103 protein-coding genes, 1 tRNA gene and 1 pseudogene (2 of these 105 only partly in view) are annotated in these 115,343 nt (G+C 65.6%); 48 read left to right on the top strand and 57 right to left on the bottom strand.

Features of this window, described 5'->3' with window-relative positions; all coding sequences use genetic code 11:
- The 3 genes from ssuD to ssuE all read right to left on the bottom strand — a co-directional run.
- Positions 1–781 carry the 5' portion of an FMNH2-dependent alkanesulfonate monooxygenase gene (gene ssuD, locus BM193_RS19760; RefSeq protein WP_092799436.1) on the bottom strand. Its footprint begins 380 nt before the window's first position, so only the first 781 of its 1,161 coding nucleotides appear in the window; its start codon is at positions 779–781; the stop codon falls past the left edge of the window.
- A gap of 12 nt (positions 782–793) precedes the next feature.
- A complete protein-coding gene (locus BM193_RS19755; protein WP_254786335.1) occupies positions 794–1,723 on the bottom strand; it encodes a sulfonate ABC transporter substrate-binding protein in 930 nt (309 codons plus the stop codon).
- 99 nt (positions 1,724–1,822) lie between these two features.
- Positions 1,823–2,443, bottom strand: a complete 621-nt coding sequence (gene ssuE, locus BM193_RS19750) for an NADPH-dependent FMN reductase (protein ID WP_092799438.1) — start codon at positions 2,441–2,443, stop codon at positions 1,823–1,825.
- 255 nt (positions 2,444–2,698) lie between these two features.
- Between ssuE and BM193_RS19745 the strand changes: the two genes are divergently transcribed.
- From BM193_RS19745 to BM193_RS19725, 5 genes are all read left to right on the top strand, one after another.
- On the top strand, positions 2,699–3,913 hold the full coding sequence (locus BM193_RS19745) for an acyl-CoA dehydrogenase family protein (RefSeq protein ID WP_092799440.1): 1,215 nt from the start codon (positions 2,699–2,701) through the stop codon (positions 3,911–3,913).
- A 108-nt stretch (positions 3,914–4,021) separates the two neighbouring features.
- Entirely contained in the window at positions 4,022–4,849 is an 828-nt protein-coding gene (locus BM193_RS19740) for a MetQ/NlpA family ABC transporter substrate-binding protein (RefSeq protein WP_092799442.1), read from the top strand.
- Between the two features lie 3 nt (positions 4,850–4,852).
- Entirely contained in the window at positions 4,853–6,244 is a 1,392-nt protein-coding gene (locus BM193_RS19735; protein ID WP_092799444.1) for an LLM class flavin-dependent oxidoreductase, read from the top strand.
- Positions 6,245–6,343: 99 nt separating this feature from the next.
- Positions 6,344–7,252, top strand: coding sequence for a subclass B3 metallo-beta-lactamase (bla, locus tag BM193_RS19730; RefSeq protein WP_092799445.1), 909 nt, complete (start codon positions 6,344–6,346; stop codon positions 7,250–7,252).
- A gap of 89 nt (positions 7,253–7,341) precedes the next feature.
- A complete protein-coding gene (locus BM193_RS19725; RefSeq protein WP_092799447.1) occupies positions 7,342–7,821 on the top strand; it encodes an META domain-containing protein in 480 nt (159 codons plus the stop codon).
- Between the two features lie 137 nt (positions 7,822–7,958).
- Here the strand turns inward: BM193_RS19725 and epsC are convergent, their stop codons facing one another.
- The gene (gene epsC, locus BM193_RS19720; RefSeq protein ID WP_092799449.1) at positions 7,959–8,897 is read right to left on the bottom strand and encodes a serine O-acetyltransferase EpsC; all 939 of its coding nucleotides are present in this window, start codon (positions 8,895–8,897) and stop codon (positions 7,959–7,961) included.
- Between the two features lie 189 nt (positions 8,898–9,086).
- Here epsC and BM193_RS19715 point away from each other — a divergent pair, with 189 nt between their 5' ends.
- Entirely contained in the window at positions 9,087–10,280 is a 1,194-nt protein-coding gene (locus BM193_RS19715; protein WP_092799451.1) for a multidrug effflux MFS transporter, read from the top strand.
- A gap of 65 nt (positions 10,281–10,345) precedes the next feature.
- On the opposite strand, the gene BM193_RS19710 is transcribed toward BM193_RS19715, so the two are convergent.
- Entirely contained in the window at positions 10,346–10,648 is a 303-nt protein-coding gene (locus BM193_RS19710; RefSeq protein ID WP_175533355.1) for a hypothetical protein, read from the bottom strand.
- An 80-nt stretch (positions 10,649–10,728) separates the two neighbouring features.
- Positions 10,729–11,169, bottom strand: coding sequence for a carboxymuconolactone decarboxylase family protein (locus tag BM193_RS19705; protein WP_092799869.1), 441 nt, complete (start codon positions 11,167–11,169; stop codon positions 10,729–10,731).
- 104 nt (positions 11,170–11,273) lie between these two features.
- On the opposite strand from BM193_RS19705, the gene BM193_RS19700 reads away from it, so the two are divergent.
- Positions 11,274–12,746: a MocR-like pyridoxine biosynthesis transcription factor PdxR gene (locus BM193_RS19700; RefSeq protein WP_092799455.1), complete on the top strand. Its 1,473-nt coding sequence runs from the start codon at positions 11,274–11,276 to the stop codon at positions 12,744–12,746.
- Here the strand turns inward: BM193_RS19700 and BM193_RS19695 are convergent.
- The 5 genes from BM193_RS19695 to trxC all read right to left on the bottom strand — a co-directional run bounded on the left by BM193_RS19695 (position 12,715) and on the right by trxC (position 15,509).
- Positions 12,715–13,308 carry a DUF1287 domain-containing protein gene (locus tag BM193_RS19695; protein WP_092799457.1) on the bottom strand — a complete coding sequence of 198 codons (594 nt, stop codon included), beginning with the start codon at positions 13,306–13,308 and terminating at the stop codon, positions 12,715–12,717. The genes BM193_RS19700 and BM193_RS19695 overlap by 32 nt on opposite strands.
- A 64-nt stretch (positions 13,309–13,372) precedes the next feature.
- Positions 13,373–13,708, bottom strand: coding sequence for a DUF6616 family protein (locus BM193_RS19690; protein ID WP_092799459.1), 336 nt, complete (start codon positions 13,706–13,708; stop codon positions 13,373–13,375).
- 24 nt (positions 13,709–13,732) lie between these two features.
- On the bottom strand, positions 13,733–14,479 hold the full coding sequence (locus BM193_RS19685) for a HEAT repeat domain-containing protein (protein ID WP_092799461.1): 747 nt from the start codon (positions 14,477–14,479) through the stop codon (positions 13,733–13,735).
- Positions 14,476–14,988: a MarR family winged helix-turn-helix transcriptional regulator gene (locus BM193_RS19680; RefSeq protein WP_092832474.1), complete on the bottom strand. Its 513-nt coding sequence runs from the start codon at positions 14,986–14,988 to the stop codon at positions 14,476–14,478. Before BM193_RS19680 ends, BM193_RS19685 begins: the two co-directional genes overlap by 4 nt.
- Before the next feature lie 68 nt (positions 14,989–15,056).
- The gene (trxC, locus tag BM193_RS19675; RefSeq protein ID WP_092799465.1) at positions 15,057–15,509 is read right to left on the bottom strand and encodes a thioredoxin TrxC; all 453 of its coding nucleotides are present in this window, start codon (positions 15,507–15,509) and stop codon (positions 15,057–15,059) included.
- 140 nt (positions 15,510–15,649) lie between these two features.
- Between trxC and BM193_RS19670 the strand changes: the two genes are divergently transcribed.
- Positions 15,650–17,086 (top strand): coniferyl aldehyde dehydrogenase, encoded by a 1,437-nt coding sequence (locus BM193_RS19670; RefSeq protein WP_092799467.1) that lies wholly within the window; start codon positions 15,650–15,652, stop codon positions 17,084–17,086.
- 4 nt (positions 17,087–17,090) lie between these two features.
- Here the strand turns inward: BM193_RS19670 and BM193_RS19665 are convergent, their stop codons facing one another.
- The gene (locus BM193_RS19665; protein ID WP_092799469.1) at positions 17,091–17,696 is read right to left on the bottom strand and encodes a LysE/ArgO family amino acid transporter; all 606 of its coding nucleotides are present in this window, start codon (positions 17,694–17,696) and stop codon (positions 17,091–17,093) included.
- 204 nt (positions 17,697–17,900) lie between these two features.
- Between BM193_RS19665 and BM193_RS19660 the strand changes: the two genes are divergently transcribed.
- Both BM193_RS19660 and BM193_RS19655 read left to right on the top strand, forming a co-directional pair.
- The gene (locus BM193_RS19660; RefSeq protein ID WP_092799471.1) at positions 17,901–18,818 is read left to right on the top strand and encodes a LysR family transcriptional regulator ArgP; all 918 of its coding nucleotides are present in this window, start codon (positions 17,901–17,903) and stop codon (positions 18,816–18,818) included.
- Positions 18,819–18,911: 93 nt separating this feature from the next.
- Positions 18,912–19,883 carry an alpha/beta hydrolase gene (locus BM193_RS19655; protein ID WP_092799473.1) on the top strand — a complete coding sequence of 324 codons (972 nt, stop codon included), beginning with the start codon at positions 18,912–18,914 and terminating at the stop codon, positions 19,881–19,883.
- A 173-nt stretch (positions 19,884–20,056) separates the two neighbouring features.
- On the opposite strand, the gene BM193_RS19650 is transcribed toward BM193_RS19655, so the two are convergent.
- From BM193_RS19650 to BM193_RS19625, 6 genes are all read right to left on the bottom strand, one after another.
- Complete coding sequence (locus BM193_RS19650; protein ID WP_092799475.1) at positions 20,057–20,692, bottom strand: phasin family protein; 636 nt, start codon at positions 20,690–20,692, stop codon at positions 20,057–20,059.
- Positions 20,693–20,943: 251 nt separating this feature from the next.
- Positions 20,944–21,282, bottom strand: coding sequence for a hypothetical protein (locus BM193_RS19645; protein WP_092799477.1), 339 nt, complete (start codon positions 21,280–21,282; stop codon positions 20,944–20,946).
- A 27-nt stretch (positions 21,283–21,309) separates the two neighbouring features.
- A complete protein-coding gene (locus BM193_RS19640) occupies positions 21,310–21,681 on the bottom strand; it encodes a VOC family protein (protein ID WP_217638496.1) in 372 nt (123 codons plus the stop codon).
- A 117-nt stretch (positions 21,682–21,798) separates the two neighbouring features.
- The gene (locus BM193_RS19635) at positions 21,799–23,061 is read right to left on the bottom strand and encodes a YncE family protein (protein ID WP_092799479.1); all 1,263 of its coding nucleotides are present in this window, start codon (positions 23,059–23,061) and stop codon (positions 21,799–21,801) included.
- A gap of 57 nt (positions 23,062–23,118) precedes the next feature.
- Positions 23,119–23,985: a creatininase family protein gene (locus BM193_RS19630; protein ID WP_368087288.1), complete on the bottom strand. Its 867-nt coding sequence runs from the start codon at positions 23,983–23,985 to the stop codon at positions 23,119–23,121.
- A gap of 340 nt (positions 23,986–24,325) precedes the next feature.
- A complete protein-coding gene (locus BM193_RS19625) occupies positions 24,326–24,592 on the bottom strand; it encodes a hypothetical protein (protein ID WP_139176207.1) in 267 nt (88 codons plus the stop codon).
- A 404-nt stretch (positions 24,593–24,996) separates the two neighbouring features.
- Between BM193_RS19625 and BM193_RS19620 the strand changes: the two genes are divergently transcribed.
- Together BM193_RS19620 and udk are read left to right on the top strand one after the other, a co-directional pair.
- Positions 24,997–25,536 carry a hypothetical protein gene (locus tag BM193_RS19620; RefSeq protein WP_092799483.1) on the top strand — a complete coding sequence of 180 codons (540 nt, stop codon included), beginning with the start codon at positions 24,997–24,999 and terminating at the stop codon, positions 25,534–25,536.
- Between the two features lie 166 nt (positions 25,537–25,702).
- The gene (udk, locus tag BM193_RS19615) at positions 25,703–26,344 is read left to right on the top strand and encodes a uridine kinase (protein WP_092799485.1); all 642 of its coding nucleotides are present in this window, start codon (positions 25,703–25,705) and stop codon (positions 26,342–26,344) included.
- 124 nt (positions 26,345–26,468) lie between these two features.
- Here udk and BM193_RS19610 read toward each other — a convergent pair whose 3' ends face one another.
- The 3 genes from BM193_RS19610 to BM193_RS19600 form a co-directional block, all read right to left on the bottom strand.
- Positions 26,469–28,115, bottom strand: coding sequence for a methyl-accepting chemotaxis protein (locus BM193_RS19610; RefSeq protein WP_092799487.1), 1,647 nt, complete (start codon positions 28,113–28,115; stop codon positions 26,469–26,471).
- 101 nt (positions 28,116–28,216) lie between these two features.
- Complete coding sequence (locus tag BM193_RS19605; protein ID WP_092799489.1) at positions 28,217–29,338, bottom strand: patatin-like phospholipase family protein; 1,122 nt, start codon at positions 29,336–29,338, stop codon at positions 28,217–28,219.
- A gap of 313 nt (positions 29,339–29,651) precedes the next feature.
- Positions 29,652–30,584: a LysR family transcriptional regulator gene (locus BM193_RS19600; protein ID WP_092799491.1), complete on the bottom strand. Its 933-nt coding sequence runs from the start codon at positions 30,582–30,584 to the stop codon at positions 29,652–29,654.
- Positions 30,585–30,690: 106 nt separating this feature from the next.
- Between BM193_RS19600 and BM193_RS19595 the strand changes: the two genes are divergently transcribed.
- From BM193_RS19595 to BM193_RS19545, 11 genes are all read left to right on the top strand, one after another.
- Entirely contained in the window at positions 30,691–32,256 is a 1,566-nt protein-coding gene (locus tag BM193_RS19595; protein ID WP_092799493.1) for an MFS transporter, read from the top strand.
- A gap of 262 nt (positions 32,257–32,518) precedes the next feature.
- On the top strand, positions 32,519–33,739 hold the full coding sequence (locus tag BM193_RS19590; protein ID WP_092799495.1) for a maltoporin: 1,221 nt from the start codon (positions 32,519–32,521) through the stop codon (positions 33,737–33,739).
- 446 nt (positions 33,740–34,185) lie between these two features.
- On the top strand, positions 34,186–35,199 hold the full coding sequence (locus BM193_RS19585; protein ID WP_092799497.1) for a substrate-binding domain-containing protein: 1,014 nt from the start codon (positions 34,186–34,188) through the stop codon (positions 35,197–35,199).
- A 305-nt stretch (positions 35,200–35,504) separates the two neighbouring features.
- Positions 35,505–37,142 carry an alpha-amylase family glycosyl hydrolase gene (locus BM193_RS19580; protein ID WP_092799499.1) on the top strand — a complete coding sequence of 546 codons (1,638 nt, stop codon included), beginning with the start codon at positions 35,505–35,507 and terminating at the stop codon, positions 37,140–37,142.
- Positions 37,143–37,260: 118 nt separating this feature from the next.
- Positions 37,261–38,346, top strand: a complete 1,086-nt coding sequence (locus BM193_RS19575; protein WP_092799501.1) for an ABC transporter ATP-binding protein — start codon at positions 37,261–37,263, stop codon at positions 38,344–38,346.
- A gap of 109 nt (positions 38,347–38,455) precedes the next feature.
- Complete coding sequence (gene malE, locus BM193_RS19570) at positions 38,456–39,676, top strand: maltose/maltodextrin ABC transporter substrate-binding protein MalE (RefSeq protein WP_175533354.1); 1,221 nt, start codon at positions 38,456–38,458, stop codon at positions 39,674–39,676.
- A gap of 95 nt (positions 39,677–39,771) precedes the next feature.
- On the top strand, positions 39,772–41,283 hold the full coding sequence (gene malF / locus BM193_RS19565) for a maltose ABC transporter permease MalF (protein WP_092799503.1): 1,512 nt from the start codon (positions 39,772–39,774) through the stop codon (positions 41,281–41,283).
- Positions 41,284–41,293: 10 nt separating this feature from the next.
- A complete protein-coding gene (malG, locus tag BM193_RS19560) occupies positions 41,294–42,184 on the top strand; it encodes a maltose ABC transporter permease MalG (RefSeq protein ID WP_070218276.1) in 891 nt (296 codons plus the stop codon).
- Between the two features lie 2 nt (positions 42,185–42,186).
- Positions 42,187–43,827, top strand: coding sequence for an alpha-amylase family glycosyl hydrolase (locus tag BM193_RS19555; protein ID WP_092799505.1), 1,641 nt, complete (start codon positions 42,187–42,189; stop codon positions 43,825–43,827).
- The gene (locus tag BM193_RS19550) at positions 43,824–44,735 is read left to right on the top strand and encodes a carbohydrate kinase family protein (protein WP_092799507.1); all 912 of its coding nucleotides are present in this window, start codon (positions 43,824–43,826) and stop codon (positions 44,733–44,735) included. Before BM193_RS19555 ends, BM193_RS19550 begins: the two co-directional genes overlap by 4 nt.
- Before the next feature lie 94 nt (positions 44,736–44,829).
- On the top strand, positions 44,830–46,116 hold the full coding sequence (locus tag BM193_RS19545) for an O-acetylhomoserine aminocarboxypropyltransferase/cysteine synthase family protein (RefSeq protein ID WP_092799509.1): 1,287 nt from the start codon (positions 44,830–44,832) through the stop codon (positions 46,114–46,116).
- On the opposite strand, the gene BM193_RS19540 is transcribed toward BM193_RS19545, so the two are convergent.
- A complete protein-coding gene (locus BM193_RS19540) occupies positions 46,113–46,928 on the bottom strand; it encodes an SDR family NAD(P)-dependent oxidoreductase (RefSeq protein WP_092799511.1) in 816 nt (271 codons plus the stop codon). The genes BM193_RS19545 and BM193_RS19540 overlap by 4 nt on opposite strands.
- A gap of 178 nt (positions 46,929–47,106) precedes the next feature.
- Here BM193_RS19540 and BM193_RS19535 point away from each other — a divergent pair, with 178 nt between their 5' ends.
- Complete coding sequence (locus BM193_RS19535; RefSeq protein WP_092799513.1) at positions 47,107–47,664, top strand: TetR/AcrR family transcriptional regulator; 558 nt, start codon at positions 47,107–47,109, stop codon at positions 47,662–47,664.
- 42 nt (positions 47,665–47,706) lie between these two features.
- Here the strand turns inward: BM193_RS19535 and BM193_RS19530 are convergent, their stop codons facing one another.
- The 15 genes from BM193_RS19530 to BM193_RS19460 all read right to left on the bottom strand — a co-directional run bounded on the left by BM193_RS19530 (position 47,707) and on the right by BM193_RS19460 (position 66,864).
- The gene (locus BM193_RS19530; protein WP_092799515.1) at positions 47,707–48,741 is read right to left on the bottom strand and encodes an AAA family ATPase; all 1,035 of its coding nucleotides are present in this window, start codon (positions 48,739–48,741) and stop codon (positions 47,707–47,709) included.
- Entirely contained in the window at positions 48,738–50,117 is a 1,380-nt protein-coding gene (locus tag BM193_RS19525; protein ID WP_254786322.1) for a phenylacetate--CoA ligase family protein, read from the bottom strand. The genes BM193_RS19530 and BM193_RS19525 overlap by 4 nt, the downstream gene beginning before the upstream one ends.
- Complete coding sequence (locus BM193_RS19520; protein ID WP_175533353.1) at positions 50,102–50,695, bottom strand: hypothetical protein; 594 nt, start codon at positions 50,693–50,695, stop codon at positions 50,102–50,104. Before BM193_RS19520 ends, BM193_RS19525 begins: the two co-directional genes overlap by 16 nt.
- A gap of 87 nt (positions 50,696–50,782) precedes the next feature.
- The gene (locus BM193_RS19515) at positions 50,783–52,564 is read right to left on the bottom strand and encodes a vWA domain-containing protein (protein WP_092799521.1); all 1,782 of its coding nucleotides are present in this window, start codon (positions 52,562–52,564) and stop codon (positions 50,783–50,785) included.
- Complete coding sequence (locus tag BM193_RS19510; RefSeq protein WP_092799523.1) at positions 52,561–53,532, bottom strand: hypothetical protein; 972 nt, start codon at positions 53,530–53,532, stop codon at positions 52,561–52,563. Before BM193_RS19510 ends, BM193_RS19515 begins: the two co-directional genes overlap by 4 nt.
- 9 nt (positions 53,533–53,541) lie before the next feature.
- A complete protein-coding gene (locus BM193_RS19505) occupies positions 53,542–54,009 on the bottom strand; it encodes a hypothetical protein (protein WP_139176209.1) in 468 nt (155 codons plus the stop codon).
- A gap of 2 nt (positions 54,010–54,011) precedes the next feature.
- The gene (locus BM193_RS19500; RefSeq protein WP_092799527.1) at positions 54,012–55,592 is read right to left on the bottom strand and encodes an AAA family ATPase; all 1,581 of its coding nucleotides are present in this window, start codon (positions 55,590–55,592) and stop codon (positions 54,012–54,014) included.
- Positions 55,593–55,657: 65 nt separating this feature from the next.
- Positions 55,658–56,818, bottom strand: coding sequence for an ABC transporter permease (locus tag BM193_RS19495; RefSeq protein WP_092799529.1), 1,161 nt, complete (start codon positions 56,816–56,818; stop codon positions 55,658–55,660).
- On the bottom strand, positions 56,815–57,996 hold the full coding sequence (locus BM193_RS19490; protein ID WP_092799531.1) for an ABC transporter permease: 1,182 nt from the start codon (positions 57,994–57,996) through the stop codon (positions 56,815–56,817). The genes BM193_RS19495 and BM193_RS19490 overlap by 4 nt, the downstream gene beginning before the upstream one ends.
- Before the next feature lie 6 nt (positions 57,997–58,002).
- Positions 58,003–58,977: an HlyD family secretion protein gene (locus tag BM193_RS19485; RefSeq protein WP_092799533.1), complete on the bottom strand. Its 975-nt coding sequence runs from the start codon at positions 58,975–58,977 to the stop codon at positions 58,003–58,005.
- A 7-nt stretch (positions 58,978–58,984) separates the two neighbouring features.
- The gene (locus tag BM193_RS19480; RefSeq protein ID WP_092799535.1) at positions 58,985–60,418 is read right to left on the bottom strand and encodes a TolC family protein; all 1,434 of its coding nucleotides are present in this window, start codon (positions 60,416–60,418) and stop codon (positions 58,985–58,987) included.
- A gap of 179 nt (positions 60,419–60,597) precedes the next feature.
- Positions 60,598–62,211 carry a bifunctional aspartate transaminase/aspartate 4-decarboxylase gene (locus tag BM193_RS19475; RefSeq protein WP_092799537.1) on the bottom strand — a complete coding sequence of 538 codons (1,614 nt, stop codon included), beginning with the start codon at positions 62,209–62,211 and terminating at the stop codon, positions 60,598–60,600.
- 72 nt (positions 62,212–62,283) lie between these two features.
- The gene (gene aspT / locus BM193_RS19470; protein WP_092799539.1) at positions 62,284–63,972 is read right to left on the bottom strand and encodes an aspartate-alanine antiporter; all 1,689 of its coding nucleotides are present in this window, start codon (positions 63,970–63,972) and stop codon (positions 62,284–62,286) included.
- 74 nt (positions 63,973–64,046) lie between these two features.
- Positions 64,047–65,729 (bottom strand): aspartate-alanine antiporter, encoded by a 1,683-nt coding sequence (gene aspT / locus BM193_RS19465; RefSeq protein WP_092799541.1) that lies wholly within the window; start codon positions 65,727–65,729, stop codon positions 64,047–64,049.
- Positions 65,730–65,979: 250 nt separating this feature from the next.
- Complete coding sequence (locus tag BM193_RS19460; protein ID WP_092799543.1) at positions 65,980–66,864, bottom strand: type 2 periplasmic-binding domain-containing protein; 885 nt, start codon at positions 66,862–66,864, stop codon at positions 65,980–65,982.
- Between the two features lie 236 nt (positions 66,865–67,100).
- Between BM193_RS19460 and BM193_RS28820 the strand changes: the two genes are divergently transcribed.
- The gene (locus BM193_RS28820; protein ID WP_175533352.1) at positions 67,101–67,364 is read left to right on the top strand and encodes a heavy-metal-associated domain-containing protein; all 264 of its coding nucleotides are present in this window, start codon (positions 67,101–67,103) and stop codon (positions 67,362–67,364) included.
- A gap of 27 nt (positions 67,365–67,391) precedes the next feature.
- Here BM193_RS28820 and BM193_RS19450 read toward each other — a convergent pair whose 3' ends face one another.
- The 3 genes from BM193_RS19450 to BM193_RS19440 form a co-directional block, all read right to left on the bottom strand.
- The gene (locus tag BM193_RS19450) at positions 67,392–67,937 is read right to left on the bottom strand and encodes a ubiquinone anaerobic biosynthesis accessory factor UbiT (RefSeq protein WP_092799547.1); all 546 of its coding nucleotides are present in this window, start codon (positions 67,935–67,937) and stop codon (positions 67,392–67,394) included.
- A gap of 20 nt (positions 67,938–67,957) precedes the next feature.
- Positions 67,958–68,854 carry a ubiquinone anaerobic biosynthesis protein UbiV gene (locus BM193_RS19445; RefSeq protein ID WP_092799549.1) on the bottom strand — a complete coding sequence of 299 codons (897 nt, stop codon included), beginning with the start codon at positions 68,852–68,854 and terminating at the stop codon, positions 67,958–67,960.
- Between the two features lie 140 nt (positions 68,855–68,994).
- On the bottom strand, positions 68,995–70,029 hold the full coding sequence (locus BM193_RS19440; RefSeq protein ID WP_092832480.1) for a ubiquinone anaerobic biosynthesis protein UbiU: 1,035 nt from the start codon (positions 70,027–70,029) through the stop codon (positions 68,995–68,997).
- A 163-nt stretch (positions 70,030–70,192) separates the two neighbouring features.
- Between BM193_RS19440 and BM193_RS19435 the strand changes: the two genes are divergently transcribed.
- The 7 genes from BM193_RS19435 to BM193_RS19405 all read left to right on the top strand — a co-directional run bounded on the left by BM193_RS19435 (position 70,193) and on the right by BM193_RS19405 (position 79,280).
- Positions 70,193–70,609 carry a hypothetical protein gene (locus BM193_RS19435; RefSeq protein WP_092799551.1) on the top strand — a complete coding sequence of 139 codons (417 nt, stop codon included), beginning with the start codon at positions 70,193–70,195 and terminating at the stop codon, positions 70,607–70,609.
- Between the two features lie 119 nt (positions 70,610–70,728).
- Positions 70,729–72,477, top strand: coding sequence for a ribonucleoside triphosphate reductase (locus BM193_RS19430; RefSeq protein ID WP_092799553.1), 1,749 nt, complete (start codon positions 70,729–70,731; stop codon positions 72,475–72,477).
- Positions 72,474–72,674 (top strand): anaerobic ribonucleoside-triphosphate reductase, encoded by a 201-nt coding sequence (gene nrdD / locus BM193_RS19425; protein WP_092799555.1) that lies wholly within the window; start codon positions 72,474–72,476, stop codon positions 72,672–72,674. The genes BM193_RS19430 and nrdD overlap by 4 nt, the downstream gene beginning before the upstream one ends.
- Positions 72,664–73,371: an anaerobic ribonucleoside-triphosphate reductase activating protein gene (locus BM193_RS19420; RefSeq protein ID WP_092799557.1), complete on the top strand. Its 708-nt coding sequence runs from the start codon at positions 72,664–72,666 to the stop codon at positions 73,369–73,371. Before nrdD ends, BM193_RS19420 begins: the two co-directional genes overlap by 11 nt.
- Before the next feature lie 148 nt (positions 73,372–73,519).
- Positions 73,520–77,575: a Pls/PosA family non-ribosomal peptide synthetase gene (locus BM193_RS19415; protein ID WP_092799559.1), complete on the top strand. Its 4,056-nt coding sequence runs from the start codon at positions 73,520–73,522 to the stop codon at positions 77,573–77,575.
- Positions 77,576–77,584: 9 nt separating this feature from the next.
- Positions 77,585–78,136: a 4'-phosphopantetheinyl transferase family protein gene (locus BM193_RS19410; RefSeq protein ID WP_092799561.1), complete on the top strand. Its 552-nt coding sequence runs from the start codon at positions 77,585–77,587 to the stop codon at positions 78,134–78,136.
- A gap of 235 nt (positions 78,137–78,371) precedes the next feature.
- Positions 78,372–79,280, top strand: a complete 909-nt coding sequence (locus tag BM193_RS19405) for a LysR family transcriptional regulator (protein ID WP_092799563.1) — start codon at positions 78,372–78,374, stop codon at positions 79,278–79,280.
- Here the strand turns inward: BM193_RS19405 and BM193_RS19400 are convergent.
- Positions 79,277–79,954: a phosphoribosylanthranilate isomerase gene (locus tag BM193_RS19400; RefSeq protein WP_092799565.1), complete on the bottom strand. Its 678-nt coding sequence runs from the start codon at positions 79,952–79,954 to the stop codon at positions 79,277–79,279. The two genes, BM193_RS19405 and BM193_RS19400, sit on opposite strands and share 4 nt — an antisense overlap.
- Positions 79,955–80,092: 138 nt before the next feature.
- Here BM193_RS19400 and BM193_RS19395 point away from each other — a divergent pair, with 138 nt between their 5' ends.
- Positions 80,093–80,320: a hypothetical protein gene (locus tag BM193_RS19395; RefSeq protein WP_092799567.1), complete on the top strand. Its 228-nt coding sequence runs from the start codon at positions 80,093–80,095 to the stop codon at positions 80,318–80,320.
- Between the two features lie 97 nt (positions 80,321–80,417).
- A complete protein-coding gene (locus tag BM193_RS19390; protein WP_092799569.1) occupies positions 80,418–80,822 on the top strand; it encodes a hypothetical protein in 405 nt (134 codons plus the stop codon).
- An 84-nt stretch (positions 80,823–80,906) separates the two neighbouring features.
- Here the strand turns inward: BM193_RS19390 and BM193_RS19385 are convergent, their stop codons facing one another.
- From BM193_RS19385 to cysS, 14 genes are all read right to left on the bottom strand, one after another.
- Positions 80,907–81,935: an RNA methyltransferase gene (locus BM193_RS19385; RefSeq protein ID WP_092799571.1), complete on the bottom strand. Its 1,029-nt coding sequence runs from the start codon at positions 81,933–81,935 to the stop codon at positions 80,907–80,909.
- A 68-nt stretch (positions 81,936–82,003) separates the two neighbouring features.
- Positions 82,004–82,345, bottom strand: coding sequence for a zinc ribbon domain-containing protein YjdM (locus BM193_RS19380; RefSeq protein WP_092799573.1), 342 nt, complete (start codon positions 82,343–82,345; stop codon positions 82,004–82,006).
- Between the two features lie 91 nt (positions 82,346–82,436).
- Entirely contained in the window at positions 82,437–83,405 is a 969-nt protein-coding gene (dmeF, locus tag BM193_RS19375; RefSeq protein WP_092799575.1) for a CDF family Co(II)/Ni(II) efflux transporter DmeF, read from the bottom strand.
- Between the two features lie 10 nt (positions 83,406–83,415).
- Positions 83,416–83,691 (bottom strand): metal/formaldehyde-sensitive transcriptional repressor, encoded by a 276-nt coding sequence (locus BM193_RS19370; RefSeq protein ID WP_092799577.1) that lies wholly within the window; start codon positions 83,689–83,691, stop codon positions 83,416–83,418.
- A gap of 120 nt (positions 83,692–83,811) precedes the next feature.
- Complete coding sequence (locus tag BM193_RS19365; protein ID WP_092799579.1) at positions 83,812–84,639, bottom strand: TlpA disulfide reductase family protein; 828 nt, start codon at positions 84,637–84,639, stop codon at positions 83,812–83,814.
- A gap of 70 nt (positions 84,640–84,709) precedes the next feature.
- A complete protein-coding gene (locus BM193_RS19360; protein ID WP_254786321.1) occupies positions 84,710–85,411 on the bottom strand; it encodes a DUF2325 domain-containing protein in 702 nt (233 codons plus the stop codon).
- Between the two features lie 130 nt (positions 85,412–85,541).
- Positions 85,542–86,147, bottom strand: a complete 606-nt coding sequence (locus BM193_RS19355; protein ID WP_139176213.1) for a hypothetical protein — start codon at positions 86,145–86,147, stop codon at positions 85,542–85,544.
- A 150-nt stretch (positions 86,148–86,297) separates the two neighbouring features.
- On the bottom strand, positions 86,298–87,875 hold the full coding sequence (locus tag BM193_RS19350; RefSeq protein WP_092799585.1) for a methyl-accepting chemotaxis protein: 1,578 nt from the start codon (positions 87,873–87,875) through the stop codon (positions 86,298–86,300).
- A 423-nt stretch (positions 87,876–88,298) separates the two neighbouring features.
- Positions 88,299–88,391: transfer RNA gene (locus BM193_RS19340), tRNA-Ser, on the bottom strand.
- 110 nt (positions 88,392–88,501) lie between these two features.
- On the bottom strand, positions 88,502–89,749 hold the full coding sequence (locus BM193_RS19335; RefSeq protein WP_092799589.1) for an aspartate kinase: 1,248 nt from the start codon (positions 89,747–89,749) through the stop codon (positions 88,502–88,504).
- A 196-nt stretch (positions 89,750–89,945) separates the two neighbouring features.
- A complete protein-coding gene (tilS, locus tag BM193_RS19330; protein ID WP_092799591.1) occupies positions 89,946–91,364 on the bottom strand; it encodes a tRNA lysidine(34) synthetase TilS in 1,419 nt (472 codons plus the stop codon).
- 159 nt (positions 91,365–91,523) lie between these two features.
- A complete protein-coding gene (locus BM193_RS19325; protein ID WP_034756951.1) occupies positions 91,524–92,498 on the bottom strand; it encodes an acetyl-CoA carboxylase carboxyltransferase subunit alpha in 975 nt (324 codons plus the stop codon).
- A 54-nt stretch (positions 92,499–92,552) separates the two neighbouring features.
- Positions 92,553–93,263: a DNA-3-methyladenine glycosylase family protein gene (locus BM193_RS19320; RefSeq protein ID WP_092799879.1), complete on the bottom strand. Its 711-nt coding sequence runs from the start codon at positions 93,261–93,263 to the stop codon at positions 92,553–92,555.
- Positions 93,263–94,660, bottom strand: coding sequence for a cysteine--tRNA ligase (gene cysS / locus BM193_RS19315; RefSeq protein WP_092799593.1), 1,398 nt, complete (start codon positions 94,658–94,660; stop codon positions 93,263–93,265). The genes BM193_RS19320 and cysS overlap by 1 nt, the downstream gene beginning before the upstream one ends.
- 277 nt (positions 94,661–94,937) lie before the next feature.
- Here cysS and BM193_RS19310 point away from each other — a divergent pair, with 277 nt between their 5' ends.
- The 14 genes and pseudogenes from BM193_RS19310 to BM193_RS19250 all read left to right on the top strand — a co-directional run bounded on the left by BM193_RS19310 (position 94,938) and on the right by BM193_RS19250 (position 114,718).
- Positions 94,938–95,567 (top strand): peptidylprolyl isomerase, encoded by a 630-nt coding sequence (locus BM193_RS19310; protein WP_175533351.1) that lies wholly within the window; start codon positions 94,938–94,940, stop codon positions 95,565–95,567.
- Positions 95,568–95,650: 83 nt separating this feature from the next.
- Positions 95,651–96,142 carry a peptidylprolyl isomerase gene (locus BM193_RS19305; protein ID WP_092799595.1) on the top strand — a complete coding sequence of 164 codons (492 nt, stop codon included), beginning with the start codon at positions 95,651–95,653 and terminating at the stop codon, positions 96,140–96,142.
- 86 nt (positions 96,143–96,228) lie between these two features.
- Positions 96,229–96,984, top strand: coding sequence for a UDP-2,3-diacylglucosamine diphosphatase (locus BM193_RS19300; RefSeq protein ID WP_092799597.1), 756 nt, complete (start codon positions 96,229–96,231; stop codon positions 96,982–96,984).
- Positions 96,985–97,053: 69 nt separating this feature from the next.
- Complete coding sequence (locus tag BM193_RS19295; protein WP_092799599.1) at positions 97,054–97,788, top strand: DUF72 domain-containing protein; 735 nt, start codon at positions 97,054–97,056, stop codon at positions 97,786–97,788.
- A gap of 127 nt (positions 97,789–97,915) precedes the next feature.
- Complete coding sequence (locus tag BM193_RS19290; protein WP_092799601.1) at positions 97,916–98,296, top strand: GntR family transcriptional regulator; 381 nt, start codon at positions 97,916–97,918, stop codon at positions 98,294–98,296.
- Positions 98,293–99,165, top strand: a complete 873-nt coding sequence (locus BM193_RS19285; RefSeq protein WP_092799603.1) for an ABC transporter ATP-binding protein — start codon at positions 98,293–98,295, stop codon at positions 99,163–99,165. Before BM193_RS19290 ends, BM193_RS19285 begins: the two co-directional genes overlap by 4 nt.
- Positions 99,162–100,160, top strand: a complete 999-nt coding sequence (locus BM193_RS19280; protein WP_092799605.1) for a hypothetical protein — start codon at positions 99,162–99,164, stop codon at positions 100,158–100,160. Before BM193_RS19285 ends, BM193_RS19280 begins: the two co-directional genes overlap by 4 nt.
- Before the next feature lie 188 nt (positions 100,161–100,348).
- A pseudogene (locus BM193_RS19275) lies at positions 100,349–100,594 on the top strand (IS1595 family transposase); the annotation flags it as partial.
- A gap of 330 nt (positions 100,595–100,924) precedes the next feature.
- Positions 100,925–101,110 (top strand): hypothetical protein, encoded by a 186-nt coding sequence (locus BM193_RS28470; protein WP_139176215.1) that lies wholly within the window; start codon positions 100,925–100,927, stop codon positions 101,108–101,110.
- Positions 101,111–101,309: 199 nt separating this feature from the next.
- On the top strand, positions 101,310–108,440 hold the full coding sequence (locus tag BM193_RS28815) for a hypothetical protein (protein ID WP_092799609.1): 7,131 nt from the start codon (positions 101,310–101,312) through the stop codon (positions 108,438–108,440).
- Between the two features lie 122 nt (positions 108,441–108,562).
- Positions 108,563–109,879: a TolC family protein gene (locus BM193_RS19265; RefSeq protein ID WP_092799611.1), complete on the top strand. Its 1,317-nt coding sequence runs from the start codon at positions 108,563–108,565 to the stop codon at positions 109,877–109,879.
- A 28-nt stretch (positions 109,880–109,907) separates the two neighbouring features.
- Positions 109,908–112,058 carry an ATP-binding cassette domain-containing protein gene (locus BM193_RS19260; RefSeq protein WP_217638497.1) on the top strand — a complete coding sequence of 717 codons (2,151 nt, stop codon included), beginning with the start codon at positions 109,908–109,910 and terminating at the stop codon, positions 112,056–112,058.
- Positions 112,055–113,224, top strand: a complete 1,170-nt coding sequence (locus tag BM193_RS19255; RefSeq protein ID WP_092799613.1) for an HlyD family type I secretion periplasmic adaptor subunit — start codon at positions 112,055–112,057, stop codon at positions 113,222–113,224. The genes BM193_RS19260 and BM193_RS19255 overlap by 4 nt, the downstream gene beginning before the upstream one ends.
- A gap of 345 nt (positions 113,225–113,569) precedes the next feature.
- On the top strand, positions 113,570–114,718 hold the full coding sequence (locus BM193_RS19250; protein ID WP_092799615.1) for a GGDEF domain-containing protein: 1,149 nt from the start codon (positions 113,570–113,572) through the stop codon (positions 114,716–114,718).
- A gap of 52 nt (positions 114,719–114,770) precedes the next feature.
- Here BM193_RS19250 and BM193_RS19245 read toward each other — a convergent pair whose 3' ends face one another.
- Together BM193_RS19245 and BM193_RS19240 are read right to left on the bottom strand one after the other, a co-directional pair.
- On the bottom strand, positions 114,771–115,277 hold the full coding sequence (locus tag BM193_RS19245; RefSeq protein ID WP_092799617.1) for a DUF2199 domain-containing protein: 507 nt from the start codon (positions 115,275–115,277) through the stop codon (positions 114,771–114,773).
- A gap of 14 nt (positions 115,278–115,291) precedes the next feature.
- On the bottom strand, positions 115,292–115,343 hold the 3' end of the coding sequence (locus BM193_RS19240; RefSeq protein WP_092799619.1) for a YceH family protein. The gene runs 647 nt beyond the window's last position; 52 of the gene's 699 nt are visible here — the last part of the coding sequence; its start codon lies off the right edge, out of view; its stop codon occupies positions 115,292–115,294.

The raw sequence follows: 115,343 nt of genomic DNA, 5'->3' as shown, positions 1-115,343 counted from the left end.
TGGCGATGATGTCGTCGTCCAGGTGGCTGATCAGTTCATCGGCCGCGCGCCAGGCCGCCTCGTTCGTTTCGCGCACGATCACGTGCAATCGGATGCCGAAGCGCACCGTACGGCCTTTTTTTGCGGCGCGCGCGCGGATGTCGGCGATTTTCTCGGCGACTGCGGCGGGCGGCTCGCCCCACGTCAGGTACACGTCCATCTGCTCGGCCGCCAGTTCGTGCGCGGGTTCCGACGAGCCGCCGAAATACAGGGGCGGATACGGTTTCTGCACGGGCGGATACAGGGTTTTCGCGCCCTTCACCTGGATATGCTTGCCCTCGAAGTCGTAGCCGGCCGCGCCGCCCTCGCCCGCCAGGGTAGCGCGCCAGACCTTGATGAATTCATCGGAGATTTCATAGCGTTTGGCGTGGTCGGCAAACAGGCCGTCCGCTTCCAGTTCGCCCTGGTCGCCGCCCGTGACGACGTTGATCAGGAGACGCCCGTTCGACAGGCGGTCGAACGTGGACGCCATGCGCACGGCCAGGCCGGGCGTGGACAGGCCGGGGCGCACGGCCACCAGGAACTTGAGCTTTTGCGTCACGCTGATCAGTGACGACGCCACCACCCACGCGTCTTCGCAGGAGCGACCCGTGGGCAGCAGCACGCCGTCGTAGCCCAGCGTGTCGGCGGCCACGGCCACCTGGCGCAAGTAATCGGCATCGACGGGGCGCGCGCCCTGCGAGGTGCCCAGGTAACGGCTGTCGCCGTGGGTCGGAATAAACCAGAAGACATTCAATGACATGATATTTGTTCCTTATTTTGCGCTGGTGGCCAGCTGGCGCGCCGGCAGCAGCGCATCCTTGACGACGATCGGTTTCGGAATCAGCTTCAGAGCGGAAAACGCGTCGGCCACCCTTTGCTGCGAGGCGATGACGTCGACAGAGACGGGTTTGACGCCATACGCATAGCGCGTGGCGGCCAGCGCCACGACTTCCTTGCCCAGCCCAGTCTGGGCCGACAAGATCGCCGCCACTTCCTCCGGGTTGTTGCGGCCCCAGTCATCGACCTTGGCCACTTCGTCGAGCACGATGCGCAGGATTTCGGGATTTTTTTCCGCATACGTGCGCGAGGCGAGATAAAACTGGTAGTTCGCCACCAGGCCCTTGCCGTCGGCCAGCACGCGGGCGCCCAGCTGCTTTTCGGCGGCGGCCAGGAACGGGTCCCAGATGGCCCAGGCGTCGACGCTGCCCCGCTCGAAAGCGGCGCGCGCATCGGCGGGCGGCAGGAACACGGGCTGGATATCGGCGTACGCGACGCCTGCCCTTTCCAGTGCTTTCAACAGCAGGTAATGCACGTTCGAGCCCTTGTTCAGGGCGATCTTCTTGCCCTTCAAGTCGGCCAGGGTGCGCAAGCCCGAACCTTTGGGTACGACGATGGCTTCGCTGGCGGGCGACGCCGGCTCATTGCCGACATACACCAGGTTGGCGCCCGCCGCCTGCGCAAAGATCGGCGGCGCCTCGCCCACGGTGCCGAAATCGATGCTGCCCACGTTCAAGCCTTCCAGCAGCACGGGACCGGCAGGAAACTCCGTCCATTTCACGCCCACGCCCTGCTCGGCCAGGCGTTTTTCCAGGGTGCCGCGCCCCTTCAACAACGTCAGGGTGCCGTATTTCTGGTAGCCGATACGCACCTGCACCTCCCCCTTGGACTGCGCCTGCGCCGCGGCCGGCATGCCGGCCGCCATCACGCCGGCAGCGGCGGCAAACAGCAGGCCCAGAGTGGTACGGCGCGAGAGGCGTTGTGCGTGGCGGTGTGTCATGGCGGTTCCTTGGTCGGTGAATAATCAGGCGGCGTGAAATTGCGGAGCGTACGGCTGGTCTTGCAGCGAACGCACGGGGTGCGGGACTTCTGCCGGCGCGGACGGACGCCGGCCCTGCAGCACGAACAGGCCCGTGGCGAGTTCCTCGATGCCGGCCTGCACGCGCGCGGCGATCGGCGCGTCCAGGCTCAAGCCCCCCTCTTCATGCCACGCCAGCTGCTGCGCATTGGCATAGATGCTGGTGAAGACCTGCTTGGCGCCCAGCGCATGGAGCACGGGACGCAGCGCATAATCGAGCGCCAGGGTGTGGGCGTGGCCGCCGCCCGTGGCCAGCGGCAGCACCAGCTTGCCGGCCAGACCATCCTGCGGCAGCAGGTCGAGGAAGGCTTTCAGCAAGCCTGTATAGGACGCCTTGTAGATGGGCGTGGCGATCACGATGGCGTCGGCGTCGGCCACGGCGCGCACGGCGCGGGCGATCGCCGCGTCGTCATAGTCGGCCAGCAGCAAGGCGCGCGCCGGCAAGTCGCGCACATGCAGCTTGGCGTAGCTATGGCCCTGCAGCGCCAGCTGTTCGCCGATATGCAGCAGCAAGCGGCTGGAACTCGATGGGAGTTGCGGGCTGCCGCCCAATAACAAGATGCTCATGTGATGCCCGTCCCTGTACGTGATGGTTTGATTTGGCTACTTGGATGCTTGCAGCCTATCGCCATCAGCGGCCCGATAAAACGAATGCTTTCGCGCTTCGATATGCGTTTTTTGTCTATCCGGGCCTGACGCCCCGCAAGCGAAGGCGCTCATCCACACATGGCTTTTTTCGCATATCCATGCGCGGTTTTCTTCGTGTACGGCGCGCGCCCGGCGGTGCAATATCGGCGTCATCGTCTTTCCGGAATCCGTCCCATGTCTAGCGCTTTACTCCATGCCGCCCATCCTCAGCCTCCTGTGCCGGAACCCCTGCAGGACGCCATCAGCATGGCCACCGCGCTGGCCGCGCGCCTGGCCGAAACGGCCAATGCCCGCGACCAGGCCGGCGGCCATGCGCCACAGGAACGCGAATGGCTGCGCGAGTCGGGTCTGCTGACCCTGTCGATTCCCGTGGAATTCGGCGGCCAGGGCGCGTCGTGGCCCCTCGTATACCAGGTGATCCGCATCCTGGCGCGGGCCGACAGCGCGCTGGCGCATGTCTTCGGCTTCCACCATCTGCAGCTGGCGGGCTTGCAGCTGTACGGCAGCGCGCAGCAGCAGCGCCGCCTGCTCACCTTGACCGTCGACGAGCGCCTGTTCTGGGGCAATGCCCTCAACCCGCTCGACAAGCGGGTCACGGCCAGCGACAGCGGCGACGGCTACGTCCTCGACGGCATCAAGAGCTTTTCTTCCGGTTCCGTCGGGTCGGACTGGCTGACCGTCTCCGCCTGGCACGCGCCCACGCAGACGGCGCTGATCGCCGCCCTGCCCACGCGCCAGGATGGCGTGACCGTGCAGGCGGACTGGGACGCCTTCGGCCAACGCCAGACGGACAGCGGCAATGTCCACTTTGAAGGAGTCGCCCTGCCGCGGGAGCTGGTGCTGCAGGCGCCCGCGCAGGCCGCCACGCCGCAAGCCACCGTGCGTTCGCAGATCGCGCAGCTGATCATGGCGAATCTCTACCTGGGCATCGCCGAAGGCGCGTTCGAGGCGGCGCGCCGCTACACGGGCGAGCAGGCGAAAGCCTGGTTTGCCTCGGGCGTGGCCCAAGCCACGGATGACCCTTTGGTGCAGCACCGCTACGGCCAGCTGTGGCTCTTGCTGCGCCCCGCGCAAGTGCTGGCCGACGCGGCGGCGCAGGAACTGGAAAAGGTCTTCCGCAAGGGCGCGCTGGTGACGGCGCGCGAACGGGGCTTGCTGGCCGTGGCCGTGGCCGAAGCCAAATGCCTGGCGCACAAGGCGGGACTGGAGATCAGCAGCCAGATGTTCGAACTGACGGGCGCGCGCTCCACCTCGGCCCAATACGGCTTCGACCGCTACTGGCGCAACGTGCGCGTGCATACCCTGCATGACCCCATCGACTACAAGCTGCGCGACCTGGGACGCTTTGCCTTGACCGGCACGGTGCCCGAGCCGACGGCATATTCGTAAAACCACGGCCTGGGCGAATCGATACATTTGCGCCGCAGGCAATTTAACGGACTTCCGGGGTCAGACCCGGCGGGTCTGACCCCAGTTCTTCACTAAGCAGGAGTTAACATGACCATCGCCCGCCGCAGCATCGTCCTCACCGCCCTGGCCCTGGCCTTGACGGCCAGCTTCGCCCACGCCAAGGACCCGAAAGAGATCACCATCGGCACCAGCGCCGGGCCGTATGCGGACCAGATCAAGCTGGGCATCAAGCCTATTCTGGAAAAGCAGGGCTACAAGGTCAAGCTGGTGGAATTCAACGATTACATCCAGCCCAACTTCGCGCTGGCCGAGGGTTCGCTCGATGCCAACGTCTTCCAGCACATCGTCTACCTGAAGAAATTCGCGCTGGAGCACAAGCTGGCCCTGACGGACCTGATCACGATACCCACGGCGCCGATCGCCATCTACAGCAAAAAGCACAAGACCCTGGACGACGTGAAGGAAGGCACGACGGTGGGCTTGCCGAACGATCCGACCAACCAGGCGCGCGCGCTGGTGCTGCTGGACCAGCTGGGCTGGATCAAGCTGCGCGCCAGCTTCGACCCCGTGCGCGCCTCGGAAAAGGATATCGCCGTCAACACGAAGAAAATCAGGCTGCTGCCGCTCGAAGCGGCGCAGCTGCCACGCTCGCTGGGCGACACCGACTACTCTTTCATCAACGGCAATTATGCGCTGGCTTCGGGACTGAAACTGACGGACGCGCTGGTGGCCGAGAAAATCTCGCCCAACTACATCAACCTGGTGGCCATCCGCACGGCCGACAAGGACAAGCAGTTCGCCAAGGACCTGGCGGCCGCCTACCGCTCGCGCGAATTCCTCGACATCACGAATAAACATTTTGCCGGCTACTCGAAACCCGATTACCAGCAAGCCTTGCAGACGGCGGCGAAATAAGCCATGAGCAAGACGATCCGCTTCAACGCCTTCCAGATGAACACCGTGGGCCACCAGTCGCCGGGCCTGTGGACGCACGCGCGCGACCGCAGCCACCGCTATACCGATCCCGAACACTGGACGGAACTGGCGCGGCTGCTGGAAGCGGGCCTGTTCGACGCGGTGTTCCTGGCCGACGTGCTGGGCGTGTATGACGTCTACCGGGCCAGCCTCGATGCGGCCCTGGAACACGGCGTGCAGGTGCCGCTGAACGACCCGCTGGCCCTCGTGCCCATCATGGCGCAAGCCACCACGCACCTGGGTTTCGGCGTCACCTGCGCCCTCACCTACGAACATCCGTACCCGTTCGCGCGGCGCATGTCCACGCTGGACCACCTGACGGGTGGGCGCATCGGCTGGAATATCGTCACCGGCTACCTCGATAGCGCGGCGCGCAACCTGGGCTTGCAGCAGCAGCTGGGACACGATGAACGCTACGACCTGGCCGACGAATACCTCGACGTCGTCTACAAGCTGTGGGAAAAAAGCTGGGACGACGACGCCGTCGTCAACGACAAGGCGCGCGCAATCTACGCCGATCCGGCCAAGGTCCATCCCATCAACCATGCCGGGCGCCACTACCAGGTGCCCGGCATCCATTTGTGCGAACCGTCGCCGCAGCGCACGCCGCTGCTGTACCAGGCGGGCACCTCGCCGCGCGGCACGCGCTTCGCGGCGCGCCACGCGGAAGCGACCTTTGTCAGTGGCCCCAGCAAGACGGTGGTCAAGCGCTATGCCGACGACTTGCGCGCCGCCGTGCGGCAAGCGGGGCGCGATGGCGACGCGCTGCTGATCTACGCGCAGGCGCTCATCATCACGGGCGCCACGGAAGCGGAAGCGCGCGCCAGGCACGCCGACTACCTGCGCCACGTGAACATCGAGGCGGCGCTGGTGCTGCTGTCGGGCTGGACGGGCGTCGATTTCAGCCGCTATCCGCTCGACGCCACCATCGACTACATCGATTCCCCGGCGGGCCGCTCGGCCCTGGCCTCGTTCAGCCAGGCCGACCCGGACCGCACCTGGACGGTGCGCGAGGCAGCCGAATACATCGGCCTGGGCGGGCGCGGGCCCGTGCTGGTGGGCGATGCGCGCCAGGTGGCCGACCAGCTGGAAAGCTGGATGGACGAGACGGGCATCGACGGTTTCAACCTGGCCTTCGCCGTGGCCCACGACAGCATGGCCGACGTGGTGGCCCACATCGTGCCGGAACTGCAGCGGCGCGGCCGCTACCGCAGCGGCTACGAAGAAGGCACCCTGCGCCACAAGGTGTTCGGCCAGGGCCCGCGCCTGCCGGCCGATCACGCGGGCCGCCAGGTCAGCATCGGTTCCGGGAGCGCCACCCTGGCCGCAGCCTGAAGCTCCCCTCACCCGCCGCCAGCCATGCAAGGGAGCGTTTGCATCGCGCCCCGTTCCGTGTCAGCATACGCCACCCTGGCAACACGGATAAGGACTGCAATGCCCCTCACCTCTCCACGCGCCCTGGCGCTGGCCCTGCTGCTGGCGGGCCACGCCTCCCTGGCCTTGGCGCAAGCGCCCGCCACGCCCCCCACGCCGGACTGCGAAATCTGCGCCACCTGGAACGCCGACCAGGCGCCGTTCCGCATCTTCGGCAATACCTATTATGTGGGCGTGAAAGGTCTCAGCTCGGTGCTCATCACGTCGCCGCAAGGCCATGTGCTGATCGATGGCGGCTTGCCGGAATCGGCGCCCAAGATCATCGCCAATATCAACGCGCTGGGTTTCCGCATCGAGGATGTCAAGCTGATACTCAATTCGCACGGGCATATCGACCATGCGGGCGGCCTGGCCGAGCTGCAGCGGCGCAGCAATGCGCTGGTGGCCGCCAGCCCGTCGGCCGCGCTGGACCTGGCCTCCGGCGAGGTGGGGCCGGACGATCCGCAATACCACGCGCTGCCCAAGTATCCGCCCGTGAAGGATATGCGCCTGGCGCGCGACGGCAGCCATTTCAACGTCGGCCCCATTGCGCTGACGGCGCACGCCACGCCGGGCCACACGCCGGGGGGCCTGAGCTGGACCTGGCAATCGTGCGACGGCCCGCGCTGCCTGAACATGGTGTACGCGGACAGCATCAATGCCGTCTCGCGGCCCGGCTTCAAGTTCCGCGGCAGCAGCGAGTATCCGACGGCGCTGGCGGACCTGCGCCACAGCTTCGAGACGCTGGAAAAGCTGCCCTGCGACGTGCTGATCTCGGCCCACCCGGAAGCGTCGCAGCTGTGGGAGCGCCTGGAAGCGAGCGCCACGGCGGGCAGCGACGCCTTCGTCGACCCGCAGGCGTGCCGCGCCTACGTGGCGGCGGCGCGCACCCTGCTCGATGCGCGCCTGGAGCAGGAGAAGCAGGAGTAGCGAGGCTGGCAACGGATGTGGTCAACCGTGCACGCTGGCGTGGCGCGTATCTGCTACTCTGGAGGCTATCACTTCAACAAGGAAATGCCATGTTCACACTCGCCAGACTGATTCCCCTCGCCGCCATCGTCGCCATCACGGCCGGCTGCGCGCAAACGCCCGTGCGTTCCGATGCGGCAGCCGCCGCGCCAGGCGCCACCTCGCCCGCCAAGCCGGCGCCGAAGCTGACGCAGACGCAGTGGAAGCTGAAGGAATTGAAGGGCAAGAAAGTCGTGCGTTCGGCGCCGGAACAGCGCGACGTGACCCTGCTGCTGGCCGACGGCCGCGCCAGTGGCCATAGCGGCTGCAACCAGATGATGGGCGGCTACACCAGCGACGGCGTCAGCACCCTGAGTTTCTCGCAGCTGGCCGGCACCATGATGATGTGCCAGCCGCAGGACATGGAGCTCGAGCGCGAACTCTTGACCACCCTGGGCGAAGTCAATGGCTACCGCTACGCCGACCAGGAACTGCTGCTGCTCAAGGATGGCGTGCCCGTGGCCCGCTATGAGGCGCTGACGGTGAAGTAAGGTTTTTGCAAAGCCAGGCGCCACGCCCGGCTTGAAGAGTGCCCGAAAAACGTTCAGGGCAAGGCGCAGCGCCGCAGGCAGTACGCTAGTACGGCCAGGCGCTGCAACGCCGCCATGGATGTTTTCTCGGTCACTCTTCAATCGTTGCGCATCTGCGCCTGCGACACGTTACTACCAGGCGGCACGCTCTGCGTCAGCCACACATTTCCCCCGACAGTCGAACCCGCGCCGATGGTGATGCGCCCCAGCACGGTCGCGCCCGCGTAGATCACCACGTCGTCCTCGACGATCGGATGGCGCGGCGTGCCCTTGATCAGCGCGCCGGACGCATCGGCAGGAAAGCGCTTGGCGCCCAGGGTCACGGCCTGGTACAGGCGCACGCGCTGGCCGATGATGGCCGTCTCGCCGATCACCACGCCCGTGCCATGGTCGATGAAGAAGGAGGCGCCGATGCGCGCGCCCGGATGGATGTCGATGCCCGTCAGCGTGTGCGCGATGTCGGCGATCAGGCGCGCCAGGAACGGTGCGCCCAGCGCGTGCAGCTGGTGCGCCAGGCGGTGGTACAGGATGGCGATGGTGCCCGGATAGCACAGCATGATCTCGGCCACCGAGGTGGCGGCCGGGTCGCCCGCGTAGGCGGCCTGCACGTCCGACACCAGCAGCGCGCGGATGTCGGGCAGGCTGGCGGCGAAGGCGCGCGTGATGTCGCGCGCCTGCTGCGCCAGCGCCGCATCGTCGCCCGCGCCGTTCTGTTCATCGCCAGCTGGTATGGAAAAGAGCAGGCCGCGCCGCACCTGCTCGCTGAGCCGGTTCAAGGTGGTGTTGAGCGTATCGCCGACAAAGTAGTCGATGCTTTCGTCCGTCAGGTTGGGCCGCCCGTAATGCGTGGGGAACAGCGCCGCCGACAGGCCGTTGACGATGGTGGTCAGCGCTTCGCGCGACGGCAGTTCGCGCACCCTGCCGTTGTGGCGGATCTTGTGCTTGTCTTCGCGCGAACTGCGCAGCGCCTGGATCACGGGCCCCAGGTTCCACTGGACCGATTCCTCGGCGGGCGCCGCGGGATAAATGCTGTGCATGGTGTGTCACTTCCGAAAAAACGGCAAACAGGCCGGGTCGCCCCAGCATATCGGGCGCGCGCGGCGATTCCAACGAAGGTTTTCAAGATTGCATATGCAAAAAACGCATATGGATGACAAACGACGGGGTGTCGAACCCGATTGTTGGCACTAGCGTAAAATGACGGACTAACAAAAACACTCTTCAACATGACTAAATTATTAACATGGATCCTGGCGGGCCTGGCGATGGTCGGACCGCTTGCAATTGACACCTATCTGCCGTCTTTCCCCGCCATCGTGCACGACTTCAATGCCAGCCCCCTGCTGGTGCAGCAGACCCTGAGCTTTTTCCTCTTCACGTTCGCCTTCATGATGCTGTTCTACGGCACGCTGTCCGACTCGTTCGGCCGCCGTCCCGTGATTCTCGTCTCGCTGGTGCTGTACGTGATCGCCTCCGTGGGCGCCGCGCTGGCGCCGTCGCTGGGCTGGCTGCTGGCCTGGCGCGTGCTGCAGGGCCTGTCGGCGGGCGCCGGCTCCGTCATCGGCCGCGCCATCGTGCAGGACCGCTATTCGGGCGCCGCCGCGCAGAAAATCCTGTCGCACATCATGATGGTGTTTGCCCTGGCGCCGGCCATCGCGCCCGTGCTGGGCGGCTGGCTGCAAGTGGGCCTGGGCTGGCGGGCGATCTTCTGGTTCCTCACGGCGTTTGGCGTGCTGATGTTCGTCGTCGTCTGGCGCGCCCTGCCGGAAAGCCTGCCGAAGGAACAGCGCCACGCCTTCCACCTGGGCGACATCGCCGTCAATTACTGGAAAGTGCTGTGCCACCGCCAGTTCCTGCTGCTGTCGACGGCCATCGGCGCCGCCTTTGGCGGCTTCGCCCTGTACATCGGCTCGGCCGCCTACTTCATCATCAACATCCTGCACCTGCCGGAGACGGCATTTGCGTGGCTGTTCATACCGCTGATCAGCGGCATGGTGGTCGGCTCGGCCCTGTCGGCCAAGGTGGCGCACCGCTACAGCCAGCGCCAGATGATCTGGGCCGGATTTATCTTGATGCTGGTGGCGGCCGCCGCCAATATCGGCTACAACTATGTCTTTGCCGCCGAAGTGCCATGGGCCGTGCTGCCCCTGTTCTTCTACTCGTTCGCCCTGTCGATCGCCATGCCGCCGATGACCCTGATGGCGCTGAACCACTTCCCCAACAACAGCGGCCTGGCCTCGTCGATGCAGTCGTTCATCCAGATGCTGCTGTTCGCCCTCGTCTCGGGCCTGGTGGCGCCGCTGCTGTTCGACAGCGCCCTGAACCTGGCGTATGGCGTGATGGCGGGATTGCTGGTGAGTTTATTGTGCTGGGTGTTTGCGCAGGGCGGGACGACGGAAACGGCGACGAATCAACGATAAACCCCGCAACAAAGACCGGGGTCGGACCCTGAGGGTCCGCCCCCAGCCCTTCGTTCAGGGTTCCCTCAAGGCCAGGGAGCAGGCGTCACATCCACATACTGCGCCCCGCCCTGCGCCGGTTCCGGCTCTGCCGCATTGCGCGTGGCCGGCTGGTTCAAGGAGCCGGCCGGCGAGCGCAGACTCAGGATTTCCTTGCGCGCCTCGACGAAATCGGCGGAACTCAAGGGATTGTGCTGGTCGGGCCAATGGCTGACGGCCCATTCCTGCAGCGCTTCAAAACGCCGCCACAGTTCGGCGATGAACTCGCGGCGCGCTTCTTCCATTTGTTCCGGCGTCTTCTCGACGGCGTCACCACTTGCTACTTGCATGGCTGCTCCCTGGCTGATCAATCGTCCTGCCAGCCTACGCAGGCCGCAGCCAGGCGTCTGTTCGCGAACGAACACACGGTTTATTCAGGCATCTTGCGGAAACCCACGGCCAGGCGGTTCCAGGTATTGATGGAGCCGATGGCCAGGGTCACGTTGACCATCTCGGCCGGCGTCAATTCGGCGGCCAGGGCCGCGTAGTCCTCATCCGAGGCGTGGTTTTGCGGCAGCAGGGTCAGCGCTTCCGTCCAGGCCAGCACGGCCCGCTCGCGCGGCGTGAAGAACGGCGTTTCGCGCCAGACGGAGACGGCGTACAGGCGGCGCTCCGTTTCGCCCGCCTTGCGCGCATCGCTCGTGTGCATGTCCACGCAAAAGGCGCAGCCGTTGATTTGCGAAGCGCGCAGGCGGATCAGTTCGAGCAGCGCGTGTTCCACGCCCAGCTTGGCGATGGCCGCTTCCAGCGCATACATGGCCTTGACGGCGTCGGGCGAGGCTTGCGTGAAATCGAGTCGTTGCTGTGTCATGATGCATTCCTTGGTAAAGTAGAGATGCATCATTGTAAAAGCGCCAGCAGCACGCGCGGCAGGCCAATCCCCCCGAAAAACAGCAGACCACCAGCAGACACACCATGGAACTACATATCCTGATCGACGGCACGCGCGACCTGGGCGGCCAGCTGTACCGCCAGCTTAGCGAGGCCATCCGTTCGGGCCGGCTGACGGATGGCCAGCAATTGCCGCCCTCGCGCCTGCTGGCCGGCCAGCTGGGCCTGTCACGCAAGACGGTGTCCGACGTGTATGACAAGCTCGGCTATGAAAAGCTGCTGGTGGGTAAAGTCGGCGTGGGCAGCTTCGTGCAGACGCCGCATGCCTCGCCGCAGCGCCGCCACGCCAGCACGCCGCTGGCCAGCGCGCAGCGCATCGCCCGCTGGGAAGCCACGCCCACGCCTTTGCGCCAGGCCAGCCAGGAAACGCCCGCGCGCTACGCCTTCATCGGCGGGCGCGCCACGCCATCGCACTTCCCGCAGGATGAATGGCGCGCCTGCGTGCTGCACGCGCTGCGCCAGGATGGCCAGGCGCGCGGCCGCTATGCGCCCGTGGCCGGCTTGCCCGCCTTGCGCGCGGCGATCGCCGGCCATGCCGCCTTCAGCCGCGGCATCCATTGCACGCCGGAACAGGTGCTCGTCACCAGCGGCGCGCAGCAGGCCCTGAGCCTGCTGGCGCACACCCTGCTGGAGCCGGGCGACACGGTCGCCGTGGAGGAGCCCGGCTATCCCGTGGCGCGCGCCGTGTTCGCCAGCCAGGGCGCGCGCGTGGTCGGTGTCGAAGTGGACGCCGATGGCATCATGGTGGAGCAGATTCCCGACGGCACGCGGCTGATCTATGTCACGCCCGCGCACCAGTTCCCGCTCGGCATGCCGATGAGCATGGCGCGCCGCCACGCCTTGCTGGAACGCGCGCAGCAGCTGGGCGCCATCGTCATCGAAGACGATTACGACAGCGCCTTCCGCTACGAAGGCCGGCCCGAGGATTCCCTGCAAAGCATGGACCGCTATGGCGTCGTGGCCCACGTGGGCAGCTTTTCCAAGATCATGCTGCCGGAATTGCGCCTCGGCTACGTCGTGCTGCCGCAAGCCATCGTGGCCGCCATGGAAACGGTGAAATACCTGACGGATTGCCATACGGCCAGCCTGGGCCAGCATGCGCTGGCCAAGTTCATCGGCGATGGCCACTTGCTGCGCCACATCCGCCGCTGCCACGACATCTACGCGGGGCGGCGCGAGCGCCTGCTGCACTGGTTCCATGGTGCGCTGGCGCCATGGTTCCGCCTGGTGCCGGCCAGCGCCGGCTTCCACGTGGCGGCCCTGGCGCAAGCGCCGCTCGATATCGCCGAACTGCTGCGCCGGGCACGGCTGGCGGACATCAGCCTGTACGCGCTGACCAGCTTCTATCACGGCGACGCGCGCCATGAAGGCTTGTTCCTCGGCTATGGCGCCATCGACAAGCTCGACATCGACACGGCACTCGCCACCGTGCTGGCGATCCTGCAGGAGATGGCGCCCCTGCCCCTCAGCCGGGTTGCCAGCGATAATGCCCCGTGATCGGATAGCTGAATAAAATGTTTTCCTCGCGCGCGCCTTCGCCGATGTTATGGATAATCAGCGGCACGCCGCTCCACGATTGCTGGTCGCTCACAATGCCGATATGCGTGAGGTTGCGCGGCAGGCGCCACGTGACAATGTCGCCCGCGCGGTAAGCGTTCGCGTCCTTGCTGGGCGGCAGCCTGCTGCCATGGCGGGCAAAATAAGTGCCCAGGTTGGGCACGCGGCGGTGGTCGATATTGCGGTCCGGTCCCTTCATCTGCCAGCGCCCTTGCTGCTGGTACACGGCCCACGCCTTGCGCATGTCCTCGTGCACCAGCACCTGCAAATCGTGTCCCAGCTGGCGGTAGGCGCGCACCACCACGTCCGTGCACACGCCCCGTTCCAGCGGCACGTCGCCGCCCGGATACGCGAGGCGCTCGTAGCGCGGATCGTAGCGCAGCGTCACGCCCACCTGGCTGCGGGCGGCCGCGACGAGCGCTTGCGGGGTGGCTGCCGGGGCGGCGTGCAGCGCCAGCGGCAACAGGGAAAACAGCAGGACGGCGAGCGATGTGGACGGCATGACAGTCAGGGAATGGTGGCAATACGGCAAACTTTACCTGAAGCGCGAGGACAACGCCGCTTGCCTAGAGCGCCGCCAGCTGCGCCAGGTGCGCCGGAAAATCCACGGCCGGACCAGCCGCATTGACGGTGTCGAAATAATCATGCCAGCCCGTGGCGGCAATGCCCGCCAGCAAGGCGTCGAGCGCCGCCTCGTCCGGGAAGCGCCAGACGGCATAGAATTGCCGGGCAGCCGCGTGCAGCTTGCCGCTGTCGATGGCGCCAATGGCCAGCGCTTCGGCGCCGCTGCCGGACAAGGCCGCCATGCCGGCGCCCACCGTGGCGAAATATGCCTGGCGCGCGGCGCCGTCGAGGGCCAGCCAGGCCGGTTTGGGGCTGTACAGCTCCAACAGATAATGCATGTTTTCTCCTTGAAAGATGAATCGTCAGGCCAGCGAGCGCTGGGCCCGCTTACAGATGCGTGCGGTGGCGGCCTCAGGGCTTTCCAGCAGCCATTGCGCGCACAGGCTGCGCACCCAGTCCGGCTGGCTCTTGGCCGCATCGTTGAGCCAGTTGGCGACGGCATCCTGCACGTAGCGGGCAGGATCGGCGCGCAAAGGCTGCAACAGGGGCAAGGCCAGCTGCGGCGCTTCCTTTAGCTGGGCGATATGCGCGCACCACACGCCGCGCGGGCGCAGCGCTTCGCAGGCGAAGCGGCGCACGCGCTCGGACGGGTCCGCCGTCCACGGCGCCAGCAGCGCGATGGCGTCCGCCAGATCCGCTGCCAGCCGGGGCCGCAGCGCCAGCCACGCCCATTCGCGCACGCCAAAGTGCCCATCGTCGGCCAGCGGCCGCATGGCCGCCAGTTGCCGCGGCAACGCCGCATCGGCTTGCGCCGCGATGGCGAAGCAGGCCCAGCCGCGCACCGTGTCGGACGGGTGCGCCTGTAATGGCGCCAGGTCCACCCCGGCATCGAGCAGCAACCGCGCCGCCAGCGCCATGCGCCGCGTGATGCCCGCCGCCGCCTGCGCGCGCATGGCGGCCAGCCGGGCGTTGCCGATGCCAGGCACGGCCGCTTCCAGCAGCACGGCAAAGTCGATGGCCAGCCCTTCCGTCAAGGTGGTGCTGGCGACCGCTCCCCCGTTCAGCAGCGCCAGCCGTGCTGGAGCCATGTCGGCGATGCCCCGGCTCATGGCGCGCCCCGATCCGTCTTGCGCCAGGCTTTTTCCAGCAGGGCACTCAAGCAGTGCATTTCGTCCGCCGTGAAGTCGGCGAACAGGCTGGCGATCCATTGCGCGTGCTCATCGACCAGCGTGGCGGCGATGGCCTCGCCCTTCGCGCTCAGGCGCACCAGCAGCTTGCGCCGGTCGAGCGGGTCCGCGTGGCGGGCCAGAAAACCGTCGCGCTCCAGGCCGTCGAGCAAGCCCGTGATGGTGCCGCGCGTCACGCCAGCCCGCTCGGCCAATGCGTGCGGCGGCAAGCCCGTCTGTTCGCCGCGCAGCAGGAACAGCACGACAAACTTGCCCTCCGACAGTCCATGCCGCCCCAGGCGCGTGGCGCAATCGCCATCGATGGCGGACGCCAGGCCCAGCACTTCAAAACACAGGCGCAGGCGCGCCGTGGAGGGCGCCAGGTCGAGGCCGCTGGCGCGGCGCTGCACGTCGCCCAGCAGGGCCGTGTATTTCTGTTCGAGTTTTATCATATGGCGCAATATAATATGGCGCCATATGACATGTCAAATGAAAAACCTCAAGGGTTTTCCATACGCACTCAGAGGCGGGCCTTGTCCCGCGCCCAGGCGATGATGCCGTTCGCATCGGTCGCGCCCGGCTGGCGCGCCACTTCCACGCCGTGTCGAAACAGGGCCAGGGTGGGAATGCTGCGGATATTGAAACGGGCGCCCAGGTCTGGCGATGCTTCCGTATTCACTTTCACCACGCGAAACGCGGGCTCCAGGGTCTTGGCGGCCTGGGCATAGAATGGCGCCATGCTGCGGCACGGTCCGCACCACGGCGCCCAGAAGTCCACCAGCACGGGAATGTCGCTGCGTTCGATATGCTTGAGGAAGCGGGCGCTGGCCAGGTCCACGGGCTGGCCCGTAAATAAATCTTTCTGGCACTTGCCGCACGTGGGCTGTTCGCGCAGCCGCGCTGGCGGCAGGCGGTTGACGGCGTCGCAATGGGGGCACACGATGTGCAGGGAGTCGGGCGTGGTCGAAGTCATGGTAGTCCTGGGAAACGTGCCGAAAAGTGAGTGCAGAATATTTTACGGCGTATCGTCCCACGCCGTTGGCACGCTTGCAAATAGTCAACTATAGTAGGCGGATCCCGGCACGCGGATGGCCGCGCAGACAAAGGACAAGCATGCCCGCTTTCGCACACGACTTGAACGCCCGCCCGGCCCACGCGGCGCTTGACGCCACCCTGGCCCAGCAGCGGGCCGCCTATCTGGCGCACCCCGTGCCAAGCCTGGCCGAGCGCAGGCGCGACTTGCTGGCCTTGCAGCGCTACATCCGCGAGCAGAAAGCGGCGCTGTGCGAGGCCATCAGTGCCGATTACGGCAACCGTTCCCATCACGAAACCTTGCTGGCGGAGATCTTTCCCGCCATCGATGGCATCGACCATGTGCTGAAGCACCTGAAAAAATGGATGCGGCCGCAGCGGCGCGACGTGGACTGGCGCAACTTTCCTGGCGCCCGCAACCGCGTGATTCCCCAGCCGCTGGGCGTGGTGGGGGTCATCGTGCCGTGGAATTTTCCTGTGAACCTGAGCCTGGTGCCATTGACGTACATCTTTGCCGCCGGCAACCGCGCCATGGTCAAGATGAGCGAAAACTCGCGCCACTTGGCCAGGCTGCTGATCGAGACCATGCCCGCCTATTTCCCGCCGGAAAAGCTGCAGTTTGTTGACGAGACGGGCGGCGTAGGTATTGCGTTTTCACAACTACCGTTCGACCACCTGCTGTTTACGGGTTCCGGCCAGACGGGCCGCGCCGTCATGGCGGCGGCCGCACAGAATCTGTGCCCCGTCACGCTGGAGCTGGGCGGCAAGGCGCCCGCCATCGTCTGCGCCGACTTCGACGTGCGCACGGCAGCCGAGCGCATCCTGTACGTGAAATACCTGAACGCGGGCCAGATCTGCACCAGCGTCGACCATGCCTGGCTGCCCGAGGCGCACATCGCCGCCTTCGTCGAGCATGCGCGCCAGATCATGCCGGCGCGCTATGCGCACCTGGACACGCCCGACTACACGTCCATCATCGACGAGGCCGCCTTTGAGCGCCTGCTGCTGGCGCTCGACGACGCGCGCGAACGGGGCGCGCACGTCATTGCATTGCTGCCGGGACCGGCGTTCAACCGCGCCGCGCGCAAGATCGCGCCGCACATCGTGCTCGATGCGCCTGCGGACAGCCTGCTGCTGACGCGCGAAATCTTCGGCCCCATCCTGCCCCTGCGTGCTTATACGGACCTGGACAGCGTGATCGCCAGCATCAATGCAGGGCCGCGTCCGCTGGCCATCTATCCGTTCAGCAATGATGCCCGTACGGTGCAACTGCTGATCGACCGGGTCATGTCGGGCGGCGTGTCCGTCAACGATGCCCTGTTCCACGTGGGCCAGCACGACCTGCCCTTCGGCGGCGTGGGCGAGTCCGGCATGGGCCACTACCACGGTGTCGAAGGTTTCCACACCTTCAGCAAGCTGCGGCCCGTGTTTTACCAGGCCCGCTACAGCCCGCTGGCACTGCTGCGGCCGCCATATGGCACGCTGGCCAGCCGCGTCCTGGCATTCCTGACGCGTTAGTGCCTTACAGGAACAGCGAGGCGGCGATGGCCCACATGACGAGGGCGATGATGCCGTCGAGCACGCGCCAGGCCATGGGCTTGGCGAACACGGGCGCCAGGTAGCGGGCGCCAAAGCCCAGCAGGAAGAACCACAGGGCCGACGCCATGATGGCGCCGCCGGCGAAGTAGAAGCGGCCCACGCCTTCATGCTGGCCGCCGATCGAGCCGAGCAAAATGACCGTGTCGAGGAAGGCGTGCGGATTGAGCAGGCTGAACGCCAGCGCCGCGCCGATCACGGCCCAGTAGCCTTCCGGCGATTTGGCGGCCGACACCGTCATGGCCGAAGGACGCCAGGCCGACTTGGCGGCGCGCAAGCCATAGGCGATCAGGAACGTGGCGCCGCCCGCCTTCGCCCACAGCAGGAAATTGGGATTGTCGGCAATGAACGTGCCCATGCCGGCCACGCCGGCCGTGATCAGGATGGCGTCGCACACCAGGCAGACCAGGATGCAGGTGAGCACGTAGTGCCGCTTCAAGCCCTGCTTGAGCAAGAAGGCGTTCTGCGTGCCGATGGCCACGATCAGGCTCGCGCCGAGCCCCATGCCTTTCAAGAAAATTGCGCTGTCCATATCGATTCCTTTCCATTGCTTTCCATCACGCGCGCGGCCGCCCACGCTCTGCCGGCAACGGCAAAGTCATCAAAGGTAGGTGGAGGGTGTGGCGGTACCAGCAGGACCGCGCGGGGGGGTGGGGTTGTTACCCTATTTCAATAGTGTAAAGAAAAAGTAAATATAAGTATAATGAATGATTCTAAACATATATAAGAGAAACTTATGCGCGTCGTCGATTACCGTGGATTGGCCGCCCTCGACGCCGTGATCGGCCTGGGCAGCTTTGAAAAGGCCGCGCATGCGCTGGCGATCAGCCAGCCGGCCGTGTCGCAGCGCATCCGCACCCTGGAAAACCTGGAAGGCACTTTATTGATCATCCGCAGCCATCCGCCCGCGCCCACGGAGGCGGGACAGCGGCTGATCGCCCACTACCGCCAGGTCAAGCTGCTCGAAGCGGCGCTCGACACCCAGCCGGGACCGAGCACGCAATTGCCGGAACTGGCCATTGCCGTCAATGCCGACAGCGCCGCCACCTGGATCCCGGAAGCGCTGGGGCCGCTGCTGACGCCGCCGTCCTGCCTGCTCGACATCCGGCTCGACGACCAGGACCACACCCTGAGCCAGCTGCGCGAAGGGCGCGTGTTCGCCTGCGTCACCAGCGCCACCGACCTGGTGGCCGGCACCACGGCCACGCCGCTGGGCGGCATGCGCTACCTGTGCGTGGCCTCGCCCGCGTTTGCGCAAGAATGGTTTCCCGAGGGATTTACGGTGGAGGCCGTCAGCAAGGCGCCCGCCATCACCTTTGGCAGCAAGGATGCGCTGCATGAACGCTATCTGCAGCACCGCCTCGGCTATGCGGGCCGCTACCCGCACCATGTCCTCGGTTCGGCACGCGACTTCGTGCGCTTCATCGAAGCGGGCTATGCATACGGCATGGTGCCCCTGCTGCAGGCGGAAACGGCGCTGGCCGCCGGCAGGCTGGTCGACGTGGCGGCCGGCCAGGCGCTCGACGTCCCGCTGATCTGGCATGCCTGGGACATTCAGACGCCGCTCACGCGCACCCTGTCGGACGCCGTCATCGCCACGGCGCGCAAGTGGCTGCTGCAGGATGGACGCGATACGCCAGATGTAACACTTTAAGCAATTACCTATGCTTCAATACAACTTCCGCGTGCATATTCCGCCCCGCAGGGCCTACACTGCACACATCACTCATCACCATCAGGGGCTGGCATGACGATTCTGCGCACCACTTTGCTCAGCCTGCTAGCAACCATTCCGCTGACGGCCGGCCTGATCGCCTGCTCGCCCCTGACCGCCATCAACGCCCTGTCCTCCGGCAGCGCCTCGCAAGTCACGCATGGCCTGGCGTACGGCCCCCTGCCCCGGCAAAAGCTCGATGTGTATGCGCCGAAACACCAGACGGGGCTCGCGCCGGTGGTGGTCTTCTTTTATGGCGGCAACTGGACCTCGGGCGAGCGGGCCGACTATGCCTTCGTCGGCCATGCGCTCGCTTCACGCGGCTATCTGGCCGTCATCGCCGACTATCGGCTGTCTCCCGAGGTGCACTACCCGGAGATCTTGCAGGATGCGGCCCGCGCCGTGGCCTGGGCCGCGCTGGAATCGCGCCGCCATGGCGGCGACCCGTCGCGTTTGTTCGTCATGGGCCACAGTGCCGGCGCCTACAATGCCGCCATGGTGGCGCTCGACGCCAGCCTGCTGGCGCGGCACGGCATGCGCCCGCACGACTTGCGCGGCTGGATAGGCTTGGCCGGGCCGTATGACTTCCTGCCCATCGAGAACCCGACGGCCCGCCCGGTATTTTTCTACCCCGACACGCCAACGTCGTCGCAACCCATCCACCATGTCACGCCGGAGGCACCGCCCGCCCTGCTGATCGCGCCGGCGCCAGGCAAGGACAAGCTGGTCAATCCGCAACGCAATACGGGCGGACTGGCGACCGCCTTGCGGGCACAGCAGCGGCCCGTGACGGAAATTTATTATGACACCGTCAGCCATGCCACCCTGGTCGCCTCGCTGGCCGGCCCCTTGCGCATGCTGGCGCCCACGCTCGACGCCGTCAGTGCCTTCATCGACGCCAACAGCGGCCCCGCCCGCGAGACCGCTGCGGCCGCTGCGGCCGCGACGCCTGCGCCGCCCGCTGCCGCCATGCGGGACCCGGACAACAAAACGCCCGCCCCCTGAGGGGCGGGCGTTCTGTCCAGGCTGGCAACGGCAAGCGGCAAACCGCTTGCCGAGGCACTGCCTGAAACACGGCGTGATGAAACAACACTGCGTGATGCAGCGCTGCCTGGCGGACCAAGCCGCACCCCAAGGCTCGGCCCTCGGGGACGGCTCAGGCGCCAGCAGCCGCAGGCTTACTCTTTGCGGCTGGCGCTGCTGCTTTTGCTTTGCGAGCCGCTCGCTTGCGCTGCGCTGCCGCTGGCCGAGCTTTCGCTGCCGGACTGCTGGCTGCCTTGGTGGCTGGCGCTTTGCAGGCTTTGGCCGTCACGGCTTTGGGCACCGCGCTGCTGGTCACGGTTGGCGCCGTTTTGATGATACGACTGGAATGGTTCGGCGATACGCTGCATGGCTTCCTGCTGCTTGCGCACGTTTTTCTCCGTTTCTTCCGATGCCGTACGGGCCACTTCTTCAGCCAGTGCCTTGGCCGTGCGGCTCGTTTCATTCACATGCTGTTCCGCCACGTTCGCCAGTTCGACCTGGGTATCGGCGGCCAGGCGCGACAGCTGCTGCTGGTATTTGCGCAGATGCTCGGCGGCCGGCTGGCCCGAGGCGGCGGCGACCTGGAACGCGTCTTCCACGCGCTCGACCGTCAGCAGATTCTGGCTGGTGATCGAGCCTTCCTCCAGCAAGCCTTGCGCCAGTTGCATGTTCAGGTCGTTAAACTGTTGCGCCGACTGGAACAGCGACTTCGACAGGCCGTTGAAGAAAGCCAGTTGGGCTTCCAGGTGGTTTTTGGCGGCAGGGGTAACACTACGGGAATATGGATACATGGAGTTTCCTCATTAAAGAACAGTGGGTGGACATCAATAGTTGGCGACACCACCGGCTAACCGGGCTGTGCCACGAGACGCGAAAAAACATATCCGTTTGGTGGAGAGATGCTTTGCAACGCGAGTCCCAAGGCTACGTGAGCACAGCTGGCGAGGCATGATCTGGATCAAAGGTGCGCTAGGCTGCGCAGAAAGTTTTGGCTGGACGGCTCACCGTTGGCGAGCGTCAGTATCTGGAGGGAAAATATGTGTCAGGCAGGTCCGGCGCCGATGGCCGGCACGACGGGCTTGTAGCCATGGCTGCGCAAGGACGCCTCCAGCCAGCGGTTGCCATACCAGCCCCGCGCCAGCAGATAGCTGAGCTCGGCGCCCGCCATCAGCAACATCATGGGGCCGATCTGCATTCCCGTCGCCAGCTGGCTGCCAAACCACAGGCACAGGTCCATGGCCAGCATCAGCAGCAACAGCCACCAGCGGCGCTTGGCCACGGCCCAGAGGGAGCCCAGCACGAGCGCAGGCCAGGAAAAGCCCGTCTTCACATAGGCATAGCGGCCAAGGTCGTCCGCGAACAGGGTAGTGCCGTGCGTCATGCAGTGCTCTTCAGGTAATGGACAATGTCAGTCCTCGGGCAGGTGGCAGACGGCTTCGACATTGTGGCCGTCCGGGCCCAGCACGAAGGCGCCGTAATAATTCGGGTGATAGATTGCGCGGATGCCTGGCGGGCCATTGTCCGTGCCGCCGGCGGCCAGCGCGGCCGCGTAAAACGCGCGCACCTGCTCGCGGCTGCCTGCCGTGAAGGCCAGATGCATGCCGGCGTGCGGCGCGGCGCCCGTCCCGAACCAGAAGTCAGGCTTGCCCTCCTTGCCCAGGCCCACCCAGCCCTGCACTTCCATCACCACCGACACGCCCAGGGGCGCCAGGGCGGCTGAAAAGAAGGCCTTGCTGGCCTGCGTATCGCTGACGTTCAAACCGATGTGATCAAGAATCATGATGGCCTGCCACGGAAGTAAAAGAAAGGAAACGCAGTATGCCGCAACGTTACCTTCCTGACAAGCAAGACGCGCTCAGGCGGATGGCGGGCGCAGCGCTTGCCGCCCGCCTCCCGCTTAACGCAGGTTGCCCGTATGGCCCAGCGAATAGCGGCCCGGCTGCGGCCACACGGTCAGGCCGTGCGGCTCCTGCCCCACTTTCACCTTCGACACGTCGCCCGTATTCGTGTCGATGCGGTAGACCACATCGTCGAAACGGCCCGACAGCCACAGGTACTTGCCGTCGGCGGAAACGTTGCCCATGTCGGGGCTGCCGCCGCCGGGAATCGGCCAATTCGCCACGACTTTTTCCGTGGCGAAATCGATCACGCTGACGCTGCCCTTGCCCTTCGGCTTGCCGTGGATGCGGTGCGTGCCGCGGTTGGCCACGTACAATTTCTTGCCGTCGCGGCTGGGGTACAGGCCATGCGCGCCCACGCCCGTCTGGATGAAGCCGATTTCCTTCAGGGTGGCGCCATCGACGACGTGCACGCCGTCGGCGTCCATGTCGGCGATAAAGAATTTCTTGCCGTCCGGCGAGATGCGTATGTCTTGCGGCATGCCCTTCTTGACGCTGCAGATTTCATTCGCCGGGCCGCCCACGGGGCCCGATTCGGCGAAGCGCTTGGCCGGCATCTGCAGTTTCAGGTAGCCATCGACCTTGCGGCCCACCAGGTCGATCTTGGCGATGGTGCCGTCGAATTCGCAGGTGAACATGGCGTAGCGGCCGTCGTTCGAGAAATCCGCATGGTTGATGCCGCCGCACTGGGGCGTGTCGATCGAATACTGCACGGCCATGGTCTTCGGATCGCGGAAATCGAGGCGGTGGCGCGCTTCGGCCACGACGATGGCCGACTTGCCGTCCGGCGTGTAATACATATTGTAGGGATCATCCACGGGCACTTCCTTGCCCGGCTTGCCCGTCAACGGGTCGATCGGCGTCAGGCTGCCCTTGTCCGTGCGCTCGGCATTGTTCGCCACCCACAGGGTGCGCAAGTCCCACGACGGCACCACGTGCTGCGGGCCGCTGCCGACCTTGAACTTGTCGACCACTTTCAGGCTGTCCTGGTCGATCACGTAGACGTCGTTCGAGCGCAGATTCGGCACGTACACGCGGCGCAGGTGATCCTTGACCACGGGACTCATATTACCGCTGGCAATGCTGCCATACACGTTTTTCGGGTCGACCAGCGGCGGCATGCCGGGCAGCGGCGAATACGCGGCGGCCGGGGCCGGGGCCGGCGTGCTGGCGCCGATGACCTGGCTGGCCACGCCCAGGCCGGCCAGTGCGGCGGCCAGGGCGGACAAGGTGACGATGGTGCGTCGTTGAGATTTTTTCATGTGATTTTCGCGTCGTTTCGTTGCAAATGCCGGAAGTTACGCACTTCCAGCGGAAGATTATTGATTACGCTGCAGCAGTTTCTTGATGGCAGCCACCGACGTATCGACCTGCAGCTTGATGCCGATCTGGCCCAGTTCCTTGGTGGCCCGCGTGGCGTCGCCGCGCACGCCATCGGCCACGCCCGGTTTCGCGCCATGCGCCATGGCCTCGCTGCGCACCAGGGACGGGTCGGTCGCCAGCATCAGCGCCGCGTCCGCCAAGCCGGCGTGCAGGCCGATCTCGGCGCTGCTGTAGCCGCGCTTCTGCAGTTCGGCAATGTAAGCCGATTGCGTGATGTCATAGTAATCGAGCAAGGCGTAGGCGCGCGCCTCCTTGCCGGCGGGCCCTTTGCCCCAGGTTCGGTTGAGCTTGTTTGCCACGTTCTGCTCGTTCTTTTGGTAGCCGCCATGGTCGCCGAGAAAAATGATGTCGCGGAAACCATGCTGGCGCAGGCTGGCCGCCGTCCCTTCCAGCACGGCTTCGAAGGCGGCCGGCGGAATCGAGATCGTGCCCGCGTAGCGCATGTGGCCGGCAGGCGGAGAAATACTGCCTTCAGGCACATACGAGACGACGGGCGCGACGATGGCATTGCCCAGGGTTTGCGCGATCTGCCGCGCCAGGATGCCGGCGCGCACATTGTGCTTGCCCAGCGCGATATACGGCCCGCTCTGCTCCACGCCGCCGATCGGTATCAGCACGGTGGTGGCGCCATGCTCGATCCGGCTGCGCAATTCTGTGCTCGTCAGCTCTTCCAGCATGACGCTGTTGCTGGCGGACGCAGCCGCCAGGGCTGGCGCCGCAGGCATCAGGCAAAACAGGGTCAGGGCCAACAGGGAGCCGAACGGCTTGGACGGAACAGACGGCGCGCGGGGCGCAAGAGACACATCCGGCGGGAGGAACTGCAGAGTCATAAGCAAACGTCTTTCCGAGGTCAAGGCGTGACGCCGTGCCCGGCCTTGCCAGGCAAGCTGGCTGCCACGCAAGAATTGTATTCCATCATGGCGGGATCGGCACGTTAATTTGGCGCCCAAGTTGACAAAGCATTGACCACGGACGGTTAATATACAGCTCAAGCGCTGGCGTCGATCCACATCGGAGGAAGACCATATGCAGCGGACAGCAAGCCACCCGCAGGCCGTTTCGCCCGCCGCCAGGCATTTGCGCCGCCGGGCAGCGAGACACCGTGTCAACGACGCGCAATGACACCGGCATGCCAGCGGCGGCTTACTCCAGCGAATTGCGCCGGCGCCACGCAACAAACCGGCCCAGGCTGGCGCCTGCCACGATACAAATCAGTATCCAGACCTTGGCTTCGCTTTCGTCCCGAGAAAGCACCATCCAGCTGCCGATACCGACCACGAAGCCTGCCAGCCCACCGTAACCCGCATTCATGCGCCGGTCCAGATTATCCACCGTTTCTTGCAGCTTTTCCGGGCGCGCAACGGCCTCCTGAATCAATATCGTACCGCATTCAAGGCAACGCGCGCTCATGGCGGAATTTTGGGCATTACATACTGGACAAGTCATTGGCGGTGAAAGTTGAAGTGGTTTATTATGCAACGCAAGTACAGCTTTAGTTGCCGAAAGGAAAGTTTCACAATATAACATGCCTATTTCTTTCTTGTCATTTTATCCAAATAAGCAGTGACTAAAAGGAAACCCTGCCTTGCGCGCGGCGTATCGCCAGCGCAACGATCAGCCTTGACGAAAAAACGGCAGGCGTGCCATTCAAGGGGCAGTCGTCCACGCCACCGTTGCGGAACAAGGCCTGGAGCGACGGCAGCGTGATTGAATTACAATTCGACAATGGCTAACGGCAGCCAGCGCTTGCCTGGCTGATGCCGACGCGGCGCGCCATGACATTGATGTTTGATATTCTCATTCAAAGGAAACGCATGAAATTTGTAGTCCACGCCGTACTGGGCCTGTCCGTGGCCATCGCCGCACCCGCATTTGCCGCCACCACGGCGCCCGTGGCACAGTCTGCGGCCGCCAACCCGGCCCACCTGAAAGCCGTGCAGGATCTGCTGGGCGCGATGCAGATTGAAAAAGTCATCAATGGCGTCGCCGCACGCAGCCGCTACGCCAGCGAAGCCCAGAAGCAGGCGGTGCTCGCCAAGCTCGCCAACGTTCCGCCGGCAGAGATTTACCAGCGCATGGCGCCGGCGCTGACGCGCGCCATTTCCGCCGAGACCGCCATCGAGATGAGCCGCTTTTATGCCACCCCGTACGGCAAGCAAGTCATCCACAAGAAGTACAACTCCGGCGCCCAGCTCATCATGCCGGGCATGACGGCGGCCGTTGCGCCAGAAGAAAAGAAAGAGCGCAAGCGCGCCGCCTATGTCCAGGCCAGCAAGGAACTGGCGGAAGCCGAACCGGCGATCGAACACGAAGCGTTCAAGCTGCTGCAGCAGATCAACAAGGAAAAGCGCTAAGCTGGCGGTCCAGGAAACGGCATGCCGCGTCTTGCCAGGCGCGGCAGCCGCAGACGACGGTGGATGGCCAGGCAAGCGCGCCAGGCAGGCGTCGGCGGACTGCCCGATGCGCAGTGCGGATCAGCCGCCCCCTGTCGGTCCGGGCCCGTTTCCGGTATCATTCGGCATGCATAATATTCCTTTCCAACCATTTGTCATTGGTGTCGCTGGCGGCAGCGGCAGCGGCAAGTCCACCGTATCCCAGCAAGTGCTCGCGTCGTTTGGCGCCGACATGGTCTCTGTCGTGATGCAGGACGACTACTACCGCGACCAGACCCATCTTTCCCCGGAAGTGCGCCGCCAGCAGAATTACGACCATCCACAGGCGTTCGAGTGGTCCTTGCTGGTACAGCACGTCCAGGCCTTGCGCAACGGCGAAGCGATCGAGATGCCCGTGTACGACTTCACGCTGCACAACCGCTCCGACAAGACCATCGCCGTCAAGCCCGCCCCCGTCATCGTGATCGAGGGCCTGTTTGCCCTGTATGACGAGGACTTGCGCAACATGATGTCGCTGAAGATCTTTGTCGACACGGCCTCGGACGTGCGCTTCATCCGCCGCATGCAGCGCGATATTACCGAACGGGGACGCTCGGTGGAAAGCGTCATCGAGCAGTACCTGGAAACTGTGCGCCCGATGCACAAGCAATTCATCGAACCGACCAAGCGCAATGCCGACGTCATTCTGCCGCACGGCGCCAATGGCCCCGCGGTCGACATGATTACCGCCAAGGTGGCCAGCGTGATCGGCCGCTTGCAACAGCCCTGATTTTCCCTCCGGATGCCCGCTGAAGGCCCGCTCGCCCGCTACCGGGCGCCGGGCGCAGGCTTTTCCCATTTGACCGTAATACAGCCCCAAAAAAAACCCCGGCATGCCGGGGTTTTTTCCATGTTTACGCGCGGGCGCTGCGGCCGGACAGTGCCAGGCGCCGACTGGCCGTTGCCGCCGCCGGGGCCGGCAAGCCGCCCGCCACTGCCAGCGCTTTCCCCTGGGCGTCGCCACGCAGGCGGAACACGGCCACCACGTCGACCAGTTCCACGGCGCGGTCTTGCAGCGACGACGCCGCGGCGGCCGCCTCTTCCACCAGGGCCGCGTTTTGCTGGGTCACCTGGTCCATCTGGGAAATCGCCTGGTTGACTTGCTCGATGCCGGCGCTCTGCTCGTGGCTGGCGTTGGCGATGTCGCCCATGATGTCCGTCACGCGCAAGATGCTGGCGACGATTTCTTCCATCGTCGCGCCCGCCTGGTCGACCAGCATGCTGCCCGTGTTGACCTTGTCGACGGAATCCTCGATCAGCCCCTTGATTTCCTTGGCGGCCGCGGCCGAGCGCTGCGCCAGGTTGCGCACTTCCGTGGCCACCACGGCGAAGCCACGGCCCTGCTCGCCTGCGCGCGCCGCTTCCACGGCCGCATTCAGCGCCAGAATGTTGGTCTGGAAGGCAATGCCGTCGATCACGCCGATAATGTCGGCGATCTTCTTCGCCGATTCATTGATGGAACCCATCGTGCCCACCACTTGCGCCACCACGGCGCCGCCCTTGCGGGCCACATCCGAGGCGGACACGGCCAGCGAGTTCGCCTGGCGCGCATTGTCCGTATTCTGGCGCACGGCCGAAGTCAGCTCTTCCAGGCTGGAGGCCGTTTCTTCCAGCGACGACGCCTGCTGCTCCGTGCGCACGGACAAATCCGCGTTGCCGGCGGAAATCTGCGCGGCCGCCACGCTGACCGTATCGGCCGAGGTGCGCACGGTGGCGATGACGTCGACGATGCGCTCCAGGAATTTGTTGAAGGCCGTGGCCGTGCGGCCCACTTCGTCCATGCGCTCGACGGGCATGGCGGCGGACAGGTCCAGCGAGGCGCTGACGCGCTCCAAGGTATGCTCGATATTGCCCAGGCCGCCGCTGATGGTGCGGTAGATATGCCAGGCCAGCGCGCCCGTCAGCAGCACGGCCACGCCCAGCACGGCCAGCATGGTGTTGAAGGCCGTGTCGTAGGCGGCCAGGCTCTCGGCCTTCACATCGTCGACCAGCTTGTTGTTGTAGGCGATGTGGTCGTCCATGCTTTTCTTGGCGGCGGCGGCCGTGATGGCCAGCGGCGTGCCGGCCAGCAAGGTGGCGCGCACGCCATCCATGTCGCCCGCGTAGGCGGCGGCAAAGAATGGCACCAGCGCGCGGCGGTAGGCTTCCATGGCGGCCTGGTCGGCGTCGAGCATCTTGCTGTCCGTGGCATCGTACAGGCGCTCGGCGCGGTAGGTGGCGATGACCTTGTCAAAATTGGTATTCGCGTCGGCCACGGCCTTGTCCAGCGCCGTCTTGTCGGCCAGGTTGGAAAACACGGACAGGCGGTAGCCGGCCAGGCGCGAGTCGGCCAGGAAACCCTTGGCCGCATTCAAGCCCTGGATGCTGGGAATGATGCGGTTTTGCACGGTGTCAAAGCGCTCCTGGGCGCGCTGCAGCTGGATGGCACCGCCGGCGCCCAGCAGTAGCAGCGCCAGCAAGGCGATGGTGAGGGTCAGAATTAATTGCTTGGTGATATTCATGGTGTTTCACAGTAAAAAAGAGGCTTGGCAAGGCCAGGCAGGATAAGGAGCTGCCGATCGGGTGGCCGGGGATCGGGGGCGGGACGGCGGCCCGGCGCGTGCTAGGCCGCCAGCGGCGCGGCCTCGGGCGTGCGGCGCAGCAAGTCGCCGTGCTGGCGGCAGAACGCCAGGCCCGCCTTGTGGCCCACGTCGAACAGCAGCTGCATGTTCGAACTGGACCAGTCCAGGGTGTCGGGCCAGTGCTGCTCGGGAATACCGCCCATCAGGTCGAGCTTCAGCAGGCGCCGCTTGGGCTGGCCCGTGCGCGCATCCGTGTTGTGCTCGAGTTCGAACAGGCGCAGCTCGCTCTTGGAAATTTTCACCAGCGGCGTGATGATGGAGCGCACCCACGCGTCGTACAGGTTGCGCGGCTTGCGCAGCAATCGCTCGTCGCCGAGGATGTCGAGGATGACCAGGGTGTCGGCGTCAGCATGTTCACCCTTGCCTTCGATGAAGGGATCGAAGTTCAGCGTGTCGAGCGCCGCGCCTTCGATGTAGTCGTCGCCGGCGATGGTCGTGGGCGCATACAGGAAAGGAAACGAGAGGGCCGCGCGCACATGGATGGGCGCGATCTCGTGCTTGCCCCAGATTTGCATGCGGTGCTCGCTGAGGTTGTAGGCATTGATGTAGAAATCGGGACGCATGCGGGCCACGCCGGAAAAGTCCACGGCCTTTTCCAGGAACGGCAGGTGCGCACACAGGCCCAGGCTTTTCGCCGACAGGTCCGACGGCGACAGCGACGACAGCATCAGCTTGCCCCAGTCCGACCAGGCCGTGGGCACGCCCGCAAACGTTTGCTGGAAGGCCTGAAAAAAAGGATTGTTGGCCGGTGGCTGGAAGGCATCGCGGAAGGTGCTGGCATGCATGCCCGGCTTCTGGAACACCTTGTAATTGATCGGGATCATCTTGTAGATGCTGTCGGCCACGCCCGTGTCGGCCCAGCTCTGCAAGGCCTGGCGCGGCGTCGCATCGTGCGGCGAGGTGTACAGCAGGCCCATCAGGACACCGGCGCCGGACGCGGAAATGACGTCGAACTCGATGCCTTCGTCGAGGAACGCCGCCAGCGCGCCCGCGATCAAGGTGGAATTTGGTGCGCCGCCACCGAGCAGCAAGCCCGTCTTGCGGGCAGGTTTGACCGTTGCTGCTGGCGCCGGCTTCGGCGGCGTCGTGGTGACTGTTTTCATGCACACTCCCTGAATGAAACAGGGCTTGCGCCCCTAATTGTTGGTTACTACGCGCTTATGACGCTTAATCATGCCCATGTTCCCGCAACCGTCCAACGATAACAATGTTGCAGAAACAGATATGAAATTAACATAAATAAATTCCACATGGCAATTTAGATAACGCATAACGGATATTCAGCAAGGCCATAAGCTGACGGTGAGCGGCGTAGCGTGGTGCGGCGCAGCAAATAAAAATTCTGCAATGTTAGGAAAAATCTGTTTCGGGGTAGGAATAATCCTCAAGTGGCCGCCATGGCGGCGGCCAGACCAGTCAAGGCGAGGACGGCGGCGGGGGAAGTGGCGCGGAAAAATGCAGATGGGTACACAAGTAGTCAACAAAGACGCGGATTTTCGGCGACAGGTGGCGGCTCGATGGCCACAGTACCCAGAACTTGCTGGCAGTGTGCAGGTAGTCGCCCAGTACGGCTTGCAGTTCGCCACGCGCGATGGCTTCGCGCACGATAAAGTCCGGCAGATAAGCCAGGCCCACGCCCTGCGTGGCGGCGCCGATCAAGGCTTCGATGTTGTTGCAGGTCAAGGCGGTCGGCAGGCGCAAGTCGCCGCCGCTGTCGCCGTCGCCGTCGGCATGCTGCACGGCCCATTCCTGCGGCTTGCCCGTGGTGGGAAATTTATAGCGCACGCAGGCGTGCTGCTCCAGCGCGCGCGGCGTGGCGGGCACGCCGTGGCGGGCGAAGTAGGCGGGTGCGCCGACGATGGCAAAGGCGAACGGCCCCAGTTCGCGCGCCATCAGCCGCGAATCGGTGAGCGTGCCGCTGCGCACGGCCACGTCCATGCCTTCGGCCACCACGTCGACGAGGCGGTCATTGAAATCGAGATCGAGCTCGATCTCGGGATACTGGCGCGTAAAATCGGCCAGCAGCGGCAGGATGATGCGGTAGCCGATCACGGGCAGGCTGACCTTGAGCTTGCCGCGCGGCGCCTCGGCCAGGTGCGACAGTTCCGCCTCCGCATCGCCGAGGTCGGCCAGGATGCGCTGGCAGCGCTCGTAAAACAGCGCGCCCTCGTTGCTCAGGCTGATGCGCCGCGTGCTGCGGTTAAGCAGGCGCACGCCCAGCTTTTCCTCCAGCCGCGCCACGCTCTTGCCGACAGCCGAGGCCGACACGCCGAGCAGGCGCCCGGCCGCCACATAACTGCGCGTTTCCGCCGCGCGCACGAAGGCGGCGATGCCATTCAAATTATCCATGCCAGCCTATTCAGGAATTAATGTCCGCTATGAGCGGATTTTCAGCCACTTTTTCACGCATTGCGTCCATATTATCATCGACTCCCCTCTTTCTGGAGTCATTCCCATGAATACGCATCTCCCCGCACACGGCCAGGGACAGGCTGGCGCCCCGGCGCGGCGCGCCCTGGTCCTGGCCGCCGTCTGCCTGGCCGCCCTGTGCATGCCGCTCAGTTTCACGGGACCGGCCATCGCCATTCCCGCCATCGCCGCCGACCTGCGCGGCAGCCCGCTGGCGCTGGCGTGGATCACGAATGCCTTCATGCTCAGCTTTGGCGGCTGCCTGATGGTGGCCGGCGCGCTGGCCGATCGCTATGGCCGCAAGCGCGTCTTTTTACTGGGCTTGAGCGTGTTTTCCGCCGCCGCGCTGGCCCTGGCGGCGGCGCCGTCCATTGCCCTGCTCGACGTGCTGCGCGCCGTGCAGGGACTGGGCTGCGCCATGGCCTTGTCCGGCGGACTGGCGGCGCTGGCGCAGGAATTCGATGGCGCGGCCCGCGCGCGCGCCTTCAGCCTGATCGGCACGGCCTTTGGCGTGGGCCTGGCGTTCGGCCCCTTCCTCGCGGGCGCGCTCATCGCCCGCACGGGCTGGCGCGCCATCTTTCTCGTGGCGGCCGGCGCGGGACTGGCCGCCCTGCTGACCGCCGCGCGCGCCATGCGCGAGTCGCGCGACCCGCAGGCGCAAGGCGTGGACTGGCCCGGCGCGCTGACGTTTACCGGCGCGCTCGCCCTGTTTACCTATGGCTTGCTGCAGGCACCCGACACTGGCTGGAGCAGCACGCACAGCCTGGCCCTGCTCGGTGGCGCGGCACTGCTGCTGGCCATCTTCATCGGGGTGGAGCGGCGCGCCGCGCGGCCCATGCTGGATTTATCCCTGTTCCGCCTGCCCGCTTTTGCCGGCGTGCAGTTGCTGGCCGCCGCACCCGCGTTTTCTTTTGTCGTGCTGCTGGTGCTGCTGCCGGCCAGATTCATCGGCATCGAAGGCTACAGCGCCTTTGACGCGGGACGCATGATGATCGCCCTGTCCGCGCCCATGCTGGTGCTGCCCATGCTGGCGGGATGGGCGGCGCAGCGCATCGCCGCCGCGCACATCTGCGCCAGCGGCCTGCTGCTGGCGGCGGGCGGCTTGCTGTGGCTGTCCACGTGCGCGCCGGGCCAGCCGCCCGCCACCTTGCTGGGGCCGCTGTTGCTGATCGGCTGCGGCATCAGCCTGCCGTGGGGCTTGATGGATGGCCTGGCCATCAGCGTCGTCCCCGTCGAGCGGGCCGGCATGGCGGCCGGCATCTTCAATACGACACGCGTGGCGGGCGAAGGCCTGGCGCTGGCCATCGTCAGCGCCTTGCTGGGCACCCTGACGCTGGCGGCGCTCGGCAAGGTGACAGGCCTTGCGCCGGACCAGGCGGCGCTGGCCGCGCCCTTCCTGGCGCTGGGCGAACTGCGCCATGCGGGCACGCTGTTGCCGCAGGCCGCCATCGCCGAACTGGCGCAGGCATATGGCACGGCCTTCCGCCACTTGCTGTATGTGCTGGCAAGCATCACCAGCGCATCGGCCCTGCTGATCCTGGCCTTTTTACGCCATCCGGCCGGCGCCACGGCGGACATTGAATCGCTGCCCGCCTGCAAGGTGCGCAGCTAACGCCTGCACAGCGACCCAGCCCGCATTGCTTTCTCCGCACTCGGCGGCGCCGCCGCGCCGCCCCCTTCCTGATGTTTCTCCGCAACACTCCAAAAGTCCCGGAAAGATGCAAGGAACAAAACGAGTTTACTTATCAAAGCGCTTTGAACTATACTCAAAGCGCTTTGAAATATATTTAAAGCGCTTTGGCTGCGAACCGTGAGTGACCGCACGCCGATCTGCATCGATATACCTACAAACTTATAAAAACACTGGAGACGCAATGAACAAACATTTCTTGAAAGCTTTGCCTGCCGCCGTGGCGCTGGCCTTGAGCGCTTCGGCCGCCCAGGCCGCCCTGCCGATCGACTTCGGCGGCTATATCCGCTCGGGCTTCGGCACCAGCAGCGAAGGCGGCAAGGAAGCGTGTTTCGGCCTGGCTGGCGCCTCGTCCAAGTATCGCCTGGGCAATGAGTGCGAAACCTACGGCGAGCTGAAATTCGGCGGCGAAGCCTTCAAGGCAAGCAACGGCACCACTTTCCGCATCAATACGCTGGTGGCGTTTTCCGTCAACCAGAACCAGGACTGGGAGCAGTCGGACCCGTCGTGGCGCGAAATGAACGTGGTGGCCGACAAGATCGGTTCGGGCGCCTTCGCCGACGCGCGCGCCTGGGTCGGCAAGCGCTACTACGACCGCCAGGACGTGCACATCACCGATTACTACTTCTGGAATAACAGCGGCCCCGGCGCCGGCCTGGAAAACATCGACCTGGGCGCGGCCAAGCTGGCCTACGCCATCGTGCGCACGGCCGACGACGGCGACAGCAAGCGCATGGGCCTGTCCCACGACTTGCGCTTCTCGGGCATCAAGGTCAATCCGGACGGCGAACTGACGGTCGGCCTGCAATTCAACCAGAAGCGCAACGCGCAAGGCGCCGCTCCCGTCGCCAGCGGCCACTTGCTGACCCTGATGCATACGCAAGGCAACCTGCTGGGCGGCTTCAACAAGGTCGCATTGCAATTCGGCAAAGGCAGCGCCGCCAACACGGGCGGCTTCAGCCTGGGCGCCGACAAGGATGACAAGGTCACGCGCCTGACGGAACAGATCATGATCCAGCCGAAAGGCGCGTGGTCGGGCATGGCCACCTTCGTCTACGAAGACAAGGAAACGGCTGGCGTGAGCAGCAAATGGACATCGGTGGGCGCGCGTCCCGTCTACCACTTCACGGACAACTACAGCCTGGCCGTGGAACTGGGCCACGACATCGTCAAGCCGGAAGGGGGCGAAAGCCGCAACCTGACCAAGCTGACCTTCGCGCCGCAACTGTCGGCCGGCAACAGCTTCTGGTCGCGCCCCGTGCTGCGCGCCTTCTACACCTATGCCAAGTGGAACAAGGCGGCCCAGTCGGCGGCCGCGGCGGAATCGGCGCTGTCGTCGACGGGCGTGTTCGGCGGCAAGACCAACGGCAGCTCCATGGGTTTCCAAGTCGAATCCTGGTGGTAAGAGCATCTGAAAAACGTCCATGGCGGCGTTACAAGGGCTAGCCGTACCAGCGTACTGTCTTCGCCCTTGCGCCTGGCCCTGAACGTTTTATCAGACGCTCTCTATTAATGAGAGGCACCCCACACTGGCTGATGCCGCAAGGCGCCAGCCTCTGGCAGCAACACCGCCCGCTTTTTCAGGGGCAAGTAATATCCGGACCCACCATTTCGCCGCTGCACGCGATGGCCGGCAGCTACACTGTAGTGATTCAGCAGTATCCTCTTTTAACGCGGGCGCCCCTGGTTTGCCCGCGTATTTTTTTGCCTGCGGCCGCTACGGATCACTACCCTGATCACCACGGCATTTATCAGATAAACTATCCCACATCGCACCGCGCCGCCTCCGTCAACCCGCCGGACGCCGGCAGCGGCAAGACCCACCCAAGATGGACCCCGACTGCAGCATCCATGAACCTCAAAAATCTCGCCAAAACGCTAGGAATTTCCGAAACCACCGTCAGCCGCGCCTTGAATGGCTATCCGGAAGTGAGTGAACGCACGCGCGAACGGGTAATGGCCGCCGCGCAGGCGGCCGGCTACCGGCCCAACCCGATGGCGCGCAGCCTGGCCGTGGGCCGCACGAATATCGTCGGCATCATCTACCCGCTGATGCCCAACGACCTGGCCGACCCCATGTTCATCGAGATCGTCGGCGGCATGTCCGAAGCGCTGGAAGCGCAGCAGATGGACATGATGATCGCGCCCGCCTCGGCCACCAACGAATTCCACACCTATGAGCGCATGGTCAAGGGCCGCCGCATCGATGGCCTGGTGGTCGGACGCACCAAGCCGTTCGACGAGCGCATCGCCTACCTGGCGCAGCAGGGCATGCCGTTTGTCGCGCATGGCCGCACGCAGCTGAACCAGCCGCACGCCTGGTTCGACTACGACAACGAGGCGGGCATGCGCCTGGCCGTCGAGCGCCTGGCGCAGCTGGGCCACCAGCGCATCGGCCTGATCAGCGCCACGCCGGACCTGAACTTCGTGCGCCAGCGCGTCGAGAGTTTCCAGCACGCCATGCAGGCGGGCGGCCTGGCCGTCGATCCGGACAATCTGGTCGACAACGCGCACGACCGCCGCGCCGGCTACCAGGCCATGCAGCGCCTGCTGGCCCGCTCGCCCCGCCCCACGGCCGTCATCGTCGACAATCACATGTCGGGCGTAGGGGCCGTGCGGGCCCTGCTCGACGCGGGCATCGGCATCGGCCGCGAGATGTCGCTGATCGTCTGGGGCGTGATGGAAGATTCCCTGGCCGGCCATAACGTCACCACCGTCGTCCAGCCCGACCCGCGCGGCGCCGGCGCGAAGATGATCCACATGCTGCTGGCCCTGATGGACGGCACGCCCGTCAGCGACCTGCAGGAACTGTGGCCGTGCGAACTGCTGCCGGGCGAGTCGGCCGGGCCCGTCATGCGCGTCTGATTTCCCCCTGGAGCAAAGTACCGGGGTCGGTCACTGCGTGATCGGAATGCGTCCCACCGGGACGCATACCCCCCCCCCCGGCGGGTCCGACCCCGGCTCTCCCAAGGGATGCACATCCCTTCCCTGAATCACCCCCATAAAAAAATCGTATGTCTGGCGCGTGTATCGCTTTACTTTTCAAAGCGCTTTGAACTATACTCATTTCATACCCAAAGCGCTTTGAATTTTAGAACAAGACGTCAGCCTACCAACCAGCAGCGCCGCCCTGATAGCCAAGGCTACAGGCAACTTTTAAGAAATCATTCATGCCGACCATCCAGAACAATCTCGCCAACTTGCCCGCCGACTGGTGGCGCAGCGCCGTCATCTACCAGGTGTATCCACGCAGCTTCCTCGACAGCAATGGCGACGGCATCGGCGACTTGCCTGGCATTACCTCGAAACTCGATTACATCGCCTCCCTGGGCGTCGACATCGTCTGGATCTCGCCCTTCTTCACCTCGCCGATGAAGGACTTCGGCTACGACGTGGCCGATTTCTGCGACGTCGACCCGATGTTCGGCACGCTGGCCGATTTCGACCGCCTGGTGGCGCGCGCCCATGAGCTGGGCTTGAAAGTGATGATCGACCAGGTGCTGTCGCACTCGTCCGACAGCCACCCATGGTTCGTGGAAAGCCGTTCCAGCCGCGACAATCCGAAAGCCGACTGGTATGTGTGGGCCGACCAGAAGCCGGACGGCACCGTGCCGAACAACTGGCTGTCCGTGTTTGGCGGTTCGGCCTGGCAATGGGAGCCGCGCCGCGGCCAGTATTACCTGCACGATTTCCTCGCCAGCCAGCCCGACCTGAATTTCCACAACCCGGCCGTGCAGCAGGCGCAGCTGGACAACCTGCGCTTCTGGCTGGAACGGGGCGTCGACGGTTTCCGCTTCGACTCGTGCAATTTCCCGTACCACGATGCCCAGCTGCGCGACAATCCGCCGGCCGCCCAGCGCGATGCCAGCAGCGTGTCGGCCATCAATCCGTATGGCATGCAATCGCACCTGTACGACAAGACGCAACCGGAAAACATCGCCTATCTGCAGCGCGTGCGCGCCGTGCTCGACGAATACCAGGCCATTTCCATCGGCGAAGTGGGCGACGACAATGCGCTCGACACCATGGCCGCCTACACGACGGGCGGCGACAAGCTGCACATGGCCTACAGTTTCAACCTGCTGACGGCCGAATTCTCGGCCGCGCACATCCGCACGCAGGTGGAAGAATTCGAAGCCAAGGTGGCGGACGGCTGGGCATCCTGGTCGGTGGGCAACCACGACAGCGTGCGCGTCATGACGCGCTGGGGCGGCGAGCATCCGGCGCCGTCCCTGGCCAAGGTGGTGCTGGCCGTGCAGGTGGCCCTGAAAGGCACGCCATGCCTGTACCAGGGCGACGAGCTGGCCCTGACGGAAGCGGACTTGCCCTTCGAAGCGCTGCAAGACCCGTACGGCATCCCGTTCTGGCCCCAGTTCAAGGGCCGCGATGGCTGCCGCACGCCGATGCCGTGGGTGGCCGCTGCGCCCCATGGCGGCTTCAGCAACGCCAAACCCTGGCTGCCCGTGCCGCCCGAACACCTGGCGCGCGCCGTTGACGTGGAAGAAAACGATGCCGGTTCGCCGCTGCGCTTCGCGCAAGCCATCCTCGCCTGGCGCCGCACCCAGCCGCAACTGCTGGACGGCGACATCAGCTTCTTCGATGCGCCCGAGCCCGTGCTGGCCCTGCGCCGCGACCTGCCCGGCCACCCGTCCGTGCTGGCCGCCTTCAACCTGGGCACGCAAGCCGTCACGTTTTCCTGGCCAGACGCGGCGCCGGCGGCCGACCTGGCGGGCCACGGCTTGCCGGGCAGTAAAGGCGGTCAACAGATCAGCCTGCCCCCGCATGGCGGCTGGTTCGGCAGCGTGTAATCAAGCTTGAAGAAACATTCCAAAACGGAAATCCAACTGGGGCAGCACCAGCAGTTGGAAATACAATAATGAGCCCCGCGTTCCAGCGGGGCCGGATTGACATTGTGAGGAAGACAAAATGGCGGGACTGAAGTTAACAGGCTTGAAGAAGGCCTACGGCGACGTGCAGACCCTGCACGGCATCGACCTGGAGATCGCCGATGGCGAGTTCATGGTCTTCGTGGGCCCATCGGGTTGCGGCAAGTCCACCTTGCTGCGCAGCATCTGCGGCCTGGAGGAAATCAGCGGCGGCGATTTATTCATCGGCAAGACGCGCATGAACGACGTGCCGCCCGCCAAGCGCGGCATCGCCATGGTCTTCCAGAGCTACGCCCTGTACCCGCACATGAGCGTGGCGCAAAACATGGCCTTCGGCCTCAAACTGGCCGGCATGAGCAAGGTTCAGATTGCCGACGCCGTGCAGCGCGCCGCGCAGATCCTGCGCATCGAACCCTTGCTCGAACGCAAACCCAAAGACTTGTCGGGCGGCCAGCGCCAGCGCGTGGCCATCGGCCGCGCCATCGTGCGCAAGCCCGATGTCTTCCTGTTCGACGAACCGCTGTCCAACCTGGACGCCTCGCTGCGCGTGCAGATGCGCATCGAACTGGCGAATCTGCACCGCGAATTGCGCGCGACCATGATCTACGTCACGCATGACCAGGTCGAGGCGATGACCCTGGCCGACCGCATCGTCGTGCTCAACGCGGGCCGCATCGAACAGGTGGGCGCGCCACTGGAGTTGTACCACCATCCCGCCAACCTGTTCGTCGCCGGCTTCCTCGGTTCGCCCCGCATGAATTTCCTCAAGGGCAAGATCCACAGCTGCGCGGATGGCGTGGCCACGATCGCCACGAATGCGGGCGGCATGCTGCAGGCCGCATTGACGCAGCCGCTGGCCAGCGGCACGCAAGTGACCGTCGGCGCGCGCCCTGAACACGTGCAGGCGTGCGCGCCCGGCGCCACTGCCGCCATCACGGCCACCGTCCAGGCAGTCGAGAAACTGGGCGACATCAGCTATCTGTACGTACAGGTGCCGGGCGGCGACGAGCCGCTGGTGGTGCGCGCCGATGCCGAATCGGACTGGGCGATTGGCCAGTCCGTGGCGCTGCACGTGGCGCCTTCGCGCGTCCATGTGTTCGACGAGCACGGCCAGACCCGCACCTGATCTACCAGCTTTAGGGGCCAGGCGCTACAGGCGCCGCCTGGCCTGGTTGCATGTTTCAGCCTTGATACTCAACATAAACTTAGCATAAAAAAAGATACTGGAGATCGACATGTCCTACACCCAAGCGAAACGCAGCTTCATCAAAACCACCCTGATCGCCGCCGCCCTGGCCGGCATCGGCAACCTGGCCGCCGTCAGCATGGCCAACGCGGCCGAAGCAGGTACCCTGCTGATCTGGATCAATGGCGACAAGGGCTACAAGGGCCTGGCCAAGGTCGGCGAGGAATTCACCAAGAAGACGGGCGTCAAGGTCGTCGTCGAGCATCCGGAAGATGCGCCGAACAAATTCCAGCAGGCGGCCGCCGCCGGCAAGGGCCCGGACATCTGGATCTGGCCGCATGACCGCATCGGCACCTGGATCGACGCGGGCTTGCTGCAGCCACTGACGCCAAGCAAGGAAGCGCGCGCCGCCATCCTGCCGCTGGCGTGGAACGCCTTCACGGTCGGTGGCAAGACCTGGGGCTATCCGATGTCCATCGAAGCCGTCGCCCTCGTCTACAACAAGGACCTGGTGCCGACCCCGCCAAAAACCTTCGAGGAAATCGCCGCGCTGGACAAGAAGCTGTCTAGCCAGGGCAAGAAGGCCATCCTGTGGGATTACACGAACACCTATTTCACGTGGCCATTGCTGGGCGCGGGCGGCGGCTTCCCGTTTGAAGTCAAGGCCGATGGCCGCTACGATGCGGCCAAGACGGGCGTCAACAATGCCGGTTCGCAAGCGGGCGTGAATGCGCTGATGACCCTGATCAACAGCGGCGCCATGCCGAAGGGTGCCGGTTACGCGGAGATGGAAGCGGGCTTTAATCAGGGCAAGATCGCCATGATGATCAATGGCCCATGGTCGTGGGACAACGCGCGCAAGTCGAAGATCAATTTCGGCGTGGCGACGATCCCGACCGTGGCCGGCAAGACGGCCACGCCATTCGTGGGCGTGCTGGGCGCGATGATTTCCAAGGCCAGCCCGAACAAGGACCTGGCGACGGAATTCCTGGAAAACCAGATGCTGCAGATCAACGGCCTGAAAACCATCAATGCCGACGTCCCGCTGGGCACGCCAGCGAACAAGGTGCTGTTCGCGGAATTGAAAGCCAACCCGAACATCCAGGCCACGATGGAAAGCGCGCAAGCGGGCCGTCCGATGCCGAACAATCCGGAAATGGGCCGCTTCTGGTCGTCGATGCAATCGGCGCTGGAAAACATCACGCAAGGCCGCCAGACGACCAAGGATGGCCTCGATGCGGCGGCGAAGCGGATTACGACGGCGAATTAATGTAGGTATCCCTCACCCCAGGCAAAAATCTGGGGTCAGACCCGGCGGGTCTGACCCCGGCATTCTGCTGCGTTCATCTTCACAGGTATCCCATCGTGCGCAAGTTTATCGGCCCTACGGTATTGACCATCAGCATGGCGCTGGGTCTGTATCTGCTCTTCATGTTGTACATTTCCGGCCAGACCATGCTGGCCGCCGTTTTCCTCGGCTTGCTGACCCTGACGACGTTTGTCTTCACGTCGCCGCGCGCCTATGCCTACCGCTATCTGTTTCCCGGCATCACGGCGGTCATCGTCTTCGTGCTGCTGCCGATGGTGTACACGGTGTCGATCGGCTTTACCAATTTCAGCTCGCGCAATCTGCTCACCTACGAGCGGGCCACGCAATACCTGCTGGATGAAACGCAGCGCGTGGAAAGCACGGGCTATGCGCTGACCGTGCATCCCGACAACAAGGAATACCGTTTGCGCCTGGAAAGCCCGGACACGGGCGAAGTGCTGCTGACCGAGCCGCTGGCCCTGAAACGCGCCGTGCCCCTGAGCGTGGACGTGGCGCCGGCCGACCCCGTGCAGGCGCCCGTGCTGGCCCCGCCGCTGCCCATCAAGGACATCATCGCCCTGCAAAAGGATTTGAAGCTGCTGACGCTCGTTCTGCCGAACAAGATCGAGCTGCGCATGGTGGGCTTGCGCGAATTCGGCCCCGTTGCGCATGTCTACAAGCAATTGCCCGACAAGACCCTGAAAAAAGTCGCCACGGGCGAACTGGTCACGCCGAACTTCAAGACGGGCTTTTATGAAATGCCGGACGGCACGAAACTGGAACCGGGCTTCAAGGTCAACGTCGGCTTCGCCAACTTCGTCAAAATCTTCTCCGATGAAGCGTTCCGCGGCCCTTTCCTGCGCATTTTCGTCTGGACCATCGTCTTCGCCCTGATCAGCGTGGCCACCACGACGGGCCTGGGCATGGTGCTGGCCGTGCTCTTGAACTGGGATGCGCTGCGCTTCCGCGGCCTGTACCGCACCCTGCTGTTCCTGCCGTACGCCGTGCCCGGCTTCATCTCCATCCTGGTCTTCAAGGGGCTGTTCAACAATAACTTTGGCGAGATCAACCTGGTGCTCGATGCCCTGTTCGGCATCAAGCCCGCCTGGTTCTCGGACACCACCCTGGCCAAGGCGATGATCCTGATCGTCAATACCTGGCTCGGCTACCCCTACATGATGGTGGTGTGCATGGGCCTGATCAAGGCGATCCCGGCCGACCTGTACGAAGCGTCGGCCCTGGCCGGCGCGGGACCGCTGACGAATTTTTTCAAGATCACCCTGCCCCTGATCATCAAGCCGCTGACGCCGCTGATGGTGGCCAGCCTGGGCTTTAATTTCAATAATTTCGTGCTGATCAGCTTGCTCACGGGCGGACGTCCCGATTTCCTCGACACGACCTTACCGGCCGGCACGACGGATTTGCTCGTGTCCTACACCTACCGCATCGCGTTCGAGGATTCCGGCCAGAACTTTGGCCTGGCCGCCGCCATCTCGACCCTGATCTTCTTCCTCGTGGCCGCGATTTCGCTGGTCAACATGCGCCTGACGCGCATGAACAAAGCTTAAAGGACAGCATATGGCTATCGTTGTCGACCGCTCCAACCGCTGGCGCATCCTGGCGGCCCACGTCGCCGTGATCGCGCTGATCGCGCTGGTGATGTTCCCCTTCCTGATGATCCTGTCGATTTCACTCAGGCCCGGCAACTTCGCCTCGGGCAGCCTGATCCCGCCCGAGATCAGCTTCGAACACTGGCGCCTGGCGCTGGGCATGTCCTACCAGGCGCCCAATGGCGCCCTGGTCGAGCCGGACTTCCCCGTGCTGCTGTGGCTGTGGAACTCCATCAAGGTGGCCAGCATGAGCGCCACCGTCACCGTGCTGCTGTCGACCACCTGCGCGTATGCGTTCGCGCGCATGCAGTTCCGCTTCAAGTCGCAGACGCTGTCGGCGCTGATGCTGCTGCAGATGTTCCCCGCCGTGCTGGCCCTGGTGGCCATCTACGCCATCTTCGACGTGCTGGGCAGCTACGTGCCATGGCTGGGCATCGACCACCACGGCAGTCTGGTGCTCGCCTACACGGGCGGCATCGCCCTGCATATCTGGACCATCAAGGGCTACTACCAAACCATCCCCGTGGAAATCGAGGAAGCGGCCAAGGTGGACGGCGCCACGCAGTGGCAAGCCTTCGTCTACGTGCTGCTGCCGATGACGGTACCCATCCTGATGGTGGTGTTCCTGCTGTCCTTCATCGGCGCCATCATCGAATACCCGATCGCCTCCGTGCTGCTGCACGAGCAGAACAACCTGACCCTGGCCGTCGGCTCCAAGCTGTTCCTGTACGAGCAAAAATACCTGTGGGGCGACTTCGCCGCGGCGGCCATTTTGTCCGGTCTGCCCATCACGGCCGTGTTCCTGCTGGCGCAAAAATGGATGATCTCCGGCCTCACGGCCGGCGGCGTGAAAGGCTGACCATGCGGCGCACCCTGACCACGCTGGCCGCCCTGCTCTTCTGCGCCCCGGCGCAGACAGGCAGCTTTGCGGACAACCCCATCGTCTACTTCGCCGTGACGGATCGCTTCGCCAACGGCAATCCCGGCAACGACCATTCCTATGGCCGCGCCGCCGACCCGGAAGGCGGCGATGTCGGCAGCTTTCACGGCGGCGACATCGCCGGCCTCACGCAGCAGCTCAAGGCCGGCTATTTCAAGGCGCTGGGCGTCAACGCCCTGTGGATCACGGCGCCGTACGAGCAGATCCACGGCTGGGTGGTGGGCGGCAAGCAGCAATTCCGGCACTACGCCTATCACGGCTACTGGGCGCTCGACTACACCACCATGGACGCCAGCATGGGCACGCGCGAGGAATTGCGCGAGATGGTCGACACGGCCCACGCGCAAGGCATCCGCGTGCTGTTCGACGTGGTGCTGAACCATCCCGCCTACGCGGACCTGCGCACCCTGGCCGAGTACAAGGTGCCCGTGCTGTGGCCGGGCCACGAGCAGGCGGGCCTGCGCGACTACCACAGCTTCATCGACTACAACAACTTCGCATTCAAGCAGTGGTGGGGCCCGGACTGGGTGCGCGCGGGCCTGCCCGGCTATCCCGATGGAGGCGAGACTGATTTCACCATGCAGCTGGCCTACCTGCCCGACTTCCGCACGGAAAGCGGCAAGGCCGTGGGCTTGCCGCCCCTCCTGCAGCGCAAGCCCGACACGCGCGCCGTGGCCCTGCCCGATACCAGCGTGCGCGGCTACCTGGTCCACTGGCTGGCCGACTGGGTGCGCGAATTCGGCGTCGACGGTTTCAGGGCCGACACCGTCAAGCACGTGGAGCCGGCCAGCTGGCTGGCCCTGCGCGCGGCCGCCACCGAGGCCCTGGCCGACTGGAAGACGCGCCATCCCGAACAGAAAATCGACGATGCGCCGTTCTGGATGACGGGCGAGGCGTGGGGCCATGGCCCCGAGCGCAGCAGCTGGCATGACGCGGGCTTCGACTCGATGATCAATTTCGATTTCCAGCACCGCGCGGGCGGCGGCTGGAAAAGCCTCGATGGCGTGTACCGCCAGTATGCGGGACTGCTGGGCAAGCGCCTGGGCAATGCGCCCCGCCACGATATCCTGTCGTACATCTCCTCGCACGACACCAGCCTGTTCCCGCGCGATCAGTTGAAACACGGCTTGAGCGCCCTGCTGCTGGCGCCGGGCGGCGTGCAGCTGTTCTATGGCGATGAAAGCGCGCGCCAGCCCGGCGCGGCGCCCATCGGCGACGAACAGCAGGCCACCCGCTCCGACATGAACTGGAGCACGCTCGATGCAGCCACCCTCGCGCATGCGCGCAAGCTGGGCCAGTTCCGCTTGCGCCACCCTGCCCTGGCGCGCGGCGAGCATCGCCTGATCGATGAAACGCCGTATGCGTTCGCGCGCGTGACGCCCGATGACGCCATCATCGCCGTGCCCGAGGCGCAGGGCGCCATCACATTGAAGGTGCGCGGCGTGTTCGCCGATGGCGCCCTGCTGCGCGACGCCTACACGAACCAGACATACTTAATCAAAGATGGTGCCGTCGCGGTGAATGCGGCCGGCACCGTCCTGTTAGAAAAGGCGGCACCATGAGTACCTATGACATTCTAGTGGTTGGCGGCGCCGGCATCGACACCATCGTGCGCGTCCCCGACCGGCAATTGCCCGTGGCCGATTCCGTGCACGTGCCGCCCATCCGCGACTACGTGGCGCACACGGGCAATGGCGTGGCCCTCGGCTGCCACGCGCTGGGCCTGCGCTGCAAGTTCATCGATTTCATCGGCGACGATGCGCAAGGGGCGGCCATCCTGCAGCGCTATAAAGATGCCAGGCTCGATTTTTCGCATCTGGTGGAGCCCTCCGGCACGCGGCGCAGCGTCAACCTGGTCGACCCGCAGGGACGCCGGCTGTCGCTGTACGACGGCCGCCACCCGGAAGACGTGCGCATGCCCGCCGCCTTTTATCTGCCCTACCTGGGCCCGGCGCGCCACGCGCACTTTTCCATCATGGGCTGGGTGGCCGAACTGTTTGACGATGCACAGACGTGCGGCACGACGGTGTCGACCGACTTGCACGACTGGGATGGCGTCAACCCGCACCACAGGCCGTTCGCGCTGCGCGCCGACCTGGTCTTCCTCAGCACGGCTGCGCTGGGCGAACGCCGGGAGTCCGTCATGCGCGCGATCGTCGCCGAAGGCCGCGCGCAGGCCGTGATCGCCATGGCGGGCGCGCACGGCGCCTACCTGCTGGAACGGGGCAGCGGCGAAGTGCGCCACACGCCGACGGCAGGCTTGAAATTGCCCGTGGTGGACACGAATGGCGCGGGCGACGCGTTCGTCGCCGCCTTTTTGCACGCCTGGCTGGGTGGCATGCCGCTGGATGACGCCATGCGCCGCGGCGCCATCGCGGGCGCCTTCGCCTGCGCCAGCCCCGGCACGCATGAACGCTTCATCAATCGGGAAGAGCTGCACGGCTTATACCAGGCATGCACTAGCTTATAACTTAATATTCTATCAAGCGTAGCAAGCAGCTAACGGTCGCATGGCACAATGACTGCGGATTTCACCACCGCATATCACTGACACCGGAGACCACATGAGAATCGAAACCCTGGCCGTGCATGCCGGCTACACCCCCGACCCCACCACCAAGGCCGCCGCCGTCCCCATCTACCAGACGGTGGCGTATGCCTTCGACAACGCCCAGCATGGCGCCGACCTGTTCGACCTGAAGGTCGCCGGGAATATCTACACGCGCATCATGAATCCCACGCAGGACGTGCTGGAAAAGCGCGTCGCGGCGCTGGAAGGCGGCGTGGCCGCGCTGGCCGTGGCGTCGGGCATGGCGGCCATCACCTACGCGATCCAGACCATCGCCGAAGCGGGCGACAATTTCATCTCCGCCAGCCAGCTGTATGGCGGCACCTACAACCTGTTTGCCCACACCCTGCCGCAGATCGGCATCGAGGTGCGCTTCGCCGACGCGCGCCAGCCCGAGACCTTCGCCGCCCTGATCGACGCGCGCACCAAGGCCATCTTCTGCGAATCGATCGGCAACCCGCTGGGCAATGTGACGGACGTGGCCAAGCTGGCCGAGATCGCGCACGCGCACGGCATCCCGCTGATCGTCGATAACACGGTGCCCAGTCCCTACCTGTTCCGCCCCATCGAGCATGGCGCCGACATCGTGGTCCACTCGCTGACCAAGTACCTGGGCGGCCACGGCACCACCGTGGGCGGCGCCATCGTCGACAGCGGCACATTCCCGTGGGCAGAACACAAGGAGCGCTTCAAGCGCCTGAACGAGCCGGACGTGTCCTACCACGGCGTGGTCTACACGGAAGCGTTCGGCCCCGCCGCCTTCATCGGCCGCGCGCGCGTCGTCCCGCTGCGCAACATGGGCGCGGCCATTTCTCCGCTCTCCGCCTTCCAGCTGATCCAGGGCATCGAGACCCTGGCCCTGCGCATGGACCGCATCTGCGACAACACGCTGGCCCTGGCCAAACACCTGAAAAACCATCCGAAGGTCGCGTGGGTCAACTACGCGGGCCTGGAAGACCACCCTGATTACGCGCTGGTCAAAAAATACATGGGTGGCCGCGCCTCGGGCATCTTGTCCTTCGGCCTGAAGCTGGCCACAGGCGAAGATCCGCGCGCGGCCGGCGCGCGCGTGCTCGACGCCCTGCAGCTGTTTACGCGCCTGGTCAACATCGGCGACGCCAAGTCGCTGGCCACGCACCCGGCGTCCACCACGCACCGCCAGCTCAATCCCGAGGAACTGGCCAAGGCGGGCGTGTCCGAAGACATGCTGCGCCTGTCCGTCGGCATCGAGCATATCGACGACCTGCGCGAAGACCTGGAACAGGCGCTCAATGCCGCTTAAACGCTGGCGCTGGCGCTGACGCCGTAGCGCGATGCCGGCTTGCCACGCATCGCGCCCGCGAACAGCGCCAGGCGCGCCGCGTCGAAGCGCTCCCAGAGCTCCTTGTCCTCCACGGAGGGCAAGGTCACCAGTTCTCCCTGGTCCAGGCCTGCCAGCGCCGCATCGACGCAGTCTTCCGCGCGCATGATGGTGGCCTGGTCCAGCTGCGACAGCGGCACGCCGCTCAATTCCCAGATTTCCGTCGCCGTCGATGCGGGCAGCACCAGCTGCACCACGATGCCCGTGCCGGCCAGTTCCTGCTGCAAGCCGCGCGTGAAGTTCATCACATAGCCCTTGGTGGCGCTGTAGACCGTGCTGACGGGCAGGATGTGGAAGGACAGCACGGAGCCGATATTGATGATGGTGCCCCCGTTGCGCTGCTTGAAGCGCGGCAGCACGGCGTAGCTCAACTCGGCCAGCGCCGTCACATTCACCTTGTCCATCGTGGCGATCTTCTCCGCGGACGTATCGAGCACGGGCGCCAGGGTCGAGGCGCCCGCGTTATTCACCAGCATGGTGATGGCGGAATTGGTGGCCAGCTCCGTGGCCACGCGCTGCAGGTCGGCCGGCGCGGACAGATCCGCCGCCATGGCGCGCACGGCCACGCCGTATTTTTCCGCCAGCGACTTGGCCAGCACGCCCAGGCGCTCCACCCTGCGCGCCACCAAAATCAGATCAAAGCCGCGGCTGGCCAGGCGGTCCGCATAGATGGCGCCCAGGCCCGAGGAGGCGCCGGTGACGAGGGCCGTGCCCGGTGTATTGACTGTATTCATGATGATTCCTTTGCAATTGGTAAATTCGAATGAATGGTTTCCAGCACGACGGGTCAAACATGACACCTGTCATGCTTGATGCGACATTAAACATGACGATCATCATGCTTAATGTCGCAAGCATGACGTGCGTAATGTATGATGTCAACAGAAATTATTTAATGACCGGGAGAACACCATGCGATACCCAGCGGCCGAAACGGCAGAAAAACACCAGCGCATCCTGCAGGAAGCGGCGCGCTTGTTCCGTGAACAGGGTTTTGACGGCGTCAGCGTGGGACAGATCATGAAGGCGACGGGACTCACGCATGGCCCGTTCTACAACCACTTCGCCTCGAAGGAAGCGCTGATGGCGGAAAGCACCCTGCACGGTTCGGAGCACTCGCGCGCGGCGCTCGATGCGGCAACCATCAGCCCGGAAGCCATGCGCCAGTACGTGCGCGACTACCTGAGCGCGCAGCACCGCGATGGCCCCGGCGACGGCTGCCTGCTGGCGGCGCTGGCCGGCGACGCGCGCAAGCAGCCGGCAGTGCTGCCCGCCTTCACCTTCCACCTGAAATCCATCATCGGCAAGCTGGCGGCGCATTTTCCGTGGCAGAAAAAACGCGACCCGCGCCAGGAAGCCATCGTCATGCTGTCGGCCATGGTGGGCGCCGTGGCGCTGTCGCGCGCCGTCGACGATGCCGCGTTCTCGGATGAGATCCTGGCGGCGGTAAGAACCGCATTTACAGAGTAGCTCCGATCAGCGGCGCAAGCCGCGTAATCCGAACCACGCTGATCACGCCACCGCCAGCGCCTGCGCCACCTGCCCCACCCTGTCGGCCACAGTACCTGACACATTGACAAAGGCGATGCCCCGCCGCGCCAGTTCGGCCTGGTACCACGCATGCTGGCGCGCGCGGAAACCATCGTCGCGGCGCGTGCCGTCCTGGATGAAGGGGAAGTCGGGCGCGCACAGCACGACCAGGTCGTAGCCGTGGCCGGCCAGTTCCAGCAGTTCCGCTTCGGCCTTGCCGAACATCTCGACACAGTAAAAATACGTGGTCAGCGGCGACGTGTCGCAAAACAGCCAGCGCCGCGCCTGCCCGGCTGCGATGGCTTCGCGGCGCAGCTGTTCCCGGCCGATCTTCAGCAGATCGTCATAGTGCAATACGCCATCCTGACTTTCCCACAGTTCGCGGCCATATTCGGCCACCCAGCCTGTCCCGCAATGCGCCGCCAGCGCTTGCGCCAGGGTCGTCTTGCCGCTCGACTCGCCCCCCAGCACGCACACGCGCTGGACGAAACTGGCGCGCACCTCGGGAGACAGGAAGGCGCTGTGCGCCTGCGGGTCTTGCCGCACGAGGGTGCCGGACACGGGCACGCGGTTTCTCGCCTGGTCCACGCTCACATGCGCCACGGCGCCCGGCGCGTAATGCTGTTGCAGCACCCGCGCAAAGCCGGGACCATAGTCTTCGCTGCTAAACACGGCGTCGACGGGCAGGTCCAGCACCGTCCAGCACAGCCAGCCCATGAAGTGGCGATGGTCGTCGCCCTCGTCGTCATTGTGCGGCAAGGTCCGCGCCGGCACGCCGCGCGCCGCGCACAGCGTGGCCAGGCGCGCATCGTCCAGCACGACGACTTGCGCCTGCGGGAAGCGCGCCCGCAGCCAGCCTTCCCGGCGCGCCGGCTCCAGGCCGGGAAACTCGGGCTTGGTGTAGCTGACCACCAGCAATGCTGCGCACGCATCGGCGGCGCGCTGGATCAAGAGTTCATGGCCCAGGTGCAGCGGGCAGAATTTGCCCACCACCAGGCCCCGCTGATAGCCGCTCATACTGCCGCTTCCCGCACATCCGACGTGTATTGAATGATCTTGTCTTCCGCCAGCAGCACTTCGACCGTGACGGGGCCGAAAAAAGGCGCCAGCAAGGCGCGCGCCTGGTCCGCCTGCGGCATGGCGTTCGGCGCCAGGCGCAGCGCGACGCTACCGTCGCCGTGCTGGTGTACGCCGAACACGGCGATGGCCAGCGGTTTCAGCGCATGCGTGATGTCGATATTATTGATCCACTGGCCCTGCGCCGTCCGATAGCGCAAGGGGCTGCGGCCGGCCAGCCCCACCAGCACGGGACCGTGCGGGCCATGCGCCAGCGACGCGTAGTCGCCCGTGCGGTAGCGCACGAGGGGCAGGCAAAAGTTAAATCCACCCGTCACCGTGATCTCGCCGCGCGTCCCGTCAGGCACGGCCTTGCCTTCGCTGTCGAGGATTTCCACGTACAGCCGGTGCTGCAGCAGCACGTGGCCGCCCGCCCGCTCGTCGTAGACGGCGACCGGTCCCACTTCGTTGAGCGAATAGAGGTCGAGCACGGGGCAGCCGAAAGCCCCTTCCAGGCGCGCGCGCATGCCGGGCAACAGCATCATCGAGACTGACAGCAGCGCGGCCGGCTTGTGCGCCATGCGCAGGGTCAATAGCTCCGCAAACGAGATGGGGTCGCCCGCGATCAGCTCGGGCGCCATGGCGTCCAGGTAGCGCCCCCGGTCGTCCGGATCGCGCCAGTCGTCCACGTGCAGGTTGATCTTCGCCAGGCCCGATTCCCCCATCGTGGGCGTGACGGAGACATAGGTGAAGCAGCGGCGCTGGTGCCCCAGCAGCATCACGCCCACCTGCCCCGCGCCGTGGCGCAGGGTCACGCCGAAGCGCGCCAGCGCGCGCTTGTGGAACGCCAGGTAGCGCCCCGCCACCAGCGGGTGCGAGGCGATCAGCAACGGGTGGCCCGTGGTGCCCGTGGTCTGGAAATTGATCATGCGCGCCAGGTCCGCATCATCGGGCACGAAGGCGGCGATATCGTGCGCCAGCTCGGCGCGGCTGATCGGCGCGACATCCTGCAAGCGCGCGGGGGGCGAGCCGCAGGCGCGGTAATGCGGCACCGTGGCGTAGGTCGTCCTGAGAAAATCCGCCAGCCAGGACGGCGGCGCGGCGGCGCTCCAGCCTATGCTGGCCTCCATCACCTCGCGCTCATAGGCGCGCAAGGCCGCCACTTCTCCAGCCAGCAGTTTGTTGCCGCTGCGGTTGCGGTAACGGGGGGCCGCGGCATGGCTGCGCAGTTTTTCCAGCATGCGCGCGCCCGCCGGCGTCAAGGTGGGACAGTAGTCGCGGTCCGATTCCCAGGCGCCGCCGGGCAGATGGGCATCCGAACTCATTCGCGCGACCATTTGTCGGCCGATTCCTCGGCCGCCTTCTTCGCCAGCGCCTCGCGGATTTCGCGCGCGCGCTGCTCGGCCAGCCGGCTCGCCTCAAGCAGGCGGCGGCGCTCCGTGCCGCTGATGGCGGACAGCCTGTCCGTCGCTTGCGCCACGCTTTCGTCGCGTGGACGGAAACCCAGTCTCGCCAGCACGATGCGCGCCAGTTCTTCGCGCCGCTCGGGGTCTTGCGTGAACTGGTGGGCCGGCGTGGCGGCAGCCAGTTCGCGTGCCGCCTCGCCCAGCAGCTGCAGCAAGTCCTGCTGTGCCAGCCCCTGCGCGGTGAACCACTCGTCGGCCAGCAGCCAGCACACGATCATGGCCAGCGCCAGGCGGTTGCGGTCCGCCTTCACGTGCGCGCCGATAAAGCCCTGCAGGGAGGCGACCGGCGCGCGAGTGCCATGCAACAGCAGAATATCGTTGACGAGCGCCGCCACGGACACGGCCTGCGCGTTGGCGACGCCGGCGATGCGGGGCTCGGCCAGGAATTCGACGGGGGTGTCGGCCAGGCGGTGGGTTAATATTTCGAGGTGGGGACCGATTTGCATCATGATGTCATTCCCTCACCCCAACGGCAAATGCTGGGGTCAGACCCGCCGGGTCTGACCCCGGAATTTTGCTGCGCATATTCATCTTGTTTAACTCTTCACATAATGCCTGCGGCTGAACGCCCGCGCAAAGTCCAGCAGATCCTCGTAGCGCTCGACGGCGTGGATATCCCAGCCCTGCTCGCGGCGCGCGCGTTTCAGGTCGTCATAGGGTGGCCGCAGCCACATGTGGCTGGCCGCGCCTTCCCAGTCGCGCTCCAGGTTCAGCGCCATGGTGCCGCCCGCGCCGCCCTGCGCCAGTGCCTTGGCCGAGATATCCCAGCCGCTATTGCCCTGTTCATCGTTATCGAACATGGTGGTGATGCCATCGTCGGAAATCATCAGGATGTGCGCGGGCCGTTCACGCTTGCCCGCATAGGTCTTGCGCAGGCAGTGGAGGGGAAAACAGGTGCCGCCGCCAAAGAACTCCGTCAGCACGCCGAGGATCAGGTCTTCGTCGCGCACGAAACCGGGTGTCTGCATCACCTCGTTCTTGCCGCTCCACAGCGTCACCTGCACTTTCGCGCCGGCGCGCAGGGCCGACAGGGCGATGACGGCGCCGGCCAGGGTCAGGAACGAGGTGCGCGCCTGCGGGTTCGGCATGGAGCCGGAGCTGTCCACGTACATGTCCAGGTCGACGGGCACGGCGTCGATGGCGCGCGCCGGTTCGCGGCCATAGACCCTGCGCACGGTGGTCACGCCCGGCACGGGACGCGGCGACTGCATCACCGATTGCAGCCAGTCGATGTCTTCCAGCGGGTCGCCGATTTCCCACGCTTCCAGCCCTTCCATCTGCGGCTCCTGCGACTCGGGCGCGGGGCGGCTGGGAAACGCCACCAAGTGCGGCAAGGCCCGCTCGCGGTAGTAGCGGATGGCGATTTCATGATCGCTCAGGTCCACGCCCGAGGCTTTTAATATGTCGCCCAGTTCGAACGGTTCGCGCAGCTGGCCGCCGCCCTGCCTTGCCGGCGCCTCGCCTTGCGGCTCCTCGCCATCGAGGCCCGAGATGCGCTTGTCGTGCACGGGGTGGATGGCGCCGTCCTCCTCGTCATCCTCGATCTGCTGCGCGCCGTACGTCTGGCAGCCGCGCGCCGCCTCGCGCGTGTCCTGCAGGTAGCGGCTGGGGCCCAGGGCGTCCGTATCGTCGACCAGGTAGGGCAGCAGCAAGGTGGCGAAGCGGCCCGCCGCCAGCATCCAGTCGTTCGCATACACGCGTATCAGGCGCGCGCCCAGCCAGGCATCCGTGTCCAGGCGCTCGTCGGCTTCGTTCTCCGCCCCTGCTCCGCCAAGTTCCCCCTTTTCCAGCTGCCACAGGTTTTCATAGATGCGCATGTACAGGGTCCAGACGCCGCCGCTGCCCTTGGCGCGCGCTTCCAGCGTGCGTCCCTGCTGCAGCTTGCGGTAGATGTCGGCCATGCGCAGATTCGCCTGGCGCTGCAGGCGGTCGTTGATGAACAGGTCCGTGTACAGGTTGGCCACCATGGGCGCGTGCTGCTCCAGCGTCGGCAAGGCGCGGCGCATGCGCGCCAGCAGGCGGAACTGGTCACTGGCGCTGCCCGGCGCGAGGATGTGGTGGCCGATTTCATGGGCGAGCACTTCCAGCGCGTAGTCGTCCAGGCCCAGTTCCGTCACCAGCGGCAAATCGACCACCACGCTCTGGTCCAGCAGGCGGATCATGGCGAAGCTGCCGGACAAGCCCTGCTGGCTGGCCTCGACGCGGCTGGCGCACAGGCTGGGGTCGCGCAAGCGCGTAAACTTGCTCCAGACGGCCAGCGCCTCGGGCCAGGCGGCGCGCCAGCTGTCAATCAAGGTGGTATCGGTGCTCGTCTTCATGCGAGCGGCAGCAGGCGGATGGCGTGCGTCCAGGGCGAGGTGATGGCCAGCGTATGCGCATTGGCGGCCATGCCGATGTCGCCGGCCGGCAGGTCGAGCGCGATGTGGCGCGTGCCGACGTGCACGGTGGCGCCATCGAGGCGCACGGATGCGGGAACGTTGGCTGGCGCCTGCTCGAACTCCTGCGCCGTGGCGCCGTGCAGCACGGCGCCGTAGGCGTCGGCCACCAGCAGGTAATGGCGCTCGGCGCTGCGCACGACAAAGCCATCGTCCGTGGCGCGCACCTGCGGCGGCGTGCCGAAGTCGCCGCCCAGGCCCGTGAAGCCGCCAAATTCGCGGCCATCGGCATTGCCGCGCCACGGATTTGCCTGTAATTGCGCATGCACCTGCGGCCACTGCGCCCCCGGTTCGCCGAAGGCGGCCAGCGCCAGCGCTGGCGGCAAGGTGTCGGCGGCGGCGATGGCGCCCAGGCGGAAATGCGCCACGCCGGCGCGCCACGCCAGCACCTGGCCCACGGCGCGCAGCTGCGCCAGCGTCGTGACCTGCGGCGCCAGGGCGGCCAGCTCGCGCTGCCATTGCGCGGGGCGCGCGCCGGCCACGCCGTTTAAATGGATGGCGGCGTTGCTGAGCATGCCCAGCACGTCGACAGGCGCCGCCGCCAGCAGCGGCGCAAAGGCCGGCGCCAGCTCGCGCCAGACGGAATTCAACAGGGGATTTTTTGCCGCCGGTCCCGCCAGGCCATGGCCGACGAGTTCCAGCGCCATGTCGTAGGCGGCCAGGGTGACGCCGCCCGCGCGCTCGGGCGCGGCGGCGGCGACTGCGCCCACCAGCGGATCGACGCCGTCATGCAAAAAGGCGCCGAAGGCGGCCATGTCGAGCGCGGGAAAGCGCCGGCGCGCTTCCGCTGCGCGGCCGTTGAACTGGGCGCGGCCGCTGGCGAGTATCGCCGCGAAGGCAGGAGAAATCATCGTCGCACCTCAGTCGCTATGCGAAAAATGCAGCAGATAGCGCTCGCCATCGCACTCGAACGCGATCTCGTCCCAGTGGATCGCATACCAGAAACCGGTGGGCGGCGTCATCGTCACGGCGTAAAAGGAAAACCTGCCCAGCGCCGCATCGAGCGATTCGAGGAAAGCGGCCACCAGCTGGGCGCGGAAGCGTCCCGCAGGCGCCGCCTGCATGTGCCGCGACGAGAAAAACCAGCGCTGGCACACCTGCTCCAGCTGCGCGCGCCCGCATGGCGCCAGCCTGATCTGCCACAAGGCCGCCGGCAAGTCGCGGGCGGGGGCGATGACATTCAACGCATGATCTTCCACGCGCATGCCCAGCGCCGTTGCCATATCGGGAGCGTCGGGCAGGCGTGATAACTCGTAGCTGGCACACAGGTCGCTCGCCTCGCCATTCAGCATGGCCAGCGCTTCCAGGAAGCCTTGACAGTGCGGCACGCTCATTGCGAACGCAGCCAGCTGCGGTAATTGGTATAGCGCTGGTGCAGATACTTCAATTTCAGCAGGTCGTCGTACAGGGGGCCATACAGTTTTCTCCCCTTGGTGCGTTCGCCGATCAGCTTTTCGATGCGGTTCAGGCGCGCCAGGGTCTCGCGCTCGCTCACGCCATCGAGGCCCAGGTCGAACTCGGCCGACAGCAGGCCCACGGGATCGTCGCGGTCCAGGTCCAGGCGGTTGAATTCATCGTTCGACAGGTCGAACAAACGGCGCAGCCAGCCCAGCCTGTCGCTGCGGTAGGCGGCGTTTTCCGGCAGCGCGAAGAATGGCGCGTCCGGGTCCGGCTGCAGCTTGTTATGCAGGACGAACGGCAGCACCTGGCGCAAGTCTTCCAGCGCCACCTCGCCATTGCCGCGGAAATACGCCATGGCCTTGGCGTAGATCAAGAGCGCCATCAGGGTGCGCACGGAGATGCCGTTCAGGGTCTGGCAGCCGAGATCCTTCAGGCGGTCGCGCCCATTGTCGGCCGCCTGCGCGGCGCCCCGGTCGGCGCCGGCCAGGCGGGCCGTATCCTTGGTCATGTATTCGAACTGCCCCCCCGCCGTCTCGAACAGCTCGAACTGGCTGGCGAAAAACTCCAGGCGGCGCCGCACGGCGTCGGGCACCACGACCTGGCGGATGGCGACGCCGATCTGGTCCACCTCGCCTTCGGTGAAGATGATATCGGGCGGCACCAGCTCCTCGGGACGCACGTTTTCCTCCACGCGCAGCAGCAGCTCATTCAAGAAGCGGGGATTGAAGGCCAGCGCCTGCACCGTCACGTCGACCCGGTCGCGCAGCGCCTCGATCACCTGGTAAGTGCCGCCGCCCTGGTCGTCGTTGGCCGTCAGATACCAGGCCGCTTCCGGGCACTCGTAAATGTGGTTCAGCACTTCCGCGTAATTGTCGCCCATGACGGTGAGCAGCGCGCTTTGCGTGCGCGTGGGGATGCGGTTGTATTCATCGACGATCTTCACGCGCATGCCCAGCCACGCGCGCCAGGCGATGCGGATATCGTCCATGCTTTGCGCGTTGACCAGGTCCGCCGGCAGCGGATTGCCCAGCAAGTCGGCCACCGTCATCTGCGGATGGCCATGCTGCATGGCGCGTTTCACTTCTTTCACCGTCGAACCGGCCAGCACGCCCATCAGCAGGGCGCTGGCCGTCTTGCCCCGCCCCGGCCCGCCGACGAACAGGCATTTGCGGCGCGTGGCGAACGTCAGCAGGGGCAGCAAAATGAAGCTGGAATAGCTTTGCGCCGACGGCAAATTCAATGTACGGCGGCTGTCGCCCACGGCATACGTCTGCGACGGGCCGTCGTTGTACTCGATGTCGTAATGGGGGCTGATGATGGCGTGGTTGACGATCCAGAAATACGCCTGGCGCAGCTTTTCATCGAAAGGCCTAGCTTGCGCCTCGCCTTCCGCGCCCAGCGCAATGGGGCCCTGGTACAAATCCGCCACGTCGAACTGCCGCGCGGCGGGCGCGGCCTTGGGCTTGGTGGGGGCTTGGGACAGGCGCTGGAACAAATTGAATGCAGACATGGATCGTTTACTTTAGATGGGGTCAGACCCGGCGGGTCTGACCCCGGGCATGAAATTATTGCATATCAAGAGCCTTCGGCCTTGTTCAAATCAACAACGGTTTCCTCCATCCTGCGCCAGCGCCACCAGCCCAGCGCCACGCAGGCGATCAGCAACGCCAGCAAGCCGGCCACCTCATGGCGGATCTCATACAGCGAGGCACCCATCTGGTTGAGCGCGACAAAGCCCTGGATGCCGGCCGTCGATGGCAGCAGCCAGCGCAGCCATTGCAGCACGACGGGCATGGACGACACGGGCCAGGTGAGGCCCGCCAGGAACAGCACGGGCATCGAGGTGGCGATCATCAGCTGCGTGCCCCGTTCGCGCGTGCGGAACAGCATGCCCAGCAGCATGCCGAACGCCGCTTCGGCCAGCGAAAACAGCACCAGCAGCAAGAGCATGCCGCCGAAGTTGCCGCCGCGCGGGTAATCCTGGAACCAGAAGACGAAGCCGAAGAAATAGCAGCAATTCAGGAAGGCCACGGAAGCGAACGCCAGCAGCATGCCCAGGTAGCCACCGGCCGTGCGCTTGCCCGCGAGAGGGAAACTTTTGCGCTGGTACCAGGTGCCGAACAGCATGGTCATGCCGATCAGCAAGGTCTGCTGCACGATCAATGTCGCCACGCCCGGCACGACGTAGGCGCCATAGCCTTCCTTGACGTTGAACAGGGGCACGGCGTCGAAGGCGATGGGCGAGCGCTGCTCGTTGGCCTGCACCGTCGAAGGCGTGCCCGCGCCCAAGCGCTTGAGCTCGATGCCGGCCGACACCGTGCCCACCACTTCGGCCAGGCCGTTCAGGGCCACCTTGTTGAGCATCAGATACAAGCCATTGCCCGCCACCTGCGCATGGGCGGCGCGCCCGGCCAGCACGTCCGTCTGCAAGCCGTCGGGAATGATCAGCACGCCCATGACCTGGTCGCGCCACAATAAATCCTGCGCGACGGGCAAGTCCGGCGTGACGGCGATCACCTGCAGCGACGGGTGGGCCATGGCAAAGCGCGTCATCTGGCGCGACATGGCGCTGCGGTCCTGGTCGACGATGGCCACGGGCACGCGCTGGACGATTTCCGTCGAATACGGCAAGGGATAGAAAAAGGAATAGATGATGCCGCCGATGAACAGCAAGGTCAGCGCGCCCTTGTCCGTCAGCATGGCGCGCCACGTGGCGCGGAAGGCGGCCCAGCTCATGTGCGCCCCCAGGCGGCGGGGGCGTTGGCGCGGCGCGCCAGCAGGAATACGCCCGCGGCGCCGCAGCCGATGGCGATACCGGCCAGTATCAGCATTTCCTGCACGCCATAGCGCCACGGCGCGCCGGCCAGCCAGTACTTGGTTTGCAGCTGCAGGTAATGCGTGAGCGGCAGGGCTTCGGCCCAGGCCCGCGCCAGCGGCGGCATCGACAACAGCGGAAAAGCCTGGCCCGCGAACGCGAACGCCGGTGCCGTAATAAATGCCGCGCCGGACAGGGCCAGCCGCATGGATAGCGTCGCGGCGATCAGCAAGGTGCCCAGGCCGCAGTAGGCCAGCACCAGCAGCAGCATGCTCAGCATCAGCGCCGGCAAGCTGCCCGCCACGGCCCAGCCACGCGCCAGGCTGAAGAACAGCAGATACAGCAGTGCCAGCGCGCAATAGGCGATGAAGGGAAACAGCAGCTTGGCGCCCACGGCGCGCAGCCAGCTGCCCTGGGCCGAGGCCAGCCATTGCGGCACGGTGCCGTCGCGCAATTCGCGCCCGATGCCCGTGACGATGGCGACAACGATGAAAATCTGCAACATGGACGGCATCAGGGCCAGCGTGAGGAACGCTTCATAGCTGATGTTTTCGTTATATAAACTGTTCAGGGTGGTGCGTATCGGTTCGAACTGGGCCGCCGCCTGCAGGGGCGCCATGCCCTTCTTGACGCGCGCCGTCATCTCGATGCCGGCCGACAAGGTCGTGCTGACCGTGCGCACGTCGCGCAGCAAGGCGCCCGCGTGCGAGGAAAACTGCGCGTTGTACAGCCATTGCACGGTGGCTTGCCGGCCGCCCAGCAATTTCTTTTCAAAGTCGCCCGGTATCACCAGGTAGCCGAAGGCCGTGCGTTCGCGCAAGCGATGCAAGGCATCGTCGCTGGACGCCACTTTCGCCGTCACCCGGACGCCGGGCGAGGCGTCGAGCCAGCGCGTGAGCTGGCGCGACAGGGTGGAGTTGTCGTTATCGATGACGACGATGGGCAAGTCGCGCGCGATTCCGGCGGAAAACACCAGCCATAATATGCCGCACAGGAGCACGGGTATCCAGCTGAGCATGCCTGCATCCCAGAAGTCGCCGCGCAGGTGCCGCCACTCGCGTGCCAGCGCCGTCTCCTGGCTTTTATCCGCTTCGCTCATCGGCGATCAGAGCGGCGGAAACACGACCGACATGCCCGGACGCAAGCCATCGACCTTGATGGCCGGACGCAAGCGGATTTCAAACGTGCGCAAGTCCGTGCCGCCCGGACGCGCCGCGCGCCACGTGGCGAAATCGGGCAAGACGGCGACGGAACTGACCTTGAAGCTCACTTGCTGTTTCAATGCGGGCACGTTCGCCGTATGCGTGCTGCCCATGCTAAAGGCGCCCATTTCATCTTCGCGCACTTGCAGCACGGCCCAGGCGTCGTCGAGGTTCACCAGGGTAATCACGGGGAAGCCTTGCGGCGCCAGTTCGCCCGGCTGGATCTGGATCTTGCTGACCTGGCCCGCCACCGGCGCGCCGATCTTGGTTTCGGCCAGGGCGATTTCCGCTTCGGTCAGCACGGCGCCCACCTGGCGCGCCTGGGCGGCGGCGGCCGTCTTGTCTTCCGGACGGGCGCCCTTCTGTGCCATGTCATATTGCGCGCGGGCCGCCTGCGCCAGTTGCTCGGCGGCGCGCCACTGCGCTTGCGCCTCGTCGCGTTTCTGCTGGGCGATCACGCCTTGCTCGTACATATTGTTGACGCGGGTATAGGTGGTCCTGGCGATGTTCGCCCCCGTTTGCGCCCGTTCCCAGTTGGCTTTGGCGGCGGCGACTTCCTCGGGACGCGCGCCCGCTTCCGCCTTCTTCGCCACGGCGTCGGCCGCCTGCGTGGCGGCCGTGGCCTGGGCGATCTTTGCCTGCACTTCCGGACTCGTCAGCTGGAACAGCAGCTGGCCCTTCGCCACGTTCTGGCCCAGCTTGACGTACAGCTCGCCCACCCTGCCCGGCACTTTCGACGAGACGTTGACTTCCTGCGCATCCATCTGCCCCTGCAATGGCAGGCGCTGCGGCTGGAAAGCCTGGTACAAGCCCCAGCCGACGAAGGCCAGGACGATGATGGCGGCGCCGATCACCAATGGTTTTTTGGATGTGCTCATAGTATTCTCATGGAGTCGTGTCGAGTGGTAACTGGATATCGGCCGCGGCGGCCAGGCTGCCCAGGCGCTGCGTCTCGCCCGTCGCCTCCAGCAATTGCGCCAGTCCCATCACATAGTTATATGCCGTCTGCGCGCGCTGGGTCTCGACCTTGGCCAGGTTCAGGCGCGCGTCGACCACTTCCAGCGACGTCACCTGCCCTTGCTGGAAGGCCACCGTTTGCAAACGGATATTTTCGCGCGCCAGCTCCACCGACGAAGCCGTGGACAGATACTGGATGCGCGCATTTTCCAGCGCACGCCAGTTCTTTTCGATCAGGGTGGGAATGTCGCGCTCGGCCTGGCGCGCCACCACTTCCACCCGCTCCTGATCCAGCTTGGCGGCGGCGATCATCTTGCCTGTGTTGATGCGGTGCACGAGCGGCACGGCCACGACCAGGCCGATGGCCCAGTTCGAGCGCACGAGCTTTTCGCTGCCGCGGTTCAAGTTGTAGTTACCCACGGCAAATACCGTGGGCGTGTATTCCTTGCCGTGCAGCTTCAACGCCTGCTCGGCCTGCACGCGCTTGCTATCGATCTTTTTCCAGTTCGCATTTTCGCGCATGCCCGTGCTGATGAACGATTGCAAGGTGCCCACCGGCAAGCTGTTGACGAACAGCGGCGTGCTGGGACGCACCTGCGTCGTCGTGGCCAACAGGCGGTCGAGGGCCACTTGCGCGATTTCCTCGTCGCTGCGCGCCTGCGCCTCGTCGCTGCGGGCGCCGTCCAGCGCCACGTCGGCGCGCAGGCGCTCGGCGCGCGAAATCAGGCCGCCCTTCTCCAGCTTGGCCGCGTCGCGCTGGTGCTCGGTCACGCCGGCCGTCACTTCGGCGCGCACGGCCACCACCCTTTTCGCCAGCAGCAGCTGGAAGTAGCGCTGCGCCACCATGGTGGCCAATTGCTCTTCCGCTTCCACCCGGTCCGCTTGCGCGGCCAGGGTCAGGCTCGACGCGAGGCCCTTGACGGCGTCCAGGCGTCCGCCCGTGTAGATGGGCCACATGCCCAGCAAGCCGAACGAGGTCAGGTCCGTGACCACTTCGCGGCTCAGGGAATTGGGAATCTGTGGCTTGGGCAAGCCGGGAATCGACGGCAGCACCGATTCGATGCCGCCCACCACGCCGGACAGGCCGCTCGTATCGATGTTCAAGTCCGTCGACAAGCGGCCGCGAAACGCCGTCAAGTCCACCGAGGGACCATCGATATTCGACAGCGCTTCGGCCTTTAATGTTTTCGCGCGCACGTCGAGCGCCGCGCCCTGCACGGCGCCAGAAGCCGAGGCGGCTTGCTGCAGCGCTTCGCTGAAACTCAGCGGCGCGCCGGCAGGCGCCTGCGCCAGGGCCGGTAGCGCCGGCAGTACGGCGGCCAGCGCGCCAGCCAATAATAAATGTCCTTGCAATCTGCCCATGTAGCGTCCAGTCAATGAATGAGGGGAAAGCACGGGATTGCCATGTTTATACTTTCACAATAGCAATTATATGCAAGGAAGTCCATTCCAGCCTGCACTGGAGGATTGTGTGGTGTCCACGCAAAAATGGGCGCCGCTTGCGGGGCGCCCATGGCGGTCAGGCCATCAATCACCGGCGCTTACTTTTTCGACTTCTTCTCGCCCTTGCCGCCCTTTTCCTTTTCAAACACGGCAAAGAATTCGGACGCCATGCCACGGATGGCGCGGCCGATGTTCGCGTAGTCGTATTCGTTCAGGTTGGCCAGCGAGACGCGGCCCGACGGGTGCGTGGTGCCGAAGCCGCGGCCCGGCAGCAGGATCACGCCCGTTTCCTCGGCCAGGCGGAACAGCGCCTCGTTCGGTTTCAGCTTTTTCAGCAGCCACTGCGAAAATTCCTCGCCATGCATTTGCGCGGCCAGCGATTCCATGTCCAGCAAATGGTAGTAGCGCACGGAATTGGCGTCGTGCACCATCGGCAAGCCCAGCTCGCGGTACAGCGCCTGCTTGCGGCGCAGCACGATATGCTTCATCGCCTTCTTGTACTTTTGCTCTTCGTCCATCAGCGAGAACAGCGAGAACAGGGTCATCTGCGCCTGCACGGGCGTGGACAGGCCGGCCGTGTGGTTCAGCGCCACGGTGCGGCTGTCGGCCACCAGGCGGTCGATGAATTTCAGCTTGCGCGGCTCGGTGGTGATGGAATGGTAGCGCGCGTCGAGCTGTTTCTTGACGGTTTCCGGCAGCTGGGCGATTTTTTCGTCCAGGATATTGTTTTCGTGCGTGGCCACCACGCCCATGCGCCAGCCCGTCGCGCCGAAATATTTCGAGAACGAATACACGAGGATGGTGTTGTACGGGCAGATGGCGAACAGGGAAACGAAATTGTCGGCGAAGGTGCCGTACACGTCATCGGTCAGGATGATCAGGTCCGGGCGCTGCTTGATGATGCCGGCGATGTATTCCAGCGTCTCGTCATCGATCTTGACGGAGGGCGGATTGCTCGGGTTGACGAGGAAGAAGGCCTTCACTTTCGGATCGAGCAGCTTGTCCAGCTCTTTCTTCGTGAACTGCCAGTTGTTCGACTGCGGCGCGTCGATGTGCACGGTGTTCAGCTGGTAGTCGTTCAGCTGCGGAATCTCGATGTAGGGCGTGAAGATCGGCATGCCCAGCGCGATGGTATCGCCTTCCTGGATGATGTGGTTCGATTTCAGGCTGGCGAACAGATACGTCATGGCGGCAGTGCCGCCCTCGACCGCGTACATGTCGAAGTTGCCGACGAACGGGTGTTCGCCGATCATTTCGCGGTGGATATACTGGCCGACGATTTTCTCGGACAGGCGCAGCATGCGGTCCGGCACGGGATAGTTGCACGCCAGGATGGCTTCGCACATCTCGTAGATGAAGTCGCCCGCGCTCAGGCCCAGCTGGTCGCGCACGTACGACACGGCCGCCTCGATGAAATGCACGCCCGGCGTGCCCTCATGCTGGCGCACGAAGATTTCAAAGCGCGACTCGATGCCGTCGCGCGTGGGGAAGCCGCCCACGCCTTCCATGTATACATAGGAACGTTCCGCTTCCGTCATGGCGAACTGGCCGAACTGGAAGAAGCCGTGGCGCGGCGTGGTCGCCAGGAAATTCGGATTGCCGCGGCCCGCGTTCAGCATCAGCCGGTTGCTTTGCTTGGCCGTCTGGATCAGCGCATCCTTGAGTTCGAATGGGCTCAACAGGGCGAGTTTGTCTGGGTTACTGAAATCCATTTCTGCTACTCCTTATCAACGACATAGAGGAAGCCCCGTGCGGGCGGCTCGGGTAGTGCAAACACTCGCTGACTAGACGAAGGCCACGACGAGCGGCCCCAGCAAGGTCAGGAAGACATTGGCCAATGCATAGGTGATGGCAAATGGCACGGTGGGAATCGAGTTCTGCGCCGCGTTCAGCACTTCGCCGAAGGCGGGATTGGCGCTGCGCGAGCCGGACAAGGCGCCGGCAAACACGGCGACGTTGTCATAGCGCAATACATAACGGCCGATCAGCATGGTCAGGATCATGGGCAGGATGGTCACGACGACGCCCACGCCGAACAGGGTTAGGCCATGCTGGCGCACGGTTTCCACCGCTTGCAGGCCGGACGTGAGGCCGACGACGGCAACGAAGCCGGCCAGGCCCAGGTCCTTGAGGATCTGCACGGCGCCGCTGGGCATGTAGCCGAAGGTCTGGCGCTTGGCGCGGAACCAGCCGAATACCAGGCCCGACAGCAGCACGCCGCCGCCGCTGCCCAGGGTCAGCGGAATCGAGCCGATGCGCGCCACCAGCAAGCCCACCAGCAGGCCGACGACGAGACCGGCGCCCATGTAGACGAAGTCCGTCTTGGCGCTCGGCACGATCATGTAGCCCACTTCGGCCGCCACGCGCTTGACGTCCTGCTCGGCGCCATAGATGGTCACCACGTCGCCCGTCTGCACCACGGTTTCCGATTGCATGGGCAAGACCTTGCCCATGCGGCTCAGCTGCACGACAAAGATGCCGTGACGCACGCCCGGCGCCGTCGCGTTGCGGATCTCGCCCACCGTCTTGTTGTGATAGATCTTGTTGGTCAGCACCATGTCGCGGCGCTGCATCACCAGTTCCATGCCTTCGACGGCATGCAATTCCTTGCCCAGCTGGGAAGACACGGTCACCATCGCTTCGCGGCGGCCCACCAGCAGCACGATGTCGTCGGCCGCCAGCACCAGGTCCTGGCTGACGTCGATGACCTGGCCGTTGCGCTTCACGCGCTCGATGGTGATGGCCGTGTTCGGATGGGCGCTTTCGATGTCCGCCACCGAACGGCCGGCGCCCGGGCCCACCTCATGGATGCGGCCGATGAGGTCAGGCGCGGCGGGCGTCTGGCCAGGTCCCAGCACCTGCACGCCCGCCTGCAGCGCCGTTTCCGCCTTGATCGCATCTTCGCGTATCGTGCGGCCCATGAGCTTGGGCAAGATGTTGACGCAGACGATGATGGCGCCGAACGAGCCGAACACATAGGTCACGGCATAGCCGACGGCCACGTTGCCTTGCAGGCGCGCCACCTCGTCCGCCGCCAGTCCCAGCTTGGCGATCGCGTCGCCCGCCGTGCCGATGATGGCCGACTGCGTCAAGCCGCCCGCCGCCACGCCGGCCGCCAGGCCCTTGTCCAGGTCGAAAATCTTGGCCATGATGACCACCGTCAACAGCGCCGTCACGGCCAGCACCACGGCCAGGATGATTTCGCGCACCGACTGGCGGCCCAGGGAATTGAAGAACTGCGGTCCGCTTTCATAGCCGACCGCGTAGATGAACAGTGCGAACAGCACCGATTTGACGCCGGGATCGATGGCGACGCCCACCTGGCTGACGAGCACCGCCACCAGGAGTGAACCGGCGACCCCGCCCAGCTGGAACGAGCCGAACTTGATCTTGCCGATGTAATAGCCCACTGCCAGGGAGAGAAACAAGGCAATTTCAGGCGACTTCTTGAATAACTCGTGCAACCATTCCATGCTGACCGCCTTTCGTTTTGAAGGAATTCTTGACTGCCACTGCAACTGCGGGTGCCCGCCCTGCCAGCCCCCTTTCAGGCGTGCACGGAACCGGCCAGGGCCACGATGAGCGGCCCCAGCAGGGGCAGCACGACGTTCGAGATGGCATACGTGATCGTGTAACCCAGCAAGGGCGTGGAATTGCCGGCCGCGTTCTGCACGGCGGACAGGGCAGGCGTGCTGCACTGCTGACCGGCGATGGCGCCCAGCAGCACGGGCGCTTCCAGCTTCAGGAAAAAGTGCCCCACGCACAGCGAGATCGAGGCGGGAATGGCGGCGATCAGTACGCCCATCAGCGGCAGCGACAGGCCGTACTGGCGGATCAGGTCGATCGCCTGCGGCCCCGACGCCAGGCCCACGCAGGCGATGAAGGTGGCCAGGCCGATATCTTTCATCATGTCCAGCGCGCTCGGGTGGATGCCCGGCATGCCAGGTTTTCTCGCCTGGTACCAGCCGAACACCAGGCCCGTCAGCAAGGCGCCGCCGCCCGTGCCCAGCGAAAAGGGAATGCCGCCCAGCTTGGCGGAAAAGCCGCCGATATACACGCCCAGCACGATGCCGATGCTGGCGTAGACAATATTGCTGCGGTCGCCCGTGGGCACGCGCTTGCCGATGCCGGCCAGCACCGTATTCAGTTCGCGCCCTTCCGTCGTGCCGTACAGGCGCAGCACGTCGTCGCGCTGCAGGGCCAGATCGGGCAGCGGCGGCATGCTGTGTTCGCCACGGATGACGGCCGCCACGTGCACGCCGGCGGGCAGAGCCAGCTGGCGCAAGGGCTGGCCCACGAGCGAGGCTTGCTGCAGCACCACTTCGACGGCGGCCACGGCCATGTTCAGTCCCGTCGTGTCGGCAAATTCATCGCCGAGGATGGACTCGGCCGCCACCAGCGCGGGACGGTGGCCGATCACCAGCACCTCGTCGTTGGCGCGCAGGCGCAGCGCCGGCTCCAAAGCCAGCACCTTGCCATGGCGGCGCACGCGCGTGATGCTGGCGCGGCCCGCGAAAATATGCTGCAAGGAATCGAGACGGCGGCCCGCGCCACGGCTGATGCGGTAGGCGCGCCCCACCATTTCCGGCGTCGCCTGCAAGTCGTCGGCACCCGCCTGTGCGCCGCCCATCTGCGCCCACAGCTTGTCCGCTTCCTCGCGCAGGTTGACGCGCAGCAGCAGCGGGAAGATCTGGCTGGTGATGATGACGATGGTGATCAGGCCGAAGATGTAGGTGATGGAATAGGCCGTGACGACGTTGGCCTGCAGCTCGGCGATGCGCGCCACCGGCAGGGCCAGCTTGGAAATGGCGTCCGTGGCCGTGCCGACGACGGCCGACTCCGTGGCCGCGCCCGCCATCATGCCGGCCGCCGTGCCCTGGTCCAGCCCCATGATGCGCGTGGCCAGCAGCACCAGCGCCAGCACGACCACCACTTCGATCAGGCAAAGTATGCCCAGGCGCAAGCCCTTGGCGTTCAGGTTGGCAAAGAACTGCGGGCCGCCCGCGTAGCCGAGGGCAAAGATGAACAGCATGAAGAAGACGTTCTTCACGCTGGCGTCGAGGCTGATGCCCACTTGCCCGATCAGCAGCGCGGCGATCAGGGTGCCGCACACGCCGCCCAGCTGGATGGGACCGAAGCGGATCTGCCCCACCGCGTAACCCAGCGCCAGCGCCAGAAACAAGGCCAGTTCCGGAACCTGATGCAATACCGACGCGACCGAATCGAGCATGGGCAGACCTTCGAAAAGAGACGGATGGTTACACGTTCGTAGGCTGGCAGAGGCTGGCTTTTGAACGGGCGCATGGGGTCCCGCGCAGTACCTGGCATAGAGGTTCGTGCAGGGAAAAAGTTGTAACGTGGAATCATGGTCGGCGAAAATTTTATAAGTGTCAACAGGTGTTCTGTTGAACTCGCCTTGCGTTTCATCAAACATATGGCGCACGATTGAAGCACCTGTTTGACATCGCTCAACAATACTATTAGTAATGTTTTGGACCGTACCAAAGTGCCTTGCGGGCTAACGGTGTCTGCTCGGGCAAGTCGGGATTCGCCAGGTCCAGCACATGGCGCCGGGACAGCGTCAGTTGCTGCGCAAGCCGGCCGAAATGGTGCCGGAACAGTTGCCCGAAACTGCCATCGGCGAGCATTTTTTCCAGCCCCGTTTCAATGTGGCGGGCCAGCTCCGGCCGGTGCTGGCCAACAAAAAAGTACAGGGCCGCCGGATAGCGGATCAGCAGGTGGGTATCGAGCGCCAGCGGCAGCCGCGCATGGCTGGCCAGCTCGCTTTGCGCCTCGATCACGGAGCGGGGAAAGTAATCGATGCGGCCGGCCGCCAGTTGCTGGAACAGGCCTTCGTACGTGCTGGACGTATCGATGCGCAAGCCATTCGATTGCAGGATGGCGGCATCGGGCCAGTCCGCCATCTGGCCCGCCGACAGGCGCCCCAGGTCGGCAGGCAGGCGCATGCCGCGCAGCAGCTGCGGCTGGCGCGCATGGATCAGCGCCACGCGCCAGCCGATCAATCCCCGGTCGATGGGCAGGCGCACCGGCAGCAGCTGCGCTTCGCTGGCGCGGCTGGTGGCGGCCCAGACGACATCCACGCTGCCCGTGCCTGTCGCGATTTCCTGCATGGCGCGCGCCTGCACCATGGGCAGCGCGGAACGGCGCAAGGCATACGCCTGGCCCGAGCGCGCCAACGCCGATTGCAGCAAGGCCGTGACATACGCTTGCTGCGGATCGGCATGCGCCTGGTGGCGCGGATACAGCAGTGGCCGCACTTGCGGCTGCGCCGTTGGCATCGGTGCGGCAAGGGCGGCCTCCAGCGGCCACGCACAGGCCAGCTTGAGCAGGGAGCGGCGCTGCATGGGCCTTCCTTTCCAGCGTTCTTGTCAGAAAAACAGTATCGCGCAGCAAGCCACGCTTGTCGACAGGAAGTTGGAAACTGTGTACAAAACAACAGCAATTCAGGATGGCAACGCGTCGTACTGAATTAATCCAGATCAACAAAAGCACAAATACAAAAATATTTGTGCGTGCTGCTCTGGACGGCTTGCGCGCCCTCGCCTACGCTGTTTTTTTATTTGAAAAACAAGAGGTACGCATGCAAACAGCACGCTTGAATATCATCGGCATGGATCACGAAGGCTGCGCCGACCGGCTGACGGGGGTACTCGAAGCGGTCAACGGCGTGGAAACCGTCTGCGTTTCACTGGCCCGCCATGGCGCCACGGTGCAGTTCGATGAACGCCTGGCGACGCAGGAGCGCCTGCTGGCCGCCGTCAACGATGCCGGCTTCATGGGCGAGGCGACGGACGAGGCACAGCTGTCACCGTGCAGCGGCGCCTGCGGCCACTGCCGTCACTGAAGTCCCCCGCGTCACCTCCCCTCGCCACTACCCGCCGCGCGCGCCCCGGTCGCGCAAATGCGCCAGCACGCGGCGCGGGCCTAGGGCATGCAGGTCGAACAGCGGCAGTTCGATGGCGTCGAGCGTGTTCTTGAACAGCAGGCCCAGTTCCGTGTCGCCTTCCAGGCGCAAGCGGCGGCTGAAGAACAGCGTGTCCGGGTCTTCCTGGCGCCGTGCCAGCAGCATCAGGTCATGCACGCTGGCGGCGATGCACAGCTCGGGCACGTCCTCGTAGCGCTCGGCCACGAACACCGTCCCCTGCCACTCGAAATCGAAGGCGATGCCCGCATCGAGCAAGCGCAGACGCAGGCTGCGCCCTTCCAGGCTGCGCCGCACATCGTCGGGCAACTGCGGCGCCAGCAGGCGGTTCAAGCCCTGCACGAACAGCCAGGAGGCGGGATATGGCGGCAGCTTGGAGAGCAGGTCGGCCAGCGGTTCGGGCAGCCGGTACGATGGTCCCCCCTTGCACAGGCCGGGCGTGGCGGCAGCGGGCGCCGGAACGGGGACGGGCAGTCTTTCCAGTTGGTCTTGCATGGTCTTTCCTTTCACTGCGTTCAATGGGCGGTGCGCTGTTCCATGCCGGGCTGGCCATACCAGTAGCCATCGCAGGCGCCGGCCGGCTGGCAGGCGGCCAGCTGGGCCTGGGCGCCGATGCCGCTGACCTGGCCACGGCGGGCGCGGTCAAAGATGGCGATGACTTTTTCCGTGTTCATCGCCTGCGGGCTGATGCGCGCCACAGCCACGCCCATGTCGCGCATGGCGTCGAGTTCGCGCACCAGGTTGTAGACCAGCGCCGACTGCGTCTGCGTGCCGTTCAATACCAGGAACGGCACCTCATCGCGCGTGCGCAGCAGCAGGCCATCCGGCTCTTCCAGGCAGCTGTAGCCGCAATCGTCCTTCGGCAGGTTGCGGTTGCGCGCCGTGAAGCAGCGCGCGGAGAACGCCAGCGGCATGCGGCCATAGGCGAACACTTCCGTCTCCAGCCCGTCCGGCTTCTGGCGCTGCATCTCGGCCAGCGCCGTCTGCCCCATTTCCAGCGGCATCACCCAGCGCCGCGCCCCCAGGCGTGCCAGCAATTGCAGGCTGGGGGCATTGAACAGGTTCAGATGGGGACCGGCGACGAAGGGCGCGCCCTGCTCCATGCAGTGCACGGCGCCCATGTCGTTCGCCTCGACCGCATAGCGGCCATTGGCCGTGATGCGGCGCAAGGTCGCCAGTTCCGCGCCCGCCTCGATCAGCGCCTGGGTCGACAGCACCACTTCCTTGCCGCTGGTGGCCAGCATGTCGGCGATATCGAGCCAGTCGGCCAGGCGCAGCTCATGCCGGCGCGAGCACACGGTTTCACCCAGATACACGATATCGACGGGCGTGGCGGCCATCTGCTGGTAAAACTCGAAGACGGTGGCGCGCGGCCAGTAGTACAGCAAGGGGCCCAAAGATAGTTTTAACATGCCTTTTCCAGTATTTTTTAAGTGACAAAACCGTAGCGAGCGGCGCGCGGCGGGGCCGAGAAGCGCAGCCGTGCATCAGCACGGGGCCGCCGAGGTGGTGAGCATCGCAGGCCGCGCCCCGGGACGCGCAGCAGGTTTTGCTATTTCCAGGAGCGATGGTAGGCGCCTAATGTGTGCTGCTGGCCCTCGGCCAGCTTGTCCATGGCCGCCATCCAGCCCGGCTTGACGGCGTAGCGCGCATTGCCTTCGCGGCAGGCGTCGATCGCTTCGCGCCACACGCGCGTCACCTGCGCCACGTAGGCGGGACTGCGCTGGCGCCCTTCGATCTTCACGGCGCGCACGCCCATGGCGATCAGCTGCGGCAGCAGCGCCAGGGTATTCAGGCTGGCCGGTTCCTCGATGGCGTAATACTCCTCGTCGTTGACTTCGAAGCGCCCCTTGCACAGGGTGGGATAGCTGGCGTTTTCGCCCGGCGCATAGCGGTCGATCAGCACGCCATTCAGGCGCGACTCCAGCCCGTTCGGCGTTTCCAGCCAGCGCACGGACTTGGCCGGCGAACACACGCCGTGCGTGTTCGGCGCCTCGCCCGTCGCATACGACGACAGCGCGCAGCGACCCTCGACCATCACGCACAGGCTGCCGAAACCGAAGACCTCGATCTCGACGTCCGTCTTGGCGATCAGCTGCTCCACCTGCGCCATCGACAGCACGCGCGGCAGCACGGCGCGGGCGATGCCGAAGTGTTCACGGTAAAAATTGATCGCCTCGTAGTTGGTGGCCGAACCCTGCACGGACAGGTGCAGGCGCAGCTGCGGGTGATGCTCGCTGGCATACGCCATCAGGCCCGGATCGGCGACGATCATGGCATCGATGCCGGCTTCGGCGGCGCGGTCGATGGCGCTGCGCCACACGGCCCAGTTGTGCGGCTGCGGATAGGTGTTCAGCGCCAGCAGCACCTTGCGTCCGTACTGGTGGGCGTAGCGCACGCCCTCGGCGATGGCCTTCTCGTCGAAATTGAGGCCGGCGAAATTGCGCGCATTGGTGGCATCGCGAAAGCCCAGGTAGACGGTGTCGGCGCCATGGTCGACGGCCGCTTTCAGGGCGGGCAGGCTGCCGGCGGGACAGACCAGTTCCAGCGGCCCGGCCACGCGGGTGGCGGTGGGTGATTCAAGCATCATGATATTCACATTCCTGTGTCGGCTCAGGGTGCAGACTATAGCCCCGCGCAGGGCGCGCAGTCCTTGACGCAGGTGAAGGAATGCATGCATGGCGGGCGCGCGTTCGACTTGCTTGACCACGCTGTAGAATGCTGCACCTGTTAGCCGCTCCCCGACCGCCATGCCCCGCAAACCACTGCTCATTTTCCTGCTGACCCTATTCCTCACCGTGCTCCAGATCCAGTGGGCGTCGCCCGCCGACGGCTACGATGCCGAGTCCCTGTCCATCCTCTCGCCCGAAGCGCTGGGCGCCTGGCCCGGGGTGCTGCTGCTGTTCCTGCAAGCCGTCTTCGCGCGCCGCCAGGTGCCCGTGCTGCGCCAGGCCAGCCTTTGCACGGGCATGCTGGCCGTGTACTGGCTGCTGGCCAATTACATCACCTTCGACGCGCGCGTGGCCAGCTGGAGCACCTACTCGGCGCTGGAAATCTGGATGCACGTGCTGCCCGCCTCCGTCGTCAGCATCACCCTGTGCGGGGCCGCCTGGTTTGGCGCCACGTGGCTGATCCTGCGCCAGGCAGGCGCGAAAAAAAGCCGCTGACGGGCTTTTTTTCACCTGCATCAAGGATTCGTCAGGCAAGCGCAAGCGCCGTTTGACGCCACTACATTTAGTCATTAACCTGCATGAAAACACCGTATGTTGTGTTTATTGGAGGTTTCATGACGACGAACGCAGTTCCCACCCCGCGCGGCCAGGTCGATGTCGCCGCATCCATCAATGAATACCTGGAGCGGCGCGACTGGCGTGTCAACGCCAACGCCAACCAGGGTTATTCGCTGGGCGGCCTGATACTCAATGTGTCGGGCAAGGTCATCGCCAACTACTGGCTGGAGCAGGTGTATCCGCCCGACGTGGGCGCGGCGCACCGCGAAGCGGCCCTGCACATCCACGACCTCGACATGCTGGCCGGCTACTGCGCCGGCTGGTCGCTGCGCACCCTGCTGCACGAAGGCTTGAATGGCGTGCCGGGCAAGATCGAGTCCGGGCCGCCAAAGCACATGTCGAGCGCCATCGGCCAGATCGTCAACTTCCTCGGCACCCTGCAAAACGAGTGGGCCGGCGCGCAGGCGTTCAGCTCCTTCGACACCTACATGGCGCCCTACATCCGCCAGGACAGCCTGCGCTACGAAGACGTGCGCCAGTACATGCAGGAGCTGATCTTCAACCTCAACGTGCCGTCGCGCTGGGGCACGCAGACGCCGTTCACCAACCTCACCTTCGACTGGGTCTGCCCGGACGACCTGCGCGAGCAGGTGCCCGTCATCGCGGGCCAGGAAATGGGCTTCCGCTATGGCGACCTGCAGGTGGAAATGGACATGATCAACCGCGCCTACATCGAGATCATGATGGCGGGCGACGCCAAGGGCCGCGTGTTCACCTTCCCCATCCCCACCTACAACATCACCGAGGATTTCGACTGGCACAGCGAAAATGCGCAGCGCCTGTTCGAGATGACGGCCCGCTACGGCCTGCCCTACTTCCAGAACTTCATCAATTCGGAACTCAAGCCGAACATGATCCGCTCCATGTGCTGCCGATTGCAGCTGGACTTGCGCGAACTGCTCAAGCGGGGCAATGGCCTGTTCGGTTCCGCCGAGCAGACGGGCTCCCTGGGCGTGGTGACGATCAACTGCGCGCGCCTTGGCCACCTGTGGCGCGGCGACGAGCCAGCCTTGCTGGCGGACCTGGACCGCCTGCTGGAACTGGGCAAGACCAGCCTGGAAATCAAGCGCGCCACCATCGAGGAGCTGATGCAGCAAGGCCTGTTCCCGTACACGAAGCGCTACCTGGGCACCCTGCGCAACCACTTTTCCACCCTGGGCGTGAACGGCATCAACGAGATGATCCGCAATTTCAGCGGCGACGCCTGGGACATCACGAGTCCGGAAGGCCATGCGCTGGCCGTGCGCCTGCTCGACCACGTGCGCGCCCGCATGCTGGAGTTCCAGGAAGAGACGGGCCATATGTACAACCTGGAAGCGACGCCGGCCGAAGGCACGACGTACCGCTTCGCGCGCGAAGACCGCAAGCGCCATCCCGCCATCCTGCAAGCCGGCACGCCGGACAACCCGTATTACACGAACTCGTCGCAGCTGCCCGTGGGGCATACGGACGATCCGTTCGAGGCCCTGGAGTTGCAGGACACCCTGCAGCGCAAGTACACGGGCGGCACCGTGCTGCATCTGTACATGACGGAAGCGCTGTCGGACGCGAATGCCTGCCGCGAGCTGGTGAAGCGCGCCCTGAGCCGCTTCTCGCTGCCCTACGTCACTGTCACGCCCACCTTTTCCATCTGCCCGCGCCACGGCTACCTGGCCGGCAAACACGAATTCTGCCCCACCTGCGACGCGGAGCTGATCGCCCGCAAGCAGGCCCACATTGTTCCATCACTTGAGGAAACGCCATGAACGCACGTCCCGACTTCACTCCCGCCATCACCCTGCCCGACAGCGAACGCCAGCGCTGCGAAATCTGGACGCGCGTGATGGGCTACCACCGCCCCGTCGCCTCGTTCAACATCGGCAAGCAGGGCGAATTCCACGAGCGCCGGTATTTTACCCAGGCCAGCGCCAAGCTTGGCCTGCCCGCCTGCCATGGCGGCTGACCTGAAAGTGGGCGGCCTGACGCCCTTTTCCGCCAGCGACTATCCAGGCAAGCTGGCGGCCGTGGTCTTCGTGCAGGGCTGTCCCTGGCGTTGCGGCTATTGCCACAACCCGCATCTGCAGCCGCGCACGCGCGAAGGCGTGCTGCCATGGCGCGACGTGCTGACCTGGCTGCGCCGCCGCGTGGGCCTGGTCGACGCCGTCGTCTTCAGCGGCGGCGAGGCGTGCATGGATCCGGCCCTGGAGCGCGCCATGCTGGACGCCAGGGCGCTGGGTTTCGCCATCGGCCTGCATACGGCCTGCATCTATCCGCAGCGGCTGCAGCAGGTGCTGCCCCTGGTCGACTGGGTCGGCTTCGACATCAAGGCGCCGTTTGCCGACTATCGACATGTGACCCGCGTGGCCGCCAGCGGCGAGCCGGCGCGCGCCTGCCTGGAAGCCATCATCGCCAGCGGCGTGGCCCATGAATGCCGCACCACCGTGCACCCGGACCTGCTGACGGACGAGCAGCTGCTGGCCCTGGCCGCCACCCTCGCGGAACAAGGCGTGAACGACTATGTGCTGCAGCAGTTCCGCGCCGAAGGCTGCGCGGACGCGGCGCTGGCCGGCCGGCCCCTGCACGGCTATCCGGCGGCGGGGACGCTGGCGCGCATCGGCGCCATGTTTCCCCGTTTTACATTCCGTAACCATGGCAACTGAGCCTGCCGCCAGATAATTGTGAAAAGCCCCGCAAAATTCCCCGTTCTGCAACGCTGAAATGGCTGGCGTGCTGTAATGTATCAACTGTGCCGCGCACGCCGCGCGGCCCGTTTGCTCCTTCATTCAGCATCACAGATAAGCGTCATCCATGAACGATTTCACCGCAGCCAGCCCAGGCACTCCCTCCACCCACGCCGATATCCTGTACGGCCCGCCGCGACCGGATCTGCTGCGCGACGAAGTGCTGGCCGACCTGCTGGAAGCGACGGCCCGCCGCTGCCCGCAGCACATCGCCCTGATCGACGGCGAACGCCGCATCAGCTATGCGCAACTCGATGCGCAGGCGGGCCTGGCGGCCGCGCGCCTGGTGGCGGCCGGCGTCAAGCCGGGCGACATCGTCGGCCTGTGGCTGCCGCGCGGCGCGCATTTGCTGCTGATGCAGGCGGCCATCGCCAAGGCCGGCGCCGCCTGGCTGCCCGTCGATGAAGACACGCCCGTCGAGCGCCTGCAGGTATGCCTCGACGATGCCAATGGCTTTGGTGTCGTCAGCTGCGCGCAGTTCGCGCCGCGCCTGGAGCAGGCCGGCGTCAAGCGTCCCGTGTGGACGGCGGAAGCCCTGCTGGCGCCCGCCGCGCCCGGTGAACACCTGCCCGCGCGCGGCGCCGTGCTGCCCGGACACCCGGCCTACGTCATCTACACATCGGGCTCCACGGGCAAGCCGAAAGGCATCCTGATTTCCCAGCGCAGCATCTGCCACTTCCTGCGCAGCGAAAACGCCGTGCTGCAAGTGACGCAGGACGACACCGTCTACCAGGGCTTTTCCGTCGCCTTCGACATGTCGTTCGAGGAAATCTGGATCGCCTACCTGGTGGGCGCCACCCTGTGGCTGGGGCCCAAGGAAATCTCGGGCGATCCCGAAGCGCTGCCGCGCGCGCTGGCCGCCCATCACGTGACGGTGCTGCATGCCGTGCCGACCTTGCTGGCCCTGTTCGCCGAAGAGGTACCCAGCCTGCGCCTGATCAACCTGGGCGGCGAGATGTGTCCCGAATCGCTGGTCGAGCGCTGGTCGCGCCCGGGCCGCGCCATGTTCAACACCTATGGCCCCACCGAAGCGACCGTCTCGTGCAGCCTGGCGCGTTTGCGGCCCGGCGAACCCGTCACCATCGGCACGCCGCTGCCCAACTATGGCTTGCTGGTGCTGCAGGTGGCCGAGCCGGGAGAAAACCGTCCATTGACATTGCTGGCGCGCGGCGAGACGGGAGAGCTGTGCATCATCGGCCCCGGCCTGGCCGAGGGCTACCTGGGCCGGCCCGACCTGACCGTGGAAAAATTCCTGCCCAATCCGTGGAGCACGTGTCCCGACGATGCGCGCCTGTACCGCACGGGCGACCTGGCCCGCATCGACCCGGATGGCCAGGTGCTGTGCCTGGGCCGCGCCGACGATCAGGTGAAAATCCGCGGTTTCCGCGTGGAGCTGGGCGAGATCGAAGCCGTGCTGGCGCAGCAGGCAGGCGTGGGCACGGTGGCCGTCCTGCTGCGCAAGGATGACGGCATCGACCAGCTGGTGGCCTACATCGTCGGCAGCGACGAGACGTCCGGCGACGCGCTGGCCGCGAAAACCCTGCGCGCGGCCCTGAACCTGCACCTGCCGCCCTACATGGTGCCGGGCCGTTTTGAATTGCTGCCGCTGATGCCGCGCCTGACGTCCGGCAAGATCGACCGGAAAGCCTTGAAAGCCATGCCATTGTCCGCGCCGCCGGCTGGCGAAGCGGGTGAATCGGACGCGCCGGAAACGCCGGCCGAAGCGGCCCTGTTCGCGGCGCTGGCGACACTGTTCCCGGGCCAGCCGATACGGCGCCAGCTTGACTTCTTCAGCGATCTCGGTGGCCACTCGTTCCTGGCCGCGCGCCTGGCGTCGAGCCTGCGTACCGATCCCGCCTATGCGCACATGACGGTGCGCGACATCTATCACAACCGCGAGATCGGCAAGATCGCCGCCGTCCTGAACGAGCCCCCCGCGCTGGCCACGCCGGAAGCGGAATGGACGCCGCCCTCCGCCATCAAGCGCTGGATCTGCGGCGCGGCCCAGGCGGCGGCCGTGCCGGGCCTCGTCACCCTGCGCATGGCGCAATGGATGGCGCCCTTCTTCACCTACCACTTCTTCACGGGCGACGCGGGAGATACCGTGCCGCGCGCCATCGCCGCCTCGATCGGCGTGTTTTTACTCGCGACGCTGGCCGAATTTGTCATTGCGATTGCCGGCAAGTGGCTGATCGCGGGCCGCCTGAAGCCGGGCAGCTATCCGCTGTGGGGCGTCACCTACTACCGCTGGTGGCTGGCCGACCGCCTGGTCGAATCGGCGCCCGCCTACCTGCTCAGCGGCTCGTCGCTGAACAGCTGGTGGCTGCGCGCGCTGGGCGCCAAGGTGGGCAAGGAAGTGGTCATCGGCTCGATGACCCTGCGCGCGCCCGATTTGCTGTCCATCGGCGACAACGTCAGCGTGGGCAACGCCGTCAACTTTGAAAACGCCAGGGTGGAACGGGGCCGCTTGCTGCTGGGGCCCATCCGCATCGGCGACGATTGCTGCATCAGCTCCTATGCGATCTTGGAGGGCAATACCAGCATGGGCGCGTTTGGCCACCTGGAGGGACAATCGGCGCTGGCCGACGGTGCCACGGTGCCGGCCGGGCGCGTGTACACGGGCTCGCCCGCGCGCGACATCGGCCCGTTCGACGCCGCTGCGCAGCCGCCGCGTCCCGCCGTCTCGCGCCTGCGCCTGACGGGGGAAACCGTGTTCTTCTGCTTTGGCATGGTGCTCATCGCCGTGCTGTTCTTCATGCCCGTCTTCCCCAGCTTCGTGCTGATCGACTGGTTCGACGAACGCGAAATGATGCCATGGCTGCAGGGGCGCGACGTGACGACCCAGCTGGCCCGCTACTTCCTGCTGGCCTTCCCCGCCAGCGCCGTGCTGATCGTGCTGACAGCCCTGCTGTCGGCCGCCATCCGCTGGGGCGCGCTGCCGCGCCTGAAACCGGGCAGCTCGCCCGTGCACAGCAATATCTATTGCGCCAAGTGGCTGGTCAGCCATATCCAGGAATCGAGCCTGAACGTCCTGCACGGCATTTACGCCACCGTGTTCGCGCCCTACTGGTATCGCCTGCTGGGCGCCAAGGTGGGCAAGGGCGCGGAGATTTCCACGGCCCTGGGCGTGGTGCCCGACATGCTGACCCTGGGCGACGACACCTTCATCGCCGACGCCGTCATGCTGGGCGACGAACAGATCGACGGCGGCTGGATGACCATGCGCCCCACCGTCGTCTCGCACCGCAGCTTCGTCGGCAACGGCAGCTATATCCCGGACGGCACGGTGCTGCCCGAGCACGTGCTGATCGGCGTGCACACGCACGCGCCGCGCAATGAGCAGATGCACAGCGGCGACACCTGGCTCGGCTCTCCGCCCATGCACCTGCCCGCGCGCGAACAGGTCAGCGGCTTTGCCGAGCACCTGACCTTCAAGCCGTCCATGCTGCGCCGCCTGGGCCGCAGCCTGATCGAAGCGTTCCGCATCGTCGCGCCGCACGCCGTGGTGATCGCCGTCGGCTACACGCTGGTGCTGGACGTGATGCCGATCGCGGGCGCGGGGCGCTGGGGCGAAGTGGTGGGCGACCTGGCGATCGCCGGCATCGCCTACGGCATCGGCAATTTTTTAGTGGTCGTGCTGTTCAAATGGCTGCTGCTGGGACGCTACCGCAAGCACGCGGCGCCCATGTGGACGCCGTTCGTCTGGGTCTCCGAAGGCGTGACGAACCTGTACGAAGGCATCGCCGTGCCCAACTTCATGCGCTACCTGCGCGGCACGCCGTGGCTGCCGCTGGCCTTCCGCCTGTTCGGCTGCAAGATCGGCCGCGGCGTCTACATGGACACCACGGACATCACGGAATTCGACTGCGTGCACATCGGCGACTACAGCGAATTGAATGCCCTCACCTGCCCGCAAACGCATCTGTTCGAAGACCGCGTGATGAAGATCGACCACGTGGACATCGGCCAGCGCGTCTACATGGGCCCGCGCAGCTCCGTGCTGTACAGCGCCAAGGTGGGCGACAATGCGCGCCTGGGTCCGCTGACCCTGGTGATGAAGGGTGAACATATCCCCGCCGGCAGCAACTGGGCGGGCTGCCCGGCCGCGCCTTTGCGTAGCTGATAGCAGCTGATGGATTTTACGGTGCTCTGGTCGGGCGACGGCGTGCTGGCGATCGGCATCGTGCCGCCGCCATCCCGCATGGCGGCACGCGCACACCTGCGCCGGGCCGTGCGCGAAGCGGCGGCGCAGTGGCTCAAGCTCGATAGCGAGGCGATTTCAGTGGAGTCGGCGCCGGGCACCCCTCCCCGTTTGCTGCTGCCCGGCGGCGTTGCGGGCCTGTCGTTCAGCCATGACGAGGGACTCTCGCTGGCTGCGGTCCACCTGCATGGCGCGGTCGGCATCGACGTCATGCGCGTGCAGGATATTGCCGACTGGCTCCATCTGGCGCGCGATTACCTGGGGCCGCAGGTGACGCAGGAGCTGGCCGCCTGCCCCGATACGCAACGCCCGCTGCGCCTGGCGCAGGCGTGGACGGCGCGCGAGGCGGCGCTCAAGTGCGCGGGCCAGCAGTTGGCGGAGTGGGATGGGGTGGAATTGGATTGTCATTTGCAAGCCGTGGAGACACCGCAAAATTTCGTGGCAATGTTAGCGACAATCCGGGGTCAGACCCGACGGGTCTGACCCCGGCTTCACGCTGTTGGGTTAATTCCCTATCAATCCTCTTTACCGTCATCAGCCGCGCCGATCTGGACGAAAATCAGTTTTACGATAATACTGATAAGTACTCCCAGCACCCCGATCAATTCCAGCATGGTCTTTCCTTTGCAATGACAGCGGACCAATACACTGTAGCGCGAACGCCGGGGCCAGGGCCAATATCAAATCAGGCAGTCACCGATCTCGAAAAGGCATACGATTGATTTCTCTCAAACAGTTCAAGTACTTTGTCGAGATTGTCGATGCGGGCAGCTACTCGCGCGCGGCGGAAAAGCTGTACATCGCGCAGTCGGCCCTGAGCCGGCAGATCAAGGAACTCGAGGCTGAGGTGCAAGCCCTGCTGCTCACGCGCGACGCGCGCCATATCGAGCTGACGCCCGCCGGCCAGGTCTTCTATGAACGGGCCAGGCGCATCCTGGAAGACATCGAGGAAACCGTGCGCCAGACGCGCCACGTGGGCCAGGGCGCGCAAGGCATCATCCGCCTGCTGCATTCGAGTTCCGTCACCCTCACGCCCGCCATCGGCGCCGTGCTGAACCGACTGCTGGCGCAGTTCCCCGGCGTTTCGCTCGACGTGTCGAAAGGCTCGTCGGAAAACCAGGCCGCCGACATCGAGGAAGGCCGCGCCGACCTGGGCCTGGTGCGCCTGCCCACCCTGCGCAAGCATGCCAACATCGTCGTGCGCGAACTGTTTGCGGAAAAGCTGGTGGTGGCCGTGTCGTCGGCGTCGCCGCTGGCATCGCTGGACAGCACGACGATCGCCGCGCTGCGCGACGAAGCCTTCGTCTCGATCCCGCACAAGGACCGCGGCGGCCTCAGCTATCTGGTGGCCGGCCTGTGCCTGGCGCAGGGCTTTTTTCCGAAGGCGGCGCGCGCCCTGTCGCGCAAGACGTCGCAGCTGAACCTGATCGAAGCGAACATGGGCATCGCCATCGTGCCCGACAGCATGCGCCTGGTGGCGCCGCCCGGCGTGCGTTTCATCGCCCTGCCGGACGCGGAATCGCATTCCATCGTCGGCCTGATCTCGCCGCGCGCGGCCAGCGGCATGGTGGCCGCGTTTACGGAAGCGTTCGTGCGCGAGATGAACGCGTTGGCAACGGCGACTTAGCCTTCCGCATACAGCGCCGCATCGGCGTCGCGCACGGCCGCCATCAGCAAGGCCAGCTTCATGACGTCGAGCTGGCCGTCCGTGCGCACGCGCGAGCACAGGTCGATGCCGTAGGGACGTACCTGGCGCAGCGCCTCCATCACATTACTGGCATCGAGGCCGCCGGCCAAAAATACGGGACGGGGGCTGGCGCGCACGAAGCGCGCGCTGACGGACCAGTCGTGCGTGCGGCCCGTGCCGCCCAGTTCCGGGACGGGCGCGCCGGGGCGGCCCGAGTCGAGCAAAAAGGCGTGGACATGGGGCGCGTAGGCGGGGATCAGCGCCAACGCCTCGGGCCCTTCCACGTGGATCACCTGCACGCGCCGCACGTGCGGCAGCAGGCGCGCCAGCTGCGCCACTTCGCCGGGGTCGACATGGCCGACGATCTGCACGGTCGACGGCTGCGTGGCGCGCACGTGCCCGGCGATGGCCTGCGCCGTCGTCCCGGCCGTCAGCAGAAAGGTGGCGACGGGCGGCGGCGTCCAGGCCGCGATCTGCGCGATGCGCGCGTCGGGAATGGTGCCCGGACCGGACGGCATGGCCGCCACCAGGCCCAGCGCGTCGGCGCCGGCGGCAATCGCCAGTTGCGCCTCGTCGATGGAAGCGATGCAGCAGATCTTGATGCGGGTTCTCATGGCCTGGTGTGCTCGTCATGGGTGATCAAACGGATGATCAACATTACAACATGGCGCGGCGCGCACGCCAAGACACGCGGTCAAGGCCGCGCACGATTGTGTGCCAGAATGGGCCATTGTCCACTTCCCGAGAAACCCATGGCCGATTACAAAAACCCCAGCTACGTGGCGCGCTCCATGCATCCGCGTTTCGATGCGCTGACGTCGCCCGGCGAAGCCGTGCCGTACTCGGGCATTTACCGCTGCGACGGCTGCGCGCACGAGATCGTGTCGACGGAAGGCCACGTCATGCCGCCGCAAAACCACCATCAGCACAGCAGCGAACAGGGGCCGATCCGCTGGCGCCTGATCGTCAGCCCGCGCTGACGCCGCATCGTGCTGCGGCGCAGATTGACAGGCGGCAGGCGCCGGCCGATACTGGATTTTTCCGCCGCCGCCATTCGAATGTCACTGGAACACCAGCATGCGCATCGTCGACTTTGAAATCCGCAAGGAGTGCCCGCCGCAGCTGTGCGACTGCGAACGCGAGCGGCTGCTCGACGATCCGCAGGCGGATATCGCCATCCTGCGCCTGAACCTGACGGAAGAAAAGCGCCTGCTGGCGCATATCGAGAACATCAGCGACCATGCGCAGCTGAAAAAACTGCAGCAGCGCTTGCGCGACAACCTGGGCGTGGAACTGCAGATCGCGCCCGGCGGCGGCGAAGTGCGCACCGTGCGCGGCTTCCAGATCCGCCTGCTGGAGCGGCCCGGCCTGTGCCGCAAGACGCGCGCCGCCATTCCCGCCGCCGTGCGCCGCTGCCTGGCCGCGCACCCCGAGATCGCGTTTGCGATCCTGAATGAAAATGATTTGCTGGGCGGAGTTTAAGCCCACGGCAAAGGCTGGGGTCAGACCCTCGACACTATCAGCGTCAAGCGCGGTGCCAACGTATCCGGGGGTCTGACCCCGGTTCTACGCTGCGTGTATCTCGATCACTTTCCTGCCCTTCGCCTCGCGCGCGCGCAATTGGCCGCAACCGCCTTCCACGTCCTGTCCCGCCGAATCGCGCAGCTTGGTCAGCACGCCGCGCGCGTGCAGGGCGGCGGCGATCGCCCTGGATTTTTCCCAGCTGGGGCGCTGGAACGGCAGGTCGGCTATGGTGTTATACGGGATCATGTTGAGCACCGCGTATTTCCCCTTCAGGAGCTCGACGATGCCATCCATCTCGTCCGCGCCATCGTTGACGCCCTCCATCAAGGTCCATTGATACTGCACCGGGTAGCCGGTGAGGCGCGCATACGACTCGCCGAAGGCCACCAGCTCGTGCGGCGTGAGCCGGGGAGCGCGCGGCAGCAGCTGTTCGCGCAGCGCCGGCTTCGTCGTATGCAGCGACAGGGCCAGCGCCGGCTTGACCCGCCCCTGCGGCAGGCGCTCGAACGCGCGCGGGTCGCCCACGGTGGAAAACACCAGGTTCTTGTGGCCGATATTGCCTTCGGTGCCCAGCAGCTCGATCGCTTCCATCACATTGTTCAGGTTATGCGCCGGCTCGCCCATGCCCATGAAGACGACTTTTTTCACGGGACGCAGGGTACGCGCCAGCACCACCTGGGCGATGATTTCGCCGCTGGTGACTTGCCGGATCAAGCCGTCGCGGCCCGTCATGCAGAACTGGCAGCCGACGGCGCAGCCCACCTGGCTGGAGACGCACAGGCCGTCGCGCGGCAGCAGCACGCTTTCCACCGTCTGGCCGTCGTGCAGCCCCACCAGCAGGCGCGCCGAACCGTCCGCGCCCGGATGGGTGCTGAGCAGTTTCAGCATGCCCTGCAATTCCACGTCGAGCGCCGGCAAGGCCTCGCGCACGGGCAGCGGCAAAAAATCCTCGGCGCGGCGCCGGCCCTGGTCGTGCGGCTGCGCCTGTATCCAGTCGCGCAGCACGCGCTGTTCGTGCAGTGGCTTGGCGCCCAGGGCGCGCAGGCGCTGGCGGAGATGGTCGATTTGCATGGCGTCTGAAATAAAAAACGGCGCGCCGGCAGGAATGCGAGGCGCGCCGCGAATGGCAAGGAAAAGTCTTACACTTTCTTGACGAATTCCGTCTTCAGGCTCATGGAACCGAAGCCGTCGATCTTGCAGTCGATATCGTGGTCGCTGTCGACCAGGCGGATATTCTTGACCTTGGTGCCCATCTTGACGACACCGCCGCCGCCCTTCAATTTCAGGTCCTTGATGACGCTGACCGTGTCGCCGTCCTGCAGGATATTGCCGGCCGCATCGCGGTACACTTTGGCGCCCTCTTCCACCGCTTCGCCGGCCGTGGCCGACCATTCATGCGCGCATTCAGGGCAGATCAGCTGGCTGCCGTCTTCGTACGTGAATTCGGATTGGCATTGCGGGCATGGTGGTAATGTGCTCATTTTCTTCTCTGTCTGGTGAACAGCGCGTGCTGTAAAAGCCGACATTATACGGCCTACGCCCCGCATCAACGGGCTTTTTTCCCCATCATTGTCAAGGCCGGCGAATAATCTCGATGGTACTGTGGACGATTTCCTCGTGGATGCCGATGCGCGCGCGCAGCTGGGCCGCCGTCAGGCCCGTATCGCGGCTGACCACGGACAGCGCGCACGAGTACAGCTGCTTGCCGACCCGCCACACGTGCAGGTCGACGATGCGCGGCGTGTCGCCGGCGCTTTCCACTTCCACGGCTGCGCGGATTTCCGCCACCACGGGGTGGTCCATCTCGCGGTCCAGCAAGACCTTGCCCGTTTCCTGCATCAGCTTTTTCGCCCACAGCGCCACCAGCACGGCGCCCGCGATACCCATCACGGGGTCGAGCCACTGCCAGCCATAAACCCAGGCGCCGGCCAGCGCAACGATGGCCAGCACGGACGTGGCGGCGTCGGCCAGCACGTGGATGTAGGCGGCCTTCATGTTCAGGTCTTCGCCATGGCCGTGGTGCTCGTGGTGCTCATGATGATCGTGGCCGCCGTGGTGATCATGGCCGTGGTCGTGGTGGCCGCCAAGGATCAGCGCGCACGCGAGGTTCACCAGCAGGCCGAAACCGGCCACCGCCATCGCCTGCGGATAATGGATGGCCTGCGGCGCGAACAGGCGTTCGAGCGAGGCCGCCACCATCAGCACGGCCACGCCCAGCAGCAGGATGGCGCTGGTGTAGCCGGCCAGCACCTCGATCTTCCAGGTGCCGAAGGCAAAGCGCGGGTCGCGCGCATAGCGGCGCGCCGCCGCATACGCAAACGCGGCCAGGCCGATGGCCAGCGCGTGCGAGCTCATATGCCAGCCATCGGCCAGCAGGGCCATGGAGTTGTACCACCAGCCGGCGACGATCTCCAGCGCCATGGTGGCCAGCGTGATCCACATGACGATGCGCGCGCGGCGTTCCGCCTTGTCGCTGGCGGCGCCAAAGACGTGTTCGTGCTGCCAGGCGGAGAGGTCTTCCTTGAGGGATGGTGTGGACATGACGTTCTCCTTATTTCAGGTAGGTGCGCAGGATGCCGGCGATCTCGTCGGCGCCCCTGGCCCGCTCTTCGCTGGCGATGTCGGGACTGGCCACGTGCTCGCGCAAGTGCTCCTCGATCACTTCGGCCATCAGGCCGTTCACGGCGCCGCGCACGGCGGCGATCAGCTGCAGCACCTCGCCGCAATCGCGGCCCTCTTCCAGACCCCGTTCCAGGCCTTCCACCTGCCCCCGAATACGCTTCACGCGATTGAGCAGCTTGGTCTTGTTATGCGATGTATGTCCCATATCCCGGCTCCGATGAATACTATAGGGGGGTATACTATCAGAAAGTGCGCGGCATGCGGCAAGACGTAAAAAAAGCCGCGCATCCTGGCGGATGGGCGGCCCGGCGGGCAGGCATCGGCGCTATGGCGCGGGCGCCGCGATCTTCTGCAGCTTGCTGGCCAGCGAGGCATCGGACAATTCGCCCAGGTGCGTATCGGCCAGCCGCCCCTGCGCGTCATAAAACAGGGTGGTGGGCAGGGCCGAGGAACCGGCCGCCTTGCCCAGCGCGGCCTCGCCGTCGAGCACCACATTGCGCAGGGTCGCGCCGCTCCTGTCCAGGAAAGCGGCGGCGGCCGCCGCATCCTCGCGCTGGTTCGCATACACGAAGACGATATCGGCGCGCGCCTGCTGCGCGGCGGCCAGCACGGGCATCTCGCGCCGGCATGGCGGGCACCAGCTGGCCCACAGGTTGACCACCAGCGGCTTGCCGCCGGCCAGCGCCGCCAGGCTGGTGGACCTGCCGTCCAGCGTCTGCAGCGCCACGGCCGGCAGGGCCGCCGGCTGGTCGTCGGCCAGCCAGATCCCTGCGCTCAGCACGCCCCAGGCCAGCGCGCCGCAGGCCACGCTGATGGCCAGCGGACGGCGCAGGGACGCTGCGGCGGGACGCCGGCAGCGCCACGCGGCGACGGCCAGCGCGGCGGCGACACCGGCCGGCGCCAGGAAGCCGCCGTCGCGGATATTGATGATGGACCACGGCGCGGCCAGATACTGTTCATGCCAGCGCAGCACGAACGCCAGGCGCGCCGCCAGCAGGCCGGCGATCAGCATGTCGGAAACGAGGGGGCCGGCGTCCGGCAGCCGGCGGTACTTCCGCAGCCACCACGCCGCGCCGTAGGCGACGCACAGGGCAAGAAACAGCAGGACGAGGCCTGTGGGCAAAGCCAGTGGGCCGATTTGCAGGGACAGCATGGGCGCTTTCTATGACGTCGAATGGACGGCCATTGTGCCCCATGCGGATTAAGCAGGCGTTAATCCGGAATCAAAAACCGGCCAGCGCCTCCTTGCGCACGAAATGCATGGCTTGCGGCTGGTCCACCAGCACGCACTGCTTGCCCGTGCGCCTGCAGTGGTCATGCACGCGCCAGTAGGCGTCGTGGCTGACGCAGCCCGTCTGGCAAATCACCAGGTCGGCCGCCACGAGACCGGCTTCCAGCGCGGCCGCATCGTCGGCGCCGTCATCGCCGCCCGTGTGATGGAGGAAGCGACCGCCGGCCTGCTCGATGGCGCGCTGCGCCACGGCGGCGCCACCCGCGTCCTGCCCCGGCGCCAGCGTCGCATAGCTGCCCACGTAGAGCACGGCTTTTTCGCGCACGTCGGCCGGCACGGCGGGTGCGGGCACGACGGAAGGCGCGGGCAGCCACTGCAGGCGCAGCAGCTCGCGCATCAGGTCCTGCACGCGCTCGCCGAGCCACTCGACCTTGCGCGCCAGCCGGGCACGCGTCGGCAAGCCCGGCACGCTGGCCACCAGTTCGGCCAGTGCGTCGCGCGCCAGCGCCAGCTGCGTATCGCGGATCACGACCTGCGCCCGCGCGCGCATCAGGTCCGACTCCAGCTGCCCGATGCGGGCAGCCTGCGCGGCCAGCTGCGCACTGCAGCGCGCCTGCGCGCGGCCATATTCCCCCATCAGCACGCGGTGCTCATGCGCGATCAAATCCTCGTTGCCATCCCTGCTGCCCATCATGCCCTCCTTTACCACCCGTGACGCCATGGCGCCAGCCCATTGCACCCCCATGGCACATAATTATAAATGAGAATCATTATTATTTGTGTATGCACGCGCTCGCAGCAGGGGTATGCGCTGGCCGCCGGCCTCACCCGGCAGGTGCGCAAGACAGCAGGCGCCGCCAGACGTCATCCTGCACTGCGCGCACCCGCCGCAAGCCGTCGGGGCCGCGATAGATATCCAGCGTGTTCGGCCACGCGATATCGATGAACAACTGCCGTGCCGGATCGACCAGCAGTGACTGCCCCACGTAGTTCCCCTTGACCTCGCCCTTGTTCACGGCCAGCACGCGCGCGCCGCCGGCAAGGTTCCGCTCTTCCAGCGCCACGCCGCTGCGCTCGGCCACGTCGCGCAGCCAGCGCTCGCGCCAGCGCGCCTGCTCCTCGAACTGTCCCGGTGGCGGCCGGTCCAGCTTGACGACGGCCGCCACGGGACCGCCTATGCCCGCCTGCAGCGAAAAGCCCATGCGTTCCTGCACTTCGACCGTGTAGGCTTCACCCTTGACGCCGACCGGGTAGCGCACCATCCCCTCATGCACGAGCAGGTCGGCCTGATGGTAGGCGGGCCGGACGCAAGCGGCGTACTGATACGCGAGCACGTCAAGGAACGGAGGCGCGGCGGGGGCGGCCCCCGCCATGGCGGGCGAGAGGCTGGCGCACAGGGCTGCGATCGCAGCGCGATACGGTGTATTCATGTTGCTTCCATAAAAGTGAACGGCACGCAGGCAAGATCACGGCGACCTTGACTGACGCGGCACTGTAGCGCATGCGGCAGCGTGGCGTGGCCCGCACGCGACGCTGCCAGCAATCATCAGCGGCCGCAAGACAGGCGGCGGCAGACGGCATCAGGCGCGCGCGGCCGCCTGGCTGGCGAGCTTGAACACCCCCACTTCCCGCACCAGGCTGGCGGCCTGCTCTTCCAGGCTGCCGGCAGCGGCCGCCGCTTCCTCGACCAGGGCGGCATTCTGCTGCGTGACCTCGTCCATCTGCGTGATGGCCTGGTTGACCTGTTCGATGCCCAGGCTCTGCTCCTGGCTGGCGGCGGCGATCTCGCTCATCAGGTCGACCACCTGCTTGACGGATGTGACGATCTTGTCCATCGTGGCGCCCGCCTCGTCCACCAGCTTGCTGCCCGCGTCGACGCGCTCGACCGAATCGCCGATCATGGCCTTGATTTCGCGCGCGGCGCTGGCCGAGCGTTGCGCCAGGCTGCGCACTTCGCTGGCGACGACGGCGAAGCCGCGTCCCTGCTCGCCCGCCCTGGCCGCCTCTACCGCTGCGTTCAAGGCCAGGATATTCGTCTGGAAAGCGATGCTGTCGATCACGTCGACGATATCGACGATCTTGCGCGAGCTGGCATTGATGGCGCCCATGGTATCGACCACGCGCCCGACCACCTGGCCGCCCTGCACGGCAAATTCCGACGCCGACACCACCAGCTGGTTCGCCTGCCGCGCATTGTCGGCATTCTGCTTTACCGTGCTGGTCAGCTCCTTCATCGCGGAAGCCGTTTCTTCCAGCGAACTGGCTTGCGCTTCCGTGCGCGACGACAGGTCGAAATTGCCGGCCGCGATTTCGCGCGAAGCGACAGTGATGCTTTCCGTGCTGCTGCGCACCTGGCCCACGGTGCGCGACAGGCTGCCATTCATCGCTTCAAGGGCCTGCAGCAATTGACCGGGCTCGTCGGAATAGCGGCTGCCGACGCGATTGCTCAAGTCGCCGGCCGCCACCCGCTGCGCGGTCTGCAAGGCCTCCTGCAGGGGGCCGGTGATGCTGCGACTGATCAGCACGGCGCCGGCGATGCTGACGCCCAGCGCCCCCAGCAGCAAGCCCGCCAGCAGCACGGTCGCCGAGCGGGCCCTGTCGGCCGATGCGGTCTCGAACGCCGCCGAACGCTTGCTGGTCATGTCGACCACGCGGTTGATGGCCGCCAGATGGCTGTCGTAGCTGGCGGCCATGGCCGCCATGGCAGTGGCCACGCCCGCCTTGTCCTGCCCCTGCAGCGCGGGGATGAAGCGCGTGAATACCGTGTCATAGAAAGCCACGGCAGGGGCGTGCGCCTGCGTCAGCAAGGCTTCGGCGATATCGTGATCGAGATCCTGGGTACGCCAGAACTGATGGCGCGTGTCGTACTCGGCCTTCAGGGCCTTCAGGCGTTCGACCAGCTTGTCTCGCGCGCCCCTGTCTTCGGACGCCATCAGCTGGAACGCCACCAGATACGATTCGAGGATGTATTCCGGCGGCGGCAGCACGTCGGCCACCAGGTCTTTGCCCTGCACAATGCGGTGGTACACGGGGCCGTTGACCTTCAGTTCGTGCAGCACGCGCAGCGACCAGCCGCCATACACGATCAGGCCCAGCGAAAAGATGGCGACCAACAAGGCCAGCCGGCGCGACAGTTTGACTTGACGAAGCAGTTGCATGTGCGTCCCCCTCGGTTGTGCGGGCCATGCCGTCAATGCGGCGGACATAGACCGCGCTGGCCAGTATGAAATTTCCACGTGGCATTTGCAGATTATGCAATTTTTTAAGGGGGTTGGGCTGAATGCGGTGAAAAAGAATCCCTTGCTGGGCACAGGTCGGCGCAGGCGCTGGCAGAGGCCGGCGCATGTGCTCGCAGAGGCCGGCGCAGGCAGCTCGCAGAGGCCGGCGCAGGCGCTGGCCGCCATTGCCTGAGATGAGGGGACGGCGTTGGCCGCTGCGCGGCCAACGGGGCCGCGCGCAGCGCGGCAGATGGGCGATTCGGAGAGCCTGCGCGCCCGCCAGGGCGCTGCGTCTTCGAATCCCACCGTTCCGTCCAGACAAATAAAAAAGCCTCCCGCAGGGGAGGCTTTTTTATTTGATTCTGGCGGAGACGGTGGGATTCGAACCCACGATACAGGTATAAGCCGTATGCATCCTTAGCAGGGATGTGCCTTCGGCCACTCGGCCACGTCTCCTAGCTGATTACTCAACTATGTCTCTGTAGCTAACTGCGCTGCAGCGACGAACGTCATAATATCGATTGCCCCCCCTTTGGTCAAGGGCGTGGGGCAATATTTTTACATTTTTAAGCTTTTTCCAGCTCGAACGCTTTATGCAGCGCGCGCACGGCCAGTTCCATGTACTTTTCATCGATCAGCACGGAAATCTTGATCTCGGAAGTGGAGATCATCATGATGTTGATGCCCTCTTCCGACAGGGTGCGGAACATCTGCGAGGCGACGCCCACGTGGCTGCGCATGCCGACGCCGACGACGGACAGTTTCGACACTTTCGCGTCGCCCGTGATGCTGGCCGCGCCCAGCGATTCGCGGTTCGCTTCCAGCACGGCCAGCGCGCGCGCATATTCGCCGCGCGAGACGGTGAAGGTGAAGTCCGTTTTACCGTCGACCGACTGATTCTGTATGATCATGTCGACTTCGATGTTCGCGTCCGCCACCGGTCCCAGGATGTGGTAGGCCACGCCTGGACGGTCGGGCACGCCGAGCACGGTGATTTTGGCTTCATCGCGGTTGAAGGCGATGCCGGAGATGACTGCTTGTTCCATGTTTGTATCTTCCTCAAACGAAATCAGGGTGCCTGAATTGGCTTCTATTTCCAGCGGCAACATCGGGTCGGTCAGCGACGACAGCACGCGCGTGGGCACGCGGTAGTTGCCGGCAAATTCCACCGAACGCGTTTGCAGCACTTTGGAGCCCAGCGAAGCGAGTTCCAGCATTTCTTCAAAGGTGATGGTCTTCAGGCGGCGCGCCTCGGAGACCACGCGCGGGTCGGTCGTGTAGACGCCGTCGACGTCCGTGAAGATCAGGCACTCGGCCGCCTTCATGGCGGCGGCGATCGCCACGGCCGACGTGTCGGAACCACCGCGGCCCAGGGTCGCGATATTGTCGTTCTCGTCGACGCCCTGGAAACCGGTAATGATGACAATCTTGCCCGCATCGAGGTCGCGTTTGACTTTCTCGTCATCGATCGACTGGATGCGTGCCTTGGTAAAGGCGGAATCGGTCTTGATCGCGACTTGCCAGCCAGCATAGGATACGGCTTGTTTGCCGATCGCCAGCAGTGCCATCGACAATAGGCCGACGGACACCTGTTCGCCTGTCGAGGCGATCATGTCAAGTTCACGGGGATCGGGTTGATCCATGATTTCCTTGGCCAGTCCAATCAGGCGGTTGGTTTCGCCCGACATGGCGGATGGCACCACCACGATTTGATGCCCGGCGTCGTGCCACTTGGCAACGCGCTTGGCGACATTCTTGATACGGTCAGTCGAGCCCATCGACGTACCGCCATATTTGTGGACGATTAAAGCCATAAGAGTGAAGTTTCCGCTCAAGAAGAATAAAAAAGGAGGGCTTTACTCTACATGCCGCAATGCAAAATAACAAGCTAAAAAGCGCATTAGCTCATACCAATTACACATATGGAAATAACCAATCCATGCAGTCCAGCTGGCTTGCACAGCCACCTGCGGGCCACCTGGGGAACGGCCATGGTGGCCGCTCCCACGCTCAGCAGGACTGCCAGCGCAAGGTCACGCGGGGACGATCCAGCAAGCTCAGGCAATGGCAGTCGAGGCCAATACCAGCCGCATACAGCAATTGTTGCGCCGCACAGACAAGGGGCAGGCGTTCGCGCTCCCAGGCGGGCACGTCAAACGCCTGGTAATGGTATTTCAAGCTCTTGGTGGGACGGTTCAGGGCCAGCTTCAGGCGCTCGCCGCCCTGGCGGAAGTCGATGGTCAAGGTCTGCGCTTGCAACCAGGCAAGGTCGATACCCTGGCCGCCCGCTTCCACCGCATCGAAATGCAGCACGCCGCCATACGCGGGAAACGCCAGGCTGGCCTCGCCTTTCCAGGTGAATGCCTGGCTGGCCTTTTCCAGGCCGGGAATGCCCGCGTCGTCACGCTCGCGCATGCCGGCCAGGTCACCGAGTTTCGGCGTCAAATATAAGCGGTCGCGGTGGCGCCGCACATGGCAGTCGGGATGCGTCACCAGCAATTGCGCATCGGGCCGCGCTTCCAGCAACTGCGCCAGCATTTCCACCAGCCACGCCGTCGACGGCATGCGCAAGCCGCGCGTGCCGAACCAGTGGCGCAGCAGGTTGTAGCAGCGGTCCGCGCTCAGCGCGCGCAATTTCGCCAGCTCGATGCAATCGCCATCGAGGCAGCTGGCCAGATCCTGCGTCGCCAGTTCCGTCAGCAAACGCTGCGCCGATTGCGCATGCTGGGCGCTGCGGGCGAAACGCTCCTGGAAGCCGGGAAACGCCTGCGCCAGCACGGGCATCACCTGGTGCCGCAAGGCATTGCGGGCGAAACGGGGATCGTCGTTCGATTCGTCGTGGATGTGCGCGATCGCATGCTTCGCCACGTACGCTTCGAGCTGCCGGCGCGACACGGGCAGCAGCGGGCGCGCCATCACCAGGTCCGGATTGCCCAGCAGTTCGGGCGCGCTGTTGGCGCCATCCATGCCCGACAGGCCCGCCGTGCCCGAGCCGCGCAGCAATTGCAGCAGCACGGTTTCGGCCTGGTCATCCTGGTGGTGCGCCGTCAGCAGCAGGCGCACGCCGTGCGCGGCGCACAGCTCGCCCAGGGCCGCATAACGGCGCTTGCGGGCCGCCTCTTCCGTACCCGTCTTCGCGTTTGTTTCCACCGTCACGCGGCGCGCCTCGAAAGGCACGCCCAGGCCGGCACATGCCTGCTCGCAGTGGGCCAGCCACGCATCGGCGTTCGGGCTCAGGCCATGGTGCACGTGGAAGGCGTGCAAGGTGATGCCCTGCTGTTGCGCCCAGCCATGCGCCAGGTGCAGCAGGGCTGCGGAATCGAGGCCGCCGCTCAGGGCGATGCCGACGGGGCTGCCGGCCGGCGGTGCGCAGGCGTCCAGCGCGCGGGTGAAGATATCGGCGACGGTGGCGGTTTGTTGCTTTTTCAATTCGGACTCCGGGAATGCAAAGAGGGACAGGCGGCAGCCGAGTGTGTTCGACTGCCTGCCTGTCCCTGGTGTTTGATGCTTGCTTTAACCCAAGACCTTGAAAGGCCGGGGTCAGACCTTAAGGTCTGACCCCGGACTCTGCCATTGGGTTTCAACAAATTACTCGCTCGGCGTGGTTTCCTTGAACTTGCCGTAGCTGAGCAGTTTCTCGTGGCGCGCGGCCAGCAGGTCCTTGGTTTTCATGCCGTGGAACTGGCGCAGGGTGTCGGCCAGCGCGCGTTTGAGCAAGGTCGCCATCTGCTTCGGATCGCGGTGGGCGCCGCCCAGCGGTTCATTGATGATCTTGTCGATCAGGCCCATGGCTTTCAGGCGGTGCGCCGTCAGGCCCAGCGCTTCGGCCGCGTCGGAGGCGCGCTCGGCGCTCTTCCACAGGATCGAGGCGCAGCCTTCCGGCGAGATCACGGCATAGGTCGAGTATTGCAGCATCAGCACGGCGTCGCCCACGGCGATGGCCAGCGCGCCGCCGGAACCGCCTTCACCGATAATGGTGGCGATCAGCGGCACTTTCAGTTCGGCCATCACGTACAGGTTGTGGCCGATGGCTTCCGACTGGCCGCGCTCTTCCGCGTCGATGCCGGGGAAGGCGCCTGGCGTGTCGACGAAGGTGAAGATGGGCAGGTTGAACTTTTCCGCCACTTTCATCAGGCGCATGGCCTTGCGGTAGCCTTCCGGTTTCGGCATGCCGAAATTGCGCATGGCGCGCTCTTTCGTGTCGCGGCCCTTCTGGTGGCCGATGACCATGCACGGCTGGCCGTTGAAACGGGCCAGGCCGCCCACGACGGACAGGTCGTCCGCGTAGCTGCGGTCGCCATGCAATTCGTGGAAATCGGTAAAGATTTCATTCACGTAATCCATGGTGTACGGGCGCTGCGGATGGCGCGCGATCTGCGCCACTTGCCAAGGCGTCAGCTTGGCGTAGATATCCTTGGTCAGCTGCTGGCTCTTCTTGGCCAGGCGGTCGATCTCTTCCGAGATGTCGACGGCCGAATCGTCTTGCACGAAGCGCAACTCTTCGATCTTGGAATCGAGTTCCGCGATCGGCTGTTCAAAATTGAGGAAAGTCGTTTTAGTCATTGTACCTCCAGGTTTTACCGGCCACGGCGCCAGGGCGCGCGGCATCATCTATGTTTATTTTACCGTACCGGCTGGTGCGCCGGGGGCTGCATCGGTTGCGGCAGGGGCGGCTGCAGGGTCGAGACTGCGCCACAGATACCACGTCGCCACGGTGCGCCACGGTTCCCAATTGGCGGAAACTTCGCGCGCATCGCTGCGGGAAACAGGTTCGCCGGAGAAGTAATTGACGCTGATGCCCTGGATCAAACCGGGGTCGTCGAGCGGCAAGACATTCGGTCGCAGCAGATTAAATATCAAAAACATCTCGGCTGTCCAGCGGCCGATGCCGCGGATCTGCACCAGTTCGGCGATGACGGCTTCGTCATCCATCTGGTCCCACTGGCTGGCGTGCACGCGCTTGGCCTTGAAATGGTCGGCCAGGTCGAGGATGTATTCGGTCTTGCGTTTGGACAAGCCACAGGCGGACAGCTGCTCGGCACCCGCCTTCAATACTTGCGAGGGCGTGCATTTCGGACAGGCCAGCAGCAGCTTTTTCCAGGCGGCATCGGCCGCCTTGGGCGTGATCTGCTGCCCCACCAGCGAACGGGCCAGGGTGGTAAACGGGTCGCTATGGCCGACCAGGTGCAGGTCGCCAAATTGCGGGATGAGCTTTTTCATGATGCGGTCGCGCTTCATCAGCTCGATCTTCGCCTCTTCCCAATAGTGCGGCACCTGGATCACTTGTGCCGCCACCGGGGCTTCCCCGTTTTCCCTGGACGTCGCCATCATGCGCGGCGCCAGTTGGTCGAGCCGTCAGGCTTGTCTTCAAGAATGATGCCCGCCGCCAGCAACTCGGCGCGGATCTTGTCGGACTGGGCGAAGTCGCGCGCCTTTTTCGCCGCGCTGCGCGCCGCAATCGCCTGCTCGATGCCGGCCGCCTCATCCTGGCCACCGGCGGCGGCGCCGACGGTCGCTTGCAGGAATTGCTGCGGCGTGCGTTCCAGCAAGCCAAACACGCCCGCCAGGCCTTTCAATTGACGCGCCAGCGCGGGCGACTTGCTCTTGTTGACTTCCGTCGCCAGGTCGAACAGGGCCGCCACGGCCAGCGGCGTATTGAAATCGTCGTCCATCGCGTCGCGCACGCGCACGGCATGCGCTTCGCTCCAGTCGATGGCGCCCTCTTCCACGGCCACGTCGGCCAGCGCCGTGTACAGGCGGGTCAGGGACAGGCGCGCGTCGTCCAGGTGCACGTCGGAATAATTGAGCGGGCTGCGGTAGTGGGCGCGCAGGATGAAGAAGCGGATCACTTCGGCATCGAATTTTTGCAGCACTTCGCGGATGGTGAAGAAGTTACCGAGCGACTTGGACATTTTTTCATTGTCCAGGCGCACGAAGCCGTTATGGATCCAGTAATTCACGCTGGTGTGGCCGAACGCGCCTTCGGACTGGGCGATCTCGTTTTCGTGGTGCGGGAATTGCAAGTCCGCGCCGCCGCCATGGATGTCGAACTGTTCACCCAGCAAGGCGCACGACATGGCCGAGCACTCGATATGCCAGCCCGGGCGGCCCTTGCCCCACTTCGAGTCCCATTTGACTTCTTCCGGCTCGGACTCCTTCGACGACTTCCACAGCACGAAGTCGAGCGGATCGCGCTTGCCCGTATTCACGTCCACGCGCTCGCCCGCGCGCAGGTCGTCGAGCGACTTGCCCGACAGCTTGCCGTAGTGGGGGAAATTGCGCACGGCGTAGTTGACGTCGCCGTCGGCACCCTGGTAGGCCAGGTCCTTCGCTTCCAGCTGCTCGATCAGGCGCAGCATCTGCGGCACGTAGTCGGTGGCGCGCGGCGTATGGTCGGGCGTCAGGATGCCCAGCGCGGCCGTGTCTTCATCCATGTACTGGGTGAAACGCGTTGTCAGCTGGGAAATCGTCTCGCCGTTTTCCACGGCGCGGCGGATGATCTTGTCGTCGATGTCCGTAATGTTGCGCACATACGTGACGTCGAAACCGGAAGCCTTGAGCCAGCGGTAGATGACGTCGAAGGCCATCATCATGCGCGCATGGCCGATATGGCAATAGTCGTAAATGGTCATGCCGCACACGTACATGCGTACCTTGCCGGCTTCCATCGGGACAAATACCTGCTTCTCGCGCGCCAGGGTGTTGTAAATCTTTAGATTGCTCATCGTACTTTGCAAGTGGAGCGGCCGCCAGCCTGGCAAACGACAGACAGGCGCGGACACCGGGGGTGCCGCGCCACTGAACTGCCGTGTGCGCCAAGACGGGACGACCCGCTGTATTGTTGTTCTTGTTTGTTAGAATTGGGGCGTTAGCGGTCAAGTATAACATTGATAAAAACCATACTGGCCCGATATGAATCAGGTTTTTACGATGTTCAACCGAATTTTCAGTTCTTTACAATTAAAGCAAGTTTAGAGAAAAATAACCATCAAGGACGCCTTCATGCAAGAAACCAAATCGAAACGCCTGTCTTTCCTGGCGCGCTTTTGCACCCTGTTTGCCGGCCTGACCCTGGGCAGCGCCGTCGTGGCGGCCGCACCGGCGAGCGCCCTCGACCCCACGCCGCACGTGGCCCTGAAAACCAGCATGGGCGAGATCGTGCTCGAGCTGGACCAGGAAAAAGCGCCGAAAAGCGTGGCCAATTTCCTGCAGTATGTCAAAAGCGGTTATTACAAGGGTACCGTCTTTCACCGCGTCATCGATGGCTTCATGATACAGGGCGGCGGCTTCGACAAGAACATGAAGCAGAAAGCCACCAAGGCGCCGATCAAGAATGAAGCGCAAAACGGCTTGCAAAACGTCACCTACAGCATCGCCATGGCGCGCACGGGCGACCCGCATTCGGCCACGGCGCAGTTCTTCATCAACGTCAACGACAATGGCGCGCTCGACTATCCTGGCCGCGACGGCTTCGGCTATACCGTGTTCGGCAAAGTCGTCAAAGGCATGGACGTGGTCGACAAGATCAAGGCCGTGCCCGTCGCCGACAAGGGACCGCACCAGAACGTGCCCGTCACCCCCGTGGTGATCGAATCGGCGACTTTACTCAAGTCCGCGCCCGCAAAACTGTAAAATAGCGTTTTTGCGGTTTGCGCATGCCGCCGTGGCATGCCACGGCCCCAATCAACTTTTCATCCAATTTATTAAGGATCATCATGACCTCCGTCATCATCACCACCAATCTGGGCAAGATCACCGCTGAACTGGACGCTGAAAAAGCGCCGAAAACGGTTGCCAACTTCCTGGCCTACATGAAAGCCGGCCACTACGACAACACCATTTTCCACCGCGTCATCGACGGTTTCATGATCCAGGGCGGCGGTTTCGAGCCAGGCATGAAACAGAAGCCTGCCGACGCCACCGTGGAAAACGAAGCCAAGAACGGCCTGAAAAACGACACCTACACCTTGGCCATGGCCCGCACGTCGGACCCGCATTCGGCATCGGCCCAGTTCTTCATCAACATCAAGAACAACAGCTTCCTCGACTACCCGGGCCAGGACGGCTGGGGCTACGCCGTGTTCGGTAAAGTGACGGACGGCAAGGAAGTCGTCGACGCCATCCGCGCCGTGAAAACCTCGCGCGCCGGCATGTTCGCCGACGTGCCAGTGACCGACGTCATCATTGAAAAAGTCGAAGCAGTTTAATTCGGCTACGGCATCATGAATCACAGGCATTGCCGCGTTGGCGCCTCTCCATGCACATCACTTTTTGGGAGCGTTGAACGATGACAATGCCTGCCGCACTCTTTATTTCCGACCTGCATCTGCAGAGCTCGCACCCGCGCACCAGCGCGGCGTTTCTGTCATTCCTGGAACACCATGCGCAATATGCGCAAGCGCTGTATCTATTAGGCGACCTGTTCGAATACTGGGCCGGCGACGATGACCTGGAAGACCCGTTCAATGCGCGCATGACGGCCGCCATCCGCGCCGTCAGCGATGCCGGCGTGCATGTCTACTGGATCGCCGGCAACCGCGACTTCCTCGTCGGCTCCGGCTTTGCCGCCGCCGCCGGCGCCACCCTGCTGAGCGAACCGCACGTGGCCACCATTGCCGGCCGGCGCATCGTCTTGCTGCATGGCGACGCCGAATGCACGAAAGACGTCAGCTACATGGAATTTCGCGCCATGGTGCGCCAGCCCGCCTGGCAAAAGCAGTTCCTGTCCATGCCGCTGGCGCAGCGCAAGGCCATCATCGACGGCTTGCGCCAGAGCAGCCGCGAACACAATGGCGAAAAATCGGTCGACATCATGGATGTCACGCCCGATGCCGTGGCGCAGGTATTTGCCGAGCATGCCAGCACCATCATGATCCACGGCCACACGCACCGCCCCGCCGTGCATCGAGTCGACGACACCTTGCGCTATGTCCTGCCGGACTGGGAATGCGATGTGACGCCGCCGGAACCGCCACGCGGCGGCTGGATCGCCATCGATGCGCGCGGCAACATCACGCGCCACGACCTCAACGGCGACATCATCGACTAGGCCTGCGCCGACCGGCGCGCGGGCGTTTGTCCGATAGCCGCGCCCGCCTGAATTTGCTGTAATGGCCGCATGTCCACGCCCTTGTCCACACCATTGGTCGGCACGGCCGGCTGGAGCATTTCCAGCGCCGCCGCCAGCCATTTCCCCTCCGAAGGCAGCCACCTGCAGCGCTATGCCCAGGTGCTGCCCTGCGTGGAAATCAACAGTTCCTTTTATCGCCCGCACCAGCCCGCCACGTATGCACGCTGGGCCGCCAGCGTGCCCGGGCATTTCCGCTTCAGCGTGAAACTGCCGCGCAGCATCACGCATGCGCTGCGCTTGCGCGATTGCGCGGCCGAGCTGGAGCGCTTTGCGGGCGAGGTCATGCAACTGGAACATAAATTGGGTTGCGTGCTGGTGCAACTGCCGCCCAGCCTGCGTTTTGAGGCGGACGTGGCCACGGCGTTTCTGTTGGCGCTGCGGCAACGCTTCGATGGCATGCTGGCGTGCGAAGCGCGCCATGCCAGCTGGTTTGATGCGCCAGCCACCGAGCTGTTGACCACACAGCGCATCACGCGCGTGCGCGCCGATCCGCCCGCCGGCCAGCCAGGGCCGCATGTGCCGACCACGCAAGAAACCTACCTCCGCCTGCATGGCAGCCCGACCATTTATTACTCGGATTATCCTGCCACCTTCCTCGACCAGCTGGCCAGCCAGCTGCGGCAGCCTGCGGCACCCGATAGCTGGTGCATCTTCGACAACACGGCGGCGGGCGCGGCGCTGTTCAATGCGCTGGACTTGCAGGAGCGGCTGGCTGGCACATAGCGGTTGATTTCTTCAGATTTAGTGTTATAGTTAACTACAACACCAAATCAATCAACCACCAAGGAGTTCCGATGCCTGCAGCAATCGCCCCGCGCCGCCCTCTTCCGCCCTTGTCCGAGCGCATCCCATGAGCGGCGAATGGAATGACAATAGCCCCATCTACCGCCAGCTCAAGGCCAAGGTGGTGGGCATGATGCTCGATGGCGTGCTGCAGCCTGGCGACGCCTTGCCCTCGGTGCGCCAGGTGGCCGCCGATTACCAGTTGAACCCCATCACCGTCTCGCGCGCCTACCAGGAACTGGTCGACGATGCGCTGGTGGAAAAACGCAGAGGACTCGGCATGTATGTACTCGATGGCGCCCGCGACAAATTGCTCGCCAGCGAACGCGAACGCTTCCTGCGCGAAGAATGGCCGGGCTTGCTGGAACACATCAACCGCCTGGGTCTGAACCTGGAGCAACTACTGCAGGCCAGCCACGACGCTGGCGCACACGGAGAAAGCGCATGAATGCATTGAACAAGGACAGCGTCATCAGCGCGCGCGGCTTGCGCAAGCGGTACGGCAAGCAGATGGCCGTCGATGGCATCAGCTTTGATATCGCGCCGGGACGCATCGTCGGCTTGATCGGCCCCAATGGCTCGGGCAAGACCACCACCCTGAAAGCCATCCTGGGCCTGACGGGCTGCGACGGCGAGCTTTCCGTGCTGGGGCGCGATCCGCGCACGCAGCGCGACGCGCTGATGGACGACGTGTGCTTCATCGCCGACGTGGCGATCTTGCCCGGCTGGCTGCGCGTGCGCGACGCCATCGATTTCATCGCCGGCGTGCATCCGCGCTTCGACCGCGACAAGGCCGAACGCTATCTGGCGCACACCAAACTGTCGCCGAAGATGAAGGTCAAGACCATGTCGAAAGGCATGATCGTACAACTGCACCTGGCGCTGGTGATGGCCATCGACGCCAAATTGCTGGTGCTGGACGAACCGACCCTGGGCCTGGATATCTTGTACCGCAAGCAGTTTTATCAAAACTTGCTGGAAGATTATTTCGATGAAAACAAGACCATCATCATCACCACGCACCAGATCGAGGAAGTGGAGCACATCCTCAGCGACCTGATGTTCATTCGCGACGGCAAGATCGTGCTGGCCTCGAGCATGGAAGACGTGGGCGAGCGCTATATCGAAGTGATGGTGGGGCCGCAGCATGTGAATCCGGCGCGTGCCCTGCAGCCGATCAGCGAACGCAGCGTATTCGGCAAGTCCGTCATGCTGTTCGATGGCGTTGCCCGCAGCCAGCTGGCCGCCCTGGGCGAAGTCCGCACGCCCACCCTGGCGGACCTGTTTGTCGCGACCATGAAAGGATCGTACCAATGAGCATGTCACCCGTGAACAAGATGCAATGGCTGATCCGGCGCGAATTATGGGAGCACAAGGGCATGCTGCTGTGGACACCGGCCCTGATCGGCATCGCCATGACCTTGCTGGGCGTGCTGATGACGGTGGCCACCATCGCCAAGACCAAGGTGCGCACGGCGCTGGTCGTGAATGGCCAGGAAGTGTCCTGGAGCGCCATTTTCAATACCCGCACCTTCAGTCCGCGGCGCGCGGAAATCATCGGCAATGTCGCCAATAACTACACCTACGCGGCGGCGCCGCTGTTCCTGGCGCTGGGCTTCTTCGTGTTTTTCTATTGCCTGAGCGCCCTGTATGACGAACGCCGCGACCGCAGCGTGCTGTTCTGGAAGTCGCTGCCCGTCTCGGATGCGCAAACGGTGCTGTCGAAAGCGGCCATCGCGCTGCTGGTCGCACCGCTGATCGTGGCGGCCGCCGCCAGCCTCACCTCACTGGCGCTGGTACTGATACTCAGCGGCGTGCTGGCGGCCAACGGCATCCACGTGTTTGCCGAGCTGGCCAGTTCACCGGGACTGTACCTGGGACCGCTGCGCGTGTTCGGCCTGTTGCCCGTGTATTGCCTGTGGGCCTTGCCGACGGTGGGCTGGCTGCTGATGGTGTCAAGCTGGGCCAAATCCAAAGTGTTCCTGTGGGCCGTCGGCGTGCCGCTGCTGGTCCTGATCCTGACGGTCTGGGTAGGCAAGCTGACACTGACGGAAGGCGATATCAACTGGATACAGATGAATGTCATCGGACGCGCCCTGCTGGGCACCATTCCCGGCAGCTGGTATTTGTTCGAACCGCAACTGCTGTCGCAGGTGCCAGCCCTGGCGCAAGAGTCGCAGCTGACGCGCTTCGACCTGTTCAGCAATTCCTGGTCCAGCCTGGCCTTGCCCGCCGCCTGGCTCGGCGCAGCGGCCGGGGCAGCCATGATCTACGCCGCCATCCGCCTGCGCCGCTGGCGCGAGGCAAGCTGACAGGCAAGGCTGGCAAGCAGCCAGGCGACGCCGCTCGCCAGCGCCCGCACAACGCCCCGTCCGACGGGGCGTTTTTCATGGCTCTGTCACTCTCTGACACTCTCTGTCACTGTTCAGCAGGGGAACAACCGGCATCTTCCTGTGGCTGGGCGGTCTGACTCCGCATGCGCATTGACAGGGAGGCGTGCATCAGCCACCAGGCCGTCGAGGTGCGTGCCGGCATCCGCGTGCGCGGCGCTGTCCACGTCCAGCAGGTGAATGCCGATCACGGCCGCTTGCGCGGCTGGCTGCTGCGCGTTCATGGTGTCGCCAGCCACCACTATCTGCCGAACTACCCGGGGTGGCGCTGGATACGCGATGCGCGGCGCATCCTCCCGCCGCAAGCCTTGCTCACAGCCTCGCTGGGAGACTTTCCACACTGGACGGTGACATAGCCCTTTCTTTTCCACGCCTCTTTTCACCCTGCGGAGATTAACTACATTTCTGATAGTTATTATCAGCAAACCCATCTCCCTATAAAGACTATTTAATCGATACCTTTTAATGAATGCAAAAATTACAAATAATTATTTCTATCGCATTGCATTACCAATCAAATTTAATAATCATCACACCAAAAAGCAACAACTAGCAATGTGATAGCGATACGGTTTTTGGATGAAAGCCGCCGAAATACCGGAACGCGATAGCAGATTCAGCAAAAAACGGGCATTGCGTGACAATCCGTGATTATTTCCCTGAGCAAACCTTGACAGAATAGTGGCATGGAAAGTGATCAAAATGAAATTGAATGTTTCAAAATTGAAACTACCATCAGAGTGAAGACCAGTCCGGCAGCGCTCACAATGCTGCCGCTTGAGAGGGCATATCGCCAAACAAGTCCGTTTATGACGCGGCAGCACGCCTATCAATGCCGCAACGGGAAACAAATACAAAAACAATATTTTTAATATTTTTTAAAAGCCGCTCTTTTGCACCAGCGTTTTTTCGTCAGATATGTTTTACTTGCCACTGCAGGCATACGCAGCACCCCAGATCAATCACGGCCCAAGCCACGCCGGAGAAACCATGGAAACGAAATCTATTTATTGATTTTTCAATACTTCAAAAAAATTGAACGAGCACATAACCTCTTCCGGAGATTTTTAAATGGCCACCACCCCAAATCCAGCACAAGTTCCCGTCAATGCCGAAGGCGCAGGCGTCAAACTGGCGACACCCGTTAAAAAAGCCGTCAATCCCAAGAATGGCGAGCGCAAGCAATATGACGATGACGAACTGGTGCAAACCACCGATGCCAACCAAGCCATGCCGCCTGAAAACGTCGTGGAAGTAACGGGCAGCGCCGATAGCGGCAATGCAGGCGCCCTGGGCGCGGCGGCCGCAGTGGCCGCTGCCGCGGCAGCGGCGGGCGGTGGCAGCGGTGCGGCGACGGGCCAGGCCGGTAACGGCGGTGCCGATCCCGGCGCGCCAGACAACGGCAACAACGGCGGCGCCGCCGGCGCTGCGGGCGCCGGTGCCGCAGGCATCCCCAGCGGCAGCGTCGTCGATATCGCCGGTGCCTCGGCCGGTACGGGCGCTGGTGCCGGTGCCGCGGGCGGATTCGGTGGACTCGGCGGACTCGGCGTGATCGGCGCCCTCGGCGGCATCGGCCTGGTTGCCGCGGCGGGCGGTGGCGGTGGCGGCGCGGCCGCCGGCGGCTCCGGCACGGGCGGCACAGGAGGAACAGGCACAGGCGGTACGGGCGGCACGGGCACCGGCGGCACGGGCGGCACGGGCACCGGCGGTACCGGCGGCACGGGTGGCACGGGAACGGGCGGGTCAACCGGCGGCCAGGGCACGGGTGGCACCGGCGGCACGGGCGGCACCGGAGGTACGGGTGGCACGGGCGGCACCGGGGGCACCGGCACCGATCCGACGCATCAATCGGTCACCATCACGGTCGATGACACCCTGGTAGCCGCCGCGGCCGCCGCATTGGCTGCCGCCAACAGCGCACTGGCTGACGATGCGGCCGCCGCCGCGGCCGCCGCCATCGCCGCCGCCGCCCAGGCGGCGGCCAACAGCGCCATTCAGGACGACCAGCTGGCCGCGCAAGCGGCGGCCGCCGCCGCTGCGGCCCTGGCCGCCGCGAATAGCGCCGCCAGCGACGATGCGCTGGCCGCCAGCACGGCGGCCGTCGTTCCCGGCGCCCAGGCAGCGGCCACTGCCGCCACGAATGACGACAATGCGGCCGCCGCCGCTGCCGCCACAGCCGCCGCCTCGCAGGCGGCCACGACTGCGGCGCAAAACGACGATGCGGCCGCAGCGGCCGCCGCCGCCAACGCCGCCGCCGCGCAAGCCGCTGACAATGCGGCGCAAACGCAAGCCGATCAAACCAATGCGCCAGCACTGCAACTGATCGCCGACGCGGCCGATGTCGCGTCCGCCGCCGCCAACGCGCAGGCGGCCCTGACCGATGCCGCCGCGCTGGGCGTCGTCTCGGCCAATGACGCCGCTGCCGCCGCCGCCGCCACGGCGCTGGCCAATGCGACGGACGCGGCCGCACTGGATCTGGCGGCGACCGCCGCCGCTAACGCTGCCGTCGCCGCCGGCATTCAGGCCAGCCTGACCGATGCCGCCGCCCTGACGCTCGTCGCGGATGCGGATGCCGCCGCGTCCGCCGCCGCGACCGAGCTGGCAGACGTCTCCGATGCCGCCGCACTGGCCGCCGCCGCGAACGCGGCCGCCACCGCAGCGGCCGATGCCGCCAATGCCGCCAATGCCACCGACGCCACGGCGCTGGGCATCGCCGCCAGCGTGGCTGCGAATGCCGCCATTGCCGCCAACACACAAGCCAACCTGACCGACGCCGTGGCCCTCAGCATGGCCGCTGACGCCGCCGCCGGTGTTGCCGGCTGGGATGCCTCGATCGCCAACGCCACCGACGCCGCCGCCTTGCAGGCGGCAGCCGATGCGGCCGCCACCAACGCCGCCAATGCGCAGACACAAGCGAACATGACGGATGCGCCGACCCTGGGCCTGATCGCCGACGCCGCCACCGCGGCATCGGACGCGGCGCAATTCCAGGCCGGCCTGACCGATGCGGCCGCCCTGCAAGTGATTTCCGACGCCGATGCGGCAGCGGCAGCGGCGGCGGCAGCGACAGCCGCCGCCACCGATGCCAGCGCGCTGGATGCGGCCGCCGCAGCCGCCGCCACCCTGGCGGCGAATGCCGCCATCAGCGCCAGCCTGTCCGACGCCGCCGCCCTGCAGATCAGCGCCGATGCGGCCGCCAGCACGTCCGCCGCTGCCGCCGCACAAGCGGCGCTCACCGATGCGGCTGCGCTGCAGCTGGTGTCCGACGCCGACGCCGCCGCCGCGCTGGCCGCGCAAAACACGGCCAACCAGACGGATGCATCCGCCCTGGCCGCCGCCGATGCGGCCGCCGCGACCGACGCCGCCAATGCCCAGGCAGTGGCCGACCAGACCGATGTCGTCGCCCTGCAGCAAGCGGCTGACCAGGCCGATGCCGATGCGGCCGCCGCCAATGCGCAAGCCTCCTTGCTGGACGTCAACGTCGCGCTCAACGCCTTCAATCTCGCCAGCCTCGCCGCCCTGGCCGCCAATGTGACGGCCGGCCAGACCAGCGTGGTCGACCTGACGGCCACCGTCAATGCCCTGCAGGTCGATGCGGACAATGCCGACCTCACCGCCAGCCTGACGGATGTCAGCGTCCTGCTGGGGATCTCCAGCGCCGATGCGCTGGTGGCGGCCGGCTTGCAAGTCACCGCCGACCTGACCGATGCCGGCGCGCTCGCCGCCACGGCCGCCTCTGCCGTCTCGGCGGCGGAGACGGCCGCCCTGCTCGGCGGGATCGATATCTCCGCGGTGAGTGCCGCTGCCGCCGCCCAGGCCGCCGCAACGGCAGCCGCCGCCACGGCGGCGCTGACCGATGCCGGTGCACTGGGCGTGATTTCCACGGCCGACGCCGCCGCTGCGGTGGCCGCCCAGACCGCCGTCAACTCGCTGACGGCCGCCAATACGCTGGCGCAAAATGCCCTGGCGGCGGCGCAGTTGCTCGCCAACCAGACCGATGCTGCGGCCCTGGGCCTCGTGTCGTCGGCCGCCGATGCCGCCGCCGCCGCCGCCGTCACGACGGCGGGCCAGACGGACGCCATCGCGCTCAGCCTCATTTCGAACGCCGATGCGCTGGCCGCCGCCTCGGCCGCCAGCCTGGCGGCGCTGACGGACGCCACGGCACTGGGCTTGGTCTCCACGGCCGACGCCAGCGCCGCCGCCGCCCTGCAGGCAACGGCCAACCTGACGGACGCCGCCGCCCTGGGCCTGATCGCGACAGCCGCCACGGCCGCCGCCAACACGGCCGCCAATGTTGCCAACCTGACCGATGCGGTCGCCCTGGGCACCGCATCGAGCGCCGCCACGGCAGCGGCCAACGCGGCCGCCTCCACCGCCGCGCTGACTGACGCCACGGCCCTGGGCCTGGTCGCCACGGCCGACGCGGCCACCGCCGCCACCTTGCAGGCGACGGCCAACCTGACGGACGCCGTCGCGCTGGGCCTGGTCTCGACGGCCGCCAACACGGCCGCCAGCGCCGCTGCCGCCGTGGCCAACCTGACCGATGCCGTGGCCCTGGGGACCGTCTCGACGGCCGCCACGGCCGCCGCCAACACGGCCGCCGCCACCGCCGCCCTGACCGACGCCGTGGCCCTGGGCTTGACGGCCACCGTCGATGCGGCCGCCGCCACGGCCGCGCAGACGACGGCCAACCTGACCGATGCCGTTGCGCTGGGACTGGTAGCGACAGCGAACGCCACGGCCGCCACGGCCGCCGCCACCCTGGCCGGCCTGACGGACGCCGTGCTGCTGGGCACCCAGCACACGCTGGACGTGACGGCCGCCACCGTGGCCGCCACCAAGGCCGCACTGACGGATGCGGCCGCGCTCACTACCATCGCCAACAACGACGCCGCCCATGCCGCCGCCTTGGCCGCCTATTCAGCGGCCCATCCGCTGGACCTGGTGGCGGCGCTGGCCTCGACGACGGCGGCCACCACGGCGGCCCTGTCACTGGCCGCCGCACAATCGGCGCAGGCCGACGACGCGGCCGCCGCTTCAACGGCCGCCACGGCGGCCGCGTCGCTGACGGCATTGAACAATGCGCTCGCCGCCGACAATGCCGCCACCGCCGCCGCCACCCTGGCACTGACCTCGCAAGCGGCCGCCACTGCGGCACAGCTGGACGATACGCTCGCGGCGACCGCCGCCGGCGTGGCGGCCACCTCGTTGGCCGCCGCACAGGCGGCGCAAGCGGCCGATGCGGCCGCCGCCTCCACCGCCGCGACGGCCGCCAGCGCCCTGGCCGCCTTGAATGCCGCACTGGCCGCCGACGCGAATGCGGCCAGCACGGCCGCCGCCGCCGTGCTGGCCAACGCGGCCACCGCCGGCGCCATCGCCGACGATGCCGCCGCAGCCGCGGCCGCCACCGTGGCCGCCGCCTCGCAAGCGGCGGCGCAAGCGGCGCAATTGGCCGATAACGCCGCCGCCAGCACCGCCGCCATCGCCGCCAACGCGCTGGCCGCGCTGAACCAGGCACTGGCCGACGATGCGGCCGCCGCCTCGGCTGCCCTGAATGCCACCAACGCAACGGCGGCCGCTGCCGCCGCCACGGCCGCCGACACGGCCGCCGCCGCAGCAGCCGCCATCGCCGCCATCTCGGCCGCCGCCACCCAGCACGCACAGGCCGATGATGCCGCCGCGGCGGCAGCAGCCCTCACGGCATCGATCTCGCTGGCGGCCACCCAGGCCGCGCAAGCGGCCGACGCGGCCGTGGGCACGACCGCCGCCGCAGCAGCCAGCGCCCTGGCCGCGCTGAACCAGGCACTGGCCGACGACAGCGCCGCCGCTGCGGCGAACACGGTGGCCAGCAATGCCCAAGCCGCCCTGACCAACGCCACGAACGTGCTGAACGCGGCAATCCTGACAGCCAATGCCTCGCTCGCCGCCACCACGGCTGCCCAGAACGACGACGCCACAGCCGCAAGCACGGCGGCAGCGGCGGCAGCCGCCCAACTCGTTGCCAACGCCGCGCTGTTGGCCGACGCCGCCCTGGCAGCCCTCGCCACGACAGCCAACAATGCCCTGGCCGCGGCCAGCGCCGCATTGGCCGCCGACGATGCCGCCACCAATGCCGCGCACACGGCGGCGCTCTCGGCAGCGGCCACGCTGGCGGCGCAACTGGCCGATACGGCAGCCATCAACGCCCATGCCGCGCTCAATGCGGCCATCGCCAACCTGAACGCGGCCGTGACGGCCGATACCAACGCCCTGGATGCCGACAATGACAAGACGCTGAAACTGAACCTGCTTATCAGCGCCCAGAATGCGTCAAATGATGCCGCCCAGGCCAATGCCAATGCGGCGGCGGCCCATGCGGCGCTGACAGCGGCGCAGGCCGATGATGCGGCAGCCGCCACGGCTGCCGCCAATGCGGCGGCGGCCCATGCGGCGGCCGTCGCGGCACAGAACGCCGATGCCGCCGCGGCAGCGGCGGTGGCGCAGGCGGCCATCTCGCTGGCCGCCACGCTCAATGCCCAGTCCGACGACGCCACGGCAGCGGCAGCGGCCACCGCCGCCGCCAATGCCCAGCTGGCGCTGAACGCGGCCCTCGCCGCCGATGCGAATGCCAGTGCCACCGCCGCGGCAGCCGCCGCCGCCCAGCTGGCCGCGCAAAATGCGCATGCCGACGATGCCGCCGCCGCAGCGGCGGCAGCGGCGGCCGCCATTTCCCTGGCAGCCACGCAAGCGGCGCAGGCCGACGACGCGGCCGCAGCGCTGGCCGCCACGAATGCCGCCAACGCCCAGGCCGGACATGACGCCGCCGTCGCCGACGACCAGGCGGCAGCCGACGCGGCAGCCGCCGCCTCGGTGGCGCAAGCGGCCGCCACGGCAGCCGCGGCGGCCGATGCCACGGCCGCGGCCAGCGCGGCGGCGGCAGCGGCCGCCCTGGCGGCGGCACAGGCGGCGCAAGCCGACGATCTGGCCGCCAACCAGGCAGCGGCCAACGCCACGGCCGCCGCCGGCGCGCACGCGGCAGCCATCGCCGCCGACGCCCTGGCCGTCAGCACGGCAACGGCGGCAGCCGCCGCGCAAGCCGCCGCCACGGCGGCGCAAAATGACGATAACGCCGCAGCGGCAGCGGCCGCCCAAGCCGCCATCTCGCTGGCGGCGGCACAAGCGGCACAGGCCGACGATGCGGCGGCAGCGGCTGCCACCCTGAACGCCAACAATGCGGCGGCAGCGGCGCTTGCCGCCCACGCGGCCGATGCCGCCGTGCCGCTGGCCCAGGCACAGGCGGCCGCTTCGCTGCTGGCCCTGCAGGCGGCGCAAGCGGACGATGCGGCTGCGGCCAGCGCGGCGGCGGCGGCGGCGCAGGCGCACGCCAACGCGAATGCCGCCCAGGCAGATGACGCGGCAGCGGCCCAGGCGCATGCGAATGCGCAGGCGGCCGATGCGGCCCTGGCGCAAGCCAATGCCCAGGCCGCGCTGACCGATGCCAATGCACTGGCAGCGGTGTCGAACGCGGACGCCGCCCACGCCGCCGCCGTGCAAGCCATCGCCGACCAGACCGATGCCGTGGCACTCACCCAGGCTGCCGATGCGGCCGCCGCGGCAGCGCTGGCAGCGTCGCAAACGGCCGCCCTGACGGACGCCAACGCCCTGCACCTGGCGGCCGATGCGGCAGCGGCCGCCGCGGCCCAGGCACAGGCCCAGGCGGACTTGACGGATGCCGCCTCGCTGACGGCAACGGCGAACGCCGATGCGGCGGCGGCAGCGGCGGCCCAGGCCCAGGCCGACCTGACGGACGCGAGCCAGCTGTTCGTGCTGAGCCAGAATGCCCTGCACAATCCGCTGACGGTGGCCGACTTCCATACCGGCCTGCCGGCCGCCGGCGGCGACGTGATCGACATGTCGGCCATCGCCCACCTGACGGCATCGGTGGCGGTGGGCGTCACCCTCGGCACGGACTTTGGCGCCGACAACCTGTTCATCTTCGACAGCACGGCCGTGTCGATCCACGATGCCGCCAATGCCATCGCGGCCGACAACAGCGTGCTGTCGGGACAGGGCTACATCGTCATCGCCGATGCGCAAAACAGCGGCGCCGTGACGGTCTATCACTCGAGTGACCTGAGCAACGCCAACGCCATCGACACGGCGCTGGTGCTGCTGAGCGGCGTGAACATCACGCAGCTGACGGCGGCGAACTTCCATGTCTGAGGCGCTGAGCATGGAACAGTAAGCGGCATGGCCACAGGGGCGCGCACGCCATCGCGCCGCGCCCCTGCGGTTCCAGCGACACCCACGAAGACCTTCAGGCCGCGTGGCCGGAAAAACACGGGATGAGATTACGCAGTTATCCAGTATCGCAAGCTGCCCGGCGCTCCTGGCCCGGCATCCTGCCCTGCCTCGCGGCCGTACTGGCGGCCGTGGCCATGGCAAGCGTGACCCCAATTGCCGGCGCCCAGAGCGCCACCGCCTGGAGCTTCGACCAGGTCTTGCAGCAGGCGCTGCAAAGCCATCCCACCATCGCCGGCAAGCGCTCGGCGCAAGCGGCCGCGCGGGCCGACCTCGATGGCGCGCAATGGCAGCGCTTCCCCAGCCTGTCGGCGGAAGTCCCCACCGGTTCGCAGGAAACAGGCGGCGTGGTGCGCATCGACCAGCCCCTGTGGAGCGGCGGGCGCATCGACGCCGGCATCGACGCGGCGGGCAGCCGGCTCGACGCGGCCGGCGCGGCCATCGAGGAAGAACGCCTGAACCTGTCCTTGCGCGTCATCGCCGCCTACACGGAAGCGCTGCGCCAGGCGGCCCGCGCGCGCTCTGCCGAAGAGGGCCTGGCCGAACACCAGCGCCTGCTGCAGATGATCCAGCGCCGCGTGCTGCAGTCGGTCAGCTCGCAAACGGACCAGCGCCTGGCCGAATCGCGCGCCTACCAGGCGGCCAACGACGTGTCGAATGCGCGCCAGGCCCTGGAGAACGCGCTGGCGCAGCTGTCGCAGCTGGCCGGCAAGCCCGTGCGGCTGGTCAGCAACACCGGCATCGGCGTGGGCGAACCGCTGCCCGACGCCAGCCTGGAGCGCGTCATGCCCCTGGCCATCGCCTACTCCCCCACCCTGCAGCGCCTCGATTTCGAGGCGCAGGCGGCCGACTCCGACATCACGCTGCAGCGTTCGGCCTACATGCCGAAGGTGCTGCTGCGCGTGGAAAAACCCACGGGCGGCATCAACGCCGACAACCGCACGCGCGCCATGCTGGTGCTGCAGGCGCAGCCGGGCGCCGGCCTGTCCGCCAAGGCTGGCGTGGATGCGGCCGTCGCCAAGCGCGAAGGCGCGCGCGCCGCGCACGACGCGGCCGAACGCGAGGTGCGCGAGCGTTTCACCCTGGACTGGAACGAGGCCGAGGCGAGCCGCCAGCGCCTGGGCAACGCGGGCGAGGCCAGCACCACCTCGACGCAGGTGTTCGAATCGTATGCGCGCCAGTACGTCATCGGGCGCAAGAGCTGGAACGATGTGCTCAACGCCGTGCGCGAAGCCACCCAGGCGCAATTCACGCTGGAAGACACGCGCGCGCAAGCCATCGCCGCCAGCCTGCGCCTGGCCGCGCAGACGGGCACCCTGGCCGGGCGCACGGCGCCCGCTTCACCGATGCGCGCACATTGAGCGCCACAGAATAGCGACAGGAGAGAGCATGGATACCTCCATCAAACACGGCTTGCTGACCCTTATCGACCGCGCCGCGCGGCTGACGGGCCAGCACCTGGCTGGCGCCCGCCTGGCCGATTTGCAGCGCCAGCTGGAAGACATCGACGACAACGGCGCGCCCGTCAGCGTCCTCACCACGGTGTGGCAGGCGGCCGGGCTGGAAGGCACGGCGCGCCCGCTGCACGAACCGACGCCGGGCGAATTGCCGTTCGCCGTCTACAGCGCCAGCACGGGCTGGGGCTTGCTGCAGTCGCGCGGCGCGGACGGTGCCTGGCGCGGCGAAGGCATCGATGGGCGCGCCCTGCAACTGGCCTCGCTGGCCGGCCTGGCCTGCGTGGGACTGCCGCGCCGCCCCGAAAAGAGCGCGGCGCGCCCCGGCGCCCTGGGCCTGGTGCGCGACGCGCTGTGGCTGAAGAAAAGCGTGTTTGTCGACGCCGTGCTGGCCACCGCCCTGGTGACGCTGCTGACCATGGCCACCTCGCTGTTTTCCATGCAGGTGTACGACCGCGTGATTCCCAACCAGAGCTTCAGCACCTTGTGGGTGCTGGTGGTGGGCGTGGCCCTGTCGATCGGCCTGGAATTCATCCTCAAGCAGGTGCGCAGCCGCATCGTCGACCACTCGTGCAACGATGTCGACCATGAACTGTCCGAATGGTTTTTCCAGCGCATGCTGGGCATCCGCATGGAAGCGCGTCCCGCCTCCGTCGGCACCCTGGCGGCGCAGGTGAAAGGCTTTGAAATGGTGCGCGGCGTGCTCACCTCGACGTCCCTGTTCGTGCTGACGGACGTGCCCTTCGCGCTGATCTTCCTGGCCATGATCACCATCATCGGCGGCTGGCTGGTGGTGGTGCCGCTGGTGGCCCTGCCGCTGGCCCTGGTGTGCGGACTGATGTTCCAGCGCGCCATCCAGGCGCACACGCGCAAGAACCTCAATGCCAGCAACCGCAAGGCGGGCTTGCTGGTCGAAGCCGTCGATGGCGTGGAAACCCTCAAGGGCAGCAGCGCCGAATGGATGATGCAGGCGCGCTGGGCCGAGCTGGTGGCCGAGACCAGCCACGCGGAACAGAATATCCGCGACTACGCGGCCCTGTCGCAGAACATCACGGCCGCCTTCCAGCAGCTGACCAACGTGGCGCTGATCTCCATGGGCGCCTGGTTCGTGGCGGAAAACCAGATGACCATGGGCGCCCTGATGGCCTGCACCATCATCAGCAACCGCGCCCTGATGCCCATCGTGCAGCTGCCCGCCGTGATGGTGCAGTGGGCGCATGCGCGCGCCTCGATCGACGGCCTGGAACAAGTCATCAGCCTGCCCAACGAGGCCGATAACGCCCAGTTCGCGCTGACGCCGCGCAGCCTCGATACGGGCCTGCGCTTCGAACGCATCCGCTTTACGTATGGCGGCGCGCAGAAAGTGGCGCTGGAAGTGGAAAACCTCGCCTTCCGGCCCGGCGAACGGGTGGGCCTGGTGGGCGCCATCGGCTCGGGCAAGAGCACCCTGCTGAAACTGGCGTCGGGCCTGTACCAGCCGGCCGAGGGCAAGGTGTACCTGGGCGACGTCGACGTGGCCCTGCTGGCGCCGCCCGTGGTGCGCGAAATGGTCGGCTACCTGCCGCAGGAAACGCGGCTGTTCAGCGGCAGCCTGCGCGACAACCTGCTGCTGGGCCTGGCCGATCCGGGCGAGGAAGCGATCCTCGCGGCGGCCAAACGCACGGGCCTGATCGAGCTGATACTGGGCCAGCCGCGGGGACTGGCGCTGGCCATCACCGAGGGCGGACGCGGTGTCTCGGGCGGCCAGCGCCAGCTGATCGCCGTCACGCGCCTGCTGCTGGCCAAGCCGCGCATCTGGCTGCTCGATGAACCGACGGGCGCCATGGATGCGAAGACGGAGTCGCGCATCGTGGCTCTCTTGGGCGAACTGGCGGCCGAAGGCGTGACCATGGTCGCCACCACGCACAAGAACGCCCTGCTGCCCCTGCTCGACCGCCTGGTGGTGCTGCAGGCGGGCCGCGTGCTGCTCGACGGACCGCGCGATGCCGTGCTGGCCAAGCTGTCGGGCAAGCCGCAGGCCGTGCCGACACCGGTCCCGGCACCGCAGCCGGCCTCCGCGCCCGTGGCGCAGGGAGCCGTCGCATGAAGCTCGCCAAAGTCGAAGCGAAAGAGGAAGCGAAACGGGGCCGGGTGCTGATCTGGAGCTGCACGGCGGCGCTGGCGGGCGTCATCGCCTGGGCCTCGTGGGCGGAGCTGGACCAGGTGACGCGCGCCAATGGCCAGGTGATCGCCAGTTCGCGCAACCAGATCATCCAGGTGGCCGACGGCGGCGTGCTCAGCGAGTTGCGCGTGCATGAAGGCAGCGTCGTGAAAAAAGGCGAACTGCTGGCGCGCTTCGACCGCACGCGCGCCGAAACGAGCTACCTGGAAAGCACGGCCAAGGCGGCGGGCTTGAAGGCGACCGTGGCGCGCCTGCAGGCGGAGGTGTTTGGCGGCACGCCGACATTCCCGCCCGAACTGCAGGCCTTTCCCGAGTTCCGCGCCAACCAGATGACGCTGTTCACCAAGCGCCAGGGCGCCGTGCAGGCGGAAGTGGGCGCGCTGGACAGCGCCATGAAGCTGATCAAGGAAGAGCTGGAAATGAATTTGCCGCTGCTGGAGACGGGCGATGTGAGCCGCGCCGAGGTGCTGAAACTGCGCCGGCAAGTGGTCGACATCCAGGCGCAGATCACGAACCGGCGCAACAAATACCTGCAGGACAGCCAGACGGACCTGGTGAAAGCCCAGGAAGACCTGGCCGGCGTGCTGCAGACGGTGACGCAGCGCAAGGAGCAGCTCGGTTCGACGGACATCTACGCGCCCACGGACGGCATCGTGCGCAACGTGCGCCTCACCACCCTGGGCGGCGTGGCCAAGCCGGGCGAGGAAATCCTGCAGATCGTGCCCACGGACGATGACCTGATCATCGAGGCGAAAGTCAAACCGGCCGACATCGCCTTCATCAAGCCGGGCCTGCCCACGGCCGTGAAACTGGACGCCTACGACTACGGCATCTACGGCCGCCTGCGCGGCACGGTCAGCTACATCAGCGCCGACACCTTAAGTGAAGACAACAAGGGCAACGAACAGCCGTACTACCGCGTGCAGATCAAGACCAGCGGACGCAACCTGGTTGGCAAGAACGGCGAGCCGATCCTGATCCAGCCCGGCATGACGGCCACCGTGGAAATCAACACGGGGCGCAAGACGGTCTTGCGCTATCTGACGAAACCGATCACCAAGACATTTTCGGAGTCGCTGGGGGAGCGGTGACGGCGCGTCGTCCCCGGCGAGCGCCATGCGGTGAAAACGGCGGCGCCTGGCGTGCGCGGCCGGCTTGGGCGCAGGCGGCATGCGCGCCCCGTCCGTACCGCCTTGATGCGTGCGCCCCCTGGCCTCGACAAACTGCCACGCCGCCGCCGGCGCATCGACATCATGATGCATTTCAGCGGGCAGCGTGCCCAGCAGCGCACTGCGTCACGCCCGGCGGGTGATCCGCCGGCCCCAGCTTGATACTTGCAGTCAACAAAGATGGGCTACACTTGTCCTGGAGAGCGCTAAAATAGCGCCCCTCTGTTCAATCTGCTAATCCGGGCAATCTCACGCCCCTCCTGACGCATGGCACTCGATCCTTCCACCATCCTCATCCTCACGACCGCCCTGGCGGCCGCCGCCGCGCTGTACCTGGCAGTGGAATGGCGCAGCGTGCGCGAGCAATCGCTGCTGCTCTGGAGCGCAGGGTTTGCCGTCATCACCGTCGGCTGCGTGCTGGCCCTGCTGCGCAGCAGCGGCTTTTTACTGATCGGAATCTGGTTTGCCAATGGCTTGCTGATCGGCGCGCACTGGCTGTTCCTGGCAGGCGTCGCCAGATTCACGGACATGCGATTGTCGCGCGCGTGGACTCTGCTTGCCCTCGTCTGGCTGGCCATGCTGCTGCTGCCGGGCGGCCCCTGGTGGTCCAAGCTAATGTTCGTCACGCAATCATTGCTCATCGGCGGCATCAGCCTGCACGCCAGCTTCCTGCTGCGCCCGCATGGCGTTTCCCTCAGCGTGGGCGCCGTGCAGCTACGCTATGTCCTGCTGCTGCATGGCCTCTTCTACTGCGCCAAGGCCGCCTCCATCGTTGCACTCGATACCTTCGTCGACCTGGCCTCCTTCCGTGGCGAAGTGATCCAGATTTCACTGGTGGAAGGCGCCATGGCGATCATGCTGATTGCCTTGTCCATGACGGGCACGGAACGCCACCGCCGCGAGGAACGCATCGAGCAGCTGGCCGCGCGCGATCCGCTCACCGCCCTGTACAACCGCCGCGCCCTGGAGCAGCGCGCCCCCGGGCTCCTGGAACAGGCCTCGCCGCACAACCCCGGCGCCCTGCTGCTGATCGATATCGACAACTTCAAGCAGGTCAATGACTTGCACGGCCACAGCGCCGGCGACAAACTGCTGGTGGCCCTCAGCGAAATGATCTGCAATACGCTGCCGCAGGGCGCCGTCGCCGCCAGGCTGGGTGGGGATGAATTCGTGATTTTGCTGCGCGGCGCCAGCAGCGAAAGCGTGGTGACGCTGGGTAATGCCTTGCGCGGCATGTTCGGCCAGATGGCGCAACAGGCGTTTGCCACGCCCAAGGCGGTGACGCTGAGCGTGGGCGGCACGCTGTTCGAACGGCCACCGGCCAGTTTATCCGCGCTGCTCGAACTGGGCGACGCCGCCTTGTACGCATCCAAGCGCGAGGGCCGCAACAGCGTGCGGATGGTGCGGGGCGCCTGATGTTTGCCGGTCCCGCGAAATCATGGGGACACTTGCACAAGAACTGGCGCAGTCACTGGCCGCCATGCACCAGCCGCGCATACAGCTCGGCCACTCTGTCGGCCGAGATGCCCTCGCGCTGCTCCACGGCCAGCGGGTGGTCCGTCGGCTCGAGCTCGATGGATGGACGCAGGCCGTCGTCGCGCAGGTGCACGCGGGTTTTCAGGTTCAGGGTGTCGGGATAGGCAGGCAGACGCGTGCTGAGCCAGCCGAAGAAGGGGCCGATGTGGGCCCGTTTGGCATCGTGGAAGCAGGCATCCCAGGCGTCGAAGCTGTCGCCGCCCAGGGATACCCACACGCCCCAGCTGAACGGCTCAGCCGCGCCATGCACGGGGATGTCGATGGTGGCGCGCACGAAGCAGTATTCTTCGTCGACGATGCAGGCATCGCTGTCGTGCTGGCAGCGCGCCGCCTGTTCGGCCGGCGTCATCTGTTCATACAGCCACGGCGCATCGGCGCCGAAGCTGGGCATGCCCGTGTGGGTTTCGCCGCAGCTACGGCACAGGAAGGAAAATGTCACGCGCGAAGGACGCCTTACTCGAATTGCCTGCGGAACGCCTCGAACTGCGCCGCCAGGCCGTCGAAA

Origin of the sequence: Janthinobacterium sp. 344 (genome assembly GCF_900112025.1) — a bacterium.
Taxonomy (GTDB): Bacteria; Pseudomonadota; Gammaproteobacteria; order Burkholderiales; family Burkholderiaceae_D; genus Janthinobacterium.
Note: the sequence above shows the minus strand (reverse complement) of the source record. Positions and strands in the feature narration are given on the sequence as shown.

Coding starts and splice junctions, on each gene's coding strand:
- BM193_RS19355 (WP_139176213.1), bottom strand. CDS start 86,147: ATGAATACACCGTATCGCGCTGCGATCGCAGCCCTGTGCGCCAGCCTC.
- BM193_RS19580 (WP_092799499.1), top strand. CDS start 35,505: ATGCCGACCATCCAGAACAATCTCGCCAACTTGCCCGCCGACTGGTGG.
- BM193_RS19385 (WP_092799571.1), bottom strand. CDS start 81,935: ATGCAAATCGACCATCTCCGCCAGCGCCTGCGCGCCCTGGGCGCCAAG.
- BM193_RS19525 (WP_254786322.1), bottom strand. CDS start 50,117: ATGGTCGCGCGAATGAGTTCGGATGCCCATCTGCCCGGCGGCGCCTGG.
- BM193_RS19605 (WP_092799489.1), bottom strand. CDS start 29,338: ATGAAAACAGTCACCACGACGCCGCCGAAGCCGGCGCCAGCAGCAACG.
- BM193_RS19640 (WP_217638496.1), bottom strand. CDS start 21,681: ATGATTCTTGATCACATCGGTTTGAACGTCAGCGATACGCAGGCCAGC.
- BM193_RS19450 (WP_092799547.1), bottom strand. CDS start 67,937: ATGCAAGACCAACTGGAAAGACTGCCCGTCCCCGTTCCGGCGCCCGCT.
- BM193_RS19550 (WP_092799507.1), top strand. CDS start 43,824: ATGAGTACCTATGACATTCTAGTGGTTGGCGGCGCCGGCATCGACACC.
- BM193_RS28820 (WP_175533352.1), top strand. CDS start 67,101: ATGCAAACAGCACGCTTGAATATCATCGGCATGGATCACGAAGGCTGC.
- BM193_RS19475 (WP_092799537.1), bottom strand. CDS start 62,211: ATGGATTTCAGTAACCCAGACAAACTCGCCCTGTTGAGCCCATTCGAA.
- BM193_RS28815 (WP_092799609.1), top strand. CDS start 101,310: ATGGCCACCACCCCAAATCCAGCACAAGTTCCCGTCAATGCCGAAGGC.
- BM193_RS19585 (WP_092799497.1), top strand. CDS start 34,186: ATGAACCTCAAAAATCTCGCCAAAACGCTAGGAATTTCCGAAACCACC.
- BM193_RS19725 (WP_092799447.1), top strand. CDS start 7,342: ATGTTCACACTCGCCAGACTGATTCCCCTCGCCGCCATCGTCGCCATC.
- BM193_RS19415 (WP_092799559.1), top strand. CDS start 73,520: ATGAACGATTTCACCGCAGCCAGCCCAGGCACTCCCTCCACCCACGCC.
- BM193_RS19370 (WP_092799577.1), bottom strand. CDS start 83,691: ATGGGACATACATCGCATAACAAGACCAAGCTGCTCAATCGCGTGAAG.
- BM193_RS19650 (WP_092799475.1), bottom strand. CDS start 20,692: ATGTATCCATATTCCCGTAGTGTTACCCCTGCCGCCAAAAACCACCTG.
- dmeF (WP_092799575.1), bottom strand. CDS start 83,405: ATGTCCACACCATCCCTCAAGGAAGACCTCTCCGCCTGGCAGCACGAA.
- BM193_RS19540 (WP_092799511.1), bottom strand. CDS start 46,928: ATGAATACAGTCAATACACCGGGCACGGCCCTCGTCACCGGCGCCTCC.
- BM193_RS19360 (WP_254786321.1), bottom strand. CDS start 85,411: ATGATGGGCAGCAGGGATGGCAACGAGGATTTGATCGCGCATGAGCAC.
- aspT (WP_092799541.1), bottom strand. CDS start 65,729: ATGCTCGATTCGGTCGCGTCGGTATTGCATCAGGTTCCGGAACTGGCC.
- BM193_RS19735 (WP_092799444.1), top strand. CDS start 4,853: ATGAGCAAGACGATCCGCTTCAACGCCTTCCAGATGAACACCGTGGGC.
- BM193_RS19390 (WP_092799569.1), top strand. CDS start 80,418: ATGCGCATCGTCGACTTTGAAATCCGCAAGGAGTGCCCGCCGCAGCTG.
- nrdD (WP_092799555.1), top strand. CDS start 72,474: ATGAACGCACGTCCCGACTTCACTCCCGCCATCACCCTGCCCGACAGC.
- BM193_RS19655 (WP_092799473.1), top strand. CDS start 18,912: ATGACGATTCTGCGCACCACTTTGCTCAGCCTGCTAGCAACCATTCCG.
- BM193_RS19625 (WP_139176207.1), bottom strand. CDS start 24,592: ATGAGCGCGCGTTGCCTTGAATGCGGTACGATATTGATTCAGGAGGCC.
- BM193_RS19535 (WP_092799513.1), top strand. CDS start 47,107: ATGCGATACCCAGCGGCCGAAACGGCAGAAAAACACCAGCGCATCCTG.
- BM193_RS19740 (WP_092799442.1), top strand. CDS start 4,022: ATGACCATCGCCCGCCGCAGCATCGTCCTCACCGCCCTGGCCCTGGCC.
- malE (WP_175533354.1), top strand. CDS start 38,456: ATGTCCTACACCCAAGCGAAACGCAGCTTCATCAAAACCACCCTGATC.
- BM193_RS19435 (WP_092799551.1), top strand. CDS start 70,193: ATGCCCCGCAAACCACTGCTCATTTTCCTGCTGACCCTATTCCTCACC.
- BM193_RS28470 (WP_139176215.1), top strand. CDS start 100,925: ATGGAAAGTGATCAAAATGAAATTGAATGTTTCAAAATTGAAACTACC.
- BM193_RS19710 (WP_175533355.1), bottom strand. CDS start 10,648: ATGCAAGTAGCAAGTGGTGACGCCGTCGAGAAGACGCCGGAACAAATG.
- BM193_RS19350 (WP_092799585.1), bottom strand. CDS start 87,875: ATGCAACTGCTTCGTCAAGTCAAACTGTCGCGCCGGCTGGCCTTGTTG.
- BM193_RS19600 (WP_092799491.1), bottom strand. CDS start 30,584: ATGGATAATTTGAATGGCATCGCCGCCTTCGTGCGCGCGGCGGAAACG.
- BM193_RS19555 (WP_092799505.1), top strand. CDS start 42,187: ATGCGGCGCACCCTGACCACGCTGGCCGCCCTGCTCTTCTGCGCCCCG.
- BM193_RS19685 (WP_092799461.1), bottom strand. CDS start 14,479: ATGAGCCGGGGCATCGCCGACATGGCTCCAGCACGGCTGGCGCTGCTG.
- BM193_RS19380 (WP_092799573.1), bottom strand. CDS start 82,345: ATGAGCACATTACCACCATGCCCGCAATGCCAATCCGAATTCACGTAC.
- BM193_RS19285 (WP_092799603.1), top strand. CDS start 98,293: ATGAATGCATTGAACAAGGACAGCGTCATCAGCGCGCGCGGCTTGCGC.
- bla (WP_092799445.1), top strand. CDS start 6,344: ATGCCCCTCACCTCTCCACGCGCCCTGGCGCTGGCCCTGCTGCTGGCG.
- BM193_RS19690 (WP_092799459.1), bottom strand. CDS start 13,708: ATGCATTATCTGTTGGAGCTGTACAGCCCCAAACCGGCCTGGCTGGCC.
- BM193_RS19500 (WP_092799527.1), bottom strand. CDS start 55,592: ATGTCTGCATTCAATTTGTTCCAGCGCCTGTCCCAAGCCCCCACCAAG.
- BM193_RS19290 (WP_092799601.1), top strand. CDS start 97,916: ATGAGCGGCGAATGGAATGACAATAGCCCCATCTACCGCCAGCTCAAG.
- trxC (WP_092799465.1), bottom strand. CDS start 15,509: ATGACTTCGACCACGCCCGACTCCCTGCACATCGTGTGCCCCCATTGC.
- BM193_RS19695 (WP_092799457.1), bottom strand. CDS start 13,308: ATGCCGTCCACATCGCTCGCCGTCCTGCTGTTTTCCCTGTTGCCGCTG.
- BM193_RS19280 (WP_092799605.1), top strand. CDS start 99,162: ATGAGCATGTCACCCGTGAACAAGATGCAATGGCTGATCCGGCGCGAA.
- BM193_RS19590 (WP_092799495.1), top strand. CDS start 32,519: ATGAACAAACATTTCTTGAAAGCTTTGCCTGCCGCCGTGGCGCTGGCC.
- BM193_RS19660 (WP_092799471.1), top strand. CDS start 17,901: ATGCGCGTCGTCGATTACCGTGGATTGGCCGCCCTCGACGCCGTGATC.
- BM193_RS19300 (WP_092799597.1), top strand. CDS start 96,229: ATGCCTGCCGCACTCTTTATTTCCGACCTGCATCTGCAGAGCTCGCAC.
- BM193_RS19620 (WP_092799483.1), top strand. CDS start 24,997: ATGAAATTTGTAGTCCACGCCGTACTGGGCCTGTCCGTGGCCATCGCC.
- BM193_RS19745 (WP_092799440.1), top strand. CDS start 2,699: ATGTCTAGCGCTTTACTCCATGCCGCCCATCCTCAGCCTCCTGTGCCG.
- BM193_RS19335 (WP_092799589.1), bottom strand. CDS start 89,749: ATGGCTTTAATCGTCCACAAATATGGCGGTACGTCGATGGGCTCGACT.
- BM193_RS19400 (WP_092799565.1), bottom strand. CDS start 79,954: ATGAGAACCCGCATCAAGATCTGCTGCATCGCTTCCATCGACGAGGCG.
- BM193_RS19700 (WP_092799455.1), top strand. CDS start 11,274: ATGGAACTACATATCCTGATCGACGGCACGCGCGACCTGGGCGGCCAG.
- BM193_RS19250 (WP_092799615.1), top strand. CDS start 113,570: ATGGCACTCGATCCTTCCACCATCCTCATCCTCACGACCGCCCTGGCG.
- BM193_RS19265 (WP_092799611.1), top strand. CDS start 108,563: ATGAGATTACGCAGTTATCCAGTATCGCAAGCTGCCCGGCGCTCCTGG.
- BM193_RS19610 (WP_092799487.1), bottom strand. CDS start 28,115: ATGAATATCACCAAGCAATTAATTCTGACCCTCACCATCGCCTTGCTG.
- BM193_RS19410 (WP_092799561.1), top strand. CDS start 77,585: ATGGATTTTACGGTGCTCTGGTCGGGCGACGGCGTGCTGGCGATCGGC.
- BM193_RS19305 (WP_092799595.1), top strand. CDS start 95,651: ATGACCTCCGTCATCATCACCACCAATCTGGGCAAGATCACCGCTGAA.
- BM193_RS19680 (WP_092832474.1), bottom strand. CDS start 14,988: ATGATAAAACTCGAACAGAAATACACGGCCCTGCTGGGCGACGTGCAG.
- BM193_RS19480 (WP_092799535.1), bottom strand. CDS start 60,418: ATGGGCAGATTGCAAGGACATTTATTATTGGCTGGCGCGCTGGCCGCC.
- BM193_RS19255 (WP_092799613.1), top strand. CDS start 112,055: ATGAAGCTCGCCAAAGTCGAAGCGAAAGAGGAAGCGAAACGGGGCCGG.
- epsC (WP_092799449.1), bottom strand. CDS start 8,897: ATGCACAGCATTTATCCCGCGGCGCCCGCCGAGGAATCGGTCCAGTGG.
- BM193_RS19645 (WP_092799477.1), bottom strand. CDS start 21,282: ATGACGCACGGCACTACCCTGTTCGCGGACGACCTTGGCCGCTATGCC.
- BM193_RS19495 (WP_092799529.1), bottom strand. CDS start 56,818: ATGAGCTGGGCCGCCTTCCGCGCCACGTGGCGCGCCATGCTGACGGAC.
- aspT (WP_092799539.1), bottom strand. CDS start 63,972: ATGGAATGGTTGCACGAGTTATTCAAGAAGTCGCCTGAAATTGCCTTG.
- BM193_RS19325 (WP_034756951.1), bottom strand. CDS start 92,498: ATGACTAAAACGACTTTCCTCAATTTTGAACAGCCGATCGCGGAACTC.
- cysS (WP_092799593.1), bottom strand. CDS start 94,660: ATGAGCAATCTAAAGATTTACAACACCCTGGCGCGCGAGAAGCAGGTA.
- BM193_RS19635 (WP_092799479.1), bottom strand. CDS start 23,061: ATGAAAAAATCTCAACGACGCACCATCGTCACCTTGTCCGCCCTGGCC.
- BM193_RS19460 (WP_092799543.1), bottom strand. CDS start 66,864: ATGCAGCGCCGCTCCCTGCTCAAGCTGGCCTGTGCGTGGCCGCTGGAG.
- udk (WP_092799485.1), top strand. CDS start 25,703: ATGCATAATATTCCTTTCCAACCATTTGTCATTGGTGTCGCTGGCGGC.
- BM193_RS19395 (WP_092799567.1), top strand. CDS start 80,093: ATGGCCGATTACAAAAACCCCAGCTACGTGGCGCGCTCCATGCATCCG.
- BM193_RS19420 (WP_092799557.1), top strand. CDS start 72,664: ATGGCGGCTGACCTGAAAGTGGGCGGCCTGACGCCCTTTTCCGCCAGC.
- BM193_RS19705 (WP_092799869.1), bottom strand. CDS start 11,169: ATGACACAGCAACGACTCGATTTCACGCAAGCCTCGCCCGACGCCGTC.
- BM193_RS19530 (WP_092799515.1), bottom strand. CDS start 48,741: ATGAGCGGCTATCAGCGGGGCCTGGTGGTGGGCAAATTCTGCCCGCTG.
- BM193_RS19485 (WP_092799533.1), bottom strand. CDS start 58,977: ATGAGCACATCCAAAAAACCATTGGTGATCGGCGCCGCCATCATCGTC.
- BM193_RS19510 (WP_092799523.1), bottom strand. CDS start 53,532: ATGATTTCTCCTGCCTTCGCGGCGATACTCGCCAGCGGCCGCGCCCAG.
- BM193_RS19310 (WP_175533351.1), top strand. CDS start 94,938: ATGCAAGAAACCAAATCGAAACGCCTGTCTTTCCTGGCGCGCTTTTGC.
- BM193_RS19575 (WP_092799501.1), top strand. CDS start 37,261: ATGGCGGGACTGAAGTTAACAGGCTTGAAGAAGGCCTACGGCGACGTG.
- BM193_RS19520 (WP_175533353.1), bottom strand. CDS start 50,695: ATGATGCAAATCGGTCCCCACCTCGAAATATTAACCCACCGCCTGGCC.
- BM193_RS19295 (WP_092799599.1), top strand. CDS start 97,054: ATGTCCACGCCCTTGTCCACACCATTGGTCGGCACGGCCGGCTGGAGC.
- BM193_RS19545 (WP_092799509.1), top strand. CDS start 44,830: ATGAGAATCGAAACCCTGGCCGTGCATGCCGGCTACACCCCCGACCCC.
- BM193_RS19755 (WP_254786335.1), bottom strand. CDS start 1,723: ATGGCGGCCGGCATGCCGGCCGCGGCGCAGGCGCAGTCCAAGGGGGAG.
- BM193_RS19365 (WP_092799579.1), bottom strand. CDS start 84,639: ATGCTGTCCCTGCAAATCGGCCCACTGGCTTTGCCCACAGGCCTCGTC.
- BM193_RS19715 (WP_092799451.1), top strand. CDS start 9,087: ATGACTAAATTATTAACATGGATCCTGGCGGGCCTGGCGATGGTCGGA.
- BM193_RS19665 (WP_092799469.1), bottom strand. CDS start 17,696: ATGGACAGCGCAATTTTCTTGAAAGGCATGGGGCTCGGCGCGAGCCTG.
- ssuE (WP_092799438.1), bottom strand. CDS start 2,443: ATGAGCATCTTGTTATTGGGCGGCAGCCCGCAACTCCCATCGAGTTCC.
- BM193_RS19445 (WP_092799549.1), bottom strand. CDS start 68,854: ATGTTAAAACTATCTTTGGGCCCCTTGCTGTACTACTGGCCGCGCGCC.
- BM193_RS19515 (WP_092799521.1), bottom strand. CDS start 52,564: ATGAAGACGAGCACCGATACCACCTTGATTGACAGCTGGCGCGCCGCC.
- BM193_RS19440 (WP_092832480.1), bottom strand. CDS start 70,029: ATGCTTGAATCACCCACCGCCACCCGCGTGGCCGGGCCGCTGGAACTG.
- BM193_RS19430 (WP_092799553.1), top strand. CDS start 70,729: ATGACGACGAACGCAGTTCCCACCCCGCGCGGCCAGGTCGATGTCGCC.
- BM193_RS19320 (WP_092799879.1), bottom strand. CDS start 93,263: ATGGCGACGTCCAGGGAAAACGGGGAAGCCCCGGTGGCGGCACAAGTG.
- BM193_RS19260 (WP_217638497.1), top strand. CDS start 109,908: ATGGATACCTCCATCAAACACGGCTTGCTGACCCTTATCGACCGCGCC.
- BM193_RS19595 (WP_092799493.1), top strand. CDS start 30,691: ATGAATACGCATCTCCCCGCACACGGCCAGGGACAGGCTGGCGCCCCG.
- BM193_RS19490 (WP_092799531.1), bottom strand. CDS start 57,996: ATGAGCGAAGCGGATAAAAGCCAGGAGACGGCGCTGGCACGCGAGTGG.
- malG (WP_070218276.1), top strand. CDS start 41,294: ATGGCTATCGTTGTCGACCGCTCCAACCGCTGGCGCATCCTGGCGGCC.
- BM193_RS19670 (WP_092799467.1), top strand. CDS start 15,650: ATGCCCGCTTTCGCACACGACTTGAACGCCCGCCCGGCCCACGCGGCG.